109 protein-coding genes, 3 tRNA genes, 1 other RNA gene and 2 pseudogenes (1 of these 115 cut by a window edge) are annotated in these 111,037 nt (G+C 70.7%); 69 read left to right on the forward strand and 46 right to left on the reverse strand.

What is annotated here, in order from left to right; genetic code table 11:
- Positions 1-121 precede the first annotated feature (121 nt).
- The gene (locus ACZ7CH_RS36700) at positions 122-874 is read right to left on the reverse strand and encodes a hypothetical protein (RefSeq protein WP_360396924.1); all 753 of its coding nucleotides are present in this window, start codon (positions 872-874) and stop codon (positions 122-124) included.
- 60 nt (positions 875-934) lie between these two features.
- Between ACZ7CH_RS36700 and ACZ7CH_RS36705 the strand changes: the two genes are divergently transcribed.
- Together ACZ7CH_RS36705 and ACZ7CH_RS36710 are read left to right on the forward strand one after the other, a co-directional pair.
- On the forward strand, positions 935-2,140 hold the full coding sequence (locus tag ACZ7CH_RS36705; RefSeq protein ID WP_360396923.1) for a DNA cytosine methyltransferase: 1,206 nt from the start codon (positions 935-937) through the stop codon (positions 2,138-2,140).
- 309 nt (positions 2,141-2,449) lie between these two features.
- Entirely contained in the window at positions 2,450-3,703 is a 1,254-nt protein-coding gene (locus ACZ7CH_RS36710; RefSeq protein ID WP_360396922.1) for a thioester domain-containing protein, read from the forward strand.
- 79 nt (positions 3,704-3,782) lie between these two features.
- On the opposite strand, the gene ACZ7CH_RS36715 is transcribed toward ACZ7CH_RS36710, so the two are convergent.
- A complete protein-coding gene (locus ACZ7CH_RS36715; protein ID WP_470369696.1) occupies positions 3,783-5,120 on the reverse strand; it encodes a BNR-4 repeat-containing protein in 1,338 nt (445 codons plus the stop codon).
- A 164-nt stretch (positions 5,121-5,284) separates the two neighbouring features.
- Between ACZ7CH_RS36715 and ACZ7CH_RS36720 the strand changes: the two genes are divergently transcribed.
- Both ACZ7CH_RS36720 and ACZ7CH_RS36725 read left to right on the forward strand, forming a co-directional pair.
- On the forward strand, positions 5,285-5,455 hold the full coding sequence (locus tag ACZ7CH_RS36720; protein ID WP_360396920.1) for an antitoxin: 171 nt from the start codon (positions 5,285-5,287) through the stop codon (positions 5,453-5,455).
- A complete protein-coding gene (locus ACZ7CH_RS36725) occupies positions 5,456-6,097 on the forward strand; it encodes a putative glycolipid-binding domain-containing protein (RefSeq protein WP_360396919.1) in 642 nt (213 codons plus the stop codon). It begins immediately after the preceding gene.
- Between the two features lie 127 nt (positions 6,098-6,224).
- Here ACZ7CH_RS36725 and ACZ7CH_RS36730 read toward each other — a convergent pair whose 3' ends face one another.
- The 6 genes from ACZ7CH_RS36730 to ACZ7CH_RS36755 form a co-directional block, all read right to left on the reverse strand.
- Positions 6,225-7,409, reverse strand: coding sequence for a thiolase family protein (locus tag ACZ7CH_RS36730; protein WP_360396918.1), 1,185 nt, complete (start codon positions 7,407-7,409; stop codon positions 6,225-6,227).
- A gap of 16 nt (positions 7,410-7,425) precedes the next feature.
- On the reverse strand, positions 7,426-9,144 hold the full coding sequence (locus ACZ7CH_RS36735) for a hypothetical protein (RefSeq protein WP_470376040.1): 1,719 nt from the start codon (positions 9,142-9,144) through the stop codon (positions 7,426-7,428).
- Between the two features lie 9 nt (positions 9,145-9,153).
- Positions 9,154-10,698, reverse strand: coding sequence for a fibronectin type III domain-containing protein (locus ACZ7CH_RS36740; RefSeq protein ID WP_360396916.1), 1,545 nt, complete (start codon positions 10,696-10,698; stop codon positions 9,154-9,156).
- 9 nt (positions 10,699-10,707) lie between these two features.
- Entirely contained in the window at positions 10,708-11,658 is a 951-nt protein-coding gene (locus tag ACZ7CH_RS36745; RefSeq protein WP_470376079.1) for a prephenate dehydrogenase, read from the reverse strand.
- Between the two features lie 34 nt (positions 11,659-11,692).
- Positions 11,693-11,983, reverse strand: a complete 291-nt coding sequence (locus ACZ7CH_RS36750; RefSeq protein WP_360396914.1) for a hypothetical protein — start codon at positions 11,981-11,983, stop codon at positions 11,693-11,695.
- Positions 11,984-12,200: 217 nt separating this feature from the next.
- Positions 12,201-13,406, reverse strand: a complete 1,206-nt coding sequence (locus ACZ7CH_RS36755; protein WP_470376041.1) for a M20 metallopeptidase family protein — start codon at positions 13,404-13,406, stop codon at positions 12,201-12,203.
- Positions 13,407-13,466: 60 nt separating this feature from the next.
- Between ACZ7CH_RS36755 and ACZ7CH_RS36760 the strand changes: the two genes are divergently transcribed.
- The 3 genes from ACZ7CH_RS36760 (at position 13,467) to ACZ7CH_RS36770 (ending at position 14,521) form a co-directional block, all read left to right on the forward strand.
- Positions 13,467-13,955, forward strand: coding sequence for a tRNA adenosine deaminase-associated protein (locus ACZ7CH_RS36760; RefSeq protein WP_360396912.1), 489 nt, complete (start codon positions 13,467-13,469; stop codon positions 13,953-13,955).
- A complete protein-coding gene (locus ACZ7CH_RS36765) occupies positions 13,952-14,401 on the forward strand; it encodes a nucleoside deaminase (RefSeq protein WP_360396911.1) in 450 nt (149 codons plus the stop codon). The genes ACZ7CH_RS36760 and ACZ7CH_RS36765 overlap by 4 nt, the downstream gene beginning before the upstream one ends.
- Positions 14,402-14,433: 32 nt before the next feature.
- Positions 14,434-14,521, forward strand: a tRNA-Ser gene (locus tag ACZ7CH_RS36770).
- Positions 14,522-14,638: 117 nt separating this feature from the next.
- On the opposite strand, the gene ACZ7CH_RS36775 is transcribed toward ACZ7CH_RS36770, so the two are convergent.
- Both ACZ7CH_RS36775 and ACZ7CH_RS36780 read right to left on the reverse strand, forming a co-directional pair.
- On the reverse strand, positions 14,639-15,406 hold the full coding sequence (locus tag ACZ7CH_RS36775) for a maleylpyruvate isomerase family mycothiol-dependent enzyme (RefSeq protein WP_470376042.1): 768 nt from the start codon (positions 15,404-15,406) through the stop codon (positions 14,639-14,641).
- A gap of 2 nt (positions 15,407-15,408) precedes the next feature.
- A complete protein-coding gene (locus ACZ7CH_RS36780) occupies positions 15,409-16,179 on the reverse strand; it encodes a maleylpyruvate isomerase family mycothiol-dependent enzyme (protein WP_458429712.1) in 771 nt (256 codons plus the stop codon).
- A gap of 200 nt (positions 16,180-16,379) precedes the next feature.
- Here ACZ7CH_RS36780 and ACZ7CH_RS36785 point away from each other — a divergent pair, with 200 nt between their 5' ends.
- A complete protein-coding gene (locus ACZ7CH_RS36785) occupies positions 16,380-18,821 on the forward strand; it encodes an endonuclease/exonuclease/phosphatase family protein (protein WP_470376043.1) in 2,442 nt (813 codons plus the stop codon).
- Positions 18,822-18,848: 27 nt separating this feature from the next.
- Here the strand turns inward: ACZ7CH_RS36785 and ACZ7CH_RS36790 are convergent, their stop codons facing one another.
- On the reverse strand, positions 18,849-19,493 hold the full coding sequence (locus ACZ7CH_RS36790; protein ID WP_470376044.1) for a GOLPH3/VPS74 family protein: 645 nt from the start codon (positions 19,491-19,493) through the stop codon (positions 18,849-18,851).
- 60 nt (positions 19,494-19,553) lie between these two features.
- Positions 19,554-19,638: transfer RNA gene (locus ACZ7CH_RS36795), tRNA-Ser, on the reverse strand.
- A 142-nt stretch (positions 19,639-19,780) separates the two neighbouring features.
- On the opposite strand from ACZ7CH_RS36795, the gene ACZ7CH_RS36800 reads away from it, so the two are divergent.
- From ACZ7CH_RS36800 to ACZ7CH_RS36830, 7 genes are all read left to right on the forward strand, one after another.
- Complete coding sequence (locus ACZ7CH_RS36800; RefSeq protein WP_360396904.1) at positions 19,781-20,119, forward strand: YciI family protein; 339 nt, start codon at positions 19,781-19,783, stop codon at positions 20,117-20,119.
- Positions 20,120-20,126: 7 nt separating this feature from the next.
- Positions 20,127-21,305: an RNA polymerase sigma factor gene (locus ACZ7CH_RS36805; RefSeq protein WP_470376045.1), complete on the forward strand. Its 1,179-nt coding sequence runs from the start codon at positions 20,127-20,129 to the stop codon at positions 21,303-21,305.
- Positions 21,306-21,387: 82 nt separating this feature from the next.
- Positions 21,388-21,484, forward strand: an RNA gene (gene ffs, locus ACZ7CH_RS36810) — signal recognition particle sRNA small type.
- 30 nt (positions 21,485-21,514) lie between these two features.
- Positions 21,515-23,578 (forward strand): DNA polymerase III subunit gamma and tau, encoded by a 2,064-nt coding sequence (locus ACZ7CH_RS36815; RefSeq protein WP_470376046.1) that lies wholly within the window; start codon positions 21,515-21,517, stop codon positions 23,576-23,578.
- Positions 23,579-24,246: 668 nt separating this feature from the next.
- Entirely contained in the window at positions 24,247-24,549 is a 303-nt protein-coding gene (locus ACZ7CH_RS36820) for a YbaB/EbfC family nucleoid-associated protein (protein ID WP_360397099.1), read from the forward strand.
- Positions 24,550-24,555: 6 nt separating this feature from the next.
- Positions 24,556-25,164, forward strand: a complete 609-nt coding sequence (recR, locus tag ACZ7CH_RS36825; RefSeq protein ID WP_458429707.1) for a recombination mediator RecR — start codon at positions 24,556-24,558, stop codon at positions 25,162-25,164.
- Between the two features lie 41 nt (positions 25,165-25,205).
- On the forward strand, positions 25,206-25,679 hold the full coding sequence (locus ACZ7CH_RS36830; protein ID WP_360396900.1) for a uridine kinase family protein: 474 nt from the start codon (positions 25,206-25,208) through the stop codon (positions 25,677-25,679).
- Here the strand turns inward: ACZ7CH_RS36830 and ACZ7CH_RS36835 are convergent.
- Complete coding sequence (locus ACZ7CH_RS36835) at positions 25,658-28,936, reverse strand: AfsR/SARP family transcriptional regulator (RefSeq protein WP_470376047.1); 3,279 nt, start codon at positions 28,934-28,936, stop codon at positions 25,658-25,660. The two genes, ACZ7CH_RS36830 and ACZ7CH_RS36835, sit on opposite strands and share 22 nt — an antisense overlap.
- A gap of 216 nt (positions 28,937-29,152) precedes the next feature.
- Between ACZ7CH_RS36835 and ACZ7CH_RS36840 the strand changes: the two genes are divergently transcribed.
- The 6 genes from ACZ7CH_RS36840 to ACZ7CH_RS36865 all read left to right on the forward strand — a co-directional run bounded on the left by ACZ7CH_RS36840 (position 29,153) and on the right by ACZ7CH_RS36865 (position 35,675).
- The gene (locus ACZ7CH_RS36840; RefSeq protein ID WP_360396898.1) at positions 29,153-30,832 is read left to right on the forward strand and encodes an ABC transporter substrate-binding protein; all 1,680 of its coding nucleotides are present in this window, start codon (positions 29,153-29,155) and stop codon (positions 30,830-30,832) included.
- A gap of 43 nt (positions 30,833-30,875) precedes the next feature.
- On the forward strand, positions 30,876-31,880 hold the full coding sequence (locus tag ACZ7CH_RS36845) for an ABC transporter permease (protein ID WP_360396897.1): 1,005 nt from the start codon (positions 30,876-30,878) through the stop codon (positions 31,878-31,880).
- Positions 31,881-31,884: 4 nt separating this feature from the next.
- On the forward strand, positions 31,885-32,808 hold the full coding sequence (locus ACZ7CH_RS36850) for an ABC transporter permease (RefSeq protein ID WP_458429704.1): 924 nt from the start codon (positions 31,885-31,887) through the stop codon (positions 32,806-32,808).
- Positions 32,809-32,814: 6 nt separating this feature from the next.
- Entirely contained in the window at positions 32,815-33,813 is a 999-nt protein-coding gene (locus tag ACZ7CH_RS36855; protein ID WP_458429703.1) for an ABC transporter ATP-binding protein, read from the forward strand.
- Positions 33,810-34,916 carry an ABC transporter ATP-binding protein gene (locus ACZ7CH_RS36860; protein ID WP_360396894.1) on the forward strand — a complete coding sequence of 369 codons (1,107 nt, stop codon included), beginning with the start codon at positions 33,810-33,812 and terminating at the stop codon, positions 34,914-34,916. Before ACZ7CH_RS36855 ends, ACZ7CH_RS36860 begins: the two co-directional genes overlap by 4 nt.
- Positions 34,917-35,093: 177 nt before the next feature.
- A complete protein-coding gene (locus ACZ7CH_RS36865) occupies positions 35,094-35,675 on the forward strand; it encodes a TetR/AcrR family transcriptional regulator (protein ID WP_470376048.1) in 582 nt (193 codons plus the stop codon).
- 20 nt (positions 35,676-35,695) lie between these two features.
- Here the strand turns inward: ACZ7CH_RS36865 and ACZ7CH_RS36870 are convergent.
- Positions 35,696-36,118, reverse strand: a pseudogene (locus ACZ7CH_RS36870) (DedA family protein); the annotation flags it as partial.
- A gap of 91 nt (positions 36,119-36,209) precedes the next feature.
- On the opposite strand from ACZ7CH_RS36870, the gene ACZ7CH_RS36875 reads away from it, so the two are divergent.
- The 4 genes and pseudogenes from ACZ7CH_RS36875 (at position 36,210) to ACZ7CH_RS36890 (ending at position 40,733) form a co-directional block, all read left to right on the forward strand.
- Positions 36,210-36,905, forward strand: a complete 696-nt coding sequence (locus ACZ7CH_RS36875; protein ID WP_470376049.1) for a DUF4184 family protein — start codon at positions 36,210-36,212, stop codon at positions 36,903-36,905.
- Between the two features lie 203 nt (positions 36,906-37,108).
- Entirely contained in the window at positions 37,109-38,626 is a 1,518-nt protein-coding gene (locus ACZ7CH_RS36880) for a discoidin domain-containing protein (RefSeq protein WP_470376050.1), read from the forward strand.
- A gap of 29 nt (positions 38,627-38,655) precedes the next feature.
- Positions 38,656-39,860: pseudogene (locus tag ACZ7CH_RS36885) on the forward strand (MFS transporter); the annotation flags it as partial.
- Between the two features lie 6 nt (positions 39,861-39,866).
- A complete protein-coding gene (locus ACZ7CH_RS36890; RefSeq protein ID WP_470376080.1) occupies positions 39,867-40,733 on the forward strand; it encodes a hypothetical protein in 867 nt (288 codons plus the stop codon).
- Here the strand turns inward: ACZ7CH_RS36890 and leuA are convergent.
- The gene (gene leuA / locus ACZ7CH_RS36895; protein ID WP_470376051.1) at positions 40,723-42,516 is read right to left on the reverse strand and encodes a 2-isopropylmalate synthase; all 1,794 of its coding nucleotides are present in this window, start codon (positions 42,514-42,516) and stop codon (positions 40,723-40,725) included. The two genes, ACZ7CH_RS36890 and leuA, sit on opposite strands and share 11 nt — an antisense overlap.
- 400 nt (positions 42,517-42,916) lie before the next feature.
- Between leuA and ACZ7CH_RS36900 the strand changes: the two genes are divergently transcribed.
- Genes ACZ7CH_RS36900 through ACZ7CH_RS36910 form a run of 3 tightly spaced genes read left to right on the forward strand, consistent with a single transcriptional unit; the run spans position 42,917 to position 44,029 of the window.
- A complete protein-coding gene (locus tag ACZ7CH_RS36900; RefSeq protein ID WP_360385018.1) occupies positions 42,917-43,213 on the forward strand; it encodes a hypothetical protein in 297 nt (98 codons plus the stop codon).
- Between the two features lie 18 nt (positions 43,214-43,231).
- Positions 43,232-43,519 carry a hypothetical protein gene (locus ACZ7CH_RS36905; RefSeq protein ID WP_360385020.1) on the forward strand — a complete coding sequence of 96 codons (288 nt, stop codon included), beginning with the start codon at positions 43,232-43,234 and terminating at the stop codon, positions 43,517-43,519.
- A 9-nt stretch (positions 43,520-43,528) separates the two neighbouring features.
- Complete coding sequence (locus tag ACZ7CH_RS36910) at positions 43,529-44,029, forward strand: NUDIX domain-containing protein (RefSeq protein ID WP_360385022.1); 501 nt, start codon at positions 43,529-43,531, stop codon at positions 44,027-44,029.
- Here ACZ7CH_RS36910 and ACZ7CH_RS36915 read toward each other — a convergent pair.
- Together ACZ7CH_RS36915 and ACZ7CH_RS36920 are read right to left on the reverse strand one after the other, a co-directional pair.
- Entirely contained in the window at positions 44,015-44,575 is a 561-nt protein-coding gene (locus ACZ7CH_RS36915) for a nitroreductase family protein (protein WP_470369648.1), read from the reverse strand. The two genes, ACZ7CH_RS36910 and ACZ7CH_RS36915, sit on opposite strands and share 15 nt — an antisense overlap.
- Positions 44,575-45,795, reverse strand: coding sequence for a hypothetical protein (locus ACZ7CH_RS36920; RefSeq protein WP_458429698.1), 1,221 nt, complete (start codon positions 45,793-45,795; stop codon positions 44,575-44,577). The genes ACZ7CH_RS36915 and ACZ7CH_RS36920 overlap by 1 nt, the downstream gene beginning before the upstream one ends.
- A 106-nt stretch (positions 45,796-45,901) precedes the next feature.
- On the opposite strand from ACZ7CH_RS36920, the gene ACZ7CH_RS36925 reads away from it, so the two are divergent.
- From ACZ7CH_RS36925 to ACZ7CH_RS36945, 5 genes are all read left to right on the forward strand, one after another.
- Positions 45,902-47,167 carry an aspartate kinase gene (locus tag ACZ7CH_RS36925; RefSeq protein ID WP_360385028.1) on the forward strand — a complete coding sequence of 422 codons (1,266 nt, stop codon included), beginning with the start codon at positions 45,902-45,904 and terminating at the stop codon, positions 47,165-47,167.
- Positions 47,164-48,228: an aspartate-semialdehyde dehydrogenase gene (locus tag ACZ7CH_RS36930; protein ID WP_360385031.1), complete on the forward strand. Its 1,065-nt coding sequence runs from the start codon at positions 47,164-47,166 to the stop codon at positions 48,226-48,228. Before ACZ7CH_RS36925 ends, ACZ7CH_RS36930 begins: the two co-directional genes overlap by 4 nt.
- Positions 48,229-48,382: 154 nt before the next feature.
- Positions 48,383-49,123 (forward strand): class I SAM-dependent methyltransferase, encoded by a 741-nt coding sequence (locus tag ACZ7CH_RS36935; RefSeq protein WP_470376052.1) that lies wholly within the window; start codon positions 48,383-48,385, stop codon positions 49,121-49,123.
- Positions 49,120-50,517 carry a gluconokinase gene (locus tag ACZ7CH_RS36940; RefSeq protein ID WP_470376053.1) on the forward strand — a complete coding sequence of 466 codons (1,398 nt, stop codon included), beginning with the start codon at positions 49,120-49,122 and terminating at the stop codon, positions 50,515-50,517. Before ACZ7CH_RS36935 ends, ACZ7CH_RS36940 begins: the two co-directional genes overlap by 4 nt.
- Before the next feature lie 61 nt (positions 50,518-50,578).
- On the forward strand, positions 50,579-51,751 hold the full coding sequence (locus ACZ7CH_RS36945) for an MFS transporter (protein ID WP_470369644.1): 1,173 nt from the start codon (positions 50,579-50,581) through the stop codon (positions 51,749-51,751).
- A gap of 33 nt (positions 51,752-51,784) precedes the next feature.
- Here ACZ7CH_RS36945 and ACZ7CH_RS36950 read toward each other — a convergent pair whose 3' ends face one another.
- Positions 51,785-52,255 carry a GatB/YqeY domain-containing protein gene (locus ACZ7CH_RS36950; RefSeq protein WP_360385039.1) on the reverse strand — a complete coding sequence of 157 codons (471 nt, stop codon included), beginning with the start codon at positions 52,253-52,255 and terminating at the stop codon, positions 51,785-51,787.
- 68 nt (positions 52,256-52,323) lie between these two features.
- Between ACZ7CH_RS36950 and ACZ7CH_RS36955 the strand changes: the two genes are divergently transcribed.
- Positions 52,324-53,277, forward strand: coding sequence for a metallophosphoesterase (locus tag ACZ7CH_RS36955; RefSeq protein ID WP_360385041.1), 954 nt, complete (start codon positions 52,324-52,326; stop codon positions 53,275-53,277).
- 18 nt (positions 53,278-53,295) lie between these two features.
- Positions 53,296-53,369, forward strand: a tRNA-Pro gene (locus ACZ7CH_RS36960).
- Between the two features lie 243 nt (positions 53,370-53,612).
- On the opposite strand, the gene ACZ7CH_RS36965 is transcribed toward ACZ7CH_RS36960, so the two are convergent.
- Both ACZ7CH_RS36965 and ACZ7CH_RS36970 read right to left on the reverse strand, forming a co-directional pair.
- Complete coding sequence (locus ACZ7CH_RS36965; RefSeq protein WP_360385043.1) at positions 53,613-54,065, reverse strand: type II toxin-antitoxin system VapC family toxin; 453 nt, start codon at positions 54,063-54,065, stop codon at positions 53,613-53,615.
- A 16-nt stretch (positions 54,066-54,081) separates the two neighbouring features.
- On the reverse strand, positions 54,082-54,810 hold the full coding sequence (locus ACZ7CH_RS36970) for a hypothetical protein (RefSeq protein ID WP_360385045.1): 729 nt from the start codon (positions 54,808-54,810) through the stop codon (positions 54,082-54,084).
- A gap of 1,017 nt (positions 54,811-55,827) precedes the next feature.
- On the opposite strand from ACZ7CH_RS36970, the gene ACZ7CH_RS36975 reads away from it, so the two are divergent.
- Positions 55,828-56,049: a hypothetical protein gene (locus ACZ7CH_RS36975; protein WP_470376054.1), complete on the forward strand. Its 222-nt coding sequence runs from the start codon at positions 55,828-55,830 to the stop codon at positions 56,047-56,049.
- On the opposite strand, the gene ACZ7CH_RS36980 is transcribed toward ACZ7CH_RS36975, so the two are convergent.
- A complete protein-coding gene (locus ACZ7CH_RS36980) occupies positions 55,988-56,542 on the reverse strand; it encodes a GAF domain-containing protein (RefSeq protein WP_470376055.1) in 555 nt (184 codons plus the stop codon). The genes ACZ7CH_RS36975 and ACZ7CH_RS36980 overlap by 62 nt on opposite strands.
- Before the next feature lie 79 nt (positions 56,543-56,621).
- On the opposite strand from ACZ7CH_RS36980, the gene ACZ7CH_RS36985 reads away from it, so the two are divergent.
- A complete protein-coding gene (locus ACZ7CH_RS36985; RefSeq protein WP_360385051.1) occupies positions 56,622-58,433 on the forward strand; it encodes a prolyl oligopeptidase family serine peptidase in 1,812 nt (603 codons plus the stop codon).
- Between the two features lie 84 nt (positions 58,434-58,517).
- Positions 58,518-59,711 (forward strand): MFS transporter, encoded by a 1,194-nt coding sequence (locus ACZ7CH_RS36990; protein WP_470376056.1) that lies wholly within the window; start codon positions 58,518-58,520, stop codon positions 59,709-59,711.
- Here ACZ7CH_RS36990 and ACZ7CH_RS36995 read toward each other — a convergent pair.
- Positions 59,687-60,739 carry an alpha/beta hydrolase gene (locus ACZ7CH_RS36995; protein ID WP_470376057.1) on the reverse strand — a complete coding sequence of 351 codons (1,053 nt, stop codon included), beginning with the start codon at positions 60,737-60,739 and terminating at the stop codon, positions 59,687-59,689. The genes ACZ7CH_RS36990 and ACZ7CH_RS36995 overlap by 25 nt on opposite strands.
- A 65-nt stretch (positions 60,740-60,804) precedes the next feature.
- On the opposite strand from ACZ7CH_RS36995, the gene ACZ7CH_RS37000 reads away from it, so the two are divergent.
- The 3 genes from ACZ7CH_RS37000 to ACZ7CH_RS37010 all read left to right on the forward strand — a co-directional run bounded on the left by ACZ7CH_RS37000 (position 60,805) and on the right by ACZ7CH_RS37010 (position 62,375).
- Positions 60,805-61,380, forward strand: coding sequence for an NADPH-dependent FMN reductase (locus ACZ7CH_RS37000; protein ID WP_360385058.1), 576 nt, complete (start codon positions 60,805-60,807; stop codon positions 61,378-61,380).
- A gap of 79 nt (positions 61,381-61,459) precedes the next feature.
- Complete coding sequence (locus ACZ7CH_RS37005; protein WP_325512784.1) at positions 61,460-61,882, forward strand: organic hydroperoxide resistance protein; 423 nt, start codon at positions 61,460-61,462, stop codon at positions 61,880-61,882.
- 16 nt (positions 61,883-61,898) lie between these two features.
- On the forward strand, positions 61,899-62,375 hold the full coding sequence (locus tag ACZ7CH_RS37010; RefSeq protein ID WP_360385060.1) for a Dps family protein: 477 nt from the start codon (positions 61,899-61,901) through the stop codon (positions 62,373-62,375).
- A 61-nt stretch (positions 62,376-62,436) separates the two neighbouring features.
- Here ACZ7CH_RS37010 and ACZ7CH_RS37015 read toward each other — a convergent pair whose 3' ends face one another.
- A complete protein-coding gene (locus ACZ7CH_RS37015; protein ID WP_458429691.1) occupies positions 62,437-64,878 on the reverse strand; it encodes a penicillin-binding protein in 2,442 nt (813 codons plus the stop codon).
- Between the two features lie 237 nt (positions 64,879-65,115).
- Here ACZ7CH_RS37015 and ACZ7CH_RS37020 point away from each other — a divergent pair, with 237 nt between their 5' ends.
- On the forward strand, positions 65,116-65,406 hold the full coding sequence (locus ACZ7CH_RS37020) for a WhiB family transcriptional regulator (protein WP_360385064.1): 291 nt from the start codon (positions 65,116-65,118) through the stop codon (positions 65,404-65,406).
- Positions 65,407-65,439: 33 nt separating this feature from the next.
- Here ACZ7CH_RS37020 and bagB read toward each other — a convergent pair whose 3' ends face one another.
- Genes bagB through ACZ7CH_RS37035 form a run of 3 tightly spaced genes read right to left on the reverse strand, consistent with a single transcriptional unit; the run spans position 65,440 to position 67,849 of the window.
- A complete protein-coding gene (bagB, locus tag ACZ7CH_RS37025; RefSeq protein WP_458429690.1) occupies positions 65,440-66,564 on the reverse strand; it encodes an ATPase BagB in 1,125 nt (374 codons plus the stop codon).
- The gene (gene bagA / locus ACZ7CH_RS37030; protein ID WP_360385068.1) at positions 66,561-67,553 is read right to left on the reverse strand and encodes an ATPase BagA; all 993 of its coding nucleotides are present in this window, start codon (positions 67,551-67,553) and stop codon (positions 66,561-66,563) included. Before bagA ends, bagB begins: the two co-directional genes overlap by 4 nt.
- A gap of 44 nt (positions 67,554-67,597) precedes the next feature.
- A complete protein-coding gene (locus ACZ7CH_RS37035; protein WP_470376058.1) occupies positions 67,598-67,849 on the reverse strand; it encodes a hypothetical protein in 252 nt (83 codons plus the stop codon).
- A 69-nt stretch (positions 67,850-67,918) separates the two neighbouring features.
- Here ACZ7CH_RS37035 and ACZ7CH_RS37040 point away from each other — a divergent pair, with 69 nt between their 5' ends.
- The 4 genes from ACZ7CH_RS37040 to ACZ7CH_RS37055 are packed head-to-tail and all read left to right on the forward strand — an operon-like array spanning position 67,919 to position 70,358.
- A complete protein-coding gene (locus ACZ7CH_RS37040; protein WP_086668176.1) occupies positions 67,919-68,074 on the forward strand; it encodes a DUF4177 domain-containing protein in 156 nt (51 codons plus the stop codon).
- On the forward strand, positions 68,071-68,523 hold the full coding sequence (locus tag ACZ7CH_RS37045) for a RidA family protein (protein WP_360385072.1): 453 nt from the start codon (positions 68,071-68,073) through the stop codon (positions 68,521-68,523). Before ACZ7CH_RS37040 ends, ACZ7CH_RS37045 begins: the two co-directional genes overlap by 4 nt.
- A gap of 42 nt (positions 68,524-68,565) precedes the next feature.
- Positions 68,566-69,168, forward strand: a complete 603-nt coding sequence (locus ACZ7CH_RS37050) for a hypothetical protein (protein ID WP_360385074.1) — start codon at positions 68,566-68,568, stop codon at positions 69,166-69,168.
- 11 nt (positions 69,169-69,179) lie between these two features.
- A complete protein-coding gene (locus tag ACZ7CH_RS37055) occupies positions 69,180-70,358 on the forward strand; it encodes a hypothetical protein (protein WP_470376059.1) in 1,179 nt (392 codons plus the stop codon).
- A 27-nt stretch (positions 70,359-70,385) separates the two neighbouring features.
- Here ACZ7CH_RS37055 and ACZ7CH_RS37060 read toward each other — a convergent pair whose 3' ends face one another.
- Positions 70,386-71,276: a Gfo/Idh/MocA family protein gene (locus ACZ7CH_RS37060; RefSeq protein ID WP_458429687.1), complete on the reverse strand. Its 891-nt coding sequence runs from the start codon at positions 71,274-71,276 to the stop codon at positions 70,386-70,388.
- Between the two features lie 14 nt (positions 71,277-71,290).
- Positions 71,291-71,647, reverse strand: a complete 357-nt coding sequence (locus tag ACZ7CH_RS37065) for a hypothetical protein (protein ID WP_470376060.1) — start codon at positions 71,645-71,647, stop codon at positions 71,291-71,293.
- A 39-nt stretch (positions 71,648-71,686) separates the two neighbouring features.
- Here ACZ7CH_RS37065 and ACZ7CH_RS37070 point away from each other — a divergent pair, with 39 nt between their 5' ends.
- The 3 genes from ACZ7CH_RS37070 to dnaN all read left to right on the forward strand — a co-directional run bounded on the left by ACZ7CH_RS37070 (position 71,687) and on the right by dnaN (position 74,454).
- On the forward strand, positions 71,687-72,481 hold the full coding sequence (locus ACZ7CH_RS37070; RefSeq protein WP_470376061.1) for an NUDIX hydrolase: 795 nt from the start codon (positions 71,687-71,689) through the stop codon (positions 72,479-72,481).
- Positions 72,478-73,284 (forward strand): MBL fold metallo-hydrolase, encoded by an 807-nt coding sequence (locus ACZ7CH_RS37075; RefSeq protein ID WP_458429685.1) that lies wholly within the window; start codon positions 72,478-72,480, stop codon positions 73,282-73,284. Before ACZ7CH_RS37070 ends, ACZ7CH_RS37075 begins: the two co-directional genes overlap by 4 nt.
- A 75-nt stretch (positions 73,285-73,359) precedes the next feature.
- Positions 73,360-74,454, forward strand: a complete 1,095-nt coding sequence (dnaN, locus tag ACZ7CH_RS37080; RefSeq protein WP_458429684.1) for a DNA polymerase III subunit beta — start codon at positions 73,360-73,362, stop codon at positions 74,452-74,454.
- 597 nt (positions 74,455-75,051) lie between these two features.
- On the opposite strand, the gene ACZ7CH_RS37085 is transcribed toward dnaN, so the two are convergent.
- From ACZ7CH_RS37085 to ACZ7CH_RS37095, 3 genes are all read right to left on the reverse strand, one after another.
- Positions 75,052-76,305: an MFS transporter gene (locus ACZ7CH_RS37085; protein ID WP_470376062.1), complete on the reverse strand. Its 1,254-nt coding sequence runs from the start codon at positions 76,303-76,305 to the stop codon at positions 75,052-75,054.
- Positions 76,306-76,644: 339 nt separating this feature from the next.
- Positions 76,645-77,319: a Crp/Fnr family transcriptional regulator gene (locus ACZ7CH_RS37090; protein WP_030469453.1), complete on the reverse strand. Its 675-nt coding sequence runs from the start codon at positions 77,317-77,319 to the stop codon at positions 76,645-76,647.
- A 207-nt stretch (positions 77,320-77,526) separates the two neighbouring features.
- Positions 77,527-77,766 carry a hypothetical protein gene (locus tag ACZ7CH_RS37095; RefSeq protein ID WP_109630982.1) on the reverse strand — a complete coding sequence of 80 codons (240 nt, stop codon included), beginning with the start codon at positions 77,764-77,766 and terminating at the stop codon, positions 77,527-77,529.
- 136 nt (positions 77,767-77,902) lie between these two features.
- Between ACZ7CH_RS37095 and nth the strand changes: the two genes are divergently transcribed.
- From nth to ACZ7CH_RS37115, 4 genes are read left to right on the forward strand one after another with little or no spacing between them, the layout of a single operon-like run.
- On the forward strand, positions 77,903-78,610 hold the full coding sequence (gene nth / locus ACZ7CH_RS37100) for an endonuclease III (RefSeq protein WP_360386595.1): 708 nt from the start codon (positions 77,903-77,905) through the stop codon (positions 78,608-78,610).
- Complete coding sequence (locus ACZ7CH_RS37105; RefSeq protein ID WP_470376063.1) at positions 78,607-79,170, forward strand: TlpA family protein disulfide reductase; 564 nt, start codon at positions 78,607-78,609, stop codon at positions 79,168-79,170. The genes nth and ACZ7CH_RS37105 overlap by 4 nt, the downstream gene beginning before the upstream one ends.
- Complete coding sequence (locus ACZ7CH_RS37110) at positions 79,167-79,853, forward strand: NUDIX hydrolase (protein WP_470376064.1); 687 nt, start codon at positions 79,167-79,169, stop codon at positions 79,851-79,853. The genes ACZ7CH_RS37105 and ACZ7CH_RS37110 overlap by 4 nt, the downstream gene beginning before the upstream one ends.
- 15 nt (positions 79,854-79,868) lie before the next feature.
- A complete protein-coding gene (locus ACZ7CH_RS37115; protein WP_360385092.1) occupies positions 79,869-81,056 on the forward strand; it encodes a MarP family serine protease in 1,188 nt (395 codons plus the stop codon).
- Here the strand turns inward: ACZ7CH_RS37115 and ACZ7CH_RS37120 are convergent.
- Positions 80,989-81,732 carry a TetR/AcrR family transcriptional regulator gene (locus ACZ7CH_RS37120; protein WP_470376065.1) on the reverse strand — a complete coding sequence of 248 codons (744 nt, stop codon included), beginning with the start codon at positions 81,730-81,732 and terminating at the stop codon, positions 80,989-80,991. The two genes, ACZ7CH_RS37115 and ACZ7CH_RS37120, sit on opposite strands and share 68 nt — an antisense overlap.
- A 72-nt stretch (positions 81,733-81,804) precedes the next feature.
- Here ACZ7CH_RS37120 and ACZ7CH_RS37125 point away from each other — a divergent pair, with 72 nt between their 5' ends.
- Positions 81,805-83,289 (forward strand): FAD-dependent oxidoreductase, encoded by a 1,485-nt coding sequence (locus tag ACZ7CH_RS37125; RefSeq protein WP_470376066.1) that lies wholly within the window; start codon positions 81,805-81,807, stop codon positions 83,287-83,289.
- Here the strand turns inward: ACZ7CH_RS37125 and ACZ7CH_RS37130 are convergent.
- From ACZ7CH_RS37130 to acs, 4 genes are all read right to left on the reverse strand, one after another.
- Positions 83,261-84,178 (reverse strand): alpha/beta fold hydrolase, encoded by a 918-nt coding sequence (locus ACZ7CH_RS37130; protein ID WP_360386597.1) that lies wholly within the window; start codon positions 84,176-84,178, stop codon positions 83,261-83,263. The two genes, ACZ7CH_RS37125 and ACZ7CH_RS37130, sit on opposite strands and share 29 nt — an antisense overlap.
- Positions 84,175-84,630: a phage holin family protein gene (locus ACZ7CH_RS37135; RefSeq protein WP_360385098.1), complete on the reverse strand. Its 456-nt coding sequence runs from the start codon at positions 84,628-84,630 to the stop codon at positions 84,175-84,177. Before ACZ7CH_RS37135 ends, ACZ7CH_RS37130 begins: the two co-directional genes overlap by 4 nt.
- On the reverse strand, positions 84,627-85,793 hold the full coding sequence (gene nhaA / locus ACZ7CH_RS37140; protein WP_470376067.1) for a Na+/H+ antiporter NhaA: 1,167 nt from the start codon (positions 85,791-85,793) through the stop codon (positions 84,627-84,629). Before nhaA ends, ACZ7CH_RS37135 begins: the two co-directional genes overlap by 4 nt.
- A gap of 132 nt (positions 85,794-85,925) precedes the next feature.
- Entirely contained in the window at positions 85,926-87,908 is a 1,983-nt protein-coding gene (gene acs, locus ACZ7CH_RS37145; RefSeq protein WP_470376068.1) for an acetate--CoA ligase, read from the reverse strand.
- Between the two features lie 257 nt (positions 87,909-88,165).
- On the opposite strand from acs, the gene ACZ7CH_RS37150 reads away from it, so the two are divergent.
- A complete protein-coding gene (locus tag ACZ7CH_RS37150) occupies positions 88,166-88,894 on the forward strand; it encodes an oxidoreductase (RefSeq protein ID WP_360385104.1) in 729 nt (242 codons plus the stop codon).
- Here the strand turns inward: ACZ7CH_RS37150 and kynU are convergent.
- Positions 88,884-89,984: a kynureninase gene (gene kynU / locus ACZ7CH_RS37155; RefSeq protein WP_470369633.1), complete on the reverse strand. Its 1,101-nt coding sequence runs from the start codon at positions 89,982-89,984 to the stop codon at positions 88,884-88,886. The two genes, ACZ7CH_RS37150 and kynU, sit on opposite strands and share 11 nt — an antisense overlap.
- A gap of 100 nt (positions 89,985-90,084) precedes the next feature.
- Between kynU and ACZ7CH_RS37160 the strand changes: the two genes are divergently transcribed.
- The gene (locus ACZ7CH_RS37160) at positions 90,085-91,293 is read left to right on the forward strand and encodes an RNA-guided endonuclease InsQ/TnpB family protein (protein ID WP_360385108.1); all 1,209 of its coding nucleotides are present in this window, start codon (positions 90,085-90,087) and stop codon (positions 91,291-91,293) included.
- A gap of 54 nt (positions 91,294-91,347) precedes the next feature.
- Here the strand turns inward: ACZ7CH_RS37160 and ACZ7CH_RS37165 are convergent, their stop codons facing one another.
- A complete protein-coding gene (locus tag ACZ7CH_RS37165; RefSeq protein ID WP_360385110.1) occupies positions 91,348-92,163 on the reverse strand; it encodes a tryptophan 2,3-dioxygenase in 816 nt (271 codons plus the stop codon).
- 106 nt (positions 92,164-92,269) lie between these two features.
- Here ACZ7CH_RS37165 and ACZ7CH_RS37170 point away from each other — a divergent pair, with 106 nt between their 5' ends.
- Genes ACZ7CH_RS37170 through ACZ7CH_RS37180 form a run of 3 tightly spaced genes read left to right on the forward strand, consistent with a single transcriptional unit; the run spans position 92,270 to position 94,319 of the window.
- Complete coding sequence (locus ACZ7CH_RS37170; protein ID WP_355559845.1) at positions 92,270-92,710, forward strand: Lrp/AsnC family transcriptional regulator; 441 nt, start codon at positions 92,270-92,272, stop codon at positions 92,708-92,710.
- A gap of 38 nt (positions 92,711-92,748) precedes the next feature.
- A complete protein-coding gene (locus tag ACZ7CH_RS37175; RefSeq protein WP_360385112.1) occupies positions 92,749-93,183 on the forward strand; it encodes an RrF2 family transcriptional regulator in 435 nt (144 codons plus the stop codon).
- An 11-nt stretch (positions 93,184-93,194) separates the two neighbouring features.
- The gene (locus ACZ7CH_RS37180; protein ID WP_360385114.1) at positions 93,195-94,319 is read left to right on the forward strand and encodes a globin domain-containing protein; all 1,125 of its coding nucleotides are present in this window, start codon (positions 93,195-93,197) and stop codon (positions 94,317-94,319) included.
- On the opposite strand, the gene ACZ7CH_RS37185 is transcribed toward ACZ7CH_RS37180, so the two are convergent.
- The 3 genes from ACZ7CH_RS37185 to ACZ7CH_RS37195 all read right to left on the reverse strand — a co-directional run bounded on the left by ACZ7CH_RS37185 (position 94,308) and on the right by ACZ7CH_RS37195 (position 96,655).
- Positions 94,308-95,219, reverse strand: a complete 912-nt coding sequence (locus ACZ7CH_RS37185) for an N-acetylmuramic acid 6-phosphate etherase (protein WP_470369632.1) — start codon at positions 95,217-95,219, stop codon at positions 94,308-94,310. The genes ACZ7CH_RS37180 and ACZ7CH_RS37185 overlap by 12 nt on opposite strands.
- Positions 95,216-96,136: a MurR/RpiR family transcriptional regulator gene (locus ACZ7CH_RS37190; protein WP_360385118.1), complete on the reverse strand. Its 921-nt coding sequence runs from the start codon at positions 96,134-96,136 to the stop codon at positions 95,216-95,218. The genes ACZ7CH_RS37185 and ACZ7CH_RS37190 overlap by 4 nt, the downstream gene beginning before the upstream one ends.
- A gap of 72 nt (positions 96,137-96,208) precedes the next feature.
- Positions 96,209-96,655 (reverse strand): carboxymuconolactone decarboxylase family protein, encoded by a 447-nt coding sequence (locus ACZ7CH_RS37195; RefSeq protein WP_360385120.1) that lies wholly within the window; start codon positions 96,653-96,655, stop codon positions 96,209-96,211.
- 50 nt (positions 96,656-96,705) lie between these two features.
- Here ACZ7CH_RS37195 and pdxR point away from each other — a divergent pair, with 50 nt between their 5' ends.
- Positions 96,706-98,043 carry a MocR-like pyridoxine biosynthesis transcription factor PdxR gene (gene pdxR, locus ACZ7CH_RS37200; protein WP_470376069.1) on the forward strand — a complete coding sequence of 446 codons (1,338 nt, stop codon included), beginning with the start codon at positions 96,706-96,708 and terminating at the stop codon, positions 98,041-98,043.
- On the opposite strand, the gene ACZ7CH_RS37205 is transcribed toward pdxR, so the two are convergent.
- From ACZ7CH_RS37205 to ACZ7CH_RS37220, 4 genes are all read right to left on the reverse strand, one after another.
- Complete coding sequence (locus tag ACZ7CH_RS37205; protein WP_470376070.1) at positions 98,026-99,549, reverse strand: serine hydrolase domain-containing protein; 1,524 nt, start codon at positions 99,547-99,549, stop codon at positions 98,026-98,028. The genes pdxR and ACZ7CH_RS37205 overlap by 18 nt on opposite strands.
- A 7-nt stretch (positions 99,550-99,556) precedes the next feature.
- Positions 99,557-100,765, reverse strand: coding sequence for an exo-beta-N-acetylmuramidase NamZ family protein (locus ACZ7CH_RS37210; RefSeq protein WP_470376071.1), 1,209 nt, complete (start codon positions 100,763-100,765; stop codon positions 99,557-99,559).
- Positions 100,762-102,414: a glycoside hydrolase family 3 protein gene (locus ACZ7CH_RS37215; RefSeq protein WP_470376081.1), complete on the reverse strand. Its 1,653-nt coding sequence runs from the start codon at positions 102,412-102,414 to the stop codon at positions 100,762-100,764. The genes ACZ7CH_RS37210 and ACZ7CH_RS37215 overlap by 4 nt, the downstream gene beginning before the upstream one ends.
- A 651-nt stretch (positions 102,415-103,065) precedes the next feature.
- Positions 103,066-103,860 carry an HAD-IB family hydrolase gene (locus ACZ7CH_RS37220; RefSeq protein ID WP_360385128.1) on the reverse strand — a complete coding sequence of 265 codons (795 nt, stop codon included), beginning with the start codon at positions 103,858-103,860 and terminating at the stop codon, positions 103,066-103,068.
- A 437-nt stretch (positions 103,861-104,297) separates the two neighbouring features.
- Between ACZ7CH_RS37220 and ssd the strand changes: the two genes are divergently transcribed.
- From ssd to ACZ7CH_RS37265, 9 genes are all read left to right on the forward strand, one after another.
- On the forward strand, positions 104,298-105,332 hold the full coding sequence (gene ssd, locus ACZ7CH_RS37225) for a septum site-determining protein Ssd (RefSeq protein WP_470369628.1): 1,035 nt from the start codon (positions 104,298-104,300) through the stop codon (positions 105,330-105,332).
- Between the two features lie 823 nt (positions 105,333-106,155).
- The gene (locus tag ACZ7CH_RS37230; protein WP_470369627.1) at positions 106,156-106,278 is read left to right on the forward strand and encodes a hypothetical protein; all 123 of its coding nucleotides are present in this window, start codon (positions 106,156-106,158) and stop codon (positions 106,276-106,278) included.
- Entirely contained in the window at positions 106,275-107,381 is a 1,107-nt protein-coding gene (locus tag ACZ7CH_RS37235) for a TadA family conjugal transfer-associated ATPase (RefSeq protein WP_470376072.1), read from the forward strand. Before ACZ7CH_RS37230 ends, ACZ7CH_RS37235 begins: the two co-directional genes overlap by 4 nt.
- Positions 107,375-108,139, forward strand: a complete 765-nt coding sequence (locus ACZ7CH_RS37240) for a type II secretion system F family protein (RefSeq protein ID WP_470376073.1) — start codon at positions 107,375-107,377, stop codon at positions 108,137-108,139. The genes ACZ7CH_RS37235 and ACZ7CH_RS37240 overlap by 7 nt, the downstream gene beginning before the upstream one ends.
- Positions 108,136-108,663: a type II secretion system F family protein gene (locus tag ACZ7CH_RS37245; protein WP_470369624.1), complete on the forward strand. Its 528-nt coding sequence runs from the start codon at positions 108,136-108,138 to the stop codon at positions 108,661-108,663. The genes ACZ7CH_RS37240 and ACZ7CH_RS37245 overlap by 4 nt, the downstream gene beginning before the upstream one ends.
- A gap of 13 nt (positions 108,664-108,676) precedes the next feature.
- Entirely contained in the window at positions 108,677-108,838 is a 162-nt protein-coding gene (locus ACZ7CH_RS37250) for a DUF4244 domain-containing protein (RefSeq protein WP_458429669.1), read from the forward strand.
- A 10-nt stretch (positions 108,839-108,848) separates the two neighbouring features.
- On the forward strand, positions 108,849-109,148 hold the full coding sequence (locus tag ACZ7CH_RS37255; RefSeq protein ID WP_360385140.1) for a TadE family type IV pilus minor pilin: 300 nt from the start codon (positions 108,849-108,851) through the stop codon (positions 109,146-109,148).
- Positions 109,145-109,594: an Rv3654c family TadE-like protein gene (locus ACZ7CH_RS37260; RefSeq protein ID WP_470376074.1), complete on the forward strand. Its 450-nt coding sequence runs from the start codon at positions 109,145-109,147 to the stop codon at positions 109,592-109,594. Before ACZ7CH_RS37255 ends, ACZ7CH_RS37260 begins: the two co-directional genes overlap by 4 nt.
- Before the next feature lie 194 nt (positions 109,595-109,788).
- Positions 109,789-110,409, forward strand: a complete 621-nt coding sequence (locus ACZ7CH_RS37265; RefSeq protein ID WP_458429667.1) for a bifunctional DNA primase/polymerase — start codon at positions 109,789-109,791, stop codon at positions 110,407-110,409.
- 449 nt (positions 110,410-110,858) lie between these two features.
- Here ACZ7CH_RS37265 and ACZ7CH_RS37270 read toward each other — a convergent pair whose 3' ends face one another.
- A protein-coding gene (locus ACZ7CH_RS37270; RefSeq protein WP_470376075.1) for an aminoglycoside adenylyltransferase domain-containing protein crosses the window boundary here: on the reverse strand, positions 110,859-111,037 show its end. Its footprint extends 592 nt past the window's final position; only the last 179 of its 771 coding nucleotides appear in the window; the start codon falls outside the window, past its right edge; the stop codon is at positions 110,859-110,861.

Below are 111,037 nucleotides of genomic sequence, written 5' to 3' on the forward strand. Positions count from 1 at the left end.
ACACACGACGCGCCCACACCGCCCTCGGCGGCCAGCCACCCATCACCCGACTGACCGCCTAGACATCAACAACGTCACGAATCAGTACAGCTAGGAGAGTACGAAAGCTCCCCGCGTGCACTCACCAGGCGCCCTCGTCGCCGTAGGCGGCGGTGAGGGCGAGCTGGTAGCCGAGCAGCGCCGCGGTGACCTCACGCGGCTGGTGCGCCGGCCGCACGAGTCCCTCGCCGAGCACCTTCGGCTGCGACTCCACGAGCTCCGGTGTCCGCTTCAGCAGCGCGAGAGCGATCTCAGCGGCCTCGGCGAGCATCTCGTCCTCGTCGTCGAGCACGTCCTGCATCAGCCCCACGACGAACGACGGCAGCCGCTCCGGCACCGCGCACGCGAGCGCCACCAGGCACCCGACCCGTTCCGACGCCAGTGCCTCGAAGATCTTCGGCGCGCCCTGGGCGACGGCGTGCCGGGTCTGCGTGAGCCAGTCCGGCGCTGTCCTCGGCAGCTCGCGGCCCAGCGCGTTCCACCGCCGGTGGGTGCGCCGGCCCTCCTCGGTGAAGCCCTTGCCCGCCAACGCGAGCGCGGCCAGCAGGAAGATGACCCGGTCCCGCACGTCGGCGGCCACCTTGTACGAGGCGCCCAGCTCGACCAGGAACGGCACCGCGCAGAACGAGGCCTCCGACACCGTGTCGTCGGTCAGCAGGCGGTCGGCGAGCGAGGTGAACGCCTCCAGCCTGACCTCGGGCGACGGGTCCACCAACGCGCGCAGCAGACCGGGCAGCCGTTCGGCGCCGCCCCGGCCGTCGTAGACCTCGACCCAGGAAATCCTGTCGAGTCCGCGCAACGGGTCAGGCCGTTGCCAGGCACGCGGCAGTTCCATGCGGGAAACCTACGGGATGTCCGGCAAAGCCATGAGAAGCCGCGCCCGTACGATCTCGCCGTGTCCTTCTCGGTGGCCGACATCTTCTCCGGTGCGGGCGGGATGAGCTTCGGCTTCCACGCCCACCGCGACTTCCGGGTCGTCGGCGCGGCGGACGCGCAGATCGGCAAGCCCTCGTCGCGCCTCGGTTCGTTGCGCTGCAACGACACCTACCGGGCCAACATCGGCGTCGATCCGCTGGAGGTCGACCTCGCCCGCATCTCGCCCTCGGCGTTGCGCGAGGTCTGGGGCCTGCGCCGCGGCGAGCTCGACGTGCTGCTGGCGTGCCCGCCGTGCTCCGGTTTCAGCCGCATCACCGCCGCGAACCACCTGCGCGACGACCCGCGCAACTCGCTGGTCGGCCGGATCGCCGTCTACGCCGAGGAGCTGCGGCCCAGGACGATCCTGGTGGAGAACGCCCGCGAGCTGGTGAAGGGCAAGCAGCGCCACCACTTCGACCAGCTCGCCGACTCGCTGACCGAGCTCGGCTACGACGTCACCGGCGGCACCCACCTGCTGTCCGACTACGGCCTGCCCCAGCTGCGCGAGCGGTCGCTGATGGTGGCCGTGGACGCCGGCCTGCCCCTGCGCACGCTGCACGACGTGTGGGAGGGCCTGCAGCTGCGCCCGGCCGCCGCCACGGTCCGCCGCGCGATCGGCAAGCTGCCGCCCGTCGAGGCCGGTCTCGCGCACCCCGAAGACCCGATCCACGTGTCGCCGACCTTCTCCCAGGACCGCAGCCTCGACCGGATGCGCGCCATCCCCGCGGACGGCGGTTCGTGGGCCGACCTGCTGCGCTCACCGGAAACCGCGGAGCTGCTGAATCCCGCACAACGCAAAATCGTCGAGCAGCAGAACTGGGGTTCTCACCCGGACGTGTACGGCCGGATGTGGTGGGACGAACCGGCCCGCACCATCAAGCGCGAATGCGGCCACGTCGGCAACGGCCGTTATGCCCACCCCGAACAGCACCGACTCTGCACGGTCAGGGAGATGGCGCTGCTGCAGGGCTTCCCGCGGCAGTTCAAGTTCGACGTCTCCATTCTCGGCAACGCCTACCGGCACGTCGGAGATGCCGTTCCGCCGCTCATCGCCTACCAGCTCGCGGGCCTGACGAAGTGGATTCTCACCGGTCAGCGCCCCGAGCCCCGCGACCTCTGCCTGCGCGGCACCTCATTGCGCCCTGGTGACATCCGTCCCACCGCCGTTACCGAATTGGTGGCTTGAGAGTGAACCGCGAGCGTTCTGGGTACGTAGCAGGACGCTGCGGAAGATAACTGTTGGGCAACGAATTTATCGTCACCTGACAAAAGCGATGCATCAGCCATCGATCCACTGTGGACCTTTTTGGCACGTTTTGGCAGCTCACGTCATGTATGATGCGATCTTCATACCTCGCTCAACCGGGTGACACCCCATCGGCTAACGTCCCGCTCGCTTCCTGTCGGTTCGGTGTCGACTTCCGGTGTCCACCGCTCCGGCCGAAGTACTCGACTTTTCCTGCGTTCGGGCTAACTTCAGCGAGCAAGGAGACCCATGGCTTCCCGGTTGAGGATCGGCGCGGCGCTTCTCGGCGCTGCCGCCCTCCTGTCCCTCTCGACCCCCGCGGCGTTCGCCGACGTCGTCGTCACGCCCATCGAGGGCGACTGGCAGTACGGCCATGACGTCTACCTCGTGCCCAAGGTCGGCAACACCCCTCCCCGGCACAACGACGAGTTCAGCACCGGCCTGATCGGTGTCAAGCTCAAGGAAGACGGCAAGGAAGGCCGCTTCCAGGCGTACTGCGTGGAGCTGCCGACCGACCTGGAGAAGGGCAAGCCCCTCCAGGAGGTGCCGTGGGACAAGCACCCCAACCCGAACACCAAGTTCAAGGACAACGCGGGCAAGGTCCTCTGGATCCTGACCAACTCGTTCCCGACCAAGTCGGTCAAGGAAGTCAACGACAAGTTCGGCGACGGCAAGAAGCCGTACGACGACCGCGAGATCATCGCGGCCACGCAGGCGGCGATCTGGCACTTCACCGACGGCGCCCAGCTCGACGAAGCCAGGGAGCTCGCCGGCGGTGAGAAGGGCGGCGGCGCCGACCTCGTCAAGCTCTACAAGAAGTTCCTCGCGGAAGCCCAGGACCTGAAGAACGACCAGCCGAAGCCGACGCTGCAGGTCGAGCCGGCCGAGGTCAAGGGTGTGGCCGGTGGGCTGCTCGGCCCGTTCACGGTCACGACGACCGCGGGCGAGATCACGCTGACCGCGAAGCTCCCCAAGGGCGTCACGATCACGGACAAGGACCGCAAGCCGCTCGCCGTCGCGAGCTCGGGTGACGAGCTGACGGCCAAGGCCAAGGACACGGCCGAGAAGGTCACCGAGTTCTACGTCGACGTGCCCGGCGACGCCAAGCCCGGCAAGGTCGAGCTGACGGTCAAGGCGGAGGCCTCGCTGCAGGCCGGTCGGCTGTTCGTGTCCGAGGACAAGAACCAGAAGACCCAGTCGCTGGTGATCGCGAAGGCCTCCGAGGTGAAGGTCGAGAAGCCGGCCCGTGCCGAGTGGACCGCGGGGACGACGGTTCCGCCGACGACCACGACGACGACCACCACGACCACCACCCAGCCGACCACGACGACGGTCCCGCCGACCACGACGACCACGGCCCCGCCGGCTCCGGGTGGTGGCACGGACGAGGACCTCGCCTCGACCGGTGCCTCGATCCTGTGGCCGCTCGTGGGTGGCCTCGTGCTCATCGGTGGCGGTGTCGCCGCGCTGTTCGTGGTGCGGCGCAAGAAGGCCGGCGCCTGATCTGAGCGCCTGACAGACGAACGCCCCCTGGGTCCGCGCCGGTCCAGGGGGCGTTTGCTGTCTCATGGGCCGGAACCGGTCAACGCCGGGCCAGCCCCACCACGCTGATGTCCCCGTCGGCCACCGCCACGTCCCGCTGCGACGAAGCGCCCGAGAAGATCGCCCTGGCCGGGTCGCGGAAGTTCGCCACCACCTCGACGCGCTGCACCGGCTTGGCCGTCGGGATCACCGTCTCGGCCTCCCAGGTCCGCCCGAACCGCACGAGGTGGGTCAGGACGTTCGGCTTGCCGTCCTCGGTCGCGTAGACGCGCCAGGTGAGCGGGTCCACGGGTTCGATCTCGCGGGTGCGCAGGCCGCGGGCCACCTCGCGGGTGTCCCAGCTCCGGCCGTTCCACGTCGAGAGGTGGTTGCGGAGCGGGCCGCCGTCGGGGTCGCCGGAGAACCACAGGACGAACGGCCGGCCCAGCACCGTGCCGACCTGCTGGACGTAGTCGGGGGACTTGACGTTGTTCGGGACGGTCAGCGGGGTCTCCGCGACCTTCAGGAACGACTCCTGGTCGGCGTCGTCCACCTGGGTGCCCAGGTCGCGGCCGGACGCCGAGTAGAAGTGCAGGTCGCGGGGGTCGAACCAGGTGTAGTAGATGTTGCGGTGGTAGCGGTCGTGCTTGTGGCCCTCGAAGCCGCCGCCGGCGAGCGTGTAGGCGATGCGGACGCGGCCAGAGTCCTCCAGGCGGAGCTGACCGATGTAGATCTCGTTCATGTTGTCGGCGCGCGCGGTGGAGCCGATGGCGAACGGGTGGCCGGTGAGCTCGGTGGAGCTCTTCCACGTCTTGCCGTTGTCCTTCGACACCACGTAGAGCATCGGGCGGGTGTCGGTGGGGACGTTCGGGTCGAGGTCGCCCGATGTCTCGCGGTAGAACACGTAGATCGTGCCGTCACGGGTCACGAACGGCATCGGGTACGTGGCCGCGTTCTTGGAGATCACGGTTTCTGCCCACGTGCCGTCGGCCGAGTGCGGCCGGGGTGAGCGGGACATGCGCAGCTCGACGTTGTGCATGCCGCGGAAGACCAGCAGGTGGCCGTCGCGGGCCTGGACCACCGTCGGGTAGTTGTGGGCGTCCGAGTCGCCGTCGGCGATGCGGTGCGGGGGCGACCAGGTGGCCGCGCGGTGGTCGTACGACTGGACGTAGCTGTCCTCGTACTGGCCCGCCCACGAGATGAACGTCTTGCCGGCCTTCCGGTCGTGCACCCCGCCGGCGACGGGGCGGCGGTCGCTGCGGGCCGCCACGTTCGTGGCCGTGGTCGTCACCGCGAACTCCGCCTTCCCGGGCTTCCCGGCCGTGGCGTTGGCCGGGGGGACTGCGACGAGCGGCAACAGCAGTGCTGCGGACATAACTCCACGCAGGAGCCGTGTCATGGGGCGATCCTCCTGGTTCTGGCCGCGACGGCGGCCGACCAGGCGGCGGCGTGGCACATCATGGTTGCGCCGGGCCGACTTGTCCAGGTGCAGTCAGCGTGATCGCGCCTATCACCACGCGGGGGCTCCTCGGGTACCCTGCGTCAGGAGCGGAGGAGCACCACATGAACTTCGACGAGATCAAGAACAAGGCCCTGGACCTGGCTCAGCAGCACCACGAGCAGGTCGACAAGGGTGTCGACGCGGCGGCTGACTTCGTCGCGCAGAAGTTCGGTCACGAAGAGCAGGTCGACTCGGTTGCCGAGAAGATCAAGGACATCCTTCCAGGTGGATGAGTGAACTCCTTCAACGCCACTGACGCGGGGCGGGTCACCTCGAACGGGGAGACCCGCTCTCCTTCTGCACGCCGGCCCGAGATGATCACCTGGCAGGGGCTCCACGAGCCCCGGCTGGAGCAGGTCAGGCTGCTGCTGTCGAACGACCAGCGCCTGCGCGCCTCCGGCCGGCTGGTCGCCGCCGGGCCGGACGAGCAGTTCAACGCCTCGTTCGAGGTCTCCGTCGGCGAGAGCGGCCAGGTCAACCGGCTGCTGCTGCGCACGGCCACGGTGCTGGAGGAGCGGCAGTGCTCGCTCAGCCGCACCGAGGACGGTGCCTGGCTCGTCGACCACGGCCAGGGCGCCAAGCGCGAGACGTTCAACGACGCGCTCGACGTCGACGTGCAGTTCTCCGTGCTGTTCAACGCCATCCCGATCCGGCGGCTGGACCTGCACCGCGAGGAGGGCGAGCACAACCTGCCGGTCGTGCGGGTCTCGCTGCCCGACCTCACGGTGCGCGCGGTCACCCAGACCTACAAGACGATCTCGGTCGGCGACGAGGTCTCGGTGGTGCGCTTCAAGAGCGGCGGGTTCGAGCAGAACATCAAGGTCGACCAGAACGGCCTGGTGCTCGAGTACCCGTTGATCTCGAAGCGCATCTGACCGGTCAGAACACCTCGGCGAGCGGTTCCGGGTCGATCGCGGGCTCGGCGGCCCTGACGCGGAACCGTTCCGGCGCGGGCCGCTGACCAGGCCCGCGCGGTTCTGGCGCGCCCCCGAAACCCGGCGACTAGACCCGCACGGCCACCGCGACGCCCTGGCCCACGCCGACGCACGCGGCAGCGATGCCCACGCCGCCACCGCGTTGCCGCAGGTGGCGGCACACGTCGATGATCACTCGCGGCATCGAGGCGCCGAGCGGGTGCCCGTAGGCGATGGCGCCGCCGTGCACGTTGACCTTCTCCTTGTCGATCTCCGGCAGGTGGTGCAGCACCGACAGCGCCATGGCCGCGAACGCCTCGTTGACCTCCCACAGGTCGACGTCGGCCGCGTCGAGGTGCAGGCGCTTCAGCAGCTTCCTGATCGCTGACACCGGCGCCACGGTGAACCGGTGCGGCTCCTCACCGGTCGTGGCGCTGCCCAGCACCTCGCCCAGCGGTTCCACGCCCAGCTCGGCCGCGAGCGCCTCCGTGCCGAGCAACGCGGCCAGCGCGCCGTCGTTCAGCGGCGAGGCGTTGCCCGCGGTCACCGAGCCGGTGTCGGAGAACGCGGGCTTGAGCTTGGCCAGCTTCTCGGCGCTCGTGTCGGCGCGGACGTTCTCGTCGCGGCGCACCGCCGTGCCGTCGGGCAGCTGCACGGGGAACGCGAACCCCTCGTGCACGCCTGCGTCCCACGCCGCCGCCGCACGCCGGTGCGACCGCAGCGCGAAGTTGTCCATCTGCTCACGGGTGATGCCGAGCTCATGGGCGACGGTCTCCGCGGCCAGCCCCAGCGGCACCGTGTAGTGCTTCGGCATCCGCGGGTTCACCAGCCGCCAGCCCAGCGCCGTGGACACCGTCTCCAGCCGGTCGGGGAACGCCCGGTCCGGCCGCGCGGTCACGAACGGCGCCCGGCTCATGCCCTCGACCCCGCCCGCGATCAGCAGGTCGGCGTCCCCGGTGACCAGCGCCCGCGCGCCCTGGATGATCGCCTCGCCACCGGACGCGCACAGCCGGTTCAGCGTCGCGCCCGGCACGCTCACCGGCAGCCCCGCCAGCAACGCCGCCATGCGCGCCACGTTGCGGTTGTCCTCACCCGCGCCGTTCGCGTCGCCGAGCAGCACGTCGTCGATGCGCGCGAGGTCGAGGCCGGGGTAGCGGCGCAGCAGGTCCACGATGGGCAGAGCGGCGAGGTCGTCCACCCGGATGCCGGACAGCCCTCCCCGGTACCGGCCGAACGGCGTGCGGGCTGCGTCGAGGATCAAAGCGCGGGCCATTGGTCCATCTTGGGGTCTACGGCTTCAGCAAGAAGGGAACGTAACCCGTTTCGGGGTGTGCCTCCGGGTCGGTGCTGAACGCCCTGACCTCGATCGCGTGCGGCCCTTCCGTGAGCGAGGCGGTGTTCAGCGAGATCCGCCACCGGCCCGCGCCCGCGGGCCCGTCCGCCGTGGTGGGGACGGTCGCGATGTGAGTGCCGTCGAGCCTGACCTCGAACCCGGCGAGACCCGCGACCGCCGCGTCCAGCGCGGTGATCCTGATCTCCAGCACGACCCGGCCCCTCGCGAGCGCGGCACCGTTCTGCACGGGCTGACCACCCGAGTCGAGCACCTCGGCGACGGGGTCGGCCAGCGACGGGCGGGCGTCCACGAGCGGGCTGCCCGAGTCGCGCTTCGAGATGCCGGAGACGGGGCCGGCGAGCTCGACGTCGGTGTGCGTGACCTGAACGCGGTCCGCGGTGAGCAGCCCGACGTTGAGGGTGTCGGTGAACGCCTCCCGCGGCAGGTCGGCCACGGCCGCGTACTCGGCGCCGGGCTTCCACTGCTGGCCCTCGACGGCGGGCCGCAGCGGCACCTCGACGTCGTTGACCTCCACCCGGTCGACCGGCGGACCCTCCCCGGAGGGGATCAGCGCGAGCCGCAGCTGACCGGCGGTGACGTCCGGGATGCGCTTGACCGGCGCGGGTGCCGCGTCGACCCGGACGTTCGGCGCGGGCACGTTCGGGGGCGCCTCCGCCGCGGCGGCGCGGAAGCCGATCAGGTCGATGCCGGCCCTCACCCGGTCACCGGCGAGCGCGGCGATCCCGGCGAGAGCGGTCGCCTCCCGCCACGGCGGCACGAACGGCGAGGTCGCGACCACCTCGCCGTCGCGGTGCACCTGGACGCCGGTGGGCCCGACCACCAGCTCCCAGCGCACGCTCGTGCCCGGCACGGCGGCGGGGACCGGCTTGGTCGCGGTGCCGCCGGGGACGAGCTCGACGACCGAGTTGCCGGCCGCGTCGGTGCTGACGGTGACGCGGACGGCGTTCGGCAGCACCGGTTCGCCCTGCACGCTCACCGGACCGGGGACCAGGTCCAGCAGCAGCCTGCCGCCGCTGCCGGGGGCGTCGGTCTCCACGACGAACCGGCTCTCGTCCGGCCCGCGGACGAACGGCGTGCGGGCGCGCAACGACACCGCCCGCGTGCCGCAGCTGCTGCTGATCACGAGCCGGTCGTGGTCGTCGTCGTCACCGGAGGTCGCGCGGGCGCAGTCGGTGCGCTTGCCGAACCGCCAGCGCCCCTGGTCCGGCTCGTCGGTGCCGTCGAACCGGTCGACGAACGAGTACTGCGCGGTGTCGGCCCGCGGCGTCGCCCTCGTGCGGGCGGGCTCGGAGTACTGGCCGAACGAGTCCACCGCGCGGATCTCGACCTCCTGCTCCTGGTCGTTGCGCAGACCGTTGAGCTGGGTGCCGGGACGGGTCACGAGCTTGCGGTGCTCACCCCAGCGCACCTCGTAGGCGGGGGCGTCACCGGTCCACGTGAGCTGCACGCGGTGGTGGCCGGGGCGGGCGGTGACGGCACCCGGCGCGGCGGGACGGCCCTGCGGACCCGGCACGAGCGCGAGGTCGGCAGCGAACGGCTTGAGCTTCGTCGGCGGCGGCGGAAGCTCGGGCGTGGTCGGGTCGCCGGTGTCCCTCAGGAGGACGACACCGACCACCAGGGCCAGGCCCGCGACGGCGAAGGCGACCCGCTTCATGTGGTCACGCTAAGGCGTTGTGCGCAGCTCGAACACGGTTTCGGTGGTAACGGGTTCGCCATGATCGGCCGGAAGGACGCTCAGCTTGAGCCGGGGGCGGGCACCGAGGTCCGCGGCGTTCAGCCAGAACTCGTGCCGGCCGGGAACGGCGCCGCCCTGCTCGTTCGTCGGCAGTGCCACGACGCGCTTGCCGTCGAGCTCCAGCTCGATGCCGCGGTGGCCGATCGCGTTGATCTCCGCGGTGACGAGCACGCGCCCGGTACGGGGCAGCTGCTGCGGTGGTGTGGTGCCGTCCTCGTGCATGACCTGGAGCCGCGGCGGGCCGGTTCTCATGCCGCCCGGCCGGTCGGGCAGCCGGGGCAGCGTGCCGGGGCGGCTCTCCGGTTTGCGGAACACCACGAGCTGCGCGTCCCGCGGCGCCTCGACCCCGCGGTCGCCCAGCGGCAGGTCCACCACCGACGGTTCCTCGCCCCTCAACGTCACGAGCTTCGCGGCGATGGCGTCGTGCGGCACCTCGACCGTCGCCGGGAGGACCTCGGTGGGCACCGCCCGTTCCTCGACGCCGCCGACCCCGAACGAGTCGAGGAAACCGCCGCCGTCGATCCGGATCCGCGGGTGCGCCAGCGGGGTGGTGAGCACGACCGGCTCACCCGCGACCACCACGCCGTCGCGCACCGCGAGCACCGCGTCGGGCAGCACCCGCAGCTCCCAGCGGTGCCGCACACCCGCCACGAGCCCCGTCAGCGGCGCGTCGCCCAGCTCGACCTGCCGGTCGCTGCGCGGCAGGTCGGGGTCGGCGACGATGCGCGTGCCCTGGGTTGTGATGTCGAGGCTGACCGCGCCCTTCGGCTGGAACTCCTGGTCCTTCAGGAAGTGCCACGGCGCGGGCAGCAACGTCAGCCGCACGTGGCTCGACTCGACCGCACCGGCGACGCTGATGATCGCCCGCCCGGTCGCACCGTCCCGGCCGGGCACCCCGAACCGGATCGGCGTGTTCGACTGGAACATCGCCGTGCCGCAGTCCACGTCGACCCGCTTGCCCCGGCCGAACGGCCGCAGCCCCAGGCAGTTCTGCTCCGCCTCGACCCGCCACTTGCGCGGGTCCAGCGCCTCCGGCCCGTCGAACCGCTCGGGCTGCCCGACGAGCTCGTCGTCCCACCGGTCGTCGTAGAGGTCCTGGGGCGTGGCGGTGATCATCAGCGGCTCCGAGCGCCGCCCGATCGCGTTGACCGCGCGCACCTCGACCCTGACCTCCTGGTCCGGCCGCAACCCGGCGAGCTCGACCTCGGGGTTCGGCACCAGCTGCTCGTTGCCGTTCCACCGCACCTCGTAGGCCGGTGCGCTGCCGGCCCAGCTGACCTGCACCGCGTCCGCGTCGAGCGCCTGCGTCCGCGGACTGGCCGGCTTGACCGGCTCCTGCTGCTGCACGACCCGCACCCGGTCGTCGACCTCGCGCTTCAGGTTGTCCGGCGCATCGCTCGCCCGCAGTGCGACCACGGCGGCCACGACCAGCGCGAGTCCACCGAGCCCACCCGCGAGCGTCCGTCGATCCACCCGGCGACCTTACGACGTTTCCGCAGCGGCGGTGCTTCCGTTCAGCGCAACCACACGCCCACCCCGGGACCCCAGGTTGCGCAGCGCCGCGAGCGCCCCCGGCTTGCTCAGGTCGAGCGTCACCGCCGCCCTCGCGGGCTGCTCGACCAGCGCTTTCCTGCCCTCGTGCCCGGCCTCGATCGTCTTGGCCAGCCCACCGGTGCTCGCGAGCGACCCCCGTGCCGCCCCCAACCGCCCCAGCGCGTCGTCCACCGCCATCAGCAACGCGTCCCGGTTCCCCTCGCACATCGCCCTGACGAGCTCCGGCCGGCTCCCCGCGACCCGCGTGCCGTCACCGAAGCTCCCCGCCGCCAACGCCAGCGCCAGCGGCCCGCCACCCGCGCCGACCGCGGCCAGCACCGCGGCCAGGATGTGCGGCAGGTGGCTGATCCGCGCGACCGCCTCGTCGTGCTCCTCCGGCGTGGTCGGCACGACGTGCGCCCCCAGGTCCAGCGCCAACCGCATCACGTCGACCAGGTGGTCGTCCGCCTCCTCCGGCGTCACCACCCAGGCGGCGTTCTCGAACAGCCCCGCGCTCCCCGCGTCCCACCCGCTGCGGCTCGTCCCCGCCATCGGGTGCCCGCCCACGAACCGCACCTCCGGCGCATACCGGTGCACGGCGTCGTGGACGGGCCCCTTCACGCTGGTGACGTCGGTGAGCCGGGTGTTCGGCGGAACCTTCCTGAGCAGGTCGGGCAACGCGGGCAACGGCACCGCCAGCACGACGAGCGCCTCGGGGTCGCGCCGGAGGGCCTCCTCGACCCCGACGACGTCGAACCCCTCCGCCCGCGCCCGGTCCGCGTCGTCCCTGCTCGCCGTGGCACCCCACACCGTGCGCCCGGCCGCCTTGGCGCCCCGCAGCACGGACCCGCCGATCAGTCCCAGTCCGATCACGCACACGTCTCGCACACCGCACATCATTCCGTGCGAGGCGGCTTCGGACGACAACGCCTCGTCAGGCCCCGCCGCCAAGTCGCCGCAGGACGGACTTCGCGCCCTGCGCGCTCACCCGCGTGACCACGACCGCGCCGGCCAGGGCCGTGAGCGTGATCATCAGCGCCGACTGCGGATCTTGGCCGCGCTCGATCAACCATCCGGTGAAGGCAAAGGTCATCGCCACGATCAGGGCGTGCGCGATCGTGAGTGGTTGTGCCACGGCAAAGCTCCTGTTTCCCGAAACGGTCGAGCAGTCGCTCGACTGAGAAACGAAGTCTTGCAGCGGTGGAAGTGCGAGACGATCGGCCATAGGCGGGGACTTGAATTCCGATTGACACCACCAGGTGGGTGATCTTGCCGCTTGGATCCGGCTTTCAGTGCAGGTCGACAGCGTTCCCGGCCTCGAAAAACATCCGGTTGGGTTAACAAGCTCCATTCCGTTCGGCGTGGAAACGACTGTCGATCGTTCTCCGCGGCGCGGTCGTGGACAACCGCACCGCGGAAACGGATTTCCCTCCGAGCCGTGCCTACCGGAGGGCGTCCAGCGCGAACGCCGCGTACATCGCCACCCCGTGCTCCATCGACGCCTCGTCGAACAGCACCCGGTTCGAGTGGTTCGCCTCCGCCTCCTCCACGTCGACCCCGCGCGGGCAGCCGCCGACGAACGCCAGCGCACCCGGCACCCGTTGCAGCACGTAGGAGAAGTCCTCCGCACCCATCAGCGGGTCCGGCAGCGGCTCGCTCCACGACGGACCCATCAGCGACGTGGCGAGGTCGAGCACGTGCTGACCGACCGCGTCGTCGTTCACGGTCACCGGGTAACCGGGCACGATGCTGATCTCCGCGCGACACCCGTGGGCGGCCGCCGTGTGCTTCACGACCTGCTCGAGCTCGGTGTGCACCTGCTTGCGGGTGAGCTCGGACAGCGTCCTGATGGTGCCGTCGAGGGTGGCGACCTCGGGGATGATGTTGGTGGTGGTGCCGGCCCTGATCTGGGCCACCGTGACCACCGCCGGCTGGTGCGCGCTGATCCGCCTGCCCAGCATCGTCTGGATCGCGCCCACCATCGCCGCCGCGGCGGGCACCGGGTCGACGGCGTTGTGCGGCATGGCGCCGTGGCCGCCGCGGCCCTTCACGTGGATGTGGAACGTGTCGGCCGACGCCATGATCGGGCCCGGCCGGCAGGTGATCACGCCCGAGCGCAGCTTCGACGTGATGTGCAGTGCGAAGGCCTTCTCCACGCCGTCGTCGAGCAGGCCTTCCTCGATCATGTACCGGGCACCGTGGTAGCCCTCCTCGCCCGGCTGGAACATGAACAGCACCCGGCCCCGCAGCGCGTCGCGGCGGTCGGCGAGCAGGCGGGCGGAGGCCGCCAGCATCGCCACGTGCGTGTCGTGGCCGCAGGCGTGCATCGCTCCGTCCACTTCGGACGCGAACGGCAGGCCGGTGTCCTCCTGCAGCGGCAGGCCGTCCATGTCGCCGCGCAGCAGCACCGTGGGCCCCGGCTGCTCGCCCTCCAGCACCGCGACGACCGACGTCGTCGACTTGCCCGTGGTGATCTTCAGCGGCAGGCCCTCCAACGCGTGCAGGATCGCCGCCTGCGTCTTGGGGAGCTGAAGGCCCTGTTCGGGGTGGCGGTGCACCTGCCGCCGCAACGCGACCGTGCGCGGCTGGAGCGCGCGGGCCGCCTCGAGCAGTCCGGCGAAACGGGGTTCCGGTGTGGTTGTGCTCATCCTCCGATGGTCGCACCACCTCGGCTACCGGGAAGGTCGTCTGAGCCCTACGGTGTGCACATGACACAGCAGGAGCCGGTCAACGGCTTCGCGGTCGCGGTCGTCCGGGAGGACGGCCGCTGGCGGTGCAGCAGGATGGACAGCTCCGCGCTGTCGGAGCTGGACGCGGCGATCACCCAGCTGCGGCAGCTCAGGTCGACCGGTGCGGCCTTCGGCCTGCTGGCCGTCGACGACGAGTTCTTCATCGTCCTGCGCCCGGTCCCCGGCGGCGTGGCCCTGCTGCTGTCGGACGCCGCCGCGGCACTCGACTACGACATCGCCGCCGACGTCCTCGACCTCCTGCGCGTCGAACCGCCCGACGAGGAGGACACCGAGCTCTGGCCGGAGGGCGACCTGGGCGTCCTCGCCGACCTCGGCATGCCCGCCCACGAGCTCCAGATCATCGTCGACCAGGTCGACCTCTACCCGGACGAGCAGCTCCAGATGATCGCCCAGCGCATCGGCTTCATCGACGAGTTCGTGCAGCTGCTCGACACGATCCAGGCGTGAACGACGACGAGGACCTGGTCCGCAGGGCCGTCCGCGCGGCCGCGAACGCGGGCACCGACGTCCCGATCGGCGCCGTCGTGTTCGCCCCCGACGGCACCGTCCTCGCCGAGGCCTGCAACGCCCGTGAAGCCCTCGGCGACCCCACCGCCCACGCCGAGGTCCTGGCCCTGCGCGCGGCAGCCGCGGCGTACGGCGACGGCTGGCGCCTCGACGGCTGCACCCTCGCGGTGACGCTGGAGCCCTGCACGATGTGCGCCGGCGCCCTCGTGCTGGCACGTGTCTCCCGCCTCGTCTTCGGCGCCTGGGAACCCAAGACGGGCGCCGTCGGCTCGCTGTGGGACGTCGTGCGGGACCGCCGGCTCAACCACCGGCCGGAGGTGCGCGGCGGTGTGCTCGAAGACGAGTGCGCTGACCTGCTGGAACGCTTCTTCCGGACCCAGCGTTAAACCCCTGGATCCGACTGTGTATTGTTCTTACCGGTGGCGTGTCCGAGCGGCCGAAGGAGCACGCCTCGAAAGCGTGTGAGGTGAAAGCCTCCGTGGGTTCAAATCCCACCGCCACCGCCAAAGCTGGAAGGCGAGTGCTCACGACGAGCGCTCGCCTTCTTGCTTTGGCGGGTGTTTTGTGGGGGCGGAGCCCCCACACCCCGCCCTGGGGGCAAGCCCCCAGACCCCCACCATGGCTCAGAACCTCACCGCGGCCAGGAACTTCTCCAGCAGTGCGGCGTCGCCGGTCACCTCGAAACCGTCGACCGGCCGCCGCTGGTACAGCGCCAGCACCACCTCGAACGCCGGCCCGCTCAGCGACGCGTCAGCCGCCACCTCCCCGTGCCGGAGCGCCACGGGCGCCTCACCGCGCAGGTCGACCAGCCACTGCTCCGCGCCGGTCGCCGTGAAGCGCAGCACCCCGGACCCGAGCAGTGCGGACGCCTCCGGCCGGAGGGTGAAGATGAACGGCAGCAGCGTCGTCATCCACTCCCACAGCGCGTCGCAGGTCACCCGCTCGCCGACCTGGAACGGCAGCCCGAGCGCCTGGCACGCGTCGAACCGGTGCACGACGGTCTCGTGCGCCATCCGCCGTCCCCAGAACCGCGGCCCCGCCATCCCGGCCATCGCCGCGATCGGCTCGTCGACCCGCACCCCGGACATCCGGTCGGCCAGCAGCCGGGCGCCTTCGAGCAGCCACGGGCCGAGCTCCGCGGTCGTCTCCCCGGCGTAGCCGGACACCGAGTGCGCCTTGCTGAACGACCGGTCGGTCTCCTGGACGCGCCGCTCGACCATCTCCGCGACCCAGCGGTGCGCGTACCCGAGGTGGCGCAGCAGCTGGTTGACCGTCCAACCGGGACACGACGGCACCGGCGCCGACAGGTCGGCGCCGTCCACCGCGGACACCAGCAGCGACGTCTCGGAGACGATCGTGGCCAGGCGCTCGTCGTAGCTCAGGGACCCCACGGTCAGAAACGTACGCCCCGCACCAGCAGGTCGAGCAGCGCGCGGTCGCCGAACACCTCCAGCCCCTCCACCGGGCGCCGCCGGTACATCGCCAGCACCAGGTCCACGACCGGGCCGCGCACCGCCACGTCCGCCTTCTCGTGGCCCTCCCGCACCACCGGCGCCGCACCCGTGAGGTCGATCACGAACTCGGCCTCGGCGTCCGTCGCGTGCAGGTGCACGGTGCCGGTCCCCACCAGGGCCGCCGTCTCCTCCGGCCACCGCGTGAACGCGTAGGGGACCGCGAGACCGGTCCACTCGCGCAGCGTGTCCTGGGCGATCTCGGGGTCGAGGTCGAACGGCAGGCCCAGCGCGTTCAGCGCGTCCCACCGGTGGACCGCGGTCTCGTGGGTCATCCGCCGCGACCACACGCGGGGGCCGGGGTGGCCCTCGACCGGCGCGATCATCTCGTCGGGGTCGACGGAGCGCAGCACCTCGGCCAGCGAGGCGGCTCCCTCCCGCAGCCACGGGATCAGCACCGAGGCCTGTTCACCCACGTACGAGGACAGGTGGTGGGCGCCGTTGCGGGAGAAGTCGATCTCCGGCAGCCTCTCCCTGAGCATCACGTCGGCCCAGCGGTGGACGTGGCCGAGGTGGCGCAGGAGCTGGTTCAGCGTCCAGTCCGGGATCGACGGGACGGGAACGCGCAGGTCAGCGCCTTCGAGGGCGGCGGTCAGCAGTGCGGTCTGGTTGATGATCTCGGCGCAGCGGCGCTCGTAGCTCGGAATCCCCACACCTGTGAACATAGGGACGCCGGCCGGTGCCTGGGAGGGGCCCACCGGCCAGCGTTCCGAAAACGAGCATACACCATGATCGAACACTTGTTCGAGTGATCATTGCTGGGCCAACTGGTTAACCGTTAGTGACAACAGCTTCCAAACACCACTCGATCGAGGAAGGATGCGGCGGTCCGCCGCATCCCCTGGAGGAAGTTTTGAGACCCACCCTGCCCGGTGTCGGGACAGCGGTGGTGGCGCTCGTGTTCGCCGCCGTCCCCGCCGTTGCCGCACCCAGCTCCGACGCGCTGATCTCCGAGGTCTACGGGGGCGGCGGCAACTCCGGCGCCACCCTCACGCAGGACTTCGTCGAGCTCGCGAACAAGGGCACGGCCCCCGTCGGCCTGGACGGCTTCAGCGTCCAGTACATCTCGGCGAGCCCCGGCGCCTCCACGCAGTGGGGCGTCACCCCGCTGACCGGCAGCATCGCCGCCGGCAAGACCTTCCTGGTCGCCCAGGCCAAGGGCACCGGCGGCACGGTCGAGCTGCCCACCCCCGACGCCACCGGCACCCTCGCCATGAGCGCCACCGGCGGTGCCATCGCGCTCGTCTCCGGCACCACGCCGCTGACCTGCAAGACCGCCGCCGACTGCGCCGCGGAGCCGCGTGTGAAGGACCTCGTCGGCTACGGCACCGCCGTCGTGCGCGAGGGCACCGCGACCGGTGCGCTGAGCAACACCACCTCGGCGGCCCGCAAGACCGGCCTGCCCGACACCGACGACAACTCCGCCGACTTCACCGTCGGTGCCCCCACCCCGACCAACTCCAAGGGCGAGACCCCGGGCGGCGGCGACCCCGGTCCCGGCCCAGACCCGGACCCCACGCCCGGCGACAAGCGCATCCACGACATCCAGGGCGTCACGCGCATCTCGCCGCTCGTCGGCCAGAAGGTCACGAACGTCCCCGGCGTCGTCACCGGCACGCGCGCCACGGGTGACCGCGGCTTCTGGATCCAGGACACCAAGACCCCGGACGCCGACCCGCGCACCAGCGAGGGCGTGTTCGTCTACACGGCAGGCTCCGCGCCGACCGTCGCGGTGGGCGACGAGGTGCTGGTCAGCGGCACGATCGCCGAGTACCGGCCGGGCGGGGAGACGGGCTCGAACCAGACCCTCACCGAGATCACCGCTCCGACCACGACCACGCTGTCCAAGGGCAACGCGGTCCCGGCGCCGGTCGTCGTGCAGAACATCCCGGCCGGCTACCTGCCCGCCCCCGGCGGCAGCATCGAGCAGCTCCCGCTGGAGCCGGAGAAGTACGGCCTCGACTACCTCGAGTCGCTCGAAGGCACGCTGGTGCAGGTGAACGACGCCCGCGTCGTCGGCCCGAGCAACTCCTTCGGCGAGGTCTGGGTGACGGTCAACCCCGACCAGAACCGCAACCAGCGCGGCGGCACCACCTACACCGCGTACGACCAGCAGAACAGCGGCCGCCTGAAGATCAAGACCGCCGGTCAGCTACCCGCCGCGAACGTCGGTGACGTGTTCGCCGGCGCGACCGTCGGTGCCGTCGAGTACACCAACTTCGGCGGCTACACGCTGGCGGCGCTGACCCTCGGCCAGCACGTCTCGTCCAACCTGCAGCGCGAGATCACCGCGCAGCAGAAGGAGTCCGAGCTCTCGGTCGCGACCTACAACGTCGAGAACCTCGACCCGTCCGACCCGCAGGAGAAGTTCGACCGGCTCGCCGACGGCGTGACCACCAACCTGCGCAGCCCGGACGTCGTTGTCCTGGAGGAGATCCAGGACAACGACGGCGCGACCAACGACGGTGTCGTGGCCGCCGACCAGACGCTGCAGAAGTTCTCCGACGCGATCGTCGCCAAGGGCGGCCCGCGCTACCAGTGGCGCCAGATCGACCCGGAGAACCTCAAGGACGGCGGCGAGCCCGGCGGCAACATCCGCGTCGGCTTCTTCTTCAACCCGCAGCGGGTGTCCTTCGTGGACCGTCCCGGCGGCGACTTCAAGACGCCCGTCCAGGTCGTGAAGAAGAACGGCCGTGCCGCGCTTTCCGTGTCACCGGGCCGGATCGACCCGCTGAACGACGCGTGGGCCAGCAGCCGCAAGCCGCTCGCCGGCGAGTTCAAGTTCCGCGGCCGCACGGTCTTCGTCGTCGCGAACCACTTCAACTCCAAGGGCGGCGACGAGGCCGTCCACGGTCGCAACCAGCCGCCGAACCGCACCTCCGAGGTGCAGCGCGGCAAGCAGGCGGCGTCGCTCAAGGCGTTCACCGAGCAGATCCGCGCGATCGACAAGGGCGCCAACGTGATCCTCGCGGGCGACCTGAACGACTACCAGTTCTCGCCCGCGCTGAAGGCGCTGACCGGTGACGGCAACCTCAAGGCGCTGATCGAGACGCTGCCCGTGAACGAGCGGTACAGCTACGTCTTCGAGGGCAACTCGCAGACGCTCGACCACCTCGTGATGAGCAAGAACATCACGCGCTTCAGCTACGACGTGGTCCACGTCAACGCCGAGTTCGCCGACCAGGCGAGCGACCACGACCCGCAGATCGTCCGCCTCCGCCCGTCCACGGGTGACGCGAGCGTCGACCGGATCGTGTTCACGCTCGAAGACGTCATCGACTGCCTCAAGAAGTAACCCGCTCCACCTGCTGCCGTCGCCGCGTCATCCAGCTGACGCGGCGGCGGCAGCGGCCGTTGCGGCCGCGACACCGGCCTGGATCGCCTGGATGGCCTTGCGCACGGCGTCACCGGCCCAGTTGCCGGCTGCGATCTCCCCGGCCCGCCGCTTCAGCTCGCGCTTGTCGCCCTCGAACACCCGGTGCACCGCGTTCGCCGCGTGCAGCAGCGTGATCAACGACCCCGTGCGCGCATCCGCTCCGCGGTACCCGTGCACGACCTCGCCGACTGCCTTGCGCACCTCGTCGTCCGCGCGCTCGTCCGTGATCACGTAACGCCTGCCGGGAAAGATCCCGAGCACCCTGCGCGCGTCCACCCGCACGGCGCCACGGGCCTCCAGGTCCGCGAGCACGTTGTCGCGCACGCGTTTCCGCAGCCGCTCCACCGCCTTCCGCGGTGACATCGGCTTGTCGATCCGCGCGACCGACTCCCGCAGCAACGGGTCCGCCAGCGGCGCCGGGTCGACGACCTGGAGCTTCTTGCCGGCCGGTTCGAACGCGACCCGCCCCGAGCTCACCAGCTCGATGAGCACGGCACCGGCGAGCGCGTTGTCCGCCGACGCCGAGTCGACGTGCAACTTCCCGTTCTGCCGGTTGATGAACAGCAGCATCAGCTCTTCGTGCAGCACCATGCCACCGTAACGCGAGAAGGGCGCCGAACGGTGAGGTTCGGCGCCCTTCTGCGAAGAGAGCGGAGGATACGGGATTTGAACCCGTGAGGGGGTGAACCCAACACGATTTCCAGTCGTGCGCACTAGGCCGCTATGCGAATCCTCCGTGGAGAACCTTACCGGACGGGTGTCCCACGGCCCAAAACGGGGGGTCTCGACCACCTCGCCGAAAAATCTTCTGAGGCCGTGTCGATCTGGCGGGTGCCCGCTCGTCGTGATCCCGTAGACCCGGACCGAGGAGGACTTCCGTGAAGTACATGCTGTTGATCCACGCCGCCGCCGACCAGGAGGCCAACTGCACCGTCGAGGACTGGATCGCCTACGAGAAGGAGATGAAGGACGCGGGCGTCCTGGTCTCCGGGCACTCGCTGGCCGACCTCGTCACCGCGACCACCGTCCAGGTCGGACCGGACGGCCGGCGCAGCGTCACCGACGGGCCGTTCGCCGAGACCCGCGAGGTCCTGGGCGGCTACAACGTCATCGACGTGCCCGACCTCGACGCGGCACTGGAGTGGGCGGCCAAGTGCCCCGGCTCGCGTGACGGCGGCGCCGTCGTCGTGCGGCCGATCGCCGAGTTCGACCTCTGAGTTCTCGATGAACGTCGAGCAGGTGTTCCGGGAGGAACGCGGCCGGCTGCTCGCCACCCTGGTCAAGCGCTTCGGCGACCTCGACCTCGCCGAGGAGGTCACCTCCGACGCGATCGAGGCGGCGCTGCGGCACTGGCCGGTCGACGGGGTGCCGGACCGGCCCGGCGCGTGGTTGCTCACGACCGCGCGCCGCAAGGCCGTCGACCGGCTGCGGCGCGACCGGGTGCACGCCGCCCGGCTCGCGCTGCTGCAGGTGGAGGTCGACCGCGCGGACCCGCCGAAGGGCGACGCGCTGCCGGACGAGCGGCTGGAGCTGTTCTTCACGTGCGCGCACCCGGCGCTGGCGGAGGAGGACCGCGGGGCGCTCGTCCTGCGGTGCCTCGCCGGCTTCACGACGCCGGAGGTCGCGCGGGCGTACCTCGTGCCCGTGACGACGATGCAGCAGCGGATCGTGCGCGCGAAGAAGAAGATCAGGGAGGCGCGCATCCCGTTCCGCGTCCCCGACCCGCACGAGCTCCCGGAACGCCTGCCCGGCGTGCTGCAGGCCGTCTACTCGATCTTCACCGAGGGCTACGCCGCCCAGCGCGCCGACCTCGCGGCGGAGGCGGTCCGGCTCGCGCGGATCCTGCGCGGCCTGCTGCCCGACCGCGAGGTGACGGGCCTGCTGGCGTTGATGCTGCTGGTCCACGCCCGCCGGGACGCGCGCGCCGAGCTGCTGGAGGACCAGGACCGCTCCCTCTGGGACCGCGACATGGTCGACGAGGGCAGCGCGCTGGCCGAGCAGGCGCTGACCGGCGGCCACGGCCCGTACGGCGTGCAGGCGGCGATCAACGCCCTGCACGACGAGGCACCCGACTTCGCCTCGACGGACTGGCCGCAGATCGTCGCGCTCTACGACGTGCTGCTGAAGCTGGCGCCGTCGCCCGTGGTCGCGCTGAACCGGGCCGCCGCGGTCGCGATGCGCGACGGTGCCGCGGCGGGCCTCACGTTGCTCGACGAGCTCGCCGCCGAACCCAGGCTGCGCGACTACCACCCGTACCGGGCCGCCCGCGCCGACCTGCTGCACCGCCTGGGCCGTTCCGCGGAGGCCGCCCAGGCCTACCGCGAGGCCATCGCACTCGCCGGCACCGCGTCCGAACAGGACTTCCTGCGCCGCAGGCTCACCGCCGTCGAGGAGAAACCGTGATCACGAAGTGGTTGTCCACAGGTGGGGACAACCCTGTGGGTAAGTCGAACATGCGTTCGAAGAACTAGATCGGTTACACTTGCGTCGGACCTCGTGCGGCACACATCTCGCGAACCTCCCCAGGGCCGGAAGGCAGCAAGGATAAGCGGGCTCTGGTGGGTGCACGGGGTCCCCTTTTTGTGTCGGTGCTCCCCGGTACTGTCTGCGGCGTGGCGCTCGCTCTGTATCGCAAGTACCGTCCGGCCACGTTCTCCGAGGTCGTCGGCCAGGAGCACGTGACCGATCCGCTGCGTGTCGCACTGTCGGCGGGCCGGGTGAACCACGCGTACCTGTTCAGCGGTCCACGCGGCTGCGGCAAGACCTCGTCGGCCCGCATCCTGGCCCGCTCGCTGAACTGCGTGAAGGGCCCGACACCCGACCCGTGCGGCGAGTGCAACTCGTGCATCGGCCTCGCGCCGAACGGCACCGGCAGCGTCGACGTGGTCGAGCTCGACGCCGCGTCCCACGGTGGTGTGGAGGACGCCCGCGACCTGCGCGACAAGGCCTTCTACGCCCCGGCGGAGGCCAAGTACCGCGTCTTCATCATCGACGAGGCGCACATGGTCACCACGCAGGGCTTCAACGCCCTGCTGAAGATCGTCGAAGAGCCGCCGGACCACCTGATCTTCATCTTCGCCACGACCGAGCCGGACAAGGTCCTCCCGACCATCCGCTCGCGCACGCACCACTACCCGTTCCGCCTGATCCCGCCCGGCGTGATGCGCAGCCTCCTCGAACGCAACTGCGCCGCCGAGGGCGTCGCCGTCGAGCCCGCGGTGTTCCCCCTGGTGATCCGCGCGGGCGGCGGCTCAGCCCGCGACACCCAGTCCGTGATGGACCAGCTCCTCGCCGGCGCGGGCCCCGAGGGCGTGCGGTACGACCGCGCCCTCACCCTGCTCGGCGTCACCGACTCGGCCCTGATCAACGACGTGGTCGAGGGCCTCGCGGCCGGCGACGGCGCCGCGGTGTTCGGCACCATCGACAGCCTGGTCGAAGCGGGCCACGACCCCCGCCGCTTCGCCTCCGACCTCCTCGACCGCCTCCGCGACCTCGTCCTGCTCTGCGCGGTGCCCGACGCGGCCGACCGCAACCTCGTCTCCGCTCCGGCCGACGAGCTGGCGACCATGTCGTCCCAGGCCGAGCGCATCGGCCCCGCCGCACTCACGCGTTACGCCGAGATCGTCCACACCGGCCTGGTCGAGATGCGCGGCGCCACCGCCCCCCGCCTGCTGCTGGAGCTGCTCTGCTCCCGCATGCTGCTGCCCTCGGTCTCCCAGTCCGAGGCCGCACTCCTGCAACGCCTCGAACAACTCGAACGCCGCCCACCCGCCGCCATCGCGGCCGGTCCCGGCGACCCGTCGGCTGCTCCGGCCGGCGGTCCGGTGTTCACCCGCAGGTCCCAGCAGGCCGCCACTCCACCTGCGGCACCCGCGCCGGTCGCGGCGGTTGCGCCGCCGGTTGCTCAGCCCGCTCCTCCCGTTGTCGAGCCCGCTCAGCCCGTTGTCCAGGCCGTCGCCCAACCGGTTGCTCCGCCCGTTGCCGCTCAGCCCGTCGCTGTTCAGCCAGAACCTGTCGCTGCTCCCGCTGCCGCGGCGGTTCCTGCTCCATCGGAACTCTCCACCGCTCCCAGCACCGGCACGATGGACGCGCCGGCCGTGCGCCGCATCTGGTCCGAACTGCTGGCCGCGGTCCGGTCCAGCAGCCGCAGCACCGAGGCGATGCTGACGAACGCGATGGTCAGCGAGGTCGACGGCAACGTCGTCACCATTGCCCACACCTCCGCCCCGCTGGCCCGCCGCCTGGCCGAACCCCGCAACACCGAGGCCATCGCCGCAGCCCTGTCCGCCGTGCTCGGCGGCACCTGGCAGGTCCGCTGCATCCACGGCACCCCCGGCGCCACCACCCAGGCCTCCGGCCCGGCCAAGGCCCCCCGTCCCGCGCCGACCCGCCCGAGCCAGTCGTCCGCACCGCCGCAACCCCCGGCCCGCCCCCAGCCAGAACCCCAGCCCCGCGCGGCCCCGCGCCCACCGGTCGACGACGTCCCACCCCCACCGGAACCCCCGGAGCCCGATGAGCCCCTCCCGCCAGAGCCGTACGACGAAGAGGCAATGCTCGCCGAGGCCGCCCGCCCAGCCGACCCCAACGCAACGCCGGTCGCGGCCCTGGACCCGGAGGCCAAGATGTTCCAGCTCCTGGCCGACGAACTGGGCGCCCGCCCGCTGAAAAAGGCCTGACGGGTTCCGCACGCGCCACCCGACCGGGTGAAGCTTGTCCTGATCCACGCCTGGGCTCGTCCTGTAGGTGTCCGGATCACACCTGCTCCGGCGCCCGCAGGTATGGAAGCGCGCGGAGGGGGCGATGCTCGTGGTCGAGCCGGGGCGGCGGCATCGGTGAGGCCGCGGTGCTCAGCCGGTGTCGTGGGTGAGGACAGCCCATGGGGGCGACCGGCGTGCGCACCCGGTGTGGTGGCTGGGGGGTAGGCCGCGGGAGCGGTGGCCCGCGCGGCACCGCGCACCAGCGTTCCCGGCACCTGGACCACCCGCGCACCCACGCTGGCACCGTGGCCACCGCACGTGCCGCCACCGCACGCACCGCCCACCGCACCGCACCGCACCGCACGCGCCGCCGCCCCACGCGCCGCGCACCACACCGCACCGCACCGCGCGCCGCCGCCTCACCGCGCGTGGGGCCACCGCATGTGTCGCGCGCCGCCCACTTCACGCGCCGCCCATGCGCCGGCACCCCACACGCCGCCCGATTCCACGCGCCGCCCACCCCACCAGGCCCCCACCCCACCCAACCCCCACGAGGGGCGAGCCCCACCCACCGACGCTGCGCGCCGTACGCTGGACCCCACTCCCAACCCACCCGAGAGGACCAGCAGGTGCAACCCGGTTTCGACATGCAGGCACTGCTCCAGCAGGCCCAGAACATGCAGCAGCAGATGGCCACCGCCCAGCAGGAGCTGGCCGAAACCGAGGTCGCCGGTTCCGCGGGCAACGGCCTCGTCACCGCGACCGTCACCGGTGGCGGTGAGCTCATGAACCTCACCATCGACCCGAAGATCGTCGACCCCGAGGACGTCGAGACGTTGCAGGACCTGGTGATCGCCGCCATCAAGGACGCGAACACGAAGGCCCAGCAGTTGGTGGAGCAGAAGCTCGGTCCGCTCGCGCAGGGCGGCCTCGGCGGATTGCTCGGGTAAGTCGCGATGTACGAGGGGCCGGTTCAGGACCTCATCGACGAGCTGGGCCGGCTGCCCGGTGTCGGCCCGAAGAGTGCGCAGCGCATCGCCTTCCACCTGCTCGCGACGGAGCCCGCGGACATCGAGCGGCTGCAGAGCGCGTTGCAGAAGGTGAAGGAAGGCGTTGTGTTCTGCGACGTCTGCGGCAACGTGAGTGCGGAGACCACCTGCCGCATCTGCCGGGACCCGAAGCGGGACCTGACGCTGGTGTGCGTGGTCGAGGAACCCAAGGACGTGCTCGCGGTCGAGCGGACCAGGGAGTTCAAGGGGCGCTACCACGTGCTCGGCGGGGCGCTCGACCCGCTCAGCGGGGTGGGGCCGGACCAGTTGCGGATCAGGCAGCTGCTCACGCGGATCGGCACGCCGACCAACGGGGTCGACATCTCCGAGGTGATCATCGCCACGGACCCGAACACCGAGGGTGAGGCGACGGCCACCTACCTGGTGCGGATGCTGCGGGACTTCCCGGGGCTCACGGTCACCAGGCTGGCGAGCGGGTTGCCGATGGGTGGCGACCTGGAGTTCGCGGACGAGCTCACGCTGGGGCGTGCGCTATCTGGGCGCCGGAGCATGTGACGAACCATCCACCGCGGTTGGGCAGCACCAGGCTGATCGCGGTGGATGGTCCTTCCGGCGCGGGGAAGTCCACCTTCGCGCAGCGGCTCGCGGAGCAGCTCGGGGCCCAGCTCATCCGCACCGACCACTTCGCCACCTGGGACGATCCCGTCACGAGGTGGTGGCCGCGGCTCGTGCGGGCGCTCGACGAGGTCGCGGAGGGCAGGACCGGTCGTTACCGCACGACCGACTGGTCGCAGGGGTTCGCGCGGCCGGAGCAGGGGGAGTGGGTCGAGGTCGAGCCACGACCGGTGCTGGTCCTGGAGGGGTTCTCCGCCGCCAGGAAGGCGAACCACCGCGCCAGCACCGCGATCTTCGTCGACCACGGCACCGAGGAGGCCCGGCTGGAACGCGCGGTCGCGCGGGACGGTGAGCGGCACCGGGAGCACTTCCGGCGGTGGCAGCAGTTCGAGCGCGGCTGGTTCGCCGTCGACGAGACGCGGGACAGGGCCGACTACGTGGTCACGGCGAGCTGATCGCGCACCACGTCGGCCTCCGGTGAGCCGATCGCGTTGAACACCTCGAGTGCCGACTCCCAGTACTTCCTCGCTGCCGCAACGGATCCCGACGCCAGTGCCGCGTCACCGGCCAGGCCGAGCGCCCGTGCGAAGACCCAGCGGTGGCCGGACGACTCGCCGAGTGCGGACGCGCGCAGGGCGCATTCGAGGGCCTGGGTGGCGTCGCCCGTGTCGAGGTGGATGCGGCCCAGCACGAGCAGCACCTCCATCTCGGCGCTGCGGAACTGCGACCGGCCCGCCTCCACCAGCGCCGAGGTCGCCTGCGCCAGCGCCTCCTCGTAGCGGCCGACCCCGCGGTACGCGGCGGCCAGACCGCGGCGGGCGAGGATCATGCCCCACGAGTAACCGGTCTCGGTCGCGCTCGCCAATGCCGCCGAGAACTGCGTCAGCGCCTCCTCGTAGCGCTTGGCACCTTCGAGCGCGCGGCCCAGCAGGTTCGTGGCGTCGCACGAGCTCTTGACGTTCTCCAGGTCAGCGGCGATCTCGATGGCCGCACGGGCGTGCGTCGCCGCTTCTTCGTACCGGCCGCGCATCAGCAGGGTGATGGCCATGCCTTCGTGCAGCGTGTGTCCGAACGTGCGGGCCGCGGAACGTTCGTACAGCTCGCCCGCGCGCACGAAGTAGTCGGCGCCGAGGTCGGCTTGGCCGCGCATCGCGTACACCTCGCCCAACGCGCGCATGACGTGCGCCTGGGTGATCCACGAGTCGAGCCGCGTGCCGGCTTCGAGGGCCTCCTCGAAGTTCGCTGCGGCCCGGTCGAGCTGGCCGAGCTGCATGTAGATGCCGCCGAGGTTGAACAACGCGGTGGCCTGCAGCTGGTCTGCCTGGACCCGCCTGGTGATCACCAGCGCGCGTTCCAGGTGGTCGGCGGCGTGCTCCAGCTCGCCGAGGTCGATGTAGACGCCGCCCGCGTTCGACAGGACCGCGGCCTCCGCCTGCGGCAGCGAGATGCGCGGCACCAGCGCGATGGCCTGCTGGTAGTAGCCGAGGGCGTTGCGGAGCTGGCCGGTCACCCAGTAGAGCGTGCCCAGCGACGACAGCATCGCGAGCTGGCCGAGCTCGTCGCGGGGTGCGCGGGCGCCCAGCAGGCCCGCCTTCGCGGTCTCCCGCCACTCCGCGGCCAGGCCCTGCGTGTGGAAGTAGCCGCGCAACGCGTCCGCCAGCAGCCACGGCGAGTTCTCCGGGTCGCGTTCCACGGCGTGCGCGACCAGCGCCACCAGGTTGCCGCGTTCCACGTCGAGCCAGCTCAACGCCTCGGTCGAGGTGCTGAACGCCCGCGGCACCACCCCGTCGAGCGGGTCGGGGCGGGGGAAGCGGAACAGCGTCGACTTGAGCGCGGCCGTCGCGTTGTCGACCGACCGCACCGCCCAGTCCACCAGCCGCCGCAACGCCAGGCGCGCGTCGACCTTGCCCTCCTCGAACGCCAGCCGCTCGGCCGCATAGTCGCGCAGCAGGTCGTGGAACTGGTAGCGGGACGGCGCGTGGTTCGCGATCAGGTTGGCCGTGGCCAGGCGGTCCAGCCGGCGGCGGGCGTCCTGCGGGGTCAGCCCGGACAGCGCGGCCGCCATCTCCGGTGTGAAGTCGGTACCGGGCACCAGCGACAGCAGGCGGAACATCTGCGCCAGCTCCGGCTTCAGCGCCGTGTAGGAGAGGTCGAACGCCGCGTGCACCGCGACCCGCTCGTCGCCCTCCACGGCCAGCGCGGCGAGCCGGTTGCCCGCGCGCAGCTCCTCGACGTAGTCCGCGATCGACAGCTCCGGCCGCGACACCAGGTTCGCCGCCGCGATCCGCAACGCCAGCGGCAGGTGCGCGCACAGCGCAGCCAGCTCCGCGGCCGCGTCCTCCTGCGCGTCCACCTCGGCGGCGCCCACGATGCCCGCGAGCAACGCCCTGGTCTCCGGCCAGTCGAGCACGTCGAGCCGCACGTTCGAGGCCGCGTGCGACACCGCGAGCCCGCGCAGGGTGTCCCGCGAGGTCACCAGCACCGCACAGCCCGGCGACCCCGGCAGCAGCGGCCGGATCTGCTCGGCCGACGACGCGTTGTCGAGCAGCAGCAGCACCCGCTGACCGGTCAGCGTCGAGCGGAACATCGCCTCCTGCTCGTCCTGGTCCAGCGGCACCTGATCGGGTTCGGTGCCCAGCGCCCGCAGGAACCGCGGCAGCACGTCGACCGCGCTCAACGGCGGACCGGGGGCGTACCCGCGCAGGTTCACGTACAGCTGGCCGTCCGGGAAGTCCGACCGCATCCGGTGCGCCGCGTGCACGGCCAGCGCCGTCTTGCCCACGCCCGGCGGACCGGCAAGTGTGACGACCGGCACGCCCTGGGCGGTCCGGAGCAGGGCGATGATCAACGCCACGGCCTCGTCGCGGCCCACGAAGTCGGGGATGTCGGCGGGCAGCTGCGACGGCACCACCCGCTCGGGCTTCGCCGCCACGACCGCGGCACCGGAGACGGCGGGCGCCACCGCGTCGATCGAGCCGGAGAGCACCTGGCCGTGCACCCGCCGCAGCTCGTCACCGGGGTCGATGCCCAGCTCGTCACCGAGCAGCCGGGACACCCGCTGGTAGGCGGCCAGCGCCTCGCTCTGCCGGCCGGAGCGGTACAGCGCCACCATCAGCTGCGCCCAGAACCGCTCGCGCAACGGGTGCTCGCTGGTCAGCCGGGACAGCTCCGCCACCAGCTCGCCGTGCCTGCCCAGCTCCAGGTCGACCTCGACCCGGCGTTCCAGCACGTGCAGGCGGCGTTCGTTCAGCCGCGGCACCTCGTCGCGGTGCAGGATCTCCGACGGCACGTCGACCAGCGCCGGACCCCGCCACAGACCCAGTGCGGCGGTGAACGCGGCCGACGCGGCCGGCAGGTTCCCCGCGGCGCGCTCCTGCTCACCCTGCTCGATCAGCGGTTCGAAGCGCATCAGGTCGATGGTCTTCTCGTCCACGTCGATCAGGTATCCGTCTGGCACGGTCCGAATGGGCACGGACGGACCGAGCAGCTGCCGCAGCCTCATCACGTACGTCTGGAGCGTCGCGCGGGCCCTGGCCGGCGGCTCGTCGCCCCACACGTTCCCGGCGAGCTCGTCGACCGACACCGACGTGCCGGCGCGCAGCAGCAGTGACACCAGCAACGCGCGCTGCCTACCCGCTCTCACCAGCAAAGGTTCGGAGTCGACGAGCACTTGCAGAGGGCCGAGCACGCGGAACTCGACGTGCCTGCTCATGCGCCCTCCTCCGCGTGTCGCTGTTGTTTCTACAGCCTAGGAGAGCGTTCGACGCATCTGGCGTGCTCACGTTGGGTCAGCGCGCATGCGCCGGACGTATCAGAATGCCTGGTCTAGTGGCCGGATCGTGACCTGGACTACCTCGGGAGGGGTATGAACAACGGTTATGGTCGGCGACCACACCGTGAGATGTGCGGATTGTCCAAGGGGTGTTTGATGGTCCACTCAGTAACGGCTCGCCGCCGTTGGGTAGCCGCGATCGGCTTCCTCAGCGTCAGCGCGCTGGCCCTGTCCGGTTGCGCGCAATCCCAGCGCGACTCAGGGGGCGGCGGCCAGCAGGGCGGCACGCTGACCTTCGGTGCCGCAGGCGCGCCGAAGCTGTTCGACCCGTTCTACGCGACCGACGGCGAGACCTTCCGGGTCGCCCGTCAGATGTACGAGGGTCTGGTCGGCTTCAAGCCCGGCACCGCCGAGGTCGAGCCCGCGCTCGCCGAGAAGTACGAGCCCTCCGCTGACGGCAAGACGTGGACGTTCACCCTCAAGGAGAACGTGAAGTTCCACGACGGCACCGCGTTCAACGCCGAGGCGGTCTGCTTCAACTTCGAGCGCTGGTACAACCAGAAGGGCGCCGGCCAGTCCGACGCCGTCTCCCAGTACTGGCTGGACAACTTCGGCGGGTTCAAGGGCACGCCGGACAAGCCCTCGCTGTACAAGTCCTGCACGGCCAAGGACGCCAAGACCGCGGTCATCGAGCTGAACGAGGTCACCTCGCAGTTCCCGTCGGTCCTCGGCTTCACGTCGTTCTCGATCTCCAGCCCCGACGCGCTGAAGAAGTACGACGCCGACAACGTCCAGGCCGCAGGTGACTCGTTCACCTACCCGGCCTACGCCACGGAGCACCCGACCGGCACGGGCCCGTTCAAGTTCAGCAAGTACGACAAGGCCAACAACACCGTCGAACTCGTCCGCAACGACGACTACCACGGCACCAAGGCCAAGCTGGACAAGATCGTCTTCAAGATCATCCCGGACGAGACCGCCCGCAAGCAGGCGCTCAAGGCCGGCGACATCGACGGCTACGACCTGCCGAACGCGGCGGACTGGGCCGGTCTGAAGACCGACGGCTTCAACGTGGCGATCCGCCCGGCGTTCAACGTGTTCTACCTGGGCATCAACCAGAAGAACAACCCGAAGCTCGCCGACCTCAAGGTCCGCCAGGCCCTGATGTACGCGATCAACCGCGAGCAGCTGGTCAAGTCGCAGCTGCCCGAGGGCGCCAAGGTCGCGACGCAGTTCATGCCGGACACGGTGAACGGCTACAACAAGTCGATCCCCGAGGTGAAGTACGACGTCGAGAAGGCGAAGGCGCTGCTCGCCGAGGCCGGTGCCACCGACCTGACCCTGAAGGCCTACTGGCCGTCCGAGGTCACCCGCCCGTACATGCCGTCCCCGAAGGACCTGTGGGGCGCCATCGCCGGCGACCTGCAGAAGGCCGGCATCAAGCTGGACGTCGTCACCAAGCCGTGGAACGGCGGCTACCTGACCGACGTCGACAACGGCATCCCGGACGTGTTCCTGCTCGGCTGGACCGGTGACAACGGCACCGCCCACAACTGGGTCGGCACGTTCTTCGGCCGCACCGACAACCGCTTCAACACCGGTGTGTCGGCGTGGGGCGCCTCGCTCGCCTCCGACCTCGCCAAGGCGAACTCCGAGCCGAACGAGGGCAACCGCACCAAGCTGTACGAAGAGGTCAACAAGAAGATCATGGAGGAGTACCTCCCCGCGATCCCGATCTCGTACTCCCCGCCCGCTCTGGTGTTCAAGTCGGACATCAAGGGTGTCGTCCCGAGCCCGTTGACCGACGAGAGGTTCGGTTCGGCCTCCAAGGGCTGAGTCGACCAGCTCCCACCACAAGAGAACAACGGGGTAGCTCACAGTGCTCCGCTACACCATTCGACGGCTGGTCCAGCTGGTCGGCGTGGTGCTGGTGCTCTCGCTGCTGCTCTTCGCGTGGCTGCGCGTACTCCCAGGAGGGCCGGTCTCGGCCCTCCTGGGAGACCGCTCCACACCGGAGAAGGCGGCGGAGCTCACCAAGCAGCTCGGCCTCGACCAACCGATTTTCGTGCAGTACTTCAAGTTCCTCGGTCGCGCGGCGACCGGCGACTTCGGCGTCTCCACCGGTGTCCAACCCGGTGACTCGGCGCTCGACATCTTCCTCCAGCGGTTCCCCGCCACGCTCGAACTGAGCTTCTTCGCGATCCTCATCGCGATCGCGGTCGGCGTCCCGCTCGGTTACCTCGCCGCGAAGCGCCGCGGCGGCTGGTTCGACAACCTCAGCGTCGTCGGCTCCCTCATCGGTGTCGCCGTTCCGGTGTTCTTCCTGGCCTACGTGCTCAAGGGCGTGGCGTCGTCCACGCTCGGCCTGCCGTCCAGCGGCCGCCAGGACGCCATCGACGCCACCCGCGTCACCGGCTTCTTCACCCTCGACGGAATCCTCACCGGCGAGTGGGACGCGACGTTCAACGCGCTGGAACACCTGATCCTGCCGGCCGTCGCGCTGGCGACGATCCCGTTCGCGGTGATCTTCCGGATCACCCGCGCCGCCGTCCTCGACGTGCTCGACGAGGACTTCGTGCGCACGGCCGAGTCGAAGGGCCTCACCGCTCCGGTGATCCGCCGCCGGCACGTGCTGCGCAACGCGATGCTGCCGGTCGTCACCACGATCGGCCTGCAGACCGGTGCGCTGCTGTCGGGTGCGGTGCTCACCGAGAAGGTGTTCTCGTTCCCCGGTGTCGGCGAGGCGCTCGCCATCGGGTTCGAACGGCGCGACTACCCGGTGCTGCTGCTGTTGATCATCATGGCCACGAGCGTCTACGTCGTGGTCAACCTGCTGGTCGACCTCTCGTACGCGCTCATCGACCCGCGCATCAGGACGAGGTGAGACCGTGGCACTGGGAGTGACCAAGAAGGAAAAGATCGACGGTCTCGCGGAGAGCGCGGGCACCTCGCTCGCCGCCAGCGCGTGGAAGAGGCTGCGCCGCAGCCCGGTGTTCCTCACCGGCGCGGTGATCATCGGCATCTTCATCGCGGTGTCGCTGCTCTCGCCGTGGCTCGCGCCGCACAACCCGGCCGACCCGATGCTGATCGATCAGGTCGTCAAGGCGCGCAACGAGATCCCGCCCGCCCAGCCGGGCCACCCGCTCGGCGGCGACCTGCAGGGCCGCGACTTCCTGTCGCGCCTGCTGATCGGCTCGCAGCAGACGCTGATCGTCGGCATCGGCGCGACGGTCATCGGCCTGACCGGCGGCCTGATCCTGGGCACGCTCGCGGGCGCGCTCGGCGGCTGGGTCGACTCGCTCGTCATGCGCGTCGTCGACGTCATGCTGTCCCTGCCGTCGCTGCTGCTCGCGTTCTCCATCGCGGCGATGTTCGCGCGGCCCAGCCAGTTCACCGTGATCCTCGCGGTCGCGATCGTGCAGATCCCGGTGTTCGCCCGGTTGCTGCGCGGTTCGATGCTGGCGCAACGGCACAGCGACCACGTGCTCGCGGCGACGGCGCTGGGCGTGAAGAAGGGCGCGATCGTGTTCCGGCACATGCTGCCGAACTCGCTCGGTCCCGTGATCGTGCAGTCCACGCTCGTGCTGGCCACCGCGATCATCGAGGCGGCGGCGCTGTCGTTCCTCGGCCTCGGCAACCCGGACGACCGGGTGCCGGAGTGGGGCCAGATGCTCGGCGACGTGCAGAAGGTGTTCGACACCCACCCGCACCTCGCCGCGTGGCCCGCGGTCTGCATCATCATCGTCGCGCTCGGTTTCACCCTCATGGGCGAGACGCTGCGCGAAGCCCTCGACCCGAAGAACAGGCGGTGAGTCGTCGTGGCACTGCTCGAAGTTCGTGACCTCTCCGTCGTGTTCCAGCGCAAGGGCGAACAGCCGTTCACCGCGGTCGACGGCGTCAGCTTCGACGTCGAACCCGGTCAGACGGTCGGGCTCGTCGGCGAGTCGGGCTGCGGCAAGTCGGTGACCTCGCTGGCGATCATGAGACTGCTGCCCAAGCGCGGCGCCAAGATCACCGGTTCGGTGCACTACGACGGCACCGACCTGCTCAAGCTCTCCGACAGGGAGATGCGCGACCGCCGCGGCCGCGACCTCGGCATGGTCTTCCAGGACCCGCTGTCGTCGCTCAACCCCGTCGTCCCGATCGGCCTGCAGGTCACCGAGGTGCTCGAACGGCACCGCGGCCTGGCCCGCAAGGAAGCGATGATCGAGGCGAAGGACCTGCTGGACAAGGTCGGCATCCCGGACCCGAACCGGCGGCTCAAGGAGTACCCGCACCAGCTCTCCGGCGGCATGCGGCAGCGCGCGCTCATCGCGATCGCGCTGGCGTGCCGGCCGAAGCTGCTGATCGCGGACGAGCCGACGACGGCGCTGGACGTGACCATCCAGGCCCAGATCCTCACGCTGATGAAGGAACTGGTGCAGGACCTCGGCACCGCGCTCGTGATGATCACCCACGACCTGGGTGTCGTCGCCGGCCTGTGCGACGAGGTCAACGTGCTGTACGGCGGCAAGGTGGTCGAGAAGGCCATGCGGCACAAGCTCTTCTCCGAGCCGCGCCACCCGTACACGCACGGCCTGCTCGCGTCGATCCCGCGGCTCGACGCCCCGCGCGGCGAGAAGCTGACGCCGATCAGGGGCTCGGTCGCCGACAACATCCCGTGGACGAGCGCCTGCGCGTTCGCCCCCCGGTGCCCGAACGCGCTCGACGTCTGCCGTGCGGAGACGCCCGCGGAGGTCGACAAGCTCGGTCGCCTGCTCCGCTGCCACAACCCGGTGGTCCCGGGCACCCCGGCCGCCGAGGAGGTGTCGGTATGAGCGAGACCCTGGTGTCCGTGCAGGACATGAAGGTGCACTTCCCGATCAAGCGCGGTGTCTTCTTCGACCGCACGGTCGGCCACGTCTACGCCGTCGACGGCGTGGACCTGGAGATCCGGCGCGGCGAGACCTACGGCCTGGTCGGCGAGTCCGGTTGCGGCAAGTCCACCCTCGGGCGGGCGATGCTGCGGCTGAACGAGCCGACCGCGGGCAAGATGGTCTTCGACGGGCAGGACTTCTCGGCCCTCAAGGGCGAGGAGCTGCGCAAGATGCGGCGCCGGATCCAGATGGTGTTCCAGGACCCGCTGTCCTCGCTCGACCCGCGCCAGTCCGTGGAGTCGATCCTGGTCGAGGGCCTGCGGGCGCACGGCCTGGACAAGGGCAAGGAGGAGACCGCCAAGCGCTTGCGCGAGCTGCTCACCGCGGTCGGCCTGCCGACGTCGGCCCTGCGCAAGTACCCGCACGAGTTCTCCGGCGGTCAGCGGCAGCGCATCGGCATCGCGCGGGCGCTGGCGCTGGAGCCGGACCTGATCGTCGCCGACGAGCCGGTGTCCGCGCTGGACGTGTCGGTGCAGGCGCAGGTCGTGAACCTCCTGGAGGACCTGCAGGAGCAGTTCGGCCTGACCTACCTGGTGATCGCGCACGACCTGGCGGTCGTGAAGCACATCTCCGACCGGGTCGGCGTGATGTACCTCGGCGGGCTGGTCGAGGAGGCCGACTCCGAGGACCTCTACGCCGAGCCGCTGCACCCGTACACGCGGGCGCTGCTGTCGGCGATCCCGGTGCCCGACCCGGTCATCGAGGACCGGCGTGAACGGATCCTGCTCGCGGGTGACCTCCCGTCGCCCGCGAACCCGCCCACCGGCTGCCGGTTCCACACCCGGTGCCCGTGGCGGCAGCAGACCCGCTGCGACACCGAACGCCCGGTGCTGCGCGAGCTCAAGCCCGGCCACAAGGTGGCGTGCCACTGGGCCGAGCAGATCCGCTCCGGCGAGATCCAGCCGCACGAGGTGAAGCCGGTCCTGGTCGAGGAGGGCGACGGCCTCTCCCCGGACGTCCCCCTGGTCGGCCCGGCCTCCGTCACAGAGGCGCTCAACCCCTAGCTCCGATGTCACGCGGGGGCCCCGCGTTCCCTTCCGGGGAACGCGGGGCCCCCGCGTGCCGTTTCAAGGGGCACGCGGGGACCTTTCGTGCTCCAGGAGAGTACGAAAGCTCCCCGCGTGCACTCGTTTCAAGGGGAGTGCGGGTGGGGCTTGAGGGGGGTCCGCTGTCGTGGGCGGATGGACAGTCGTGCGGCGATCCTGCTGAGGGCGGCGGAGATCGCGTCCGTCGACGGGCTCGAAGGAGTCACGATCGGGCGGCTCGCGGTCGAGCTCGGCATGAGCAAGAGCGGGGTGTTCTCGCACTTCGGCTCCAAGGAGGAGCTGCAGCTCGCGACCGTGCACACGGCGTCGGAGATCTTCGCGCACGAGGTCGTGGTCGCCGGCGGCACGGTTCACGACCTGTGCGGGCGCTGGCTCGACTACTCGAAGCGGCGCGTCTTCCCCGGCGGCTGCTTCTTCGTGGTCACGCGCTCGGAGTTCGCGGCCAGACCCGGCCGCGTGCGCGACGCGCTGATGCTGTTCCACCTGCGCTGGGTGTCACTGCTGGAACGGCTGTGCGGTGACGCGCAGCTGGCGTTCGAGGTCGACGCGCTGCTGACGGCCGCCGACCGGTTCGCGGTGCTCTACGACGACGCCTCGGCGTACGAGAGGGTGCGGTTGGCGTTGCGCGCACGCCACACCATGCCGATCGGCACGGAGATCAGCATCGCGACGCCCAGGGACAGCAGCATCGCGAGCCAGGCCTCATCGATGATCTGACCGCCGATGTAGCCCACGGTGGCGGGGTAGAGGCTCCACACCACGGACCCGACGGTCGCGACCGGCAGGAAGCGCCGCAGCGGCCACTTCAGGGCCCCGGCGAGCATCGCGCCGACGATGCCGCCCGCCGGCAGGAACCGCGCCACGACCAGGATCGTCTCGCCCCTGGTCGCCAGCTGGTCGGCGGTCCACACCACCATCGCCCGCGCCTTGGCGTTCTTGTTCACCTTGTCGAGGGCCCTCATGCCCATCCGGCGGCCTGCGGTAAAGTTGATCATGTCGCTGGCCAGGCAGCCCGCGGCGGCCACGGCGATCACCAGGTACAGCGGAACCTCACCGGACGCGGCCAGGACACCGGCGCCGATGAGCACGGCCTCCGTCGGTGCCAGCGGCACGACGGCGACCAGGAACAGCACGACGAGACTGGCGGCTGCGGTGCTCATGATCTGTGAACGTACGTGACGCGGCTGAACAATCCCGACCTGGGTGTTTCTTCAGCCCGCCCACAGGGTGGAAGTCGATCTACACTCTCGCGTGCCCTTCACCCTCGCCCATCCCGCCGCCGTCCTGCCGTTGCGCCGGTTCCTGTGGTTCCCGGGGCTGGTGGCGGGTGCGGTCGCGCCCGACCTGGGCTACTACCTGCCGGTGCTGCCGACGCACGACGTCCTGGGCGGCTCGCTGGCGGCGGTGGTGTTGCTGCTGGTCGGGCGGTTGCTGCTGCCGTCGGTGCTGGCGTTGTCGCCGGAGCCCGTGCGCACGAGGGTGCCGCACCCCGGCCCGTTGCGCCGGCCACTGCGGTGCGGGCTTTCCGTGGTGGCCGGTGTGCTGACGCACCTGGTGTGGGACGCGGTCACGCAGACCGACGGGTGGTTCGTGCAGCGGTGGGACTGGTTGACCACGTCGGTCGTCGGCCCCCATCGGCTCTACAACGTGATCGGCTACGTGTCCTCCGCAGGGGGCATGCTGCTGTTGGGCTGGATGGCGGCACGGTGTCCGAAGGGGCATGACTGGCGGGCATGGTCCGGGATTTCCCGGTCCATGTTCCGGGCGCTGATCGCCGTCGCAGTCGTGGTCGGCGCGGTCTGGTCGTTGTCCGATCCGGTCAGCCAGGTCAGCGCGTATGACTGGGTGCGCGCGCTGCTGGTGGGCGGTATGCAGGGGCTGGGCGCCGGTCTGCTGCTCAACGCCGCGGCGTGGCGGTTCGCCGAGTCATCGCATGACAGGCGATGACTGCTCGGTTCCGCCGGTGAAGCGCTGATCTGTCACGCGTTCATCCGGCACTTCTGCCGTTGACCTGTGTCTTCGAGCACGTCTAACCTCCGACCTTAATAGGAAAGCTTGTTTACCAATCCTTCGCCGCCACCCTTGCCCAGGAGGACGAAGTGATCAGAAAGCACACCAGAACAGGTGTCGCCGTCGCAGTGTTGGCGCTGGTGATTCCGCCTCTGGCGGCATCAGGACCGGCGCAGGCGGCCGACTCGCTGCTCTCGGCGAACAAACCCACCACCACCTCCTCCACCGAGGCCGAGACCTTCGGCGGAGCCAACGCCGTCGACGGAGATCCGACCACCCGGTGGGCGAGCCTCGAAGGCGTCGACCCGCAGTGGGTCGCCGTCGACCTGGGTGGCGCCGCCACCATCTCCAAGGTCAAGCTCACCTGGGAGGCCGCGTACGCCTCCGAGTACAAGATCCAGACGTCGAGCGACGGCTCGTCGTGGAGCACCAAGAAGACCCTGACCGGGCAGAACGGCGGCGTCGACGAGACGGCGCTGAGCGCGTCCGGCCGGTACGTGCGGATCTACGGCACGAAACGCGGCACGGCCTACGGCTACTCGCTGTTCGAGCTCGAGGTCTACGGCAGCTCGGTGAACGGCGACGTGACCGCGCCGACCGCGCCGTCCGGGCTGACCAGCACCGGCACCACGTCCAGCTCGGTCGGCCTGCAGTGGACCGCGGCGACCGACAACGTCGGTGTGACCGGCTACGAGGTGCTGCGCAACGGCAGCGTCGTCGGCACGCCCACCGGCACCACGTTCACCGACACCGGGCTGGCCTCCGGCACGGCGTTCACCTACACCGTCAAGGCGCGCGACGCCGCCGGCAACCTCAGTGCCGCGAGCAACGCGGTGCAGGCGACCACCCGGCCGCCGGCACCCGGCGACACCATCACGGTCGTCGCCGCCGGTGACATCGCGTCGCTGACGAACACCGAGCACTACGAGACCGCGAAGCTCATCGACCAGATCAAGCCGAACCACATCCTCACGGTCGGCGACAACCAGTACGACAGCGGCACGCTCACCGAGTTCCGCAACCACTACGACAAGTCGTGGGGCCGCTACAAGAGCATCACCCACCCGGCGACCGGCAACCACGAGTGGGAGGACAACCTCAACGGTTACAAGTCGTACTTCGGCGCTCAGGCCTACCCGGCCGGCAAGCCGTACTACAGCTGGGAGGCCGGCGACTTCCACTTCGTGTCGTTCGACTCCCAGAAGATGTACGACACCGGTGCCGACTCGACGCAGCTCGACTGGCTGAAGGCCGACCTCGCCGCGAACACCAAGGCGTGCGTCGTCGGGTACTGGCACCATCCGCGGTTCAACTCCGGCGAGTACGGCGACAAGTCCAAGATGTCGGCGCTGTGGAACGTCTTCGCCGACGCCAAGGCCGACCTGGTGCTCAGCGGGCACGACCACCACTACGAGCGGTTGAAGCCGCTCAACAAGAGCGGTGCGGTCGACGAGGCCAACGGCCTGCGCTCGGCGATCATCGGCATCGGCGGCGACTACCTGTACGACGCGGTCAAGCCGCGCACCGGGGTCGAGAAGTGGTTCGCCGACACCCACGGCGTCGTGAAGTTCACCCTGTCCGGTCGCTCCTACTCGTGGGAGGTCATCGACACGGCGGGCCGGGTGCGCGACAAGGCCGGTCCCTTCACCTGTCGCTAGTCGCACCTGGCTGTTGATCGGAGGCCGTCGTGTACATCGCAACCGCAAGACAAGCCCCGGCTTCGGGCGGCACCGGCAGGATCGCGGGGAACGTCCTCGCGCTGGGCGCGGTGTCCCTGCTCACGGACGTCTCGTCCGAGATGGTCACCGCGATCCTGCCGCTCTACCTCGTGCTGGGACTGGGGTTCTCCCCGCTGCAGTTCGGTGTGCTCGACGGCATCTACACCGGTGTGACCGCACTGGTGCGCGTCGTCGGCGGTCATGCGGCTGACCGCTGGCAACGCCGCAAGTTCGTCGCGGGCCTCGGCTACGGGATCTCGGCGCTGGGCAAGCTCGGCCTGCTCGCCGCCGGGACCTCGGCCACCGCGATGGGGCTCGTGCTCGCCGGTGACCGCACCGGCAAGGGCCTGCGCACCGCGCCGCGGGACGCGCTGATCACGTTGAGCAGCGAGCCCTCGGCGCTCGGCCGCGCCTTCGGCGTCCACCGCGCCATGGACACCGTCGGCGCGTTCCTCGGCCCGCTGGTCGCGTTCTGCCTGCTGTGGACGCTGCCCGCGCGCTACGACGTGGTGTTCGTCGTCAGCTTCTGCTTCGCCGCACTGGGTTTCCTGGTGCTCGTGCTCTTCGTCCGCGACCACCGCGACGTGCTGCCCCGCGTGGCGGTGTCGCTGCGGAACGCCTTCGGGCTGTTGCGGTCCAGGCCGTTCCGGCGGGTCTGCCTGGTCACGTGCGGGCTCGGGTTCCTGACGCTCGGCGACGGTTTCGTCTACCTGTTGCTGCAGAAGAAGCTCGACGTCGAGCTCGCCTACATCGCGTTGCTGCCCCTCGGCACGGCCGGCGTGTACCTGCTCGCCGCCGTGCCACTGGGGTCGCTGGCCGACCGGGTCGGGCGGTGGCGGATCTTCCTCGCCGGCCACCTCGCCCTGCTCGGTGCGTACGCGCTGCTCGCGGGCGCGTCCGGGATCACCCTGCTGGTCGGCGTCCTGCTGCTGCACGGGGTGTTCTACGCGTGCACGGACGGGGTGCTGATGGCCGTCGCCGGGCCGATGGTCCCCGACGAGCTGCGCACCTCCGGTCTGGCCCTCCTGCAGACCGGCCAGGTCCTCGCCCGTGCCGCCTCCTCCGTCCTCTTCGGTGCACTGTGGACGTGGTTCGCGTGAGGAGGGTCCTGATCGTCCTCGCCGCCGTGGTCGTGCTCGGCGCCGGCGCCACCGCCTACGCCCTGCGCACTCCCGGCGAGATCTCCGTTGCCGTGGAACGGGGTCCGGTCGAGCTCTCGTCCGGCCGGCTGCTGTTCGTGGACGAGGCGAGCGGCAAGGTGGCGTCCGTGCCGCTGACCGACCCGTCCGGTCCACGACGGGTCAGCTCGTTGTCCTGCAAGCGCTTCTACACCTCCGGCGGCCGGGGGCTGTGCCTCGCGGACGCCGCGGGCCCGTTGCCCGGTGCGACCGCGGTGTTCGTCGACCGCGGCCTGACCGAGCGCCGGCGAGTGGAGGTCGACGGCGTGCCCAACCGCGCCAAGCTGTCCGCGGACGGGCGGATGGCGTCGTGGACGACGTTCGTCACCGGCGACTCGTACGCGCAGGCCGGCACGTTCTCCACCCGCACCGCGATCTTCGACCAGGAGACCGAGGTCTACGCCAGCAACGTCGAGGGCACGAGCGTCGCCGGCATGAAGACGACCAACGACATGAACTGGTGGGGCGTCACGTTCGCCACCGACGACCGCACCTACTTCGCCACGATGAGCACCGCCGGCAAGACCTACCTGGTGCGCGGCGACTCGACCGACGAGTCCGCGACAACGCTGCGGGAGAACGCGGAATGCCCGTCGCTGTCACCGGACGGCAAGAAGGTGGCGTTCAAGAAGCGCGTGCCCGGCGACGGCGCGCGACCGTGGCGCCAGCACGTGCTCGACCTGACCACGATGGTGGAGACACCGCTGGCCGAGACCCGCGGGATCGACGACCAGGTCGTGTGGCTCGACGACGACACCATCGCCTACGGCCTGCCCGGCGAGGGCATCTGGGCCGTGCCGGCGAACGGGGAGGGCGCGCCGCGGCAGCTGGTGCCGCACGCGTCCTCCCCGTCCGTCGCTACCGGTTAGCGCGGTTGACGGCGCTGACGATCGCGCGGAACGACGCCGCCACCGTCGACGAGTCGATGCCCACGCCCCACAGCACGCGGTCGCCCACGGCGCACTCCACGTAGGCGGCCGCGCGGGCGTCGTCACCGGCGGACAGCGCGTGCTCGGCGTAGTCCATGACCCGCACGTCGTACCCGATGGACGCGAGCGCGTCGACGAACGCGGCGATCGGGCCGTTGCCGGCCCCGGTGATCTCGTGCTCCTCGCCGTCGATCAGCAGCACGGCGGTGATCTCCTCGCGCCCGCTGCCGTCCGACGACGCCCGGTGCCGCAGCAGGTGCAGCGGGACCTTGCCGTGCAGGTACTCCTCCGCGAAGGCGTCCCACATCTCCTTCGGGCCGATCTCGCCGCCCTGCGTGTCGGTGACCTCCTGGATCACCCGCGAGAACTCGATCTGCAGCCGGCGCGGCAGGTCCAGGTGGTGCTCCTGCTTCATCAGGTACGCCACACCGCCCTTGCCGGACTGCGAGTTGACCCGGATGACGGCCTCGTAGTTGCGGCCCACGTCCTTCGGGTCGATCGGCAGGTACGGGACCTCCCACGGGTACTCGTCGACGTGCTGGCCCGCGTCCTTCGCGTCGGCCTCCAGCGCCTCCAGGCCCTTCTTGATGGCGTCCTGGTGCGAGCCGGAGAACGCGGTGAACACCAGGTCACCGCCGTACGGGTGCCGCTCGGCCACCGGCAGCTGGTTGCAGTACTCGACGGTCCTGCGGACCTCGTCGATGTCGCTGAAGTCGAGCTGCGGGTCGATGCCCTGGCTGAACATGTTCATCGCCAGCGTCACCAGGCACACGTTGCCGGTCCGCTCGCCGTTGCCGAACAGGCAGCCCTCGATCCGGTCAGCACCGGCCAGGTATCCCAGCTCCGCAGCGGCGACGCCGGTGCCGCGGTCGTTGTGCGGGTGCAGGCTCAGGATGATCGAGTCGCGGCTGTCCAGGTTGCGCGACATCCACTCGATGCTGTCCGCGTAGACGTTCGGCGTGGCCATCTCGACGGTGGCGGGCAGGTTGATGATCAGCGGCCGCTCCGGCGTCGGCTGGATGACCGCGGTGACCGCGTTGCAGACCTCGAGCGCGTAGGACAGCTCGGTGCCGGTGTAGGACTCGGGCGAGTACTCGTAGCGGAACTCGGTCTCCGGGTAGCCCGCCTCCTGCGCCTTCGCGAACTTCGCGGCGTCCACGGCGATCTTCTTGATGCCCTCGCGGTCGCTGCGGAACACCACCCGCCGCTGCAGGATCGACGTCGAGTTGTAGAAGTGCACGATCGCCTTGCGAGCCCCGCGCAGCGACTCGAACGTCCGCGCGATCAGCTCCTCGCGGCACTGCGTCAGCACCTGGATCGTCACGTCGTCCGGCACCGCGCCGTCCTCGATGATCTCCCGGACGAAGTCGAAGTCGGTCTGGCTGGCCGCCGGGAACCCGACCTCGATCTCCTTGAAGCCCATCCGCACCAGCAGGTCGAACATCTTCCGCTTGCGCGCGGGCGACATGGGGTCGATCAGCGCCTGGTTGCCGTCGCGCAGGTCGACCGCGCACCACAGCGGCGCCTTCTCGACGCGCTTGGCCGGCCAGGTGCGGTCGGGTACGTCGACGACCTCCACCACCTCGTGGAACGGGCGGTAGCGGTGGAACGGCATGCTGCTGCCCAGCTGCGGGTTCCAGGAGGGCTGCGTCGACGGGGCCGGGCGCGCGGGCTGGCGGATGCGGCTCGAACCGGAGGTGTACGCGTCAGGTGAGGCAGACATTTCGGGGTAGCTCCTGCTGGTCGTGAATCAGACGACCGGCGGCAACGCTGAGTCCCGCGACGGGGGGCCGGTCTGGATCAGACCCCGTCACGGCAGCGAAGCAGGAGGGAACGCCACACGCCGAACAGAGTAGCCATAGGGGAGGGGGAGATGGAACTCGACGACCGGATCGTGGGACGTGGCTGTTCGGCGCGGCGTACTTCCAGCCTGGCGAGGCGGCTGTTCCCGGGGCTCCGGCTCGACCAAAGCCCGCGCCGGTCGGCCCGTGCGTCCGTCCAGCTCAGCGCAATGACCCTGTCGGTGCAAGCGAGTACGGTCGAACGCAGGGGCGCCGAAAACAAAGGGGACCCCTGCGCAAGCCTGCGGTTTGAAGCAACACAAACCCGGGAAGTTTTCAGGTATGTCCAGATTACGTACGACTAGTGGCCGCGGCACGGCTTCACGCGTGATCAGCGGCATCGGTGCGGTCTTCGCGATCATCGAGGTCCTGTACATCCTCATGATCGTGCTCGGCGCGAACCAGGCCAACGCGTTCTTCCGGTTTGTCGGCTCCCTCGCGGAACCGCTCGCCCTGTTCTTCCCCGGTCTGTTCGCCACGGGCAACTACAACGTCGATGTCCTGCTCAACTACGGACTCGCCGCCGTGTTCTGGCTGGTCGTCACCGGCCTGCTCGCCCGCGCGGTGTCACGCTACTGAAGAGTAGATTCCTGACCCATGCGTACGCGCGTGGTCGGAATCGTCGCAGGGATCTTGAGCTGGGTCGGCCTCGCGCTGGCGGTGGTGCTCGTCGTTCACGTCGTGCTCACCGTCGGCGGGGCCAACCCGGAAAATCCCATCACCAGCACCGTCAAGGCGATTGCCGAGCCGGTGTCCTTGGCGTTCAGGAACCTGTTCGAGCCGAGTGATGCGAAGCTGCGGACCATCGTCAACTTCGGGTTGGCGGCGATCTTCTGGCTGGCCGTTCGAGCGATCGTCCTCAAACTCGTGAGGCGTCTCGGCTAGCGTTTGACCATGGCGCGCGACGACTTCTGCGACAACTGCGGCACCGCGTACGCGGACACGTCCGCATACCCCCGCAAGTGCCCCCGCTGTGCGCACATGGTGTGGGCGAACCCGTCGCCGGTCGTCGTGCTGCTCGTGCCGGTCAAGGACGGGCCCAGGACCGGGTTGCTCACGGTGCGGCGCGCCATCCCGCCGGTCGGGCAGCTGGCGTTCGTCAGCGGGTTCATGGAGCGCGGCGAGTCGTGGCAGTGCAGTGCGGCGCGCGAGCTCGAAGAGGAGGCCGGCGTCAGCGTCGACCCCGGTGAGCTGCGGCCGTTGCACTTCGTGTCCACGCCGGACGGCGGCACGGTGCTGTTGTTCGCCACCGCGCCCGCCATCAACGCCGAGGACATGCCGCCGTTCGTGCCGAACGAGGAGGCGTCCGAGCGGAAGGTCATCTTCGAGTGCGAGCCGTTGGCGTTCCCGCTGCACAACGAGGTCGCCACGAAGTACTTCTCAACCGAACAGTGACTCGCCCCAGGTGCCGGTGAACACCGTCTCGGACAACGGCAACCGCTGGCGTTCCCGCTGTTCGCGAGCCTGGAGGTCCTCCGGCAGGTCCGCGAGGTCCCCGATCCGGCCCACGGCCATCGCCACCAGCGGGCGCACGTCGGCGGGCATCGCGAACGCGGTGTGGGTGGCTTCCCCGTCGAAGCCGCCCATCATGTGCGTGACCAGGCCCAGGTCGACGGCCTGCAGGGCGATGTTCTCCATCGCGAGACCCAGGCCGAACTCGGCGTTCGGGATCGGTCCGCGGTCGTCGGTCGTGAGCACGCAGCCGACGAGCAGCACGGAGGCGCGCACCGCCCACGTCTGGTTGCCGGGGCGCAGGGTGTCGAAGACCTTGTCGAACGTCGGGGTGCCGCGGTGGCCCACGACGAACCGGGCGGGTTGGCTGTTGCCGTGCGACGGGGCCCAGCGGGCGGCCTCCAGCAGCACGCGCAGCTCGTCGTCGGACACGGTGGCGTCAGCGGAGAAGGCGCGAGGGCTCCAGCGCTGCGAGATCAGCTCGTTCATCAGATCGCATAGTCCCAAACGGCGAGCGCGTACGCACCGAACCAGGCGCTGAACAGGACGGTCACGCCGAGCACGGTCACGAGGGTGGACAGCCGGCGGCGCGCGAGGACCAGGGCCAGCGGCACCAGCAGCGTGAACGCCGGCAGCAGCAGGCGGGCCTTCGAGTTCATCAGGCCGTTCGAGCCGAGGTCCATGACCAGCACGCCGATGCCGTAGACGACCAGCGGCCACTCCAGGCGGCGCTGGAAGGCGTAGACGACCAGGGCGATGGCCAGCACCAGCAGCCAGACCGTGCCGATCTCCAGCGCCGAGCGCGGTTCGCCGAGGTGTTGCAGGGCGAACGTCCAGGTCGCCTCGCCGCCGTCGAACTTCGAGCCCCAGCCGCGTTGCTGCACGCCGAACCAGCCGGCGAGGTCGCCGGTGCGGACGGCCACCCAGCCGAGGTAGCCCAGCAGGCCGACCGGGGCGACCAGGCCACCGGCCCACGCCCGCCAGTCGCGCCGGTCGCCGAGGACCGCGACCAGGGCGGCCAGGCAGACCGCCGCGATCAGCGCGCCCGCGGTCGGGCGGACCAGACCCGCGGCCGCGCAGCAGACACCCGCCACGACCCACTGCCTGCGCACCACGCCGACCAGCGCCCACACGGCGAACGCGCAGAACGTGGCCTCGGAGTAGGTCATCGACAGCACGATGCCCATGGGGGAGGCGGCGAACAGCGTGACCAGCACCAGACCGGCACGCGAGGAGCCGGTGCGGACCGCGCGGCCGAGCACGAACAGGCCGTACGCGCAGAACAGGCCGCTGATCAGGCTCACCGCGAACGCCGCGCCCTGCACGCTCACGCCCGGCAGGCCGTCGACCCACCTGACCAGCGCCGGGTAGCCGGGGAAGAACGCGAGCGGGGTCTCCGCCGACCGCTTGCCCGCCGCGTCGACCAGGCGCATCGGCACGCCGTTGTAGCCGTGCTCGGCGATCGCCAGGAACCACTCGCCGTCCCACGAGCCCAGCTCGCCGGCCACGGTCATCCGCGTGCCGCCGCGGCTGTTCTGGTGGTCGACCATCCAGCCGAGCACGACCAGGCCGAGCTGGCGCACGAAGAGGTAGATGAGCGCCGGGGCGACCCACAGCGCGGCGGGGTGTCTCAGCAGTTCGCCGACGCGGGGTCGCGGAGCGCGTTCGGGCATCGAGGGAGAAGCCTCCACCACATCGACTGACGACACCCGGACAGAGTAGTCACGCGCATCACGGCTCCAGAGTCTCACCAGGTGGTCCGGGTAGGCTGCCTACGACGTGCGGTTTTAGTCGCGTGTGAGGGAGGTTGGGTCGGTGGCGCTCGTCGTCCAGAAGTACGGCGGTTCATCGGTGGGAAGTGCCGAGCGGATCAAACGCGTGGCCGAGCGCATCGTCGCGACCAAGAAGGCGGGCAACGACGTCGTTGTCGTCGTGTCGGCCATGGGCGACACGACCGACGAGCTGCTCGACCTCGCCCACCAGGTCGCCCCGGTGCCGCCGGTGCGCGAGCTCGACATGCTGCTCACCTCGGGTGAGCGGATCTCGATGTCGCTGCTCGCCATGGCGATCAACACGCTGGGTGCCGAGGCGCGGTCCTACACGGGCTCGCAGGCCGGCGTGATCACGACGTCCGTGCACGGCAAGGCCCGGATCATCGACGTGACGCCGAGCCGGATCCAGGACGCGCTCTCGGACGGGGCGATCGCGATCGTTGCCGGGTTCCAGGGCGTGAGCCAGGACTCCAAGGAGATCACCACGCTCGGCCGCGGCGGCAGCGACACCACGGCGGTGGCGCTCGCGGCGGCGACGAAGGCCGACGTGTGCGAGATCTACACCGACGTGGACGGCGTCTACACCGCCGACCCGCGCATCGTGCCGAACGCGAGGAAGCTCGACACGATCACCTACGAGGAAATGCTCGAGATGGCCGCCTGCGGCGCGAAGGTGCTGATGCTCCGCTGTGTGGAGTACGCCCGCCGCTACGGCGTCCCCGTGCACGTCCGTTCGTCGTTCAGCAACAAGACCGGAACCATCGTGTCCGGTTCAGTGGAGGACGCTTCCGTGGAACAGGCGATGATCACCGGCGTCGCGCACGACCGGTCCGAAGCCAAGATCACCGTTACCGCCGTCCCCGACCACCCCGGCATCGCGGCCAAGATCTTCCGGGTGGTGGCGCAGGCGGAGCTCGACATCGACATGGTCGTGCAGAACGTCTCGCAGGCCGCCTCCGGCCGCACCGACATCACGTTCACGCTGTCGAAGGACGACGGCCCGCGTGCGGTGGCCGCACTGGAGAAGGCCCGCGGCGAGATCGGGTTCGACCAGGTCCTCTACGACGAGCACGTCGGCAAGGTGTCGCTGATCGGCGCGGGCATGCGCTCGCACCCCGGTGTCACGGCCACGTTCTGCGAGGCGCTGGCCACGGCCGGCGTCAACATCGACATCATCTCCACCTCGGAGATCCGCATCTCGGTCATCTGCCGCGACACCCAGCTCGACGACGCCGTGCGCGCCCTGCACGACGCGTTCGACCTGGGCACCGACGAAGAGGCCGTCGTCTACGCAGGGACTGGCCGATGACCGCCCCCGTGCTCGCGCTGGTGGGCGCGACCGGTGCCGTGGGCACCGTGATGATCGACATCATGAACACCCGCTCCTCCGTGCCGTGGGGCGAGATCCGGCTGATCGCGTCCGCGCGCTCGGCGGGCAAGAAGATCAACGTGCGCGGCCAGGAGCTCACGGTCGTCGCGCTCTCGCCGGAGGCCTTCGACGGCGTCGACATCGCGATGTTCGACGTGCCGGACGAGGTCTCGGCCGAGTGGGCCCCGATCGCCGCCGAGCGCGGTGCCATCGCGATCGACAACTCCGGCGCGTTCCGCATGGACGCGGACGTGCCGCTGGTCGTGCCCGAGGTCAACGCGGACCAGATCGACAACCGCCCGCGCGGCATCATCGCGAACCCGAACTGCACGACGCTGTCGATGATGGCGGCGCTCGGTGCCCTGCACCGCGAGTTCGAGCTCAAGGAACTCGTCGTCGCCTCCTACCAGGCGGCGTCCGGCGCGGGCCAGTCCGGCATCGACCGCCTGTACGCCGAGATCAGCGCGCTGGCCGGCAAGGAGGCGGGGGTCGTCGCGGGTGACGTGGCGCAGGCGCTGTCCGCCGCCGGCCTGTCCGCCGAGGACTCGCCGTTCCCGGCCCCGCTGGTGCTGAACGTGGTGCCGTGGGCGGGTTCGGTGAAGGACGACGGCTGGTCGTCGGAGGAGCTGAAGGTCCGCAACGAGGCCCGCAAGATCCTCGGCATCCCCGACCTGAAGGTCTCCGCCACCTGCGTGCGCGTCCCCGTCGTGACCACGCACTCGCTGGCCGTCCACGCGACGTTCGCCCGCGAGGTCACCGTCGAGGCGGCGCACAAGATCTTCTCCGAGCAGCCGACCATCGTCCTCGTCGACGACCCGGCGGCGGGCAAGTTCCCGACGCCCGCCGAGGTCGTGGGCGGCGACCCCACGTACGTGGGCCGCGTGCGGCAAGCGCTGGACTTCCCGAACACGCTCGACTTCTTCGTGTGCGGCGACAACCTGCGCAAGGGCGCCGCGCTGAACACCTACGAGGTCGCGGAAGAGCTCGCGAAGCGCCTCTGAGCCGACGTGGAGGGCCCCTGTCACCCGAGCCGACTCCGGTGACAGGGGCCTTCTGCTGTCCGAATGAGACCTGAGCCGCTGCAACGACCCGGACCCACCGCGCAGGCGGCCGGGGAGTGGTTCCGCCGCCACCCGCCCACCTAGGGTGGTCGGCATGGCGGAGAGCGACGAGCAGTACGACGCGCTGGGGGCGGTCTACGAGCGCGCCAAGCACATCCCGACCGGACTGGCCGAACGCGCCACGCTGCTGTCGGCCGTCGGGGACGTGCGCGGCCGGAGCGTGCTGGACGTGGCCTGCGGCACCGGTTTCTACCCGCGGCTCTTCCACGACCTCGGTGCGACGCGGATCGTGGGCGTCGACTCGGCCGGTGAGATGGTCGGCTACGCCCGGTACGTCGAGGACCGTGAACCGCGCGGCATCACCTACGCCCAGCACGACGCCACGAGCCTGCCGGTGCTCGGCGAGTTCGACGTCGTCACGGCCGTGTGGCTGCTCGGGTACGCCGACGACGTGCGCGCGCTCGACGTCATGATCGGCAACTTGACCGCGAACCTCGCGCCCGGCGGGCGGCTCGTCGTCGTGGTGCCGAACCCGGACGGCGACTGGGACCTGTTCGCGCAGTACGGCCGCTACGGCTACGAGATCACCCGCACCGGGCCGATGGACGTCAAGCAGCCGGTCGGCGTGCACGTGCTGGGCGACCCGCCGTTCGACTTCGACTCCTTCTTCTGGGAGCGCGGCGTGTTCGACGAGGCGTTGCGGCGTGCCGGGCTCGTGGACGTGACGCGCCACCCCGTCGTGCTGCCGGACGACGACCGCGGCGCCGAGTTCTGGGAACCGCTGCGGACCTCGCCGAGCTTCGCGGTCTTCAGCGCGGCGGAGGGCGAGTCGTGATCGTCCTGGCGGTCGACCTCGGCACCACGGCCACGAAGGTGGTCGCGGTGGACGAGCAGGCGCGCGTGGTCGCCTCGACCGAGCGCAGATATCCCATGCGCACCAGCGGTCTTGAGGCGACGCACGACCCGCTGGTGGTGCTCGCGGCAGCGTTCGACGCGCTGCGCGAGCTGGCCTCCGACGACGTGCGCGCCATCGCGTTGACCGGCGCGATGCACACGATCATGGGGCTGGACGCGGACCTCAGGCCCGTCACCGAGTCGCTCAGCTGGGCCGACAACCGCGCGGTCGAGCAGACGGAACGGTTGCGCGGCACCGAGGAGGGGCGCGAGCTGCACCGGATGACCGGCGCGCCGATCCACTCGTTCACGCCGCTGATGAAGCTCGCCTGGTTCCACGAGAACGGCGTGCGGGCCGCGAAGTGGTGCGAGATCAAGGACTTCGTGCACCTGCACCTGACCGGCGTGCTGCTGAACGAGCACTCGTCCGGCTCCGGCACGGGCCTGATGGACATCCACTCGCTGCAGTGGCACGCGCCGTCGCTGGAGTTCGCCGGGGTCACCGCGGACCAGCTCCCGCCGCTCGTCGACCCCACGCACGCCACCCCGTTGACCGCGGAGATCCCGGGGCTGCGCAAGGGGATTCCGGTCGTCGTCGGCGGTGGCGACGGGCCGTTGGGCAACCTCGGCGTCGGCGCGGCCACGCCCGGCGCGGGGGCGGTGTCGCTCGGCACCTCGGGTGCGCTGCGGGTGGCCCAGCTGGGACCGGGCATCGACGACCAGGGCCGCACGTTCAGCTACGCCATCGCCGAGGGGCTGTGGGTGCGGGGCGGGGCGATCAGCAACGGCGGTGTGGTCGCGCAGTGGGCGTCCGAGACGTTCGGCGTCCCGGTCGGCGACCTGCTCGACCAGGCGCTGCACGCCGACTCCGACGGGCTGGTGGCGCTGCCGTACCTGCTCGGCGAACGCGCGCCGTGGTGGGACCCGACCGCGCACGCCGCGTTGCTCGGCCTGCGCCGCGAACACACGCCGGCGCAGATCACCAAGGCCCTCGTCGAGGGCGCCTGCCAGCAGCTCGCGCTCGTGCTCGACGCCGTTCCGCTGGTCGAGTCGATCCGGATCACCGGCGGGGCGTTCCGCGCGCAGGTCTGGGCGCAGGTGCTGGCGAACGCGCTGGGGATGCCGTTGCACCTCACCGAGGACAGCGGCGGCTCGGCCGTGGGCGCCGCGCTGCTGGCGTGGCGGTCGCTGGGCGTGATCGAGTCGCTGACCGTCGACCTCGTGCGGCCGATCAGGACGATCACGCCGGACCCGGACGCGATCACGCGGTACGCGATGGCCCGGCCGTTCGTGGCGAAGGCCTACCGGGCGCTGGAGGACCTCTACTCCGTGTGATCTTGAGTACATCAAGAAAACGCGCTGTTAAATCATTAGCCAGGCAAAGTAAGCATGGGGTGTGAACCTCGCCCCGTTCAAACACGTCCTCGCGCTGCCCAGGGTCCGCCCGCTGGTGCTGTTGATGTTGTTTGCGCGGATGCCGTCGGCGGCGACCGGCGTGATCCTCACGTTGCACGTCGCCGTCACGCTGGACAAGGGCTACGGCGCGGCCGGGCTCGTCGGCGCGGCCGGCACCGTCGGCATGGGGCTGGGCGCCCCGCTGATGGGCAAGCTGATCGACGAACGCGGCCTGCGCACGATGCTCGCGCTGAGCGTCACGGCGTCGGGCACGTTCTGGCTGGTCGCGCCGTTGATGTCGTACTGGGTGCTGCTGGCGGCGTCGTTCGCCGTGGGCCTGCTCAGCGTGCCGATGATGTCGGTCGGCCGGCAGATCGTCACCGCGCTGGTGCCGGTGGCGCAGCGCCGGGTCGCGCTGTCGCTCGACTCGATCTCCGTCGAGCTGTCGTTCATGGCCGGTCCCGCGCTCGGGGTGTTCGTGGCGACCCGGTTCTCCACCAGCGCGGCGCTGGTCTCCATCGGCATCTCGATCCTGGTCGCGGGTGTCCTGCTGTACGCGGCGAACCCGCCGATGGTGCACCAGGACGAGGTCCTCGACGGCCCGAAGCCGCGGGTGCGGGAATGGCTGCGCGGTCCGGTCGTCGGGGTGTTCGTGGTGTGCGCGGGTGCGACGCTCTGCCTGGTGGGCATGGAGGTCTCGACGATCGCGAGCCTGGAGCACGCCGGCAAGCAGAGCTGGCTCGGGATCGCGTTCTTCGCGATGTGCGCGTCGTCGATCACCGGCGGCCTGGTCTACGGCGGCGTGAAGCGGACGCCGAGCGTGCTCGTGCTGCTGGCGTTGATGGGGCTGTTCGAGATGCCGGTGGGACTGGGCGACGGCAGCGTGCTGTGGCTGTGCCTGCTGCTCATCCCGATGAACCTCATGTGCGCGCCGCTGATCGCGGCGTCCGGCGAGCACATCAGCCGGCTCGCCCCGGCCACGGCACGCGGGCTCGCCATGGGGTTGCAGGGCTCGGCGTTCACCATCGGCAGCGCGATCGGCTCACCGCTCGCCGGCGTGGCGATCGACCACGGCGGCGCACCGCTCGGGTACGTGGTGGTCGGCGCGGGCGGGCTGGCGGTGGCGGGGATCGGCTGGCTGCTCGCCCGGCGGCGCGACCGCGTGCCGGCCTGACGAAGGCCCCTCCGCGGAGGGGCCTTCCCGTTCTCAGGAGGTCAGCTTCGCCTTCACCGCGGCGGCCACCCGGCCACCCTCGGCGCGACCGGCCACCTCGGCGTTGACGGCCTTCATGACCTGACCCATCTGCTTCGGGCCGGGCGTCTCACCGGACTGCTCGGCCAGCGCGGCCACCGCCCTGTCCACAATGGACGCGATCTCGGCGTCGTCGAGCTGCTTCGGCAGGTACGCCTCCAGAACGGCGAGCTCGGCCCGCTCCAGCTCGGCCTTCTCCGCGCGCCCAGCGCCCGCGAAGGCCTCCGCGGCCTCCTTGCGCTTCTTGGCCTCGCGCATCAGCACCTTCACGACCTCGTCGTCGCTGAGCACACGGGCCTGCTCGCCCGCGACCTCCTCGTTCGTCACCGCCGTGAGGGCCATGCGCAGAGCGCCGGCCGTGACCGTCTCCCTGGCCTTCATGGCCGCAGTCAGGTCGTTCTGCAGCCGCGTCTTCAACTCCGCCATGGCGCAGAACGGTACCGCCCGCCGGATGCGGCGCCGATCGAGTTATCCGTCTTCCGTACCCTTGACACGTGAACAAGCTCGGCCGCGCGCTCCTCGCCACGACCGCCCTCGGCACCGCGACCATCGCGTACGCGGCGGGAATCGAGAGAAGGCACTGGACCCTGCGCACCGCGACGGTCCCCGTTCTCGCCCCCGGCGCCAAGCCGATGAGGGTGTTGCACATCTCAGACCTGCACATGACCCCGAACCAGGTCTCCAAGCAGCGCTGGGTCGCCGCGCTGAACGACCTGGACCCGGACCTGGTCGTGAACACCGGCGACAACCTCGCCCACAAGGACGCCGTCCCCGCCGTCCTGCGCGCACTGGGCCCCCTGCTGGACCGCCCCGGCCTCTTCGTCTTCGGCAGCAACGACTACTACGCCCCGCGGATGAAGAACCCGGTCCGCTACCTGCTGCCCTCGGCCAAGACCAAGCGCATCCACGGCGTCACCCTCCCGTGGCGCGACCTGCGCGCCGGGATGATCGAACGCGGCTGGCACGACCTCACCCACGTCCGCCGCTCCATCGAGGTCGCAGGCCAGACCGTGTTCGCCGCGGGCCTCGACGACCCGCACCTCAAGCGCGACCGCTACGCCGACATCGCCGGCACCCCGGACCCCAGGGCCGCCCTGCGCCTCGGCGTCACGCACTCCCCGGAACCCCGCGTCCTCGACCCGTTCGCCGCCGACGGCTACGACTTCGTGATGGCGGGCCACACCCACGGCGGCCAGCTCCGCGTCCCGTTCTACGGCGCCCTGGTCACGAACTGCGAGCTCGACCGCGGCCGCGCCCGCGGCGTCTCCCGCTGGGGCTCCCACATGTGGATGAACGTGTCGGCCGGCATGGGCACCTCGCCCTACGCCCCGGTGCGTTTCTGCTGCCCTCCGGAAGCCTCGCTGCTGACCCTCGTTCCGAGGCCGGTCATGCCTGGTCAGGGCCGTAATGAGGGGGTCCGATTCGGAGCTGGGAAGAACATGATGTAGAGTTCTACTCGTTCCCACCGGGGTGTGGCGCAGCTTGGTAGCGCGCTTCGTTCGGGACGAAGAGGTCGCAGGTTCAAATCCTGTCACCCCGATGAAGATAGATACAGGTCAGCCCCTGTCCACAGCAGACGTGGACAGGGGCTGATTTGTGCTTCAGGGCCTCTCCTAAACGGTTTGGGAGAAATTTGGGAGAACAACTCTCCAAGAGGTCACTTCGGTGGGGCGCGGAAGCATCTTGAGAGGCGCTCAGTAAGCGTCGTGAACCGTAAGGCCCATCAGCCTGCTCATCGACGGGCCGTACGGCCGCACCTGGGCCCCACAGCGCGGGACCCAAGCTAGAAGATCGCTCCCTGACCGTGCGCTGGTGGCTGCTCGACCGAGAGCCCAGGAATCATGTCAGCGATCTTCAAAATCCCGCCGTCCCACGTGTAGAGCTTGGGACACTTCCACGCCAGAGCCACCGCAACAACGCAGGCGTCGGCGCCCTTCAGGTTGTGATCCGTCGCCAGACGTGCGGCCTGTCCTGCAACGCGTTCGGTGATGTCAGCGACGAGGTACTCGCTGTCTTTGATCCACTGCTGTGCGAGCGCGATCCTCCGCTTGCGCTCGGCCGCTCCGCCCTCATCACCTCGTATCTGGCCAGCGCCAGCGATCTCAGCGATCACCAGAGCTGGCAACAGAACGCGGTGCTGCTGGCCGTCGAGACGAAGGATCTGGACGGACCTGGCGTGCCGATCTGTGTCGGTGGGAGCAAGCACATCGACGATCACGCAGCTGTCGACCACCACGAGCGGTGGTGGTGGTTTAGCCACGCTGCCGCCCAACCCAATCCACGGCGTCCATTCCTTCTGTCCAGTCAGAACCGAACAAGCCGATCACGTCGTCCAGAGATACCCGCGACTCGGGAGTCTCTAGCGAGGTCAGACCTTCCAGGGCGATGGACTCGACCTGGTCGTGAATGTTTCGCGTGACTCGGCCCCAGGCTTCGACTTCCTGGTCCAACGCGCCCCGCACGTCGGCCGCTAGCGCACTCGGGAAGGTGACGGTCACGATCTTGCCGGTTCGGTAGTCGCGGAGCGCGGCTGTGTGCTGGTGGCCGTTGTACCGGTACAACTCGCCACGAACAGAGCCAAGCGAAGGCGCTGGAGGTTCGATGCTCTCTCGCGCGTGCAGCGCCAGCTGCTCATCGAGCGGCGCAAGCGCGTCATCGATCTGTAGCCAGATCCCTTCAACACCTGCACGTTTCCGTACCTGGTCGAGCTCCAAGAGGCCGGCCACAGTCTCGATCGACCAGCCTCGCGGAACCACGGCCTCATGGAACAGATCCCGAAGCCCATCGCGCATCACGCCAGCAACGCGCTCTGAAGCTCGGATTCCGATCTTGGCGCTACCTACGGAAAGGCTGCTGATAGCGAGCGGTGTCGGCTCATCCTGCGGAAGGCTCCGGAGGACCTTGTCCAACGCAACGATCGCTTCGGCGACTGCACGAGGGTCGATCTGTCCGTGCGGACCCTTCAATTCCAGATTGATCACAGCTCCGTCTTCTGCTGCCTCTGATCCCACGTTGACCTCCCCTCAGCTTCCGCATCCTCATGTCCAGGATGGCACCACTACAGACCGGTGAACCTATCGATACGTGCACGCACGTTTGTTACTTCGGCCACCGGATCACTCAGACGGGCTATCTACTGCACGGTCCTGGCCACAGTGTCGTCCGCCCAGCCTGGTTGGACAACCTCCCTTTCATGATCGAAAAGCAAGCCCTACGGCAACAGCAGCGCGCCATAGGGAGCCAACGGCCCTGATCTTCAAAGTGAAGGTTCCAGCAGGTCAGGGTCGTCTTGTTGCGTCCGACGTCAGCACGCGCCCTACCGTCACAGAAATCCTGTCGATTCCCCCAAAGGCGTGAAGCGACGGCCTCAAGTGGTCCTGAGAAGCTTGCCAAGCGCCACAATCGGAGACCTAGGGTTCATCGCCCGTCGTAGCTCCAACGCCTCCTTCCAGACCTCTGTGAGGTCCGCCATGAGCCGATCCCGCATCGTCTGCGTCACGTGCGAGTGCGCCCCCGCACGGTGCTGTCCAGATGCCCCATGCGCTCGTCCTGGAGCGGCCTGGGCACTCCGAGCTCCACGAGCAGCGTCTTGTGCGTGTGGCAAAGACCGTGCGGCGTGAGGCTGGCCGCCACAGGCAGCCACCTTGCGTTCGCACGAGCTCTCGGCGCCGACCGCCGGCGGCTGCTGCGGGCCTCGCTGGGACACGGTCTGATGCGCAGAGTCGAAGGTCCCGCACTTCCCGGAAAAAAGTAGTGAATCCACGCTCAAACATCACACGATCGGGCGACACGTATCGACACGGACGGCCGCAGCAGTCACCGTGAGTTCACGGTCACAGCGCCATCGTTTCAGGTCAAACATGCGGAACGGCCACGTAGCGTTAGCCCCTACGAGTGAAGGTTGACGATTCAAGTCACGTTGCGTAACAGGCGCCAAGATCGACGCGACAAGCTGGACGACGTGTTCGGCACTTGTTGAACAAATCGGGAGACGCTCCATGAACTCCGCCACCGCTGCGAAACCCCTTCACAAGTCGTGGCTCGTCGTAGCCGCCAAGACCGTTGTCGTGCTGCAAGCGCTGGCGATCGTGTACCTGCAGACGTCGGTGTGGGTGACCGTCGCCGTCGTCGCCGCTGTCGTCGTCGTGTTCGCGGCGGTCAAGGCGCTCGGCCGGGCGTCGAAGCAGGTCGACCGGATCTTCGAGGAAGAGCTCGGCTGAGCCGTGGGACCGGCGCTAGCTGAGGAACCCCCGCGGGCAGTCCCTCGGGGAACCGCTCCAGCGCCACGCCCGCCGCGGCGGCCAGCGCCTCCAGTGCCGACGTCTCCGACTCGGACGCGGTGTGCGGCACCGCCCAGTAGCACCCGATCGCCCCGATGGGCAGCGGCCGCAGGATCGGCGTCACGACCAGGCTCCGCACGAACGTCGGCCGGTACGCCTCCTGCGGGATGCGCGCGTCGAACCGGATGTCGGTGATCACGACGGTCTTGCGGTTCAGCATCGCCCAGCCGCTGATGCAGTTCGCGGCGGGGAAGCGCTGGCCCTTCCACAACGGGCTCATCGAGTCCTCGTCCGCGTAGTAGCAGAGGTCGCCGTCCAGCAGCACGAGGGTCGCGCCGTGGGAGCGCAGCAGCGAACGGGCCGTCGTGCGGACGATCCGCTGCACTTCCTCCAACGAGGTCGCCTGGTCGAGCAGTTCCGTCGTGTCGGGCATTCGTCAACGTTAACGCGCACGAAGCTGCGCAGCCAGGGATTCCGGTCCCGCCGGACCGCCCCTGACCTAGTGTTGGGTTGTGACGACGCACCCCGCTCCAGAGGTTCCGGACCAGCTCTTCGACGACCCCGCCGCGGAGACCACGTGGCGCGAACGGTTCACCGCACCCCGGATGAGCCTGCCCGGCTGGGCCGATGACGCACCCGACCGCGCGCTGTACCTGTCCAACGCGAGCGGGGTGTGGGAGATCTACTGCTGGGACCGCGCCACCGACGAGCACCGCAGGGTCACCGACCGCCCGAACGGCACGTCGCACGGCACGCTGAACCCGGACGGCACCGAGATCTGGTGGTTCGACGACCACGACGGCGACGAGTTCGGCGTCTGGGTGCGCGAGCCGTTCCACGCCGACGGCAGCAAGGCCGAGCCCGCCGTGGAGGGCGTGACCGCCGGCTACCCGGCGGGGCTGGAGATCGGCCGCGAGCTCACGGCCGTCGCCGCATCGACCGACGACGGCACCACCGTCTGGCTGGCGCGCGGCGACCGCACCGAGGTGGTCTACCGCAACGAGAACGACGCCGGTGTCACCGCGCTCGCCAAGGACGAGTCGCTGGTCGCCATCGCGCACTCCGAGCACGGCGACAACCGGCACATGGCGTTGCGCGTGCTCTCCACCGCGGACGGTTCCACCGCGGCCGAGAAGTGGGACGGCAAGGGCAAGGGCCTCGACGCCGTCTCGTTCAGCCCGGTCCGCGGCGACCAGCGCCTGCTCGTGCTGCACGAGCGCCGCGGTCGCGAGGAGCTGCTCGTGTGGGACGTCGCCGCCGACACCGAGCAGGAGATCGTCCTCGACCTGCCGGGCGAGGTCGCGGCCGACTGGTACCCGGACGCCTCGGCGTTGCTGATCGTCCACACGCACCACGCGCGCAACACCGTGCACCGCTACGACCTCACGACCGGTGAGCTGTCCACCCTGGACACCGCGCCCGGTGTGATCGGCTCGGCCGGCGTGCGTCCCGACGGCACCGTCGAGTACTCCTGGTCGTCCGCGTCGAACTCGACCGTGATCCGCGCGCTGTCGGCCGACGGCACCGAACGCGTCCTCGTCGAACCCGCCGGCTCCCGCCCGGCCACGTCGCAGCCGCTGGAGGACGTGTTCGTCGGCGACGTCCACGCGCTGGTCTCGCGCCCGGCGGGGGAGGGCCCGTTCCCGACCGTCTTCATGGTCCACGGCGGCCCGCACTCCTCCGACGAGGACCGCTTCTCCGCCTACCGGGCCGTGTGGCTCGACGCGGGCTTCGCGATCGTCCACGTGAACTACCGCGGCTCCACCGGGTACGGCTCGAAGTGGCGCGACGCCATCGAGGGCCGCCCCGGTCTCACCGAGCTGGAGGACATCGCCGCCGTCCACGACTGGGCCGTCGAGTCCGGTCTGGCCGACCCGGCGCGGGTCGTGCTGAACGGCGCCTCCTGGGGCGGCTACCTGACGCTGCTCGGCCTCGGCACCCAGCCGGAGCGCTGGGCCGTCGGCATCGCGGGCGTCCCGGTGGCCGACTACCTCGCCGCCTACGAGGACGAGATGGAACCGCTGCGCGCCTTCGACCGCGCGCTCTTCGGCGGCTCCCCGGAGGACCTGCCCGACCTGTACCGCGAGTGCTCGCCGCTCACCTACGTCGACCGGGTCACCGCGCCGGTGCTGGTCCTCGCGGGCGAGAACGACCCCCGCTGTCCGATCAGGCAGATCGACAACTACCTCGACGCCCTCGCGGAGCGCGGTCACACCTACGAGATGTACCGCTACGACGCGGGCCACGGCTCGCTGGTGGTCGCCGAGACCATGCGCCAGACGGCTGCTGAGGTGGACTTCGCCCGCCGCCACCTGGCGGGGTAGCCGCGGAACGGGGCCCTCCCGCCACGGTGGGAGGGCCCCGCCCGGGCCGGGAAATCACCTTGCCCGCGGGGTGACGATGTGGGGGTGAACCTCGCCCCCTTCCGGACCGTCCTCGCGCTGCCCGGTGTGCGGTCGCTGATGCTGCTGGTGCTGCTCGCGCGGATCGCCCCGACGGCGGCGGGCGTCACGGTGACGCTGCACGTCGTGACCTCGCTCGACAAGGGGTACGCGGCGGCGGGTGCCGTCGGGTTCGCGACCATGGTCGGCATCGGGCTCGGGTCGCCGCTGATGGGGCGGTTGATCGACCTGAGGGGTCTGCGGACCACCCTGGCCGTCAGCGCGGTCGTCGAGGGCGCGTTCTGGCTGACCGCGCCGATGATGAGCTACTCCCTGCTGCTGCCGCTGGCGTTCGCCAACGGGTTGTTCTCGGTGCCGGTGATGTCGATCGGCCGGCAGGCCCTCACGGCACTGGTGCCGGAACCGCAGCGCAGGCCCGCGTTCTCCCTCGACTCGATCTCCGTCGAGCTGTCGTTCATGGTCGGGCCGGCGGCGGGCGTGCTGCTCGCGACGAAGTTCTCGACCGGCCTGGCGCTCGTCTCCGTCGGCGTGGCGATCGTGCTCGCCTGCGTGCTGCTGTACGTGGTGAACCCGCCGCTGGTGCACGAGGACGAGGTGAGCGCGGAGCCGGCGCCGCGCTGGCAGGAGTGGCTGCGCGGGCCGATGGTCGCGGCGCTGATCATCCCGTTCGGGGCGACGATGGTGCTGTCGGGCATGGAGCTCGCCGCCATCGCCAGCCTGGAGCACGCCGGCCGGCAGGGCTGGCTCGGCGTGCTCTTCGTGGTGATGTGCGCGGCGTCGGCGTTCGGCGGGCTCGCCTACGGCGGTCTGCGGCGCGTGCCGGGAGGCGTGGTCCTGCTCGCGGGCATGGCGGTGCTGGAGCTGCCGGTGGGTCTCGGCGACGGCAACGTGGCGCTGCTGGCCCTCGCGCTGGTCCCGATGAACCTGTTGTGCGCGCCCACGATCGCCGCGTCGAGCGAGCAGATCAGCAAGCTCGCGCCCCCGTCGGCGCGCGGCGTGGCACTCGGCCTGCAGGGCTCGGCGTTCACGTTCGGGGTCGCGGCGGGACAACCGCTCGCGGGCCTCGCCGTGGACCACAGCGGGCCCGCGCTCGGGTTCGTCGTCGCGGGGCTGGCCGGACTGGTGGTCGCCGGTGTCGGCTGGCTGCTGAGCAGGCAGCGGACCGGCGACCGCGGTCAGGCCGTCTCGGCCACGTCCTGAGCGGAGTTCGCGAGGGCCAGGCCGGTCCGCAGCGCTCCGACGGCCTCCGACACGGCCTCGCGGAAGATCCCGCCGACGCCGAGCACGTTCGCGAACCCGTGGAACAACCCCTCGTGCCGGCGGAGGACCACCGGAACGCCCTCGGCGGCCAGTCGTTCGGCGAACGCCTCGCCCTCGTCGCGCAACGGGTCGTAGCCCGCGGTCGCGACGTAGGTCGGCGGCAGCCCGGACAGGTCGTCGGCCAGCATGATCGACAGGCGCGGGTCGTGCCGGTCGCGGCCGCCGGAGCTGTACTGGTCGAGGAACCAGTCCATCTTCTCGTCGGTCAGGAAGAACCCGTTGCCGAAGACCTCCCGCGACCGGCGCCGCACCGACGCGTCCACGCCGGGGTAGAAGAGCAGCAGGAACGCCACGTCGACCTCGGCGCCGTGCGCGGTCACCGCGGCCAGGTTGCCACCCGCGCTGTCCCCGCCGAGCGCGATCCGGCGCGGGTCGACGCCCAGGTCCTCCGCCTTGGCCACGGCGTAGCGCAGCACCTCGGCCGCGTCGTCGGCCGCCGCGGGGAACGGGTGCTCCGGCGCGAGCCGGTAGTCCGCGGCCAGCACCCGCACGCCCGCCTCCCGCGCGAGGAACCGGCACAGGTTGTCGTGGCTCTCCAGGCTGCCGGTCACCCAGCCGCCACCGTGGTAGAAGATCAACAACGCGGAGCCGGGAGCCAGCCCGGCCGGCGTGTAGAGCCGCCCGGCGAACTCCCCGATCGCGAGGTCGCGGGTACCCACACCGGTGATCTTCCGACCGGAGACGAGCTTCGAACTCAACTCCAGGTCTAGTCGGCTCTCCGATGCTGTCCTCGTGCGCCACCCGGTGCCGGACAGCTGCTGGAGGCGCAGCAGCAACTGGGCCTCGGGGTGCAGGTCCTGACCGTCCAGCCGGATCGGTCGGCCGGCGATCAGGCGGCGCACGGGAGCGGGCAGACCGAACGCGAAGCGCAGGGCGCCGACCAGGACGCCGGCCCGGAAGTTCGACATGTGGTGCACGTTACTCGCGAGTAGTGCTGGATCTCCAGGTATCTGGAGGTGGAAGGATCGACGTCATGACGGTGACGGTGGTGGGCATCGGCGGCTCGATCAGGTCCGACTCGCAGTCCGAGCGGGCGCTGAGGGTCGCACTCGAGGGTGCCCGCGAGCTCGGCGCGCGGACCATCCAGTACAGCGGCCCCGAGCTGGTGCTGCCGTTCTACGACCCGTCCGTGCCGGAACGCACGGACATCGCGAGGAAGATGGTCGAGGACCTGCGCAGGGCCGACGGGGTGATCCTCGTGTCGCCCGGCTACCACGGCACGGTCTCCGGCCTGGTCAAGAACGCCCTCGACTACATCGAGGACCTGCGCGACGACGACCGCCCCTACCTCGACGGCCGCGCGGTCGGCACGATCACCGCCGCCTACGGCTGGCAGGCCGCGGTCAACACGCTCGCGGCGGTCCGCTCGATCGTGCACGCGCTGCGCGGGTGGCCCACGCCGCTGGGCGCCGCGATCAACTCCGCGCAGGTCAAGTTCGACGGCGACGGCTCCTGCTCGGACTCCGACGTCGACCGGAACCTGCGGGTCATCGGCCGCCAGGTCGTCGAGTTCGCGCTGCGCCACGCGTCACCCGTTGACGTGAACTGAGTCACCATCGGGCAGATAAGTCGTGCGCGATGCGTTCTCCCCGGTGGAAGCAACGTCCACTGACTCAAGGGAGAGCGGAATGGAAGCGCTGTACACGGCTGAGGCGACTGCTTACGGCGAAGGCCGCAACGGCGAGGTGCGCTCCTCCGACGGTGTGATCGACGAGGTCCTGTCGGTCCCGAAGGAGATGGGCGGCCCCGGCGGGGACGCGACCAACCCGGAGCAGCTCTTCGCGGCCGGGTACTCGGCGTGCTTCAACTCCGCCATCGCAGCCGTCGCGCGCGCCGGGAAGGTTCAAGTTGCGTCCTCCGAGGTAACCGCCAAGGTGGGTATCGGATCCAACGGGGCCGGCGGCTTCCAGCTCGCCGTCGAGCTCGCGGTGAAGATCCCCGGACTCGACCAGGCGGTCGCGGAGAAGCTCGTCGAGCAGGCCCACCAGGTCTGCCCGTACTCGAACGCGACGCGCGGCAACATCGAGGTGGCGCTCACCGTCACCGTCTGAGGAGGCGCGTTCAACAATGGCCAAGAACCCGATCACCAGCCCGCTCCCCGACGCCGACCGTGACGCCGTGGGGGCAGTGCTGCAGGCAACGCTCGTCGACCTCGTCGACCTGTCCCTGATCGGGAAGCAGGCGCACTGGAACGTGATCGGCAAGAACTTCCGCAGCGTCCACCTGCAGCTCGACGAGCTGGTCACCGCGGCGCGCACCGCCGCGGACCAGGTCGCCGAACGCGCGGCCGCTCTCGGCGTCACCCCGAACGGCACGGCGAGGACCATCGCCGAGTCGTCCGGCGTGCCCGAGATCGAGACCGGCTGGCTGAAGGAGGACCAGGTCGTCACGGCGATCACCAACTCCCTGGGCAAGCTCATCGCCCGCATGCGCTCCCGCATCGACGAGACCGACAAGCCGGACCTCGTCACCCAGGACCTGCTGATCGGCATCACGCAGGAGCTGGAGCAGGCGCACTGGATGTGGCAGGCCCAGTCCGCCTAGGACGCAGCCGGACGAAGACGACCAGGGCCCTCCCGCTCGAACGGCGGGAGGGCCCTGTCGGCTACCTGCGGGGTGGTCCACCCGGCTCGGTGGGCAGGGTGATCGGCGGCCCCGGGTTCGGGTCACCGGGACCCGGCGGCTGACCGCTCGTCGGTTCGGTCGGCACCGGCGGCGGCACGTAGCCGGACGAGACCGACAACGTGATCACCGTGCCGCGCAACGCGTTGCCGCGCGGCGACTGGCTGACGACGGTGCCCTTGGACTGCTCGGAGTTGACGGTCTGCTGGCTCGTCTTGTAGCCCGCCTGCTCCAGCACCCGCACCGCGTCGTTGACCTGGCGGCCGACGACGTCCGGGATCTGGATCTCGCGGCCGCCCTTGAGGTAGCGCTGCTCGACCGGCGCGAGCTGCGACACCGGCAGGTCGCCGTGGACCTTCGACATCGTGTCGAACCACGTGCGGGCCGGGACGGTGCCGCCGAAGATGTTGCCGTTGCCGCACAGGCGGGGTGCGCCGCCGACGCAGATCGGGCGCGGCGCGGTGCCGTCGTTGAACGTCTGCACCGCACCCGCGAAGTCCGGGGTCGCGCCGATGAACGCGGCCGACTTGTACTCCTCGGTGGTGCCGGTCTTGCCGATCATCGGGCGGGTCCACTTGAACGCGCGGGCGGCGGCCGCGGCCGTGCCGTTGCCCAGGTCGTCCTTGCTCATGCCCATCGCCAGGCCGTTGGCCAGGCCCTCGTTGACGACCTGCTCGCACGGCGCCTCGTTGACCGGCACGGGCTTGCCGTTGCGGTCGAGCACCTTCGCGAGCGGGGTCGGCGGGCACCACTTGCCGCCGGACACGATGGTCGCGGCGACGTTCGCGAGCTCCAGGGTGGACACCGGGGCGGGCGAGAGGGTGAACGAGGCGTTGCCGCCGTTCTGCTTGTAGAACTCGGTCTGCGAGATGCGGTTCTGCTTGTCCTTGGCCTTCGGGTCCGGCCGCATGCCCTGCAGGTTCGTCGCCATCGTGTCGCGCATGCCCAGCCGCGACGCCATGTCGACCACGGCGTCCATGCCGGTCTGCTCCTCGAGGATCACGAAGCCGGTGTTCGGCGAGGTCTGCAACGCCTGCTGCAACGACATCGACGACGGGTAGCTCGAGTCGAAGTTCGACAGGCAGTACCAGCGGGTGCTGGGCTCACCGGTGCTCGGGCAGCGCTGGGCACCGCCCTTGAAGACCCGCGAGGTGTAGGACGTCGGCGTCGCGATGGTGTTCTCGATGCCCAGGCCCTTCTCCAGCGCCGCGGCGGCGGTGAAGACCTTGTAGACGGAGCCGGCGCCGAACTTGTTCTCCACGCCGCTGGGCAGGTCGAACGTCGTCTGGTTCAGGTCGGCCTTCAGGCCGTAGTCGCGGTTGGCCACCAGCGCGAGCACGTCGTGGCGCTCCTTGCCGGGCTTCACGACGGCCATGGTGTTCGCGATCCCGGGCGTGCCCTTGGCGACCCCCGCCTCCGCCGCCGCCTTGGCCTGCGCGGTGATCCCTCTGTCCAAAGTGGTCTGGACGGTGTAGCCGCCGGTGCGCAGCTGTTCTTCGCTGAAACCCGCGCGTTGCAGGTAGTTCACGACGTAGGAACAGAAGAAGCCGTTTTCCGGTCCGGCGCCCACACAACCGTTCGGCGGGGTGCGCACCGGGTTCGCCAGGCCGAGGCCTTCCTTCTTCGCCGCCTCACCCGCGTCGCGCGACAGCTTGTCGTTCTCGACCATCCTGTCGATCACTTTGTTGCGCCGCTCCAGCGCTTTGTCCGGATACGCTTCGGGGTCGAGTGCTGACGGGCTGTTGACCATTCCGGCGAGCATCGCGGCCTGGGGAACCGTCAACTTGTCGGGCGTGGTGTTGAAGTAGGCCTGGGCGGCCGCCGCGATCCCGTAAATGGTCGAACCAAATGGGACGACGTTGAGGTAGCGGGCGAGGATCTCCTCCTTGCCCAGCTTCCGCTCCAGCTGCAGGGAGATCCGGGCCTCGCGCATCTTGCGCGCGATGGTCTGCTCCTGCGCCTTGGCCTGCTCCAGCTTGTTGTTCCGCGCCACGACGTGGACCAGGTAGTTCTTGACGTACTGCTGGGTCAGCGTGGACGCGCCCTGCGTCACGGCGCCGCTGACCTGGTTCGTCAGACCGGCGCGGATGGTGCCCTTCCAGTCCACGCCCTGGTGCTCGTAGAACCGGCGGTCCTCGACCGAGATCAGCGCCGCCTTCATGGTCGGCGAGATCTTCTCGGGCGGTGTCAGGACTCTGTACTGGTCGTACAGGTAGGCGATCGGGGCGCCCTCCCTGTCGGTGACCGTCGTGATCAGCGGTGGGTCCGTGGTCACGAGGTCGGCGGAGATGCTGTCCACGGTGTCGCTGGCCCGGTTCGACACCAGACCGGTCGCGCCCACGACTGGGAACAGCATGCCGGCGAGGAGAACCCCAGCCAGCAGGCACAGGCCGAGCATCTTGAGCACGCCATTCCTGACTCGCACGCGCCTCAGCGTACGCCGTACACGAACGGGTGAAGGTGATCAGTAAGGGCCGTTACTCAGCATGAGTAGACATACGCAAGACAGGTAACAGTCGGGTGACCCAGGCTTGGAAGGGGAACCGAACGGCACTACAGTCCGTCAACGTCCAAGGAATGCAGTCGTAGCTCGAACGCTACGGCATCCGTGGCAGGGGTGTGGCGGATTTCCACATTTGGACAGCACTGAGGAGTGGGGGATATGAACCAGGGGGATTGGCGTATCAACGCTTCGTGTCGTGATGAGGAGCCGGATCAGCTCTTCGTGCGCGGTGCGGAGCAGCGCAAGGCGAAGCTCGTGTGCCTCGGTTGTCCGGTGCGCATGGAATGCCTGGCCGAAGCGCTCGACAACAGGATCGAGTTCGGTGTCTGGGGCGGCATGACGGAGCGTGAACGACGCGCTCTCCTGCGTCGCCGTCCCGACGTGACGTCCTGGTACGAATTGCTCGACAATGCGCGCCAGGAACACCACGAGGACACGCGGGTCGGCTAGTTCCGCGGCTCCGCACGGAAGATCAACGAGGCTCTACTCCCCGGCGAGCCGGCGGCCGATCTCGCGCAGGCCGTCGAGGTCGTGCACGTCCGCGGGCAACGCGGGCACGCCGACCAGGGCGACACCGGGGTGGGCACGCGTGAACCGGGCCAGCAGCCGCTTCTCCCGATCGGCGACCGCCACCCGGTCCGCGTGCAGCCGGAGCACCGCCGCCGCGAGCGGCGCCTCACCGGAACGGTCGAGGTCGTCCGCCGCGGCGTGGGCCTTCGCCGCGGGCAGGTCCGCCGCCAGCACGGGGTGGGTCCTGTTCGCGACGAGCCCGCACAACGGCATGTTCTCCGCGCTGAGCCGCTCCACGAAGTAGCTGGCCTCGCGCAGCGCGTCCGGCTCCGCCGCCGCCACCACCACGAAACCGGTGCCCGGCGAGCGGAGCAGCTCGTACGTGCGCTGGGCCCGTTCGCGGAACCCGCCGAACATGCTGTCGAAGGCCTGCACGAACGTCGACGCGTCCTGCAGCAGCTGGCCGCCGACGATCGTCGACACCGCGCGCGTGAACAGGCTGAAACCGGTGCCGACGATCTTCAGCAGGCCCCGGCCGCCGGCGCGCGCCGGTGCCGAGAGCATGCGGATGAACCTGCCGTCGAGCACAGTGGACAGCCGCTGCGGCGCGTCCAGGAAGTCGAGCGCCGACCGGCTCGGCGGGGTGTCGACGACGATCAGGTCCCACTCGTCCGCGGCCACCAGCTGGCCCAGCTTCTCCATCGCCATGTACTCCTGCGTGCCGGAGAACGACGACGAGATGGTCTGGTAGAAGGGGTTCGACAGGATCTGGTCGGCCCGGTCGCGCCCGGCGTGGGTCAGCACCATGTCGTCGAACGTCCGGCGCATGTCCAGCATCATCGCGAACAGCTCGCCCTTGGGCTCGAAGCCGTCGACGACGACCTCGCGCGGGTGGTTGTCGAGCTCCCGCAGCCCGAGCGACTGGGCCAGCCGGCGTGCCGGGTCGATCGTCAGCACCACCACGCGCCGGCCCCGTTCGGCCGCCCGCAGCGCCAGCGCCGCCGCCGTCGTCGTCTTGCCGACACCACCCGACCCGCAGCACACGAGCACGCGCGTGGCCGGGTCGTCGAGCAGCGGGTCGAAGTCGAGCCTGTTCACCGCACACCCGCCGCGACCAGCACCTCGGCCAGCTCGTAGAGCGCGGCCACGTCCACCCCGTCGGTCAGCTCCGGCAGGTCGAGCGTCGGCAGGTCCGACTCGCGCAGCAGCTCCATCGCCTCCTGCTGCGAGCGCACCCGGATGGCGTGCTCGACGGTCTCGTCCACCAGGTCGTCCAGCGTCTCCTCCGCGAGGTCCAGCCCCGCCGCCACGAGCCCGGCGCGCACCCGTGCCGCGTCCACCCTGCCGTCCGCCGCCGCGGGCAGCGACCTGGCCGGCAGCCGCGTCGGCTGCACCCGGTTCACCAGCACCGCGCCGGGCCGCAGGTCCGCGGCGTCCAGCTCGGCGACCGCGTCGAGCGTCTCGCGCACCGGCATCTCCTCCAGCAGCGCGACCAGGTGCACCGCCGTGTCACCGGAGTGCAGCAGCCGCACCACGCCCTCGCTCTGCCCCTTGATCGGCCCGACCTTCGCGAGGTCGGCCATGGCCTTCGTGACGTCCAGGAACTTCACCACCCGGCCGGTCGGCGGCGCGTCCAGCACCACCGCGTCGTAGCAGTGCCTGCCGCCGTCGCCGGTGCGGTTGACCGTCTCCTTCACCTTGCCGGTGAGCAGCACGTCCCGCAGGCCGGGGGCGAGGGTGGTCGCGAACTCGATCGCGCCCATCTTGCGCAGCGTCCGGCCGGCGAAGCCGAGGTTGTAGAACATCGCCAGGTACTCCAGCAGCGCGGCCTCGGCGTCCACGGCGAGCGCGTGCACCTCACCGCCGCCCGGCGCGGACGCGATGCGCTCCTCGGAGTAGGGCAGCGGGGCCCGGTCGAAGAGCTGGGCGATGCCCTGCCTGCCCTCCACCTCCACCAGCAGCACCCGGCGGCCCCCGGTGGCGAGCGCGAGCGCCAGCGCGGCCGCGACCGTGGTCTTCCCGGTGCCGCCCTTGCCGGAGACCACGTGCAGACGGGCTCTGGTCAGCTCCTCGGTCCACGACGTCACCCGTCCAGACTATGTGTGAATCCGGCCGGACGTGGATCGGTCGGTCAATCGACCAGGGTGAGGAAGAGAACGGCCATGGCGGTCGCCGCGACCAACGCCCACGCCACGACCGACGGCAGGAAGAACGCGATGCCCAGCGTGACGAGGGCCACGAGCACGAGCCCGATCAGCCCGGCCTGCCGGACCTGCACCCGCTGGCTGTGCTTGCGGTCCCGCACCTGGGCCATGGCGACGAGCACCAGCACCAGCCCGCCCACCGCGAACGCGCCGGTGGCGATGACGCGCCAGGTCTCCATGTGATCAAGGTAGCCCGATCGGCCGGAACCGCGCAGAGGTCGTTCGGGTGGCGGGTTAGGCTTCCGTGCATGACGAAGTGGGAGTACGCGACCGTTCCGCTGTTGATCCACGCCACCAAGCAGATCCTCGACCAGTGGGGCGAGGACGGCTGGGAGCTGGTCACCGTGCTGACCAACCCCACCGGTGAGCAGCACGTCGCGTACCTGAAGCGGGTGAAGGCATGACCTGGTCCGCTCGCCTCGACGAGCTCGGCATCGAGCTCCCCGGCGTCGCCGCCCCGCTCGCCGCCTACGTCCCGGCCGTGCAGAGCGGGTCCTGGGTGTTCACCTCCGGCCAGCTGCCGTTCGTCGACGGCCAGCTCCCGGCCACCGGCAAGGTCGGCGCCGACGTCTCCCCGGAGGAGGCCAAGGCCTACGCCCGGACGTGCGTCCTGAACGCGCTGGCGGCGGTCCACGACCTCGTGGGCGTTGACTCGATCAAGCGGATCGTGAAGGTTGTTGGCTTCGTCGCCTCCGCGGAGGGCTTCACCGGTCAGCCCGGTGTCGTGAACGGGGCGTCCGAGCTGCTGGGGGAGATCTTCGGTGACGCGGGCAAGCACGCCCGTTCCGCCGTGGGCGTCGCCGAGCTGCCGATCGGTGCGCCGGTCGAGGTCGAACTGGTCGTCGAGGTCTGAGTCTCCCGGTCCCCGTCCCGGGTTTCCGCTGAAGGGTGTGACATGTCGGACACGTGCCACGAACTGCTGCTGCGGCTCGCCGGACGCATTCCGGACGACCTGCTCTGGCGGTACCGGGACTGGGCGGCCTCGGACGCGTACGCGGTGCTCGCGCGGTCGTTGCCGCGCACGTTGCTGCACGGGCGCATCCCGCTGACCGACCACGAGATGCGCCTCCTTCAGGACGCGCTCGTGCCCTACGGGGCCGAGCCGGGGGCCGTCAGTTCGGTCAAAGGGCTGGACGAACTGCCCCCCACCGACTACACCTTCTCCCCGGAATCACCCGATCGGGTGCCGATGGGGGATTCCGCGACCGTCGTGCTCGGTGCCACGCTGCGAGGCCGCCACGGGGTCGGTGAGGTCCGTTCCTGCTGGCGCATCGGCCCCGAGGGGGTCAACCGCGTCCTGCTGGTGGCGGCCACCACCGGTCACGCGAGGCTGACCGGCGAGCTGCAGCGCGTGCTGCGGGCGCTGGGCGAGCCCGACCCGTGCGTCGAGGTCGTGCCGTCCGGTCTGGACCTGCCGCCCTACCACCGGGCGGCGCTGGCGGCATCGGAGCTGGTGTGCGCCGGCGCCGAGTCCGAGGAGCACCTGGTGCTCAGCTAAGGAGAGTTGCCGTGACGAACGACGGTGTCGGCCTGCCGGTCCGTCTGCACGATCTCCTGCTGTCGATGGCCGGGCGCGTCGACGACGACGCCCTGTCGAAGGCGCGCGAGTTCCTCGCCGTCGGAGAGCTGGACCGCGCGGTCGAGTTCCTCGTCGGCACGCTCCTGGCAGGCGGCATCCCCGTGCTGCCCGACGAGCGGGCCGCCATCACGTGGGCGCTGCACGAGGTGCGTTCCGACGCGAGCCTGACCGACCGCATGCCGGTCGTCGAGGTGCTGCCGTTCATCCGGCACCGCTTCACCTCCGACTCCGACCCGGCGGCGGACCTCGGCCCGCTGCTGTCGCGCGCGGTGTCGGTGCTGCCGGACGTGCGCGCGGTGCGCTGCGTCTGGCGTTCCTCGCCGGCCGGGGCCACCCCCGGTCCGCTGCCGCAGCGGGTCGTGCTCGTGGACGTGGGTCCGCAGGGCTTCGCGCCCGCGACCGCGTACCGGGTCGACACGGTGCTGCGCAAGGCGGGCATCCGGGCCGCGGTCGAGGTGCTGGCCGTCGGCACGCAGCTGGGCGACTACCACGCCTCCGCCGTGACGTCCTCGCGTCCGGTGCCCATCTCCGGGGCGCAGGTGGCGTCGATGCCACCACCGGCACCCGCGGGCGTGGGGCACGAGCCCACCTGGTTCGACCAGTCGGAAGAACTTCCCGCTCCGGCGCCGGTGGCCGAGCCGACACCGGCGCCGGAGCCAGTGGTGGAGGAGTCCGGCTCACGTTTTGCCCGCACGCCGTCCCTGGAGGGGTCGCAGCCCTTCCCGCCCAAGCCCGTGAAGCGGATCTCCGTGGCCCCGGCCGAGCCGGAGCCCGAACCGGAGCCGGAACCGGTGGTGGAGCTGGAGCCGGTGCCGGAGGCGTTGCCGGAGCCCACCCCGATCAACCGGGCCGAGGTCACCATGGAACTGCGCGGCGACGAGCTGGCGGCCCTGCAGGCCGCGCTGGCCGAACCGCCCGCGGAGTCGTCCGGTGTGGACGCGAACCTCAGCGAACGCGAACGCGCGTTGCTGCAGCAGCTGCACGAGGAGCTGGCGCAGCGCGAGCAGTCCGGCGCGAAGACGCCCGACGCCGGTCGCTGGCAGATCGACCGGTCATCGGCGCGTCAGTCGGCGTTCGGGGCCACGAACAACGGGCACCAGCAGCAGTGAGGGCGACTCGTGCTCCCGGGGCGGACGTCACGCCCCGGCCTTGCGCCGCGCCAGGTCGATGACCTTCTGCAGGTGCAGGCCGCGGCGCACGTCGCACTCGTGGGTGGTGGTGCCGCTGTGCACCATCGCCACGAAGTCGTCGAGCAGGTTCGTGTAGCAGTCGGAAGTGGACGTGTCGCGGCCGTTCAGCGTGCGGTGGCCGTTCGGCCCGAACACGGTGAAGTCCGTGAACGGCGGCTGCAGCGGCAACGACAGGGTGAGCGTCAGCGTGCTCGTCGCACCGCCCGCGTGCTGCAGGATCAGCTGCCACAGCCCGGTCTCCGACACGTTCGCCGCGAGCACGTCGGTGATCTCGCCCAGTGCCGCGTCCAGCAGGTCGAACGCGTGCGGGCCGATGTCGTCGAGCGCGCCCCTCTCGTGCCGCCACGGCGAGTTCGAGAACGGCCCGTCGAGCAGCGCGCCGGTCAGCCAGCGGCCGTCCGCGCCGGTCCAGCCGCCGGTGCGGTGCAGCTGCCTGAGCAGCTCCTTGGTCTCCGGGGCGTAGCGGCGGGTCAGCACGACGAGCGACGCCACGTCCGCGTCGCTCACGGCCTGCGCGAGCCGCTCGGCCACGTCCGCGGACTCGGCGATCGGCTTCTCCAGGACGACGTGCTTGCCCGCGTTCGCCGCCGTGATCGCCATCGGCGCCTGCACGCCCGGCGGCACGCAGAACGCGACGGCGTCCACAGTGGACAACATGTCCTCGTAGGACTCGAACGCCTCGGTGCCGTGGGCGTTCGCGAGCCGCTGCGCCGCCTCGGGCCTGCGGGCCCAGACGCCGGCGAGCCGGGTGCCGGGGTGGTTGGCGAGACCGGGGGCGTGGACCATCTCCGCCCACGGTCCGGCACCGACGAGTCCTACGCGCAGCTGTTCGTCCACTCGCCCATCCTGCCTCAGAGGTAGCTGGCCCTGGGGACGAAGATCTCGCCCCCGTTGTCGAACTTGAGCCGCAGGCCGTCGGGCGTGCTCTCGCGGTCGGGGTCGTGTTCCCACCCGGCGGGAACGGTCACCACGTGACCGCGGTCGGGCGTGGGCCCGAGCCAGATCTCGTAGTTGGTGCCGCCAACCACGCGCTCGACCTTCTTCACGTACACGCCGGGGGACTCGGCGGTCGGGTCGACGCTGATCACGGTCGTGCGGTCGGGCAGGAACAGCAGGACGGCCGTCACCGCCGTCAACCCCGTTCCCACCACCACGCCGAACAGGACCAGCAGCATCTTCACCAGGCAGCCGGAGACCTTCGTCGCCATCACACCATCCTCACGTCAGCGCGGTCGTACGCTCGGAGGATGCCCGAGGACATGACCTTGCCGGGAAACCTGGTACCCGCGGCGCCGGTTGCCCAACCCGTCGAACCCCGTGACGCGGTCACCGTGGTGCTGCTGCGCGACGGTGCGGCCGGGGTGGAGGCGTTCCTGCTGCGGCGGGTGAAGGGGATGGCGTTCGCGGGCGGCATGACCGTGTTCCCCGGTGGTGGCGTGGACCCGCGCGACGCGGACACGTCGGTCGCGTGGGCCGGTCCGCCGCCGTCGTGGTGGGGGTCGGTGTTCGGGGTGGACGAGTCGCTCGCCCGCGCGTTCGTGTGCGCGGCGGTGCGGGAGACGTTCGAGGAGTCCGGTGTGCTGCTGGCGGGGCCGTCCCCGTCGACGGTCGTCGCGGACGCCTCGGTGTACGCGCAGGCCCGGCAGGACCTGGTCGACCGGAAGGTGTCGCTGGCGGAGTTCCTGGCGGCCGCCGGGCTGGTGCTGCGGGCGGACCTGCTGCGGCCGTGGGCCAACTGGGTGACTCCGCGCGAGGAGCCGCGCCGCTACGACACGCGGTTCTTCGTCGCGGCCCTGCCGACCGGTCAGCACGCCGACGGCGCCACGACCGAGGCGTCCGACGCGGCCTGGCAGACGCCCGCGGAAGCGGTCCAGGACGCCCAGGAGGGGCGCCGCATGCTCATGCCGCCGACCTGGCGGACGCTGGACGAGGTCGGTGCGCTCGGCTCGGTCGCCGCGGTCATGGCCGAGGAGCGCAGCGTCGAGAAGATCATCCCCAAGCTGATCCGCGACGGTGACGTGGTCAGGGTGGTGCTCGGATGAGCGGGTCGCCGTTGATCGGGGCCCGTGCCGAGCACCCGCTGTACGGGCAGCTGCGCCAGGTCACCGCGCACGCGGCCGTGCTGCTGGCGGACAACCCGTCGCCGATGACGCTCGACGGCACCAACACGTGGCTGCTCAAGGCACCGGACGCCGGGTCGTACGTCGTGGTCGACCCCGGTCCGCTCGACCCCGCGCACCTGGAGCGCATCGCGGCGGTCGGGCCGGTCTCCGAGGTCCTGCTGACCCACGGTCACCCCGACCACTCCGAGGGGGCGCGCTCGTTCGGAGAGCTCGTCGGGGCACCGGTGCGCGCGCTCGACCCGACGTTCGTCTTCGGGTCCGAGGGCCTGGTGGACGGTGACGTCGTCACCAGCTCCGGTCTGGAGCTGCGGGTGCTCGGCACACCGGGGCACACCAGCGACTCGCTGTGCTTCGTGCTCGACGGCGAGGCCGTGCTGACCGGGGACACGGTGCTGGGCCGCGGCACCACGATCGTCGCCCACCCCGACGGGAAGCTCGGCGACTACTTCGAGTCGCTGAAGGTGCTGGCGGACCTGCCGCCGGACACCGCGGTGCTGCCCGGCCACGGCCCCGAGCTCGCCGACGCCGGCGAGGCCGCGCGGGCCTACCTGGCGCACCGGACCCAGCGCCTGGAGCAGGTGCGCCGGGCCGTGGAGTCGCTGGGCGGCTCGCCCACGCCCCGGCAGGTCGTCGAGGTCGTCTACGCCGACGTCGACCGGGTGCTCTGGCCGGCCGCGGAGTGGTCGGTGCGGGCCCAGCTGGAGTACCTGCGCACCGGGTGAGACGCCGGTGCTCATGCGTCCTGGCCGCGCTCGTGCTCGCGAAAATTGTCAGGGGTGCTCGCTAACGTCCCTGCCATGGACCTCACCGCCACCACAGCCGAGCTCGCCGGCGCCGTCGCCGAGGTGGCGCGGCTGCTGCCCACCCGCGTGCTCGACCCCGTCCTCGCCGGTGTCCGGCTGCGGGCCTCCGCGACGGGGGTGGAGGTGGCGGGCAGCGACCACGAACACGCGGTGAGCCTGACGAAGCCCGCGTCCGCGCACACCGAGGGGGAGGTGCTGGTGCCCGCGAAGGCGCTCGCCGCCACCCTCCAGGCCCTCGACGAGCCGCAGGTCCGCCTGCGCGTCGAGGGTTCCCGGCTCGCGGTCCGCACCGGCCAGGCCCGCTTCGCCCTGCCGTTGCTCGACCTGCACGACCACCCCGGCATCCCGGCCCTGCCCCCGTTGCAGGGCACCGCGGCCGCCGAGCACCTGCGCGTCGTCGCCGCCGTGGCCGGCGCCGCCTCGAAGGACGATGCACTGCCGATCTTCACCGGCATCCGCGTCCAGTCCGACGCCGAGCACCTGCACGTCATGGCCACCGACCGCTACCGCATGGCCTACGCCAAGCTCCCGTGGCAGTCCGCCGGCTCCGTCGACGTCCTGGTCCCCGCCAAGGCCCTCGCCGAAGCCACCCGCCAGGCGGAGGGCCCCGTCGCCCTGCACGCCGACGCGGACCGCATCGGCCTCGCCTGGCACCACAACTCCCTCTCCACCGCACTCCTGGCCGCCCCGTTCCCGGACGACCGAGCGCGCCGACTCCTGGAGACCACCATCGACAGCACCGTCCTGGTCGACGCCGACGCCCTGTCCCGCGCCGTGCGCCGCGCCACCCCCTACGGCGGCCCCCACCAGGCCGTCACCATCCAGGTCGAGGACAGCGAGCTGCGCGTCAAGAGCAGCGACCCGACCTCCGGCGAGGCCGAGGAGTTCGTCAAGGCCACCGTCGAGGGCGACCGCCTCACCAAGACCTTCCAGGCCCGCTACCTCGCCGACGCCCTGAAGGCCTTCGCGGGCCGCCGCATCGAACTCCGCATCCAGGACGGCCTCCGCTCCACCGTCCTGACCTCCCCGCCCGGCGAGGACGGCGTGGAGCTCACCTACCTGGTCGTTCCGATGCGCTCGGTGGCCTGACGGCGCCGTCAGGCCGCCGAGCGCAGGGGCTTGAGCGCGGGCGCGGGGGCGCAGGCACGGGGACGCGAGCGCGGGGCGTGGAGGCGCGGGCGTAGGGGCAGGGCACGACGAGCCCGGTCCGTTGGCGGTCGTGCGACGCTGCGGGGCCGCGGTCCAGGGTCGGCGCCACTCAGCGCGTCCTGGGACGCGCTCTGCTCGTCCTGGGGGTGCGGCGCGCTCACCCTGGAGTGCGGCCTGCCCACCCTCGGTGGCGGCGGCCCGCCCGCCCTTCCCGCTCTGCCCCGCCCTGCCCCACCTCGCTCCGGCCTGCCTCGCTCCGGCCTGCCCGCCTGTTCCCGGCCTGCCCGTCCCCGTCCCCAGGCGTTCCCGGCCCGCCCGTCCCCGTCCCCAGGCGTTCCCGGCCCGCCCGTCCCCGGCCCGGGCGTCCCCGGCCTCGGCCTGCCCCGCCCCCGGCCCTGCCCGCCCCCGCGCAGCAGGCCCGCACCCTCACCCGGCCACCATCCGTCCCAACACCCCCCGAAATGCCGAAAGGCACGCCGTCCCCGGCGTGCCTCTCAACCACAACCTCCAGCCCCACTCCGGGGACCCGTCCACCCCTCAGCGGGCCACGAGCTCCATTTCCGACCGCGCCGGCAGCGCATCCCTGGCCGGAACCCCGCGCCGCACGGTCTCGCGCAGCGCCCACACGGCCGCGGCGATCAGCAGACCGGCCACGCCGGAGGCGAGGAACGCGGGCCGCGTGCCGAAGTGCTCGATCAGCTGACCGGACAGGCCCTGTCCGATGGCGAGGCCGACGGTCACCGAGGTGATCACCCAGCCGAACGCCTCCGCGGCCATGCCGCTGGGCGTGACCTGCTCGATCGCGGCGGAGTGCGCGGTCGACTGGGGCGTGATCAGGGTGCCGACCACGAACAGCGCCAGGCCCAGCCCCACCAGCGACGCGGGGATCGCGAGCAGCAGCGACAGCAGGCCGAAGCCGCCGAGCAGCACCGGCAGGCGCAGGTGCATCGGGCGCGGCCACGGGCGCATGCCGTAGAGCACGCCGAAGATCACCGAGCTGATCGACCACAGCGACAGCATCAGGCCGCCCATCGCGGCGTGGCCCGTCGCCTTCGCGAAGGCCGGCACCGCCACCTCGACGAAACCGATGGTCACGCCGAAGCCGAGCGCGGCCAGCGCCACCGTGCGCATGCCGGGGTAGGCGAACGCACCGAGCAGCGGCCGCGGGGCCTGGACGACCGGGCCCCACTCGCGCACGACCGGGTTGGTCGCGAACCACAGGGCGCCGACGACCATCAGCACCGAGCCGACGACCACGCCGGTGCCCGCCCAGGGCGCCGCCAGCAGCAGGCCCGCGAGACCCGGTCCGAGGATGAAGAAGACCTCCATCGAGATGGCCTCGTAGGCGTAGCCCGCCATCCGCGTCGGGCCGGCGGGGACCATCCGCTCCCACAGCGCCCGCGACGCCGAGCCCACCATCGGCTCGGTCGCGCCGACGCCGAGGGCCAGCGGGACCAGCAGGAGCACCGGCAGGCCGGCCTCGACAGCGATCACGGAGGCGGTCACGAAGAGGGTGAAGAGCGCGGTCACGGTCATCAGCGGGCGGGTGGGACCGAAGCGGTCCATCAACCGGCCCTGCACGACCGAGCCCATCGCCACGCCCACCAGCGCCGCCGCCGACACCAGACCGGCGACCGCGAACGAACCCGTGGCGCGCTCCACGTAGAGCAGCAGCGAGAGCCCGACCATCGCGATGGGGAGGCGGGCGAGCAGGGACGCGACCACGGGGCCGCGCATGCCGGGGGTCGTCAGGGCAGCACGGTAGTCGGACAGGCGGGCAGAGTGGGACATGTGTACCAGTATGACAAAGGTGGTACGGAAGTACCAGTTTGGGTGCGCGGTGTCACCACGGTTGCGGTTCGGTCACAGGAATGGGATGACCGGGTGAAAGATGCAGCCAAAACCACCCGAACGAGGTCCCTGAGGGTGAAAAGGCTTGAGTCCCACGGTAGGGGCCGTGCGAAAGTTGACTCGTCGATCGAAAGACCAACCTCCGGCCAGAGGGTCGGGGCCTGCGCGCCGGAGGGTGGGAAGGCACGGTTCGTCGGGGGATGGGCCGTGCAGCACAAAGGACCGGTGCGCCATGTCGGGGGTGGCGCCCGGTCCTTTGTCCGTCGAACTGCTGAAGTCCTAGCGTGCGCGGCGCGCCAGGCGCTCCGGGTCCAGGATCAGCACGCTCTTGCCCTCCAGTCGCAGCCACCCGCGGTGCGCGAAGTCGGCCAGGGCCTTGTTCACGGTCTCGCGGGACGCGCCGACGAACTGGGCGATCTCCTCCTGCGTCAGGTCGTGCGTGACGCGGAGCAGACCGGCCTCCTGCGAGCCGAAGCGCTGCGCGAGCTGCAGCAACGCCTTGGCGACGCGGCCGGGCACGTCCGTGAAGATCAGGTCGGCCAGCATCGAGTTCGTCCTGCGCAGCCTGCGGGCCAGTGCCCTCAGCAGCTGCTCGGCGATCTCCGGCCGGTTGGTGATCCACTGACGGAGCGCGGGGCGGTCCATGGACACCGCGCGCACCTCGGTCACCGTCGTCGCGGTCGACGTGCGGGGGCCGGGGTCGAAAATGGACAGTTCGCCGAACATGTCGGAGGGCCCGAAGATCCCCAACAGGTTCTCGCGGCCGTCCGGCGACTTGCGGCCGATCTTCACCTTGCCGGACTGGATGATGTACAGGCGGTCGCCCGGCTCACCCTCCGCGAAGATCACATGGCCACGCGGGAACTCCACCGTCTCCAGGGTCTGCGCCAGCGCCTCTGCGGCTGCCGGGTCAACTCCCTGGAAGATGCCCGCTCGCGCCAGGGTCTCGTCCACCTCGTCCCTCCTAATCGACGCGACGGCACGCCTACCACCATCTTTGGTGGAGTCAGCGCCGTGCCGCCGATCACTGCGTTGCAGTCTAAGGGCTGTGTAGTGGATCGCCGTTCGGCTCGCCGTCTCGCTGGGAACAACTCGACTGACTCGATCCAGAGCCCAACGAACCAGTCTACGCCATTCGGGTGCCTGGTCGGCACCCGCCCGCTAGCGGACGCGCTTGCGCACGCTGCCGCGACCGCGGCGGCGCAGGCGGAACAGCTCCAGCGCGCGACCGATGCCGTGTCCGTAGAGCGCCTTGACCTCGTCGGGCCGGGCGGACTCCAGGAACTCCTCGACCTCGTTCTCCTGCACGGCCACGTGCCGGAGCTTCGCTTCCACGCGCTCCATGAAGAGCGCGAAGAACATGATCACGATCGGGACGACGATCACAAACCAGGCAGTCATGATGCTCCGCAGTCTGGCGCATGGGGGATTCGAGCACGGATCTAGGGGGTGGTCGCGGCGTGTTGACTACTCTGGATCAGTGCCCGCAACCAAGAAACCGGAAACCAAACTCGGCCTGACCCGCAGGGCCCGCCGGATGGTGCGCACGCTTGCCGAGGGATATCCCGACGCCCACTGCGAGCTGGACTTCACCACGCCGCTCGAACTGGTCGTGGCAGTCGTGCTGTCCGCGCAGTGCACCGACAAGAAGGTCAACGAGGTCACTCCCGCGCTCTTCGCGAAGTACCCGACGGCCGCCGACTACGCCGGAGCCGACCGGGTGGAACTCGAGGAGATGATCCGCCCCACCGGCTTCTACCGGAACAAGGCGTCATCCCTCCTGGGTCTCGGTGCCGCTCTCGTGGAGCAGCACGACGGTGTGGTTCCCGGCAGCATGGAGGAGCTGGTCAAGCTCCCCGGTGTAGGACGCAAGACGGCCAACGTGGTTCTCGGCAACGCCTTCGATGTGCCGGGGCTCACAGTCGACACCCACTTCGGCCGGCTCGTGCGCCGCTGGGGGTGGACCGAGGAGGAGGACGCGGTCAAGGTCGAGTACGCGATCGGTGAGCTGATCGAGAAGCGCGACTGGACCATGGCCTCGCACTGGATCGTCTTCCACGGCCGCCGCGTGTGCCACGCCAAGACCCCCGCGTGCGGGGCCTGCCTGCTGATGAAGGACTGCCCGTCGTACGGCCTGGGTCCCGAGGACCCGGTGAAGGCCGCGAAGCTCGTGAAGGGCGACGAGAAGCCGCACCTGGTCGAGCTCGCCGAGCGGGTGCGGGCCGGTGAGAAGCTGGTGGGGTGAACAACCGCACCCGCTGGCTGGTCCTCGTGCTCGTCCTCGGCGTCGCCGGGGTCGTCGCGCTGTGGCCGCGCGATGACGCGCGGGAGCAGCCCGTCCGGTCGAACCGCCCGCCGCAGGACGTGGTGGCGTTGCGCGCGCAGGCCCAGCTGCGGCCGTGCGTGCCGGGCGGTGCGGGCGGCGTCGGCGTGACGTGCCTGCGCGACGGCACCCGGACGGACCTCGCGCTCAAGGGCCCGCTCCTGATCAACTTCTGGGCGACCTGGTGCCAGCCGTGCCAGAAGGAGCTTCCGGTGCTGGACGCCTACGCGGAGCAACCGAACGCCGTCCCGGTCGTCCCAGTTCTCGTGGAGAGCACCGAGGCCGACGGCCTGGAGCTGCTCGCCAAGCTGGGCGTGCGGCTGCCGTCGGTCCACGACGGGGCGGACGAGCTGCGCAAGCGGGTGAAGGCGCCGATCACGTTGCCGGCCACGTATTACATATCAGCGGACGGCGCGGTCCGGTTGATCACGGACCCGCCGGTGTTCACGGCGCCGGAACAGGTGGAGAAGGCGGTGCGATGAGCGAGGCGACCGAGCTGGGAGCAACCGGGCTGGGAGCGACCGAGCTGCCGGACTGGATGCAGCGGCTCGTCAAGGCGACCGAGGAGATCGACGCCACGGCGTTCACCCGGATCAAGCCCCCCGCGTCCGGCGGCAGGCCCGCGGCGGTGCTCATGCTCTTCGGCGACAACGCCGACCACGGCCCGGACGTCCTGCTGCTGCGCCGCTCGGACACGCTGGGCTCGCACCCCGGTCAGGTCGCGTTCCCCGGCGGGGCCGCCGACCCGACCGACGACGGACCCGTGGCCACCGCATTACGCGAGGCTTACGAGGAGACAGGTGTACTTGGGACAGGAGTGAGACCACTGGTCGTGATGCCGGAGCTGTACGTGCCGGTGTCCGGTTTCGTGGTCACCCCCGTGCTCGCCTACTGGGAACAGCCGAGCCCCGTCGCCCCCGTCGACCCGGCCGAGACCGCCGCCGTCGCACGGGTGCCGGTCGCACACCTCGCCAACCCCGCCAACAGGTTCCGGGTGCGCCACCCCGCGGGCTACGTCGGAGCGGCCTTCTCCGCGCCGGGCATGCTGGTGTGGGGCTTCACCGCGGGACTGCTGAACGGCCTGATCGCACTCGGTGGCTGGGAACAGCCGTGGGATGCGACCGATGTGCGCGACCTTGAACTAGCGTTGCGCGCTACACAGTGAGGCGGAGGTAGTCGGTTGAACTGGGTTGACCTGCTCGTGCTGGGCCTTGCCGCGATCGCCGCGGTGTCGGGGGCCAGGCAGGGCATGGTCGTCGCGCTGCCCGCGTTCGTCGGTGTGCTCGTCGGCCTGATCCTCGGCACCCAGATCGCACCGATGCTCGTGTCCCAGTTCGAGAACGTGGTGACCAAGGTCGTCTTCGCGGTGGGCATCGTCGTCCTGCTGGTGGCGCTCGGCGAGACGATCGGCGTCTACATCGGCCGGACGATCAAGGCGCGGGTCAACGCCTCCCCGTTGCGCGGCGCGGACAACGCGCTGGGCGCCATCGTGCAGGGCATCGTCGTCTTCGTCGTGGCCTGGATGATCGCCCTGCCGCTGACCTCGGTCGCGGGCCTGCCCGACCTGACCGCGTCGCTGCGCAACTCGGTGATCCTCGGCAAGGTCAACGAGACCATGCCGCAGGCCGCTCGCGTGCTGTCCGACGACCTGCAGAAGCTGTTCGACGTCTCCGGCTTCCCGCAGGCGATGGACCCGTTCAACCGCACCCCGCTGAAGGACGTCAGCCCGCCCGACCAGGCGCTGGCGAGCTCCCCGGTGGTGAACCGGCTGAAGTCCTCGGTGCTGAAGGTCCGCGGCCGTGCCCCGTCCTGCTCCCGCGCGCTGGAGGGCACCGGTTTCGTGATCGCCCCCGAGCGCGTCATGACCAACGCCCACGTCGTCGCCGGCACCAACGAGGTGACGGTCGAGGTCGGCCGCGGCCAGTTCGACGCCACCGTCGTCCTCTACGACCCCAAGGTCGACGTCGCCATCCTCGCGGTCCCCGACCTGGAGGCCGCGCCGCTGCAGTTCCGCTCCGACGAGGTGCAGGCCGGTGAGGACGGCATCGTGCTGGGCTACCCCCTCGACGGCCCCTACCTCGCCAAGTCCGCCCGCGTCCGCGAACGCATCCCGCTGCTGCGCGGCCCGGACATCTACGACGCGCAGACCGTGACCCGCGACGTCTACACCGTCCGCGCCGAGGTCCGCTCCGGCAACTCCGGCGGCCCCCTGGTCGACCCGAACGGCCGGGTGATGGGCGTGGTGTTCGGCGCGGCGGTCGACGACCCAGAGACCGGGTTCGTGCTCACGGCGCAGCAGGTCAAGGAAATTGTGCAGAAGGCTCCGACGCTGACCCGGCGGGCCTCCACGCAAGGTTGTGCCTCGTAGCGATCCCGTCGAGCACGTAGCCGAGGCCGATCTCGAACCTGTGCGCGGGATCGGTGTCACTCGACTCGTGCATGACCCTGGCGAGCGTCGGGAACCGGCCGGTGGCGAGCATCCGCTGCATGTAGGGGCCGGACGCGCGCTGCCACTGCTCCTCGGTCATGCCGCTGGACCGTTCCGCGCGCAGTTCGGTGATCTCGCCGCGGACGGCCCCGAAGACGTACGCCATCACCGCGCCGACCGCGCCGAGCACCTGGTCGATGTCGTCGAACCGGACCGTGGCGAGCGTGGTCTCCAGGTGCGTGAGCGCGTTCGGGCCCTGGTGCGGGCGGTTGCTGAGCAGGTCGATGAACCACTCGTGCCGCTTCGTCGCGTCCCGGATGCCGTGCGCGACGTGCCACAGCCCCTCGCGCCAGCCGGCCGATGACGGCGGCGGCGTGATCTCGCCGTAGACCTCGTCGACCATGAGGTCGAGCAGTTCGTCCTTGGTCTCCACGTAGCCGTACAGGCGCATCGGGCCGGCGTTGAGGGCGGCGGCGACCTTGCGGAACGACACCTCGTCGAGCCCGCCCGCGTCGGCGAGCCTGATCGCGGCGCTCACGATCAGGTCCCTGCTCAACGGGGTCGGCGACGACTTGCCGGGCGGCTCCGGCCGCTCCCACACGGGTTCGTTCGACATCGGACTGGACAATACAGCGTCTCTTGCCGATACAGTGTATTGACAGATACGGCGTATCGGAGGGTGGGTGTGATGAGGACGCAGGTCGTGGTGGTCGGGGGCGGGCTGGCGGGTACCTCGGCCGCGTTGTTCCTGGCGTGGCGCGGGGTGGACGTGGTGCTCGTCGAGAAGCACCCCGGCAGCTCACCGCACCCGCGGGCGGTCGGTTTCAACGCGCGGGTCGGTGAGCTGCTGCGGGCGGTCGGCATGGGGGACGAGCTGCCGCGCAGCCGGATGACCAGGGGTTTCGGCGTGCGGCGGGTGCGGGCGGAGAGCCTGGTTGGGAAGAAGTACGACGAGACGTTCTGGACGCCACCGGCTCAGCTCACGGACGTCGAGCACTCGCCGGTCAGGGGCGTCGGCGCGGCGCAGGACGTGATGGAGCCGATCCTGCGCGACAAGGCGCGCGCGTTCGGCGCGGACATCCGGATGAGCACCCGGATGCTGGAGTTCTCCCAGGACGACGACGGCGTCACGGCGGTCGTGCAGGGTGACGGGGAGCCGTACGAGATCCGCGCCGACTACCTCGTCGCGGCCGACGGCCACCGCAGCCCGATCCGCGAACAGCTCGGCATCACCCGCACCGGTCGCGGATACATGCACACGTCGCGCAGCGTCTTGTTCCGCGCACCGCTGGACGAGTACCTGAAGGACGGCATCGGCCAGTTCGTGATCGACGACGTCGGCTTCCTCACGACCTACGGCGACGGCCGCTGGGTGCTGATGCTCGACGACCGCGAGTACACCGAGCCGGAGCTGCGGCAGAAGGTCTTCCAGGCCATCGGCCGCGACGACCTCGACGTCGAGGTCATCACCACCGGCCGGTGGACCATCAGCGCGAACGTCGCCGACCGGTTCAGCCGGGGCAGGGTCTTCCTCGCCGGCGACGCCGCGCACACGTTGCCGCCCAGCCGCGGCGGGTTCGGGGCGAACGTCGGCATCGAGGACGCGCACAACCTCGCCTGGAAGCTCGCCGCCGTGCTGGACGGCACGTCACGACCGTCCCTGCTGGACACCTACGACGCGGAACGGCGGCCCGTCGCGACCCTGTGCCACCAGCAGATCTTCGCGCGCAACGACGGCCACAACCGCGGCGGTGAGCCGGAGGACGCGCCGCTGTACGACAACGACGCCATGCACTTCGGCGTGCTCTACCGCTCGGCGGCGGTGCTCGGGGCGGGCGAGGAACTGCCGCCGGCCCGGCTCCCCGAGCAGTGGAACGGCCAGCCCGGCACGCGCGCCCCGCACCTGTGGATCGAGCCGGGGAAGTCCACGTTGGACCTGTTCCAACGCGGCTGGGTGCTGGTGGCGAACGACCCGCTGTGGGCGGACGCGGCCGAACCGCTGGGCGTGCGGTACGAACCCGTCGAGGCGCTCGACGCGTTCGGGCTGTCCGGCAAGGGCGCGTCGCTCGTCCGCCCGGACGGCTACATCGCCTGGCGCGCGACCGAGCTGCCGGACGACCCGGCGGCGGAGCTGGCGGCGGCGTTCAGGACGACCTCTGCAGGAACTCGGTGAGCAGGCGGCTCGTGGTGTGCGGCGCCTCCTGGTTCGGGAAGTGCCCCACCTCGGGCAGCGAGCGGAACTCCGAGCCGGGACCGAGCCACGGCAGGGACGCGCGGGCTGTGGACTCCAGCACCACCGCGTCCAGCTCGCCGTGGATCTGGAGCACCGGCACCGGCAACGGCTTGTCGACCGCCTCGGCGAAGCGGCGGCCGTCGCCGCGCAGCTGGGACCGCACGGCCCAGCGGTAGTACTCCATCGCGCTGTGCGCCACGCCCTGCACGAGCATCGCCTGCCGGCAGCGGCGGACGACCTCGTCGAACTCCGGTGCCGACCGGTACTTCGGGCCCGACCACGCCGACAGCAGCTTGGCCACCTGCAGGCCGTTCTCCCTGGTCAGCAGGCGTTCCGGGTAGAGCGGGAGCTGGAACTGCAGCACGTGCCGGTTCAGCCGGCCCGGTCGGCGGAACGTGCGGCGCAACGCCAGCGGGTGCGGGGCCGACAGCGCGGACACCGACGACACCAGCCGCGGGTGCATGGCGCCGGCCGTCCACGCCAGCAGGCCGCCCCACGCGTGACCCACCAGGTGCGCGCGGGGGGCGCCGAGCGCCTTGACCAGACCCGCGATGTCACCCGCGAGGGTGAACCCGTCGTACCCGCGCGGGGGTTTGTCCGAGTCGCCGTAGCCGCGCAGGTCGACGGCCACGGCGCGGTAGCCGGCCTCGGCGAGCGCGGTCAGCTGGTGCCGCCACGACCACCAGAACTCGGGGAACCCGTGCAGCAGCAGCACGAGGGGTCCCTCGCCGAGCTCGGCGACGTGCAGGCGGATGCCGTTGGCCGAGACGTCGCGGTGCGTCCACGGCCCCGCGACCCGCACCACCGACGGGTCGGGTTTGCGGCTCAGTTGTCGTCGCCCCTGCCGTGAGAGTCACGGTTGCGCAGTGCGGCCACGGTGTCCTTGGCCGCCGCGATCGACCGCTCCGGCGCCCTGATCTTGCGGACCTTCCGGTAGCCGAGGAACGCGAACAGCCCCGCGGTGACGAGCATCAGCAGGAAGGTCAGCCCGAAGCCGGCCCAGGCGTACCAGCCGAACCACTCGGTGAACCCGAAGCCGAGCGCCATGAACAAGAAGAACAGGCTGAACAGCAGCACCGTCAGCGCGACGATGAAGAAAACACTGCCCCTGAGCGCCTTCTTGACCTCGGCGGCGAGCTCGCCCTTCGCGAGCTCGACCTCTGCTCTGACCAAAGTCGACACGTGCGCGGTCGCGTCGCGGACCAGGCCGCCGATCGAGGCCTCGGCCGCGGGGTCGTCAGCGGTCAGCGGAATCGACGCGATGTGCTCCCTGGTGGTCACCCGGACATGGTGCCATGCGCCCGGCTCCGGCGAATGAGCAACACCGCCGCGAGCAGCGACGCGATCATCGAGGCGAGCAGGACGGCGGCCTTCGCGGTCTCCGGTTCCGGCAGCGACAGCTCCGCGATCAGCAGGCTGACGGTGAACCCGACCCCGCCCAGCGTCGCCACCGCCACGATGTCGCGCGGCCCCGCCCCGGCCGGCCAGACCGCCGCCTTGAACCACACCGCGAGCGCCGACGCCCCCACGATCCCGATCACCTTGCCGACGACGAGCCCGACCACCACACCGATCGCGATCTTGTCCTCGAAGAGCTTGCCGAACGCCTCCGCGCCGACCGGCACACCCGCCGCGAACAGCGCGAACACCGGTACCGCCACGCCCGCCGACCACGGCTGCAACCGGTGTTCGAGGCGCACGGCCGGTGCGTGCTGCTCGTACGGGTCGCGCTTGACCCGCGTCAGCAGCGCGAGCGAGACACCGGCGATCGTGGCGTGGATGCCCGACTCGTGCATGAACCACCAGGTGGCCAGCGCGATCGGCACGTACAGCAACGGCGTGGTGATCCTCTTGTGCTGGAGGAACCAGTACAGCGCCAGCAGCGCCACCACGGCACCCGCCGCCAGCAGGTTGAACTGCGCCGTGAACAGGACCGCGATCACCACGATCGCGCCCAGGTCGTCGACCACCGCGAGCGAGAGCAGGAAGACCCGCAGGCTCGACGGCAGTCCCGACGCCGTCAGCGCGAGCACCCCGAGCGCGAACGCGATGTCCGTCGCCACCGGGATCGCCCACGCCTTCTCGATCCCCGGCTGCCCCCACCCGATCGACAACGCGATCAGCGCCGGCACGACCATGCCGCCGACCGCCGCGATGATCGGCAGGGCCGCGGCCTTGATGTTCGAGAGCTCGCCGACGACGAGCTCGCGCTTGAGCTCAAGGCCGGCCACGAAGAAGAAGACGGCCAGCAGACCGTCCTTGGCCCAGTCGCCGACGGACAACGGCCCGAGGTGCAGGTCGCGCAGCCCGAAGTAGGCGGGTGCCCACGGCGAGTTGGCCCACAGCAGGGCGATCGCGGTGGCGCCGAGCAGAACGGTGCCACCGACGGTCTCGGTGCGGAGGTAACGGGCGAACTCGGCGACGACGGCCTTTTTGCGCGACACGGGGCTCCCAGGGCGGTCTGCGGGCACGACAAATCCTCGTGCCGACCAGACTTCCCGGCTCACCCTGCCGCAACCTTAACGCGAACGGGCGTCCCCCGAAGAGGACGCCCGTCACGTTTGCCCAGATCAGTGTCAGTCCTCCGACTTGCCCGACTGCAGGCCCGCCGAGATCAGGTCCATCACCGACGAGTCCGCGAGCGTCGTCACGTCGCCGACCGCGCGGTTCTCCGCCACGTCGCGCAGCAGGCGGCGCATGATCTTGCCCGAGCGCGTCTTCGGCAGCTCCGGCACGACCATGATCTGCCGCGGCTTCGCGATCGGGCCGATCTCCTTGGCCACGTGGTCGCGCAGCGCCTTGATCGCCTCCGCGCCACCGGCGTCGGCACCCGCGCCACCGCGCAGGATCACGAACGCCACGATGCCCTGGCCGGTCGTGTCGTCGGATGCGCCGACGACCGCGGCCTCGGCCACGGTCGGGTGCGACACGAGCGCCGACTCGACCTCGGTGGTCGAGATGCGGTGGCCCGACACGTTCATCACGTCGTCGACGCGGCCGAGCAGCCACAGGTCGCCGTCGGCGTCGTACTTGGCACCGTCACCGGCGAAGTAGTAGCCCTGGTCCTTGAAGCGCGACCAGTACGTGTCGCGGTAGCGCTCGTCGTCGCCCCAGATGCCGCGCAGCATCGACGGCCACGGCTCGTCGAGCACCAGGTAGCCACCGCCGCCGTGCTCGACCTCGACACCCTCGTCGTTGACGACCTTCGCGCCGATGCCGGGCAGCGGGCGCTGCGCGGAACCGGGCTTGGTCGCGACGACACCGGGCAGCGGCGAGATCATGATCGCGCCGGTCTCGGTCTGCCACCACGTGTCCACGATCGGCGCCTTGCCGCCACCGACGTTCTCGCGGTACCACATCCACGCCTCGGGGTTGATCGGCTCGCCGACCGAGCCCAGCACCCGCAGCGACGACAGGTCGTACCTGGCCGGGATGTCCGCGCCCCACTTCATGAAGGTGCGGATCAGCGTCGGCGCCGTGTAGTAGATGGAGACGCCGTACTTCTGCACGATGTCCCAGTGCCGGCCCTCGTCCGGGGTGTTCGGCGTGCCCTCGTAGACGACCTGCGTCACGCGGTTCGACAGCGGTCCGTAGACGATGTAGCTGTGGCCGGTGACCCAGCCGATGTCCGCGGTGCACCAGTAGACGTCGGTGTCCGGCTTGAGGTCGAACACGTTGTGGTGCGTGTACGACGCCTGCGTGAGGTAGCCGCCGGACGTGTGCAGGATGCCCTTCGGCTTCCCCGTGGTGCCCGAGGTGTAGAGGATGAAGAGCGGGTGCTCGGAGTCGAACGCCTCCGGGGTGTGCTGGTCGGACTGCGCGTCCACCAGCTCGTGCCACCACACGTCCCTGTCGGTCCACGCGACCTCGGTGTCGGTGCGCTTGACGACGACGACCTTCTCCACCGACGGCGCGCCCGCGACGGCCTCGTCGACGGCCGGCTTGAGCGGGGCCGGGTTGCCGCGGCGGTACTGGCCGTCGGTCGTGATGACGAGCCGGGCCTCGGAGTCCTGGATGCGGGTGCGCAGCGCCTCGGCGGAGAAGCCGCCGAACACGACGTTGTGCAACGCGCCGACGCGGGCGCAGGCGAGCATCGCGAAGATCGCCTCGGGGATCATCGGCATGTAGATCGCGACGCGGTCCTGCGCGCCGATGCCCAGCGAGGTCAACGCGTTCGCGGCCTTGGAGACCTCGCGCTGCAGCTCGGCGTAGGTGATGGTGCGGGAGTCGCCGGGCTCGCCCTCCCAGTGGATCGCGACCTGCTCGCCGTGGCCGGACTCGACGTGGCGGTCGACGCAGTTGTAGGCGACGTTGAGCTTGCCGCCCACGAACCACTTCGCGAACGGCGCGTCCGACCAGTCGAGCACCTGGTCCCACTTCGTGTCCCAGTGCAGCCGTTCCGCCTGCTTCGCCCAGAACGCCTCGCGGTCGGCCTTCGCCTCCTCGTACAGCGCGGGCTGTGCGTTCGCCTGTGCCGCGAACTCGTCGGAAGGCGGGAACGTCCTGCTCTCCGTGAGCAGGTTGTCCAGGGCGTTGCCCTGGCCTGGCGACTGCGTCATGGTGCGAGACCTCCTGGAAAGTCCAGACCTGTTCGGGATGCGGGTACTGACCGTAGTGCGAGCCAGCTCACTCCAACAGGCTCCTCCCCTGAAAGGTTCAGACCAATCTTGGGAGGTTGGTTACACGGCTGTCACTGTGTAACCCGTTTTGTCTGGTCCAGGCACGTGTGGCGCGTTGAACGGGCGAAGTTGCGCGCTCAACGGTCGCCCAGTGAGCTGGGTCACGCGTTTCACCTGGTCAGGTACTCTGCGCGACCGTGACCGATCCCCTCGCCCCGCTGCTTTCCCTGCCCGGTGTCGCAGACGCCGCGAACGCGGCCAAGGACGCCGTTTTCCAGGTGCACCGCCATCGGGTGAACCTGCGCGGCTGGGCCACGACCGCGGCCGAGGCGTCCGTCCGCGCGGCACGGGCGTCGGCGGCGCTGGAGGGCGGCCCGACCGAGATCCCGGAGTCCGGCGAGGTCTCCGACCCGGTGCTCGCGGGCTCGCTGCGGATCGCGGAGGCGCTCGGCGGCCTGGTCGCCGTCTGGCAGCGCGCACCGCTGCAGGCGCTGGCGCGGCTGCACGTCCTCGCCGCGGCGGACCTGACCCCGGAGGTCGGCCGGCCGCGCGTCGCACAGGACGTGTCGCAGCGGCTCGACCTGCTCGGCTCGCTCGTCACCGGCGGCACCTCGGTGCCCGCGCCCGTGCTCGTCGCGGTCGTGCACGGCGAACTGCTCGGCCTGGCCCCGTTCGACGTCGCGAACGGCGTGGTGGCCCGCGCCGCCGCCCGGCTGACGTCGATCTCCACCGGCCTCGACCCCAAGGGCCTCGGCGTGCCGGAGGTGGCGTGCCTGCGCCGGTCGGCGGAGTACGAGGCGGCGTCCGTGGCGTTCGCGTCGGGCGAACTGGAGGGCCTGGCGCAGTGGATCCTGTTCGTGTGCTCGTCGCTGGAGGCGGGCGCCCGCGAGGCCAGGAGCATCGCGGACGCCGCGCTCACCGGATGACGTCGGCCAGGACCTCGGCGGCCCGCACCGCGTCCTCGTCGGTCACGTAGAGCGGCGCGAACCCGAACCGCAGGACGTCCGGCGGCCGGTGGTCGCCGATGACACCTCGCGCGATCAGCTCGTCCATCACGGCCTTGGCGTCCGGGCAGCGCACGGAGATCTGGTTGCCGCGCCGCTCCGGCGTGATCACCTCCAGGTCCGTGAGCTCCTCGACCCGCTCGCGGAACACCGCGGTGAGCCGGAGCCCGCGCTCGCGCAGCTCGGCGAGGTCCACGTCGTCCCACACGTCCAGTGCCGCGTCGAGCGCCAGCATCGACAGGATGTCCGGCGTGCCGACCCGTGCCCGCGCGATGCCCGGATCGGGCTCGTAGGACGACTTCATGCCGAACGGCTCGCGGTGCCCGTTCCACCCCGACAGCGGGTTCTCGAACGTGGCCTGCTTCGCGTGCGGCACGTAGATGAACGCCGGCGAGCCGGGCCCGCCGTTGAGGAACTTGTAGGTGCAGCCGACCGCGAAGTCGACTTGGAGCTCGTCCAAGGCGATCGGCAGCACGCCCGCGCTGTGGCAGAGGTCCCACACCACCTGCGCGCCGGCCGCGTGCACCTGCTCGGTGAGCGCCTTCATGTCGTGCAGCTCGCCGGTGCGGTAGTCGACCTGGTTGAGCAACACCACCGCGGTGTCCCCGGTGAGGTCCAAAGAGGACGGATGTGCGGCCCGGACCTTGAGGCCCGTCAACGAGGCCACGGACTCCGCGATGTAACCGTCGGTCGGGAACGTCGCCTCGTCGACCACGACCTCGCCGCGCTCGGTGCCCTTCACCGCACCCATCAACGCCTTGAACACGTTGACCGACGTGGAGTCGCCGACCACGACCTGCCCCGGTGCGGCCCCGACCAGCCGGCCGATCCGGTCACCGATCCGTTGCGGCGCCTCCCACCAGCCCTCGGACCACGACCGGATCAGCCGCGTTCCCCACTGGTGCGCAACGACCTCCTGCATCCGGGCGGCGACGTGCCTCGGCGGTGCGCCGAGGGAGTTGCCGTCGAGGTAGATGACGCCTTCGGGGAGGTCGAACAGCTCACGCTTCACTGAGGTCTCCAAAGCAGAAGCCCGATTGGTTCGGGAAGGTGGGGTCCGGGCAACCATCCGGATCGTCTCCCGCTGTGACGAATGCAGTACGCTGTGTTTCGTGCGAACGGCGTACAAGTGCCGGGCGTATCCGAGTGCAGAACAGATCACCGGGCTGGTCCGCACCTTCGGGTGTGTCCGCCTGGTGTGGAACAAGACTTTGAGCGAACGGCAGAGCCGTTACCGTCTGCATGGCGCTTCCACCTCGTATCGAGAAACCGATGCTGCTTTGACCCGGTGGAAACGCACTGAGGAGCTGGCCTTCCTGAGTGAGGTGTCCTCCGTTCCGTTGCAGCAAACCCTGCGTCACCAACATGCGGCATTCGCGAACTTCTTCGCGGGACGCGCCCGTCGTCCGAGGTTCAAGTCTCGAACCGGTCGTCAGAGTGCGCACTACACCCGGTCGGCGTTCCGCATGCGCGAAGGTGTCCTGACCCTGGCGAAGACCAACGCGTCCTTGGCATTCGTCTGGTCGTACGACGAGGTGGACTTGGCCACTCTCGATCCCACGACGGTGGTGGTCTCTCGAGATTCCGATGACCGCTGGTATGTGACATTCGCAGTCGAGGCGGATGTGCGCGCACCTGTCGCGTCGACGGTGTGCGAGGTCGGTGTTGATCTCGGCGTCACGAACTTCCTGGTGACCAGTGACGGCGAGCGGATCGCCAATCCGCGGCATTTCGCCCACAAGGCGCGGAACTTGGCCCGGTACCAACGCCGGATGGCTCGGTGTCGGCCCGGCAGCAACAACAGGCGCAAGGCGAAGGTCAAAGTCGCTCGTGCTCATGGCAAAGTCCGCGACAGTCGCAAAGATTTCCTGCACCGCACCACGACCGCACTTGTGCGCAAAGCCGCTCTGATCGCCATCGAGGACCTGTCGATCGGAAACCTGATGCGCAACCGCCGGCTTTCCCGCGCTATCGCCGACGCGGGCTGGGGCGAGTTTCGGAGACAGCTGGAGTACAAGTGCCAACGTGCCGGCCGCACGTTGGTGGTGATCAACCGTTGGTACCCGTCCAGCAAGACCTGTTCCACCTGTGGTCACCGGCTCGTCGAGCTGGAGCTTTCCACCCGGCACTGGACGTGCCCGACCTGTCGCACCCGGCACGACCGGGACCACAACGCGGCGAAGAACATCCTTGCGGCTGGTCGAGCCGTAGCCCGGGCAACGCCGGGCGATGCCTGCGGAGCTGATGTCAGACGGCAAGGGGTTTCCCCTCCGCGATCAGCGGTGAAACAGGAAGCCCGTGCCGCGAGGCACAGCGCTTGAGCGCTGTCCGCCTCACGGCGGGTGGGAGTCCGCGTCCTTGGGACGAGGGCGAAGTCAAACGTAGCTCCTCGCGGTCCACAGCTCCGGGAACACCGCTCGTTGGGTGCGCTTCTCCAGCCATGCAACACCGGCGGACCCGCCCGTGCCCACCTTCGCGCCCATCGAACGGCGGGTCGCGAGCAGGTGGTCGTAGCGCCAGCGCGCGAACTCCTCCGCGATGTCGGTCAGCGCCTCGCCGAGCTCCAGCAGGTCGCGGTCGTCGCCGCGGTAGATCGCCGCCCACACCTGCTCCACCTCGGCGGACGGCTCGTAGGCCTTGGTGAGGTCGCGGTCGAGCACCTCGGCGGGGATGCCGAAACCGCGGCGCTTCAAGGCCGCGAGCACGTCGTCGTAGAGCGACGGCTTCGACAGCGACTCCTCCAGCTGCGCGTGCATCGCGGGCACGGCGCGGTGCGGCACGAGCATCGACGCCGACTTCTCGCCGAGCAGGAACTCCACCTCGCGGTACATGCCGGACTGGAAGCCGGAGCCCTCGCCCAAGGCGTCGCGGAAGGAGTTGAACTCGGTCGGCGTCATCCGCGCGATCGGGCGCCACGCCGCGGACAGCGCCTGCAGGTGCAGGTCGGAGCGGCGCAGCGTGCGCACGGCAGCGCGCAGGTCGTCGGCGCGCAGCTCGGTCTGGGCCTGGCGCCACTCGAAGCAGAGCAGGCCGAAGTACAGCTCCATCACCTGCGTGATGACCAGGAACGACATCTCACGGGGATCTTTGGACCACTGCTGTTGAAGGGTGTGCAGCACCGACGCGTGCACGTAGTCCTCGTACGGCGTGGTGCCGCCGAAATCCAGCTTGGGGGACACGGGGCAGCTCATGCCCTCAATCCTGGCTCGAAGAGCGCGTCACCTGAATGGGCGTCGAAAGGCGTTCGGCAGAAATCTCTGCCAATCGCAAAGTGGAGAGCCGAGTAGCTTTGCGTTCATGTTGGATGACGTGGACAAGGCCCTGTTGGAGGCGCTCCAAGAGGATGCGCGCCTGTCGTACAACGAGCTGGCGCGGCGGGTGCACGTGTCGCCGCCGACGGTCGCTCAGCGCGTGCGGCGGTTGGAGAACATGGGTGCGATCACCGGCTATCGCGCCGTGGTCGACCCGACTGTCGTGGGGCGTCCGGTCGTCGCGTTGGTGCGCATGAAGTGCTACGGGCCGCGGTGCATCACCGTGCACCCCGAGCTGCTGGACGACCTGCCGGAGGTCGTGGAGGTCGTGCGGCTCACCGGTGACATCTGCTCGGTGGTGAAGGTCGTCACCACGTCCATCCTTGAGCTGGAACGCCTGCTGGTCCGGTTGGCGTCGCACGGTGAGACGTCCAGCGCAATGGTGCTGTCCACGCCGATCCCGTGGCGTCCGGTACTGCCGGGATAAGTGGAATCTCAGATTCAAATTAAGCTAGCCTCGGTCGGGTGAGGCTGACGAAGAGCACGGACATCGCGCTGCGGATCGTGATGAGGCTTGCCGTTGTGGACGGCTCGGAGCACCCGACCACACGGGACGTCGCCGCGGTCATGGGCGTGCAGTACACCCATGCGGCGAAGGTCGTGGCGCAGCTGCAGCACCTCGGTGTCGTGGAGGCGCGACGCGGCCGGGGCGGTGGCCTGACGCTCACCGCGCAGGGCCGGGCCGTGTCGATCGGCCGGCTGATGCGCGAGCTGGAAGGCGTCGGGGACGTCGTGGACTGCGAGGGCGAGCTGCGGTGCCCGCTCAGCTCGGCCTGCCGGTTGCGCCACGCCCTGCGCCAGGCGCAGGAGGCGTTCTACGCCTCGCTCGACCCGTTGTCCGTCGGAGACCTCGTCGCCCGGCCCACCGGTCCGGTTCTGCTCAGCCTGGGGCTGAAGTGAGGAGCACGTCGATGCTGTCGGAGAAGTCCGCCGAGCTGGTCGAGGCCACGTTGCCCGCGGTCGGCGCCGCCATCGGCGAGATCAGCACGCTCTTCTACCGGCGCATGTTCGCCGAGCACCCGATCCTGCTGCGGGACGTGTTCAACCGCGGCAACCAGGCCAACGGCACCCAGGCCCAGGCGCTCGCCGGGTCGGTCGCGGCCTTCGCGTCCGGCCTGCTCGCCGGGCAGCGGCCCGACGCGATGCTGCGCCGCATCGCCCACAAGCACGTCTCGGTCGGCGTCACACCCGGTCAGTACGCGGTGGTGCACAAGCACCTCCTCGGTGCCGTCGCCGAGGTCCTGGCCGTGTCGGACGAGGTCGCCGCCGCCTGGAGCGAGGTCTACTGGCTGATGGCCGACACGCTGATCGGCCTGGAGCGGTTCCTGCCCACGGGCCAGCAGGACCACCGGGTGATCGCCCGCTTTCAGGAGACCGACGACGTGGTGACGTTCGTGGTCAGGCCGGTCGACGGGCCGGTGCCGGCGAGCCAGCCCGGTCAGTACGTGTCGGTGCAGGTCCCGCTGCCCGACGGTGCCCGGCAGATCCGCCAGTACAGCCTTTCCGGGCGCACCGACGACGCGTTGCAGTTCTCCGTGAAGCGCGACGGCGAGGTGTCGAACCACCTGCACGACCACGCGCCGGTGGGCAGCACGCTGCGGCTGAGCCAGCCGGCCGGTGACGTGACGCTCCAGCCCGGCGACGGCCCGGTGCTGCTCGCCTCGGCCGGCATCGGCTGCACGCCCATGATCTCGATGCTCGCCGAGCTCGCGGCCACCGGCTCACCGCGGCGGGTCATCGCCGTGCACGGCGACCGCGACCAGCTCAGCCACCCGTTCCGCGCCGGTCTCGGCCAGCTCGTGGCGAAGCTCGCCGACGGGCAGGCGCACGTCTTCTACGAGCGGCCGATCGGGGAGTGGCCGGCCGAGCGGACCGGGTTCGTCGACCTGAGCGGCATCGAGGTCCCGCCGGACACGACCGCGTACCTGTGCGGGCCGGTGCCGTTCCTGCGCGCGGTGCGGGCCCAGCTCCTCGTCGCAGGTGTCACCGACGTCCACTACGAGGTGTTCGGGCCGGACCTCGTGTCAGCCGGCTAGCCGGTCCAGCGCGTCGCGGACGTGGCCCTTGCTGTCCTCCAGCGCGGCGGCCGCCCGTTCGGTCGGCACCCCGGACAGCAGGTGCACCAGCGCGACCTTGAGGTCACCGGACGAGTCCACGAGCGCCTTCTCGCAGGCGTTCTCGGGCAGTCCGGTGGCCTCGTGCAGAATCCGGATCGTCCGCCCGCGCAGCTTGGCGTTGGTGGCGCGCATGCTGACCATCAGGTTCGAGTAGGTGCGACCGAGCTTGACCATCACCGCCGTCGAGAACGAGGTCAGCACCAGCTTCTGCGCCGAACCCGCCTTCATCCGCGTCGACCCGGCGATCGCCTCCTGCCCGGTGTCGAGCGCGACCAGCACGTCCGGTGTGATCGGCACGGCGGCGTTGTTGGAGATCAGCACCGTGTGGGCGCCGAGCGCCTGCGCCTCCTGCAGCGCACCGATCACGAACGGCGTGCGCCCGGACGCCGTGATGCCCACGACCAGGTCCCCGGCGGTGGCGTGGCGGCGGATCTGGGCGGCACCGGAGTGGTCCTCGACCTCCTCGACCGCGCGGACCAGCGCCTCCGGTCCACCGGCGTGGTGGGCGACGAACCAGTCGGACGGCGCGTTGAACGTGGGCACCAGCTCGGCGGCGTCCAGCGTGGCCAGCCGGCCGGAGGTGCCGGCGCCGACGTAGTGCACCCGGCCGCCGGCCGAGATCGCGGCGACGCCGAGGTCGACCGCGCGCGCCAGCTCCGGCAGCACCGCGGCGACCGCGGCGGGGACCGTGCGGTCCTCGTCGTTGATCATCCGCAGCACGTCGATCGTGGGAACCCGGTCGATGTCGGCCGTGCGCGGGTTCCGCCCTTCGGTCGGAGACTCCACGTGCACCACCACACCGTTCCGGGGCGAGGTCATTTAGTCGTCTCCCGCGGCCGCCGGCGTCCGTCCGGTCTGGCTCCGAGCCGGTGGCCGGACACCGCCTCGTAGGTCGCCTCCAGCGCCGTCTTCGCCGTGTCCACGTGGTGCTGGGCGACACCGATGAACAGGCAGTCGATCACGGTCAGCTGGGCGATGCGGCTCGCCATCGCACCCGAGCGGAACGTGGTCTCGCGCGCCGCCGTGGTCAGCACGTGGTCGGAGACCTCGGTGATCGGCGAGCGCGGGAAGTTCGTCAGCGCCACGGTGGTGGCCCCGGTCTCGCGGGCCACCCGCAGCGCCTCGACGGTCTCCGAGGTGGAGCCGGTGTGCGAGATGCCCACCGCCACGTCCGCCTCGGTCAGCACCGCGGCCGAGGTCAGCGCGATGTGCGTGTCGTTCCACGCGAAGCAGGTCAGCCCGATGCGGTGCAGCTTCTGCTGGAGGTCGAACGCCACGAACGCGCTGGCGCCGAAGCCGTAGACGTCCACGCGGCGTGCGCCCGCGACGGCCTCGACGACCTTCGCGAGCGACTCCACGTCCAGCTGTTCCGCCGTCTCCTCGACGGCGCGGGCATCGGCGAACGCGACCTTGCCGACGACCTGGCGGAGGTCGTCGCCGGGGCCGATGTCGCCGCCCATGTCGTGGTTGGCCCTGGCCTGGCTGCGGGCGGTGTCCGCGGCCAGCGCGATGCGCAGCTCCGGGTAGCCGCCGACGCCGATGGCCTTGCAGAACCGCGTCACCGTGGTCTCGCTGGTGCCCGCCTGCTCGGCGACCTCGGTGATGCTGCGGTGAGCGACCGTGGCCGGGTTCTCCAGCACCACCTTGGCGACGCGCTGCTCGGCGCGCGCGAGACCCGGCAGCAACGACCGGATCTTCACCAGCGGACTGGACTCGGCACTGCTCTCAGTGGACACGTGGGAAACTTACTAACCGCCACCCCCAGGGTCAACGGAGTGTGTCCGAAAGTCACCCTCTCGGCCAGCCGTTCAGCGGACGTCGGGCTTCTTCCTGGTCGACACCGCGATCCGGTTCCACGAGTTGATCGTGAAGATGAGGGCGATGAGCTGCGCCAGCTCCTCCTCGTCGAAGTGCTGCGCTGCCCGCTCGTAGACCTCGTCGCTGACGTACTCGTGGCTGCTCAGGACGGTGATGGCCTCGGTGAGCCTCAGCGCGGCCTGCTCTTTTTCGGTGTAGACGTCGCCCGCCTCCTCCCACGCGTTGAGCAGGTAGATGCGGGCCTCGGTCTCACCGCCCTTCCGTGCGTCGACGGTGTGCATGTTGAGGCAGTAGGCGCAGTGGTTGAGCTGCGAGGCGCGGATGCGGACCAGCTCGGCGAGCTGCTCGTCGAGGCCCTCGCGGGCAGCGGCGTCGAGGGCGATCATGGCGCGGTAGACCTTCGGCGCCTTCTTGGCGAGGTCGATTCGGTTCGTCATGTGGACAAAACTAGGGCGCTCATTGGCCCTCGACATGGTGCAATCTGGTCGTGGAATCGTGGGCCAATCTTGACTTCCACCTCGACCTGTCCGGTCCGGGTGGGGTGCGGCAGCGGTTGACGGCGTCGCTGCGGGACGCGGTCCGGTCCGCGCGCCTGCCACCGGGAACGCGGCTGCCGGCCTCCCGCTCGCTCGCCGCCGACCTGGGGATCGCGCGCAACACCGTGGCCGAGGCGTACGCCGAGCTGGTGGCCGAAGGCTGGCTGACCGCTCGGCAGGGCTCGGGAACCGTTGTCGCGCAACGGGTCGCGCCGCCGCCGCAGGTGGTGCGCCGGGTCGTCGCCGACGACGTGCGGTACGACCTGACCGTCAGCACGCCCGACATCACCGAGTTCCCGCGGGCGGAGTGGGTCCGCTCGACGCGGCGGGCGCTGATGGCGGCACCGGCGGAGGCGTTCGGGCCCGGCGACCCGCAGGGGCGGATCGAGCTGCGGACGGCGCTCGCGGAGTACCTGGCGCGGGCGCGGGGCGTGCGGGCCGACCCGGAGCGGATCGTGGTGTGCTCCGGCTTCGGCGGCGCCGTGCAGATCTTCGACCGGCTGCTGGCGCCGCCGGTGGTCGTGGAGGAGTACGGGCTGGGGTTCCACCGGTCGCTGTGGACGTCGACCGTGCCGTTGGCGGTGGACGACCACGGCGCGAACACCGAACAACTGCCCGACGAGCTGCGCACCTGCGTTCTGACGCCCGCGCACCAGTTCCCGTTGGGCGGCCCTTTGCACCCACGGCGGCGCGCGTCGGCGGTGGAGTGGGCACGGCGCGTGAACGGGCTTGTGCTGGAAGACGACTACGACGGCGAGTTCCGCTACGACCGGCAGCCCGTCGGAGCGGTGCAGGGCCTCGACCCCGAGCACGTGGTCTACCTGGGGACGTCCAGCAAGGCGCTCACACCCGCGTTGCGGATCGCGTGGATGGTGCTGCCGGACCGGTTCGTCGACCCGGTGCTCGCGCTGAAGACCAGCCGCGAGCAGCACATCAGCATGCTGGACCAGCTGACGCTGGCCGACTTCCTGGCGTCCGGGTCGTACGACAGCCATGTGCGCCGGATGCGGTTGAAGTACCAGCGGCGGCGCGCCCGGCTCGTGGAGGCCGTCTCGCCGTACGTGGAGATCTCCGGCATCGCGGCCGGGATGCACGCCGTGCTGGACACCCCGCACGAGACGGCCATCGTGCAGAAGGCGCGCGACCTGGGCGTGAAGGTCAGTCCGCTGTCGTGGTTCCGGCATCCGTCGAGCACCGACGACCGGACCGGGGTGGTCATGAGCTTCGGAGCGCCCGCGTTCCCACGGGCGCTCGACACGTTCGCCTCGGCGCTAGCGGCGTGCTGCTGACCAGCCCTCGGCGGTGACGTTGCCGCGTGCGTGGACGTAGACGCCACGGCCGTTGTACTGACCGGCCTTGGTGTAGACGAACCTCGTCTTCTTCTGTTCTGTGGCAATCCATCGGCGCTCAGTGGTGGTGATCGTGCGGACGTCCTGCCACGCCGTGCCGTCCCAGTGCTGGACGGTCAGGCTGTCGCCCTCGTCGACGTCCACGAACACCTCGACCGGGCGGTCCGCGGTGAGCGTGCCGCCGGAAGTCGTTGCCCGCCACTGCTTCCCACCCGACTGCACGGCGAGCGCACCGGCCAGCCCGTCGGCGACGGCGCGGCGAGCGGGGTTGACGCTGCCCCAGTCGCGGGACGGGTGCACGCGGTTCGTCAGCAGGATCGCGATGCTGCGCGAGGCCTTGTCGATCACGAACGACGTGCCCGTGTACCCGGTGTGCCCCGCGGTGCCGGGACCGCTCAACGCGCCCATGTACCAGCGCTGGTCGAGCTCGAAGCCGAGGCCGTGGGCGTTGCCGGGGAACTGCGGGGTGAAGTTCGTGAGCATCAGCTCGACGGAGTGCTCGCTGAGGATGCGCCGGCCGTCGTACGTGCCGCCGTTGAGGATCGTCTGACCGAGGACGGCGAGGTCCCGGGCCGTGCTGAACACGCCGGCGTGACCGGCCACTCCGCCGAGGGACCACGCGTTCTCGTCGTGCACCTCACCGCGGACGATGCCGCGCGGCGGGGAGACCTGGAACTCCGTGGCGGCCGTGCGGTCCTTGTCCCGCGGGTTGTAGCCGGTGTCCGCCATGCCGAGCGGCCGGGTGATGCCGTCGCGCACGGCCTCGTCGAGCCTCTTGCCGCTGACCCGGTGGACCAGCTCGCCGAGCGTGATCAGGTTCAGGTCGGAGTACACGTACGTGCTGCCGGGCGTGGACTTCGGCTGCACGTCCATGACGCCCTTGATGCGGCTCGGGACGTCCGGGAACCGCGACCACAGCGGGATGAACGGCTCCAGGCCGCTCGTGTGGGTGAGCAGCTGCTTGACGGTGATGTCCTGCTTGCCGTTCACGCCGAACTCGGGCAGGTAGTGCGCCACCCGCTGGTCGATGTCGACCCGGCCCCGCTCGACCTGCTGGATCACCGCGATCGACGTGAAGAGCTTCGAGATCGAGGCCAGGTCGAAGATCGTGTCCTTGCGCATCGCGACCCGGTCGGCCTCCGGCAGCTCGGTCTGCTGGTCCCGGTAGAGGACGGCGTACCCGGTGCGGTCGTGCGTGACGACCTTGCCGTCGTGCACGTACAGCGTGACGGCGCCGGGGAACAGCGGCTTGCCGTTCGCCTGCGGCCGGGTGAAGTCGCGGACCTGGCGCAGGGCGGTGTTGATCGGCTCCGGGTCGAGGTGCGCCCAGTACGGGTTGGACGGGCGCAGCGTCGTCCGCTCGTGCGCGAAACCGTCCTGCGGCTGGTCGAAGTGGCCGGGGATGGCGACCGTCACGAGTGCGACGGCCAGTGCGGGGATGAGCATGGCGTCCTCACCGGTAGCGCAGGTAGGGCAGGCGGGTGCGGCGGAACTGCTGGAGTTCCGGCTGCCAGGCGCCCACCACGTCGTCCGCGGTCGCCCCGGCGTCGATCATCGTGCGCAGCCGGTCGGAACCGCTGAGCTTGTCGATCCAGTTGTCCGGCCGCCACGCGAACACGCCCGGGTACAGCGACTTCGCGGTGACGAGCATGGCGACGGCCGCCCTGATGGCGTCGAACTCGCGCGGGTCGGTCACGGACACGGTGACGCCGCCGCAGGTCTGGCCCTGGAACTTCTGGAACGTGGGGGAGAAGTGGGTCTCGCGGAACCGGACACCCCTGAGGTCCATCGCGTTCAACGCCTCGGCCCAGCGCCAGTCGACGCCGGGAGCGCCGACCGTCTCGAACGGGCGGGTGGTGCCGCGACCCTCGGACAGCACGGTGCCCTCGAACAGGCAGGTACCGGGGTAGACCAGGGCGGTGTCCCGCGTGGGCATGTTCGGGCTGGGCGGCACCCACGGCAGGCCGGTGTCGAGCTGGTCGCGCCGCCAGTCGCGGACGTCGACCACCTCCAGGCGGGTCTTGACGCCGAACTCGCCCACGTAGAAGCGGGCCAGCTCGCCGACGGTCATGCCGTGCTGCTGCACGATCGGCTTCAGGCCGACACCGGTGGCGTACGCGGGGTCGAGCTGCGGGCCGTTCGCCCTGCCGCCGATCGGGTTCGGGCGGTCGAGGACGACGAAGTCCAGGCCCGACGCGGCCTGCATCGCCGTGTAGAGCGACCAGATGTAGGTGTAGAAGCGGGCGCCGACGTCCGCGATGTCGAAGACGACCGTGTCGACGCCGGCCTTGGTGAACATCGCCGCGAGCTTGGTGGCGTTCGCGCCGTACGCGTCGTAGACCGGGATGCCGGTGCGCGGGTCCTGGTAGTCGCCCTCGGAACCACCGGCCTGCGCGGTGCCGCGGAACCCGTGCTCCGGACCGAACACCGCCGTCGGCTTCGCGTCGTGCGCGACCATCGAGTCGACGATGTGCGTCTGGTCCGTGAGCACGCCCGTCGGGTTCGTCAGCACGCCGACCTTGCGGCCCTTGAGCTTGCGCCAGCCGTCCTGCGCCAGCCGCTGCGCGCCGGTCGTGAGCCTGCGGTCGGCGGCCGCGGACCCGGTGGTGGCGAGGGGGACGGACAGGGCCGCGCCGGCTGCGAGGAAGTGCCGCCGCCTCACCAGGTCACCCCGTGCCCGAACGGGTAGGGGGTCGGGCCTGGCACCGCGACGGGCAGCTTGCCCTGCGGCTTGGCCTCGCCGAGCAGGACCTTCGCGAGCGACTCCATCGACACCGCCGTGGTCGAGTAGGTGGCGAGCCACGTCTTCGCGTCGGTGTGCGCGACGTCGTACGGGTTGCCGGTGGCCACCGCGACGACCGGCTTGCCCGTGGCGACGAGCTTGGCCAGCAGGTCGAGCTGGGCGGGGCGGGTGCTCAGGTTGTTGGTCAGCACGACGATCTTGTCGGCGCTCGCGGCCGCCGTCAGCGCCTGCTGGGTCTGCGCCGGTGTCGGGCTCGTGGCGGTGACGACCTTGGCGGCCTTGAGCCTGGTCGCGAGGGCCGCGACCGGTGCGTCGCCGGTGCCGACGACCAGGGGAGCGGTGGCCTGCAGCGGGAGCGCCTGGCCGTCGTTGCGGACCGCGGTGATGGTGCGGTCGGTGATGAGCTGGGCCTTGGCGGCGTTGGAGCCGACGACCCGGTCGGCCGCGTCCGCGTCGACCTGGGAGTTGAGCATGACACCGCGCAGGAGCTTCATCTTCAGGATGCGCAGCACGCTCTGGTCGATGCGCCGCTCGGAGAGCTCACCGCTGCGCACGGCGGCGATGACGCTGTTGATCGCGAGACCGAGGTTCGGCGGCATCAGCAGCTGGTCGACGCCCGCCTTCAGCGCGAGCACCGGGATCTCGGCGTCGGAGTGCAGCTTGCGGACACCGGCCATCTCCAGCGAGTCGGTCACGACCACTCCGTCGTAACCGAGCTCCTCGCGCAGCAGACCGGTGATGACCCGCGGCGAGAGCGTGGCCGGGTTGCCGGACGGGTCGATCTGCGGCACCTGGATGTGCGCGGTCATGATCGAGTCGACCTTGGCGGCGATGGCGGCCTTGAACGGCGGCGCGTCGATCTCCCGCCACTGCTCCAGCGTGCGGTTCGAGACCGGCAGGCTGGTGTGGCTGTCCTCGGACGTGTCGCCGTGACCGGGGAAGTGCTTGGCCGTCGCGGTGACCGAGGTGGGGCTGAACCAGCGCTGCTCGTAGCCCTCGACCTGGGCCCTCGTCATCTCGGCCGCGAGCTTCGGGTCGCTGGAGAAGCTGCGCACGCCGATGATCGGGTTCGCCGGGTTGGAGTTGACGTCGGCGTCCGGCGCGAAGTTCTGGTTGATGCCCATCGAGCGCAGCTCGGCCGCGGTGATCCGCGCGGCTTCCTCGGCGTCCTCCGCCGACCGGCCCGCGCCTAGGGCCATGTTGCCCGGCAGCTGGCTGAACGGCGGGCCGATGCGCGTGACGAGACCCATCTCCTGGTCCGTCGAGATGAGCAACGGGACGCTGCTCGCCTTCTGCAGGCCGTTGGAGAGCTGCGCGATCTGCCTGGGGGTGTCGATGTTGTCGCGCGAGGAGTTGTTGAAGTAGATGACGCCACCGGGGTGGTACTTGCGCACCACCTCCGCGGGCGTGTCGACGCCGAAGTCGGTCCGGTTCTTCGGGTGAGCGACGTCGGCTGCCTGGCCGTTCACGAATGTGACGAACAGCTGGCCGACCTTCTCCTCCAGCGACATGCCGCCCAGCGTGATCACCGAAGCGTCCGCTCGCGGTACCGGCACGAGCGTGAGCATCGCGGTGGCCAGGGTGAGCGCGGCGATTTTCCGCACGGTGTCGTGCCTCCCGGTGATCTTCCCACGAGATAACAGGCCTGTTATGCAAGTTAGTGACGCCAAGCCTATGGGTCAACGGGAGCGCATTCCGGCGACGCGCCGAGTTCTTCACAGGGTCCGCGCGGAGCTTTCACACAAAAGCAGACGGGGCACCCCACGAATGGGGCGCCCCGTCTTCAGCGCGGGCTTGCGAGTTACCAAGCGTGCAACTCGTGTCGTACAACCCTGGCCTCGGCGTCCGGCGTCCCGGTACGCAGGCCCTAGACGACAAGCCTCCCGCGGCGTGCTGCGCGTGGGTACTCGAAGTCCGCGCACGGAGCTCCGCCGGGGTGGAGTCTGGCTCCTCTTCGCCAGGTCCCTGGCCGACCCGAGGTCCGCACCACCTATTTAAGTGCGTGGGCCCGGTCACAGCAAGGGCTCGGAAGGGTGCACCGGTCAAGCCACGTTCAGTAGTGAAAGCACTGGCGTTCCAGCGTTTCCGCGGTCGTGCCGGCGTCCGGGTACCGCTGTCGGGGCAGACGTGTGCACCCACGCGGGCACCACGTGTGCGGGCCGTTGCCGCTACTGCTCGGTACGCGTCCCGATGGCTGTTCTTCGGGTCGCAATCCTTGACTAGTCGCCCTTGCGCTTGCGCCGGAGGCCGTACCAGGCGGCTCCCGCGGCGGCGACGGCACCGAGGCTGATGGCCGTGACCGCGACCGTCCTGCCCGACGGGGTGGGGATGCGCGAGCGCAGGCTCACCGGGTCCGAGAACACCTGCACCGGCCAGTCCTTCTGGACGGCGATCCGGCGCAGGCCGCGGTCCGGGTTCACCGCGTTCGGGTGACCGACGACCTCGAGCATCGGGATGTCGCTCACCGAGTCGGAGTAGGCGTAGCAGGTGGCGAGGTCGTAGCCGCGTTCTGCGGCGAGCTGCTTGATGGCCACCGCCTTGTTCTCGCCGGCGCAGTAGAAGTCGACGTCACCGGTGTAGCGGCCCCCGTTCACGACCATCCGGGTGCCGACGGAGTGGTCCGCGCCGATCAGCTGTGCGATCGGGGCGACCAGTTCCTCGCCCGACGCGCTGACGATGACGACGTCGTGGCCCTCCGCCTTGTGGTCGGCGATGAGCTGCGTCGCCTCCTTGTAGACCAGCGGGTCGACGATGTCGTGCAGGGTCTCGCTCACGATGCTGCGGATCTGCTCGACGTCCCAGCCCGCCGCCAGCGCCGTGATGTGCGCGCGCATCCGGTCCATCTGGTCCGCGTCCGCGCCGGCCAGCATGAACACGAACTGGGCGTACGCGCTCTTCAGCACCGCTCGGCGGTTGATCAGCCCCTCCTGGAAGAAGGGACGGCTGAACGCCAGCGTGCTCGACTTCGCGATCACGGTCTTGTCGAGGTCGAAGAAGGCGGCGGTCCGGCTCATGGGACTCAGCTTAGGTGTACTGGTCAGTAGGCCGTTCGGGCGGCATTTCGCCGGTGGACAAAACGGTGTTGCCGCACGGTTACCGAAACTTGCCCCACGGCTGTAGCGGAAGTTGCGCGCGGCACTGGCGCATGGGGATACAGTAGGAGAGTCCGGTTCGACGGACGGGTTCAGTCCGACCCCCCGGGACTGAACCATTGACGACCCCCGTCCCTCCCCCCTGGCGGGGGTCGTCCCATATCCCGGGCACGTTTCCCGGTGACCTCGACTGGACCTCTGCGGCCACCGCGGCCCGACCTCCCAGCGTCGCACACACCCCCGACAGTTCCGGGCCCGCCGACGCCTGAAGATCGCGACTTGTCCACATCCCGCGATTCGTCCACATCTCGATCTTCACCCCGTTGTGTCGTTCATCACGACCGACGACCGTTCATCCCATGACCCACCCCCTCGCCCTGCTCACCGACCCGCACCTGCTCGACGAGGTGCTCCGCCTCGCGGCAGCCGCCGACTGCCCGCTGTCCTGCGCCCCGGACGTCCCCGCGCTGCGCCTGTCCTGGCACTCCGCACCGCTGGTGGTCCTCGACGCCGCAGCGCTGCCCGCCTGCGTGGCCGCCGACCTCCCGCGCCGCCCCGGCGTCGTGGTCGTGCACGGCGGCGACCCGCCATGGCCCCTGGTCGTGGCGGTCGGCGCCGCCGCGCTGCTGGAGCTCCCCACCGAGGCCGAGGCCCTCGTCACCCTGCTCACGGACGTCCGCGACGGCCCGCCCTCGGACGCCGGCCGCGTCCTGTCCGTCATCGGCGGCCGCGGCGGCGCCGGCGCCTCGGTCCTCGCCACCGCCTGCGCCCGCGAGTCCGCCACCACCGGCACCGAGACCCTGCTCGTCGACTGCGACCCGCTCGGCGGCGGCCTGGACCTGACCCTCGGCGCCGAGTCGGCCACCGGCGCCCGCTGGCCCTCCGTCCACTGCTCCGGCGGCCGCGTCCCCATGTCCTCCCTGCGCGCCGCCCTGCCCACCACCGGCGCACTGAGCGTCCTGTCCTGCGACCGCACCGCCGAACCCCCGGAACCGCAGGCCGTGTCCGCAGTTCTCGACGCGGCCCGCCGCTCCGGCTGCACCACCGTCTGCGACCTCCCCCGCCACCCCACCCCGGCCGCGACAGCCGCCCTCTCCCGCACCGACCTCGCGGTCCTGGTCGTCCCGGCAGAACTCCGCGCCACCGCCGCCGCCACCCGCGTCGCCACCCTGCTCCGCACCCACGGCACCCCCACCCGCCTGGTGGTCCGCGGCCCGTCCCCCTCGGGCCTGTCCGCCCCCGACATCGCCGCCGCCGTCGGCCTCCCCCTGCTCACCCAGATGCGCCCCGAACCAGGCCTCCCCGCCGCCCTGGACCGCGGCCACCTCCCCCGCAACCCCAAGGGCCCCCTCGCCACCACGGCCCGCCTGATCCTGCAGTCCCTCCACCCCTGAAAGGCCGTCCCCGATGCCCCGCCTCCACCTCTCCCTCCGCATCCGCACCTACGCCCGCATGCTGCTGAACCTTGCCCTGTACGGCCGCACCACCAAACCCCCGTACAAATTCGTGAAGCCCCCACCCTGACCCGCCCTCGCCGCGCCTTCGCGAACCGCCGCACACCAACGCTTCCGCGCCGCAGAGCGCCGCCCTGCCCGCGGCCGCCTCCCCGCGCGTGGGCGGCGCGCGACCAAGGCCGTTCTCGCACGCCACCAACCGCCTTTCCCGCGTTGGCAACGCATCCAGCCGCCAACCGCACCGGCCTACGCCACACCCACCGTCCCGGCCCCGCGCACGGCGCGCCAAACCCTCGCCCTGCACCGGCCCTCGCCCGCTGCCCGCCACCCGTCCTCGCGCCTCACCCCGCCCTCGTCTCACCCTGCGCCGCCGTCGACCTCCGCATCGCCCGCTCCCCGCCAGTCCGCTCCCCGCCAGTCCGCTCCCCGCCACTCCGCCACTCCGCTTCCGCCACCCGACCTCCGCCCTCGCTCCGGCCCTCGCAACCCCGCCCCGCGCCCCTGCCCTCGTCTCACCCCGCGCTCCGCCGACCTCCGCATCGCCCGCTCCGCGCCACCCACCCCGCCCTCTGCCACTCCGGCCCCCGTCACCCAGCCCGCCCCTGCCACCCGCCCCGGCTCCTGCCACCCAGCCCAGCCCTCGTCATCCCCGCCCTCTGCCACCCACCCCCACCAGCCCGCCCCGGCCCCTATCACCCAGCCCAGCCCTCGTCATCCCCGCCCACTCCCGCCGTCCCGCACCACCACCCCGAAGGAGCTCCCCATGACCCGCTTCCTCGCCTGGTGCTCCGAAACCTGGCTCCGCCTCACCCACCGCGCGAACGAGATCCCGTACGGCCGCCACGCCCGCCACCCCCACCGCCCCGGACCGGCGACCCCGGCATGAGCACCCTCATCGACCGCGTCCGCCACCGCCTCGCGGGCACCGACGCCGAGATGACCGCCGCGGTCGTCGCCCAGGCGGTCCGCTCGGAGGCGGGCGGCGTCCTCGCCGACGCGGATGTCCTGCAAGCGCTGCAGGTCCTGCGCCAGGAGTTCAGCGGCACCGGCCCCCTCGACCCGCTGCTGGCCGACCCCGGCACCACCGACGTCCTGGTCACCGCACCCGACCAGGTCTGGGTCGACGGCCCGGACGGCCTGCGCCGCACGGCCGTCGTCTTCCCCGACGAGGACGCCGTCCGCCGGCTCGCCCAGCGCCTCGCGGTTGCCGCAGGTCGGCGGCTGGACGACGCCTCGCCGTGCGTCGACGGCTGGTTGCCGGGCAGCGGGGTGCGCATGCACGCGGTGCTCCCGCCGATCGCCGACCACACCTGCCTGTCCCTGCGCGTCCTCCGCCCCGCGACCCACGACCTCCAGGCGCTGCAAGACCTCGGCACGTTCGACGCGGAGATCGCCGGGACGCTGAAGGCCGTCGTGCGCAGGCGGATGGCGTTCCTCGTGGTGGGCGGCACCGGCTCGGGCAAGACGTCGTTGCTGTCCGCGCTGCTCGGGTGCGTGCCGCCGAACGAACGGATCGTGTGCGTGGAAGACGCCGGCGAGCTGCGCCCGGATCACGAGCAGTTCGTGCGGCTCGTCGCACGCCCGCCGAACGTCGAGGGCGCGGGGGAGGTGACCGTTCGCGAGCTGGTGCGCGAGGCGTTGCGGATGCGGCCGGACCGGATCGTCGTCGGCGAGGTCAGGGGCGCGGAGGTGCGTGAGCTGCTCACCTCGCTCAACACCGGCCACGAGGGTGGCGCGGGGACCCTGCACGCCAACTCACCGGCCGAGGTGCCCGCCCGGCTCGAAGCGCTGGGAGCGCTGGCGGGGCTTGATCGCCAAGCGCTGCACAGCCAGGTCACCGCGGCGGTCCGGCTCGTGTTGCACATGCGCCGCTGCGACACCGGCGAACGACAACTGGCCGAGATCGGCACCTTCAGCCGTACGGAGAACGGACTCGTCGTCCATCCACTGTGGACGAAAGAGCACGGGTGGAAGGAGAAGCCGTGGTAGGCCTGCTCCTGCTCGCGACGGCACTGCTGGTGTGGCCGCACGTCAAGCCCATCCGACGACTGAGACCCGCCACCGCCCGCGGAGTCCCGGTGCCGAAGTGGTTCTGGGTGCTCGCCGCAGCCGTGGTGATCTACCTGACCACCGGCCTCGGTGGTCTGGTCGCCGCGGCGGTCGTCGCCGGCACCGTTGAACGGATAGCCAGGCGCATGAGGCGAGAGCGCTCCCAGAACGCCACGACCGAGGCGTTGAGCAACGGACTAGGCGGCGTGGTCGACGAGCTCAGGGCCGGGGCCCACGCGGCAGCGGCAGCGGAGGGCGCCGCCCAGGACACGCCCGCGCCGGCGAACGAGGTGCTGCGGACCGCGGCTGCCGCGTCCAGGCGGGGCGGTGACGTCGAGAGGGCGTTGCGGGAGCTGGACCAGCCGCTGCTCAGAACCGCGGTGGACCAGCTCGCCAGGGCCTGGCACGTGTCCGCCCGGCACGGGGTCGCGCTGGCCGACGTGCTGGACGCGACCAAGGCGGACCTGGACCGGCGCCTGGCCTTCGCACGGCAGGTGCGGGCCCGCATGGCAGGCCCGCGGGCGAGCGCGCTGGTCCTGGCCGGGCTCCCGGTGTTCGGAGTGCTGCTGGGCGAGCTCAGCGGAGCACGACCGCTCGGCGTCCTCACCGGCACCGCGGCCGGTCAGGTGCTGCTCGTCGCCGGCGCGGTGCTCCTGGCGACCGGCCTGTGGTGGACGAAACGGATCACCGAGCCATGACCTACCTGCTCCTGGCCCTCGCGGTGCTCGTCGCACCTCCGCCACGACGTCCCCTCGACCGCCTCCGGCCACGGGCCGACGACCCGCCACCCGCACCGCGCAAGGCCGACGGGCCGTTCGAACGGGCCGCCGCCTGGGACCTGCTGGCCGCGTGCCTCAAAGCCGGGTTGCCGGTACCGACGGCCATCGCGGCGGTCCGCGTCGACGGGCTCGGCCGGGTCGCGGAGCTGCTGCGGCTCGGTGCGGACCCGGTCACGGCGTGGGCGACGGCGCTCGACGACCCCGCGACCGCGGCGTTGGCCAGGGCCGCGCGCAGGACCGCGCGGTCAGGGGCGGCACTCGCGCAGCAGGCCGCCGAGCTGGCCGAACGGACGCGCGCCGATGCCGTCGACCAGGCCGAGGCGAAGGCGCAGCGGGCCGCGGTGGCCGTGGCCGCGCCGCTCGCACTGTGTTTCCTGCCGGCCTTCCTGTGCCTCGGCGTGCTGCCGGTGGTGCTGGGGCTGGCCGGCCAGATCCTCCACTAGAAGGGCGAACGAGATGGAACTGCTCAAGGACGACAGCGGCATGAGCACGGTCGAGTACGCGATCGGCACGCTCGCCGCGGCGGCGCTCGCGGGCGTGATCTACGCGGTCGTGACGAGCGACTTCGTGCAGAACCTGTTGCAAGGGCTGATACAGCGTGCGCTGTCGGCGGTCTGACGACCGGGGCATGGTCACGGTGGAAGCCGCGGTCGCGGTGTGCGCACTGCTCATCGCCATGGGACTCGCGGCCGCGAGCCTCACGGCGGTGATCGAGCAGATCCGGTGCACGGACGCGGCACGCGAGGCGGCGCGGTTGTCGGCGCGCGGCGAACGGCAGCGCGGGGTCCAAGCCGTTGCGCAGATCGCACCCGGTGCCACGGCGGAGTTCCAGGACGAGGGCGATGCCGTGCGCGTCTTCGTGCGGCAGCGGGGACCGTTGGGCGTGCTGCTCACCGCGACCGCGTTCGCCGTCGTGGAGCCGCGGTGAACGGCGGGACGAGCGGCGGGACGAGCGGCGAACCGCTTGGCGGTGAGCGCGGATCGGCTGCGGTGAGCGGCGTCATGGCGATGTTGCTGCTGGTCGTCGTCACAGCGGCGGGTGCGCAGTTCGGCGCGGCGGTCATCGCACGGCACCGGGTGACCGGCGCCGCCGATCTGGCCGCCCTCGCGGCTGCCGCTCGTCTTGCCGAAGGTGATCAGCACGCGTGTGAGCAGGCGGAACGCGTTGCGCGGCAGAACGGTGGCGAGCTCAGCTCGTGTGCGGTGAACGGGTGGGAGGTGGTCGTCGAGGTGTCGGCGGCTACGCCGTTCGGCCCGGTCAGTGCTCGGTCGAGAGCAGGTCCGGCTGAAGATCAGAGCGTTTGGAGCACGACGAGCGGTCGTTCATCGGCGGTGAGCGGACTCACACCCGTGCCTGGACATGCTGAACGGTGATCGAACCAATTGTTGACAGTTCGGTTCCCCGTTCAGCCGAAGCACGCTCGCCGTGCCGTACCGACCAGTTGTCGAGGCGGGGGTTACCAAGCCCGGCCCCGGTGTCGTTAGTTGTAGTGGCGGCACCGACGCGGTGTCCTACGAACACCGGCACCACGTCGATGTCGAGCCAAGAGCCTTGGAGGCGAAGGAAGATGGACTGGTCGGACAGCTGGCGCGGGGCCTTCCGCATCGAACTGCGTGCGGAGGCCGTGAGCCTTGCGTACCGCGGCTGGCCCGTCCTGCCCGGCACGTACCCGGCCGGTTCCGAGCAGGGTGTGACGCAGTGGGCGGGCCGCAGCGGGCTCGAGCTCCACGGACCCATCCCGGTCCACCGCGACTGGGTCGACCGCGTCGGCACCCGGTCCGACCAGGTCGCCACCTGGTGGGCGGGCCGTTCCTACAGCCTCCTCCTCGCCACCGGCCACGGTGTGGACGCGATCGAGGTCGGCACCGACCTCGGCCGCCGCGCGGCCGTCGCACTGCGGTCGATCAGCGTTCCCGTGCCGATCGCCGCGACCCCGTCCGGCCGGTGGATGTTCATGGTGAAGTCCGGCTCGAAGCTGAACGCCGAGCTGGCCAACAACTCGGACGTCCACCTGTACGGCCAGGGCGAGTACATCCCGCTGCCGCCCACCCCGATGGCGCACGGCGTCGTGCACTGGCGGGTCAAGCCGTCGATCTGCGGCTGGAACCTGCCGGACGCGCACGTCGTGCAGGACGCGCTCGCCGAGGCGCTGCACGCCCCGGCCCGCTTCCAGCTCGAAACCGTCTGACACACAACTACATGTAGAGCCCGGCCGTGCTGGGTGTCGTCGTGGACTCTCCCCGACAACCCCGAAGGCGATGCCCTGCACGGCCGTTCCACCAAGCCCGATCCGACGACCTGCCTCCGCACCCGCACTTCGGGGGAGGTCGCAGGAGAGGGCAGAAAAGCCGAACACGCACCCCGAAGGACAGCCTCCCGCAACACGACCGGACCGAGGAACGTTAGTGGCAGAGCACCTGCGCTGCCGCGATCGGCGAAGCCGGCTCCTCCCCGGAGTTCGTCCCACAGCAGTCGACGCCGTCGCCTCCCGCGTGTCCTGCTCGGACGGACAACCAGATTCCGCCGATGTTCCACGGGATCCGGTCGAGATGCGGTAGCAGGCGGGAACACAGTGTTCGGCACGTGGAGAGCGCGCGCCGCGGGTACCCGTGAGCCCGCGGCGCGCGCCCACGAAGATCACTGCAGGAGCTCGCAGCAGGCCGCGAAGGCGAAGGTCTGCTCCAGGCTCCCCGGACGAGGAACCGCGTCGGCGTCCCAGCCGAGGTCCCGGTCCGCCAAGACCTGCTCGATCAGCGGGTGCCACCGCTGATCGAGCATTTTCAACCCCCACAGCAGCGCGCCGCGCTTCGACTCCA

Source organism: Lentzea sp. NPDC037011 (assembly GCF_055607425.1).

Excerpts from the sequence above, each read along its gene's own strand:
- ACZ7CH_RS37180 (WP_360385114.1), top strand. The coding sequence starts at position 93,195 with ATGCTGTCGGAGAAGTCCGCCGAGCTGGTCGAGGCCACGTTGCCCGCG.
- ACZ7CH_RS37165 (WP_360385110.1), bottom strand. The coding sequence starts at position 92,163 with ATGAGCTGCCCCGTGTCCCCCAAGCTGGATTTCGGCGGCACCACGCCG.
- ACZ7CH_RS37000 (WP_360385058.1), top strand. The coding sequence starts at position 60,805 with ATGACGGTGACGGTGGTGGGCATCGGCGGCTCGATCAGGTCCGACTCG.
- ACZ7CH_RS37065 (WP_470376060.1), bottom strand. The coding sequence starts at position 71,647 with ATGGCGACGAAGGTCTCCGGCTGCCTGGTGAAGATGCTGCTGGTCCTG.
- ACZ7CH_RS37020 (WP_360385064.1), top strand. The coding sequence starts at position 65,116 with ATGAACCAGGGGGATTGGCGTATCAACGCTTCGTGTCGTGATGAGGAG.
- leuA (WP_470376051.1), bottom strand. The coding sequence starts at position 42,516 with ATGTCTGCCTCACCTGACGCGTACACCTCCGGTTCGAGCCGCATCCGC.
- ACZ7CH_RS36700 (WP_360396924.1), bottom strand. The coding sequence starts at position 874 with ATGGAACTGCCGCGTGCCTGGCAACGGCCTGACCCGTTGCGCGGACTC.
- ACZ7CH_RS36805 (WP_470376045.1), top strand. The coding sequence starts at position 20,127 with ATGAACGTCGAGCAGGTGTTCCGGGAGGAACGCGGCCGGCTGCTCGCC.
- ACZ7CH_RS37255 (WP_360385140.1), top strand. The coding sequence starts at position 108,849 with ATGGTCACGGTGGAAGCCGCGGTCGCGGTGTGCGCACTGCTCATCGCC.
- ACZ7CH_RS37085 (WP_470376062.1), bottom strand. The coding sequence starts at position 76,305 with ATGTCCCACTCTGCCCGCCTGTCCGACTACCGTGCTGCCCTGACGACC.
- ssd (WP_470369628.1), top strand. The coding sequence starts at position 104,298 with ATGACCCACCCCCTCGCCCTGCTCACCGACCCGCACCTGCTCGACGAG.
- ACZ7CH_RS36860 (WP_360396894.1), top strand. The coding sequence starts at position 33,810 with ATGAGCGAGACCCTGGTGTCCGTGCAGGACATGAAGGTGCACTTCCCG.
- ACZ7CH_RS36915 (WP_470369648.1), bottom strand. The coding sequence starts at position 44,575 with ATGAACGAGCTGATCTCGCAGCGCTGGAGCCCTCGCGCCTTCTCCGCT.
- ACZ7CH_RS37005 (WP_325512784.1), top strand. The coding sequence starts at position 61,460 with ATGGAAGCGCTGTACACGGCTGAGGCGACTGCTTACGGCGAAGGCCGC.
- acs (WP_470376068.1), bottom strand. The coding sequence starts at position 87,908 with ATGACGCAGTCGCCAGGCCAGGGCAACGCCCTGGACAACCTGCTCACG.
- ACZ7CH_RS37120 (WP_470376065.1), bottom strand. The coding sequence starts at position 81,732 with ATGTCGAACGAACCCGTGTGGGAGCGGCCGGAGCCGCCCGGCAAGTCG.
- ACZ7CH_RS36790 (WP_470376044.1), bottom strand. The coding sequence starts at position 19,493 with ATGGTGCTGCACGAAGAGCTGATGCTGCTGTTCATCAACCGGCAGAAC.
- ACZ7CH_RS37035 (WP_470376058.1), bottom strand. The coding sequence starts at position 67,849 with ATGGAGACCTGGCGCGTCATCGCCACCGGCGCGTTCGCGGTGGGCGGG.
- ACZ7CH_RS36750 (WP_360396914.1), bottom strand. The coding sequence starts at position 11,983 with ATGGCCGATCGTCTCGCACTTCCACCGCTGCAAGACTTCGTTTCTCAG.
- ACZ7CH_RS36735 (WP_470376040.1), bottom strand. The coding sequence starts at position 9,144 with ATGAAGCGGGTCGCCTTCGCCGTCGCGGGCCTGGCCCTGGTGGTCGGT.
- ACZ7CH_RS36840 (WP_360396898.1), top strand. The coding sequence starts at position 29,153 with ATGGTCCACTCAGTAACGGCTCGCCGCCGTTGGGTAGCCGCGATCGGC.
- ACZ7CH_RS36935 (WP_470376052.1), top strand. The coding sequence starts at position 48,383 with ATGGCGGAGAGCGACGAGCAGTACGACGCGCTGGGGGCGGTCTACGAG.
- ACZ7CH_RS37235 (WP_470376072.1), top strand. The coding sequence starts at position 106,275 with ATGAGCACCCTCATCGACCGCGTCCGCCACCGCCTCGCGGGCACCGAC.
- ACZ7CH_RS37070 (WP_470376061.1), top strand. The coding sequence starts at position 71,687 with ATGCCCGAGGACATGACCTTGCCGGGAAACCTGGTACCCGCGGCGCCG.
- ACZ7CH_RS37170 (WP_355559845.1), top strand. The coding sequence starts at position 92,270 with ATGTTGGATGACGTGGACAAGGCCCTGTTGGAGGCGCTCCAAGAGGAT.
- ACZ7CH_RS36995 (WP_470376057.1), bottom strand. The coding sequence starts at position 60,739 with ATGTCGAACTTCCGGGCCGGCGTCCTGGTCGGCGCCCTGCGCTTCGCG.
- ACZ7CH_RS37050 (WP_360385074.1), top strand. The coding sequence starts at position 68,566 with ATGTCGGACACGTGCCACGAACTGCTGCTGCGGCTCGCCGGACGCATT.
- ACZ7CH_RS36760 (WP_360396912.1), top strand. The coding sequence starts at position 13,467 with ATGACACAGCAGGAGCCGGTCAACGGCTTCGCGGTCGCGGTCGTCCGG.
- ACZ7CH_RS37245 (WP_470369624.1), top strand. The coding sequence starts at position 108,136 with ATGACCTACCTGCTCCTGGCCCTCGCGGTGCTCGTCGCACCTCCGCCA.
- ACZ7CH_RS37220 (WP_360385128.1), bottom strand. The coding sequence starts at position 103,860 with ATGAGCCGGACCGCCGCCTTCTTCGACCTCGACAAGACCGTGATCGCG.
- ACZ7CH_RS37125 (WP_470376066.1), top strand. The coding sequence starts at position 81,805 with ATGAGGACGCAGGTCGTGGTGGTCGGGGGCGGGCTGGCGGGTACCTCG.
- recR (WP_458429707.1), top strand. The coding sequence starts at position 24,556 with ATGTACGAGGGGCCGGTTCAGGACCTCATCGACGAGCTGGGCCGGCTG.
- ACZ7CH_RS36910 (WP_360385022.1), top strand. The coding sequence starts at position 43,529 with ATGGCGCGCGACGACTTCTGCGACAACTGCGGCACCGCGTACGCGGAC.
- ACZ7CH_RS36710 (WP_360396922.1), top strand. The coding sequence starts at position 2,450 with ATGGCTTCCCGGTTGAGGATCGGCGCGGCGCTTCTCGGCGCTGCCGCC.
- ACZ7CH_RS37045 (WP_360385072.1), top strand. The coding sequence starts at position 68,071 with ATGACCTGGTCCGCTCGCCTCGACGAGCTCGGCATCGAGCTCCCCGGC.
- ACZ7CH_RS36975 (WP_470376054.1), top strand. The coding sequence starts at position 55,828 with ATGAACTCCGCCACCGCTGCGAAACCCCTTCACAAGTCGTGGCTCGTC.
- ACZ7CH_RS37215 (WP_470376081.1), bottom strand. The coding sequence starts at position 102,414 with ATGCTCACGCTCGTGCCGGTACCGCGAGCGGACGCTTCGGTGATCACG.
- ACZ7CH_RS37110 (WP_470376064.1), top strand. The coding sequence starts at position 79,167 with ATGAGCGAGGCGACCGAGCTGGGAGCAACCGGGCTGGGAGCGACCGAG.
- ACZ7CH_RS36980 (WP_470376055.1), bottom strand. The coding sequence starts at position 56,542 with ATGCCCGACACGACGGAACTGCTCGACCAGGCGACCTCGTTGGAGGAA.
- ACZ7CH_RS36900 (WP_360385018.1), top strand. The coding sequence starts at position 42,917 with ATGTCCAGATTACGTACGACTAGTGGCCGCGGCACGGCTTCACGCGTG.
- ACZ7CH_RS36820 (WP_360397099.1), top strand. The coding sequence starts at position 24,247 with ATGCAGGCACTGCTCCAGCAGGCCCAGAACATGCAGCAGCAGATGGCC.
- ACZ7CH_RS37205 (WP_470376070.1), bottom strand. The coding sequence starts at position 99,549 with ATGCTCATCCCCGCACTGGCCGTCGCACTCGTGACGGTCGCCATCCCC.
- ACZ7CH_RS36745 (WP_470376079.1), bottom strand. The coding sequence starts at position 11,658 with ATGATGTGCGGTGTGCGAGACGTGTGCGTGATCGGACTGGGACTGATC.
- ACZ7CH_RS36905 (WP_360385020.1), top strand. The coding sequence starts at position 43,232 with ATGCGTACGCGCGTGGTCGGAATCGTCGCAGGGATCTTGAGCTGGGTC.
- ACZ7CH_RS37230 (WP_470369627.1), top strand. The coding sequence starts at position 106,156 with ATGACCCGCTTCCTCGCCTGGTGCTCCGAAACCTGGCTCCGCCTCACC.
- ACZ7CH_RS37075 (WP_458429685.1), top strand. The coding sequence starts at position 72,478 with ATGAGCGGGTCGCCGTTGATCGGGGCCCGTGCCGAGCACCCGCTGTAC.
- ACZ7CH_RS36715 (WP_470369696.1), bottom strand. The coding sequence starts at position 5,120 with ATGACACGGCTCCTGCGTGGAGTTATGTCCGCAGCACTGCTGTTGCCG.
- ACZ7CH_RS37265 (WP_458429667.1), top strand. The coding sequence starts at position 109,789 with ATGGACTGGTCGGACAGCTGGCGCGGGGCCTTCCGCATCGAACTGCGT.
- ACZ7CH_RS36720 (WP_360396920.1), top strand. The coding sequence starts at position 5,285 with ATGAACTTCGACGAGATCAAGAACAAGGCCCTGGACCTGGCTCAGCAG.
- ACZ7CH_RS37010 (WP_360385060.1), top strand. The coding sequence starts at position 61,899 with ATGGCCAAGAACCCGATCACCAGCCCGCTCCCCGACGCCGACCGTGAC.
- ACZ7CH_RS36835 (WP_470376047.1), bottom strand. The coding sequence starts at position 28,936 with ATGAGCAGGCACGTCGAGTTCCGCGTGCTCGGCCCTCTGCAAGTGCTC.
- dnaN (WP_458429684.1), top strand. The coding sequence starts at position 73,360 with ATGGACCTCACCGCCACCACAGCCGAGCTCGCCGGCGCCGTCGCCGAG.
- ACZ7CH_RS37095 (WP_109630982.1), bottom strand. The coding sequence starts at position 77,766 with ATGACTGCCTGGTTTGTGATCGTCGTCCCGATCGTGATCATGTTCTTC.
- ACZ7CH_RS36755 (WP_470376041.1), bottom strand. The coding sequence starts at position 13,406 with ATGAGCACAACCACACCGGAACCCCGTTTCGCCGGACTGCTCGAGGCG.
- ACZ7CH_RS37250 (WP_458429669.1), top strand. The coding sequence starts at position 108,677 with ATGGAACTGCTCAAGGACGACAGCGGCATGAGCACGGTCGAGTACGCG.
- ACZ7CH_RS37185 (WP_470369632.1), bottom strand. The coding sequence starts at position 95,219 with ATGACCTCGCCCCGGAACGGTGTGGTGGTGCACGTGGAGTCTCCGACC.
- ACZ7CH_RS37040 (WP_086668176.1), top strand. The coding sequence starts at position 67,919 with ATGACGAAGTGGGAGTACGCGACCGTTCCGCTGTTGATCCACGCCACC.
- ACZ7CH_RS36730 (WP_360396918.1), bottom strand. The coding sequence starts at position 7,409 with ATGGCCCGCGCTTTGATCCTCGACGCAGCCCGCACGCCGTTCGGCCGG.
- nth (WP_360386595.1), top strand. The coding sequence starts at position 77,903 with ATGGTGCGCACGCTTGCCGAGGGATATCCCGACGCCCACTGCGAGCTG.
- ACZ7CH_RS37195 (WP_360385120.1), bottom strand. The coding sequence starts at position 96,655 with ATGACGAACCGAATCGACCTCGCCAAGAAGGCGCCGAAGGTCTACCGC.
- ACZ7CH_RS36865 (WP_470376048.1), top strand. The coding sequence starts at position 35,094 with ATGGACAGTCGTGCGGCGATCCTGCTGAGGGCGGCGGAGATCGCGTCC.
- ACZ7CH_RS36930 (WP_360385031.1), top strand. The coding sequence starts at position 47,164 with ATGACCGCCCCCGTGCTCGCGCTGGTGGGCGCGACCGGTGCCGTGGGC.
- ACZ7CH_RS36950 (WP_360385039.1), bottom strand. The coding sequence starts at position 52,255 with ATGGCGGAGTTGAAGACGCGGCTGCAGAACGACCTGACTGCGGCCATG.